At 55.1% G+C, this 93563-nt stretch carries 88 protein-coding genes, 1 rRNA gene, 1 pseudogene and 2 riboswitches; of the genes and pseudogenes, 57 read left to right on the plus strand and 33 right to left on the minus strand.

Going from position 1 to position 93563, the window contains the following annotated elements:
• The 6 genes from BLO51_RS31020 to BLO51_RS14475 all read right to left on the minus strand — a co-directional run.
• The coding region (locus BLO51_RS31020; RefSeq protein WP_425415810.1) for a terminase gpP N-terminus-related DNA-binding protein at nucleotides 1-161 on the minus strand (161 nt) is incomplete at its 3' end.
• 211 nt (nucleotides 162-372) lie between these two features.
• Nucleotides 373-1569: a virulence factor gene (locus BLO51_RS14455; protein ID WP_090672922.1), complete on the minus strand. Its 1197-nt coding sequence runs from the start codon at nucleotides 1567-1569 to the stop codon at nucleotides 373-375.
• A gap of 55 nt (nucleotides 1570-1624) precedes the next feature.
• Entirely contained in the window at nucleotides 1625-2146 is a 522-nt protein-coding gene (locus BLO51_RS14460; protein ID WP_090672924.1) for a DinB family protein, read from the minus strand.
• A 93-nt stretch (nucleotides 2147-2239) separates the two neighbouring features.
• Nucleotides 2240-2830: a guanylate kinase gene (locus BLO51_RS14465; protein ID WP_090672926.1), complete on the minus strand. Its 591-nt coding sequence runs from the start codon at nucleotides 2828-2830 to the stop codon at nucleotides 2240-2242.
• 100 nt (nucleotides 2831-2930) lie between these two features.
• The gene (locus BLO51_RS14470; RefSeq protein WP_090672928.1) at nucleotides 2931-4799 is read right to left on the minus strand and encodes a DEAD/DEAH box helicase; all 1869 of its coding nucleotides are present in this window, start codon (nucleotides 4797-4799) and stop codon (nucleotides 2931-2933) included.
• 141 nt (nucleotides 4800-4940) lie between these two features.
• Nucleotides 4941-5654, minus strand: a complete 714-nt coding sequence (locus tag BLO51_RS14475) for a YhcN/YlaJ family sporulation lipoprotein (protein ID WP_090672930.1) — start codon at nucleotides 5652-5654, stop codon at nucleotides 4941-4943.
• 294 nt (nucleotides 5655-5948) lie between these two features.
• Here BLO51_RS14475 and coxB point away from each other — a divergent pair, with 294 nt between their 5' ends.
• The 6 genes from coxB (at nucleotide 5949) to BLO51_RS14505 (ending at nucleotide 11268) form a co-directional block, all read left to right on the plus strand.
• On the plus strand, nucleotides 5949-6956 hold the full coding sequence (gene coxB, locus BLO51_RS14480; protein WP_090672932.1) for a cytochrome c oxidase subunit II: 1008 nt from the start codon (nucleotides 5949-5951) through the stop codon (nucleotides 6954-6956).
• A gap of 69 nt (nucleotides 6957-7025) precedes the next feature.
• Nucleotides 7026-8837 carry a cytochrome c oxidase subunit I gene (gene ctaD / locus BLO51_RS14485; protein WP_167670212.1) on the plus strand — a complete coding sequence of 604 codons (1812 nt, stop codon included), beginning with the start codon at nucleotides 7026-7028 and terminating at the stop codon, nucleotides 8835-8837.
• The gene (locus BLO51_RS14490) at nucleotides 8834-9457 is read left to right on the plus strand and encodes a cytochrome (ubi)quinol oxidase subunit III (protein ID WP_090672936.1); all 624 of its coding nucleotides are present in this window, start codon (nucleotides 8834-8836) and stop codon (nucleotides 9455-9457) included. The genes ctaD and BLO51_RS14490 overlap by 4 nt, the downstream gene beginning before the upstream one ends.
• Entirely contained in the window at nucleotides 9458-9772 is a 315-nt protein-coding gene (locus BLO51_RS14495) for a cytochrome C oxidase subunit IV family protein (protein WP_090672937.1), read from the plus strand. It begins immediately after the preceding gene.
• A 118-nt stretch (nucleotides 9773-9890) separates the two neighbouring features.
• Nucleotides 9891-10760 (plus strand): cytochrome c oxidase assembly protein, encoded by an 870-nt coding sequence (locus BLO51_RS14500; protein ID WP_090672939.1) that lies wholly within the window; start codon nucleotides 9891-9893, stop codon nucleotides 10758-10760.
• 46 nt (nucleotides 10761-10806) lie between these two features.
• On the plus strand, nucleotides 10807-11268 hold the full coding sequence (locus BLO51_RS14505) for a DUF420 domain-containing protein (RefSeq protein ID WP_090672941.1): 462 nt from the start codon (nucleotides 10807-10809) through the stop codon (nucleotides 11266-11268).
• Between the two features lie 82 nt (nucleotides 11269-11350).
• Here the strand turns inward: BLO51_RS14505 and BLO51_RS14510 are convergent, their stop codons facing one another.
• The 3 genes from BLO51_RS14510 to BLO51_RS30355 all read right to left on the minus strand — a co-directional run bounded on the left by BLO51_RS14510 (nucleotide 11351) and on the right by BLO51_RS30355 (nucleotide 13059).
• A complete protein-coding gene (locus tag BLO51_RS14510; protein WP_090672943.1) occupies nucleotides 11351-12037 on the minus strand; it encodes a class I SAM-dependent methyltransferase in 687 nt (228 codons plus the stop codon).
• Nucleotides 12038-12137: 100 nt separating this feature from the next.
• Nucleotides 12138-12683 carry a hypothetical protein gene (locus BLO51_RS30350; RefSeq protein WP_245719669.1) on the minus strand — a complete coding sequence of 182 codons (546 nt, stop codon included), beginning with the start codon at nucleotides 12681-12683 and terminating at the stop codon, nucleotides 12138-12140.
• Nucleotides 12658-13059 carry a hypothetical protein gene (locus BLO51_RS30355; RefSeq protein WP_245719670.1) on the minus strand — a complete coding sequence of 134 codons (402 nt, stop codon included), beginning with the start codon at nucleotides 13057-13059 and terminating at the stop codon, nucleotides 12658-12660. The genes BLO51_RS30350 and BLO51_RS30355 overlap by 26 nt, the downstream gene beginning before the upstream one ends.
• A 274-nt stretch (nucleotides 13060-13333) precedes the next feature.
• On the opposite strand from BLO51_RS30355, the gene BLO51_RS14520 reads away from it, so the two are divergent.
• Nucleotides 13334-13981 (plus strand): helix-turn-helix transcriptional regulator, encoded by a 648-nt coding sequence (locus BLO51_RS14520; RefSeq protein WP_090672945.1) that lies wholly within the window; start codon nucleotides 13334-13336, stop codon nucleotides 13979-13981.
• 28 nt (nucleotides 13982-14009) lie between these two features.
• Nucleotides 14010-14765 (plus strand): J domain-containing protein, encoded by a 756-nt coding sequence (locus tag BLO51_RS14525; RefSeq protein WP_090672947.1) that lies wholly within the window; start codon nucleotides 14010-14012, stop codon nucleotides 14763-14765.
• A 110-nt stretch (nucleotides 14766-14875) separates the two neighbouring features.
• Here BLO51_RS14525 and BLO51_RS14530 read toward each other — a convergent pair whose 3' ends face one another.
• From BLO51_RS14530 to BLO51_RS14555, 6 genes are all read right to left on the minus strand, one after another.
• Nucleotides 14876-15874, minus strand: coding sequence for an agmatinase family protein (locus tag BLO51_RS14530; protein ID WP_090672948.1), 999 nt, complete (start codon nucleotides 15872-15874; stop codon nucleotides 14876-14878).
• Nucleotides 15875-15914: 40 nt separating this feature from the next.
• Nucleotides 15915-16685 (minus strand): amino acid ABC transporter ATP-binding protein, encoded by a 771-nt coding sequence (locus tag BLO51_RS14535; RefSeq protein ID WP_090672950.1) that lies wholly within the window; start codon nucleotides 16683-16685, stop codon nucleotides 15915-15917.
• Complete coding sequence (locus BLO51_RS14540) at nucleotides 16682-17359, minus strand: amino acid ABC transporter permease (RefSeq protein WP_090672952.1); 678 nt, start codon at nucleotides 17357-17359, stop codon at nucleotides 16682-16684. Before BLO51_RS14540 ends, BLO51_RS14535 begins: the two co-directional genes overlap by 4 nt.
• 38 nt (nucleotides 17360-17397) lie before the next feature.
• Complete coding sequence (locus BLO51_RS14545; RefSeq protein WP_090672953.1) at nucleotides 17398-18216, minus strand: transporter substrate-binding domain-containing protein; 819 nt, start codon at nucleotides 18214-18216, stop codon at nucleotides 17398-17400.
• Between the two features lie 231 nt (nucleotides 18217-18447).
• A complete protein-coding gene (locus tag BLO51_RS14550; RefSeq protein WP_090672955.1) occupies nucleotides 18448-19806 on the minus strand; it encodes a sigma-54-dependent transcriptional regulator in 1359 nt (452 codons plus the stop codon).
• Nucleotides 19799-21415, minus strand: a complete 1617-nt coding sequence (locus BLO51_RS14555; protein ID WP_090672957.1) for a transporter substrate-binding domain-containing protein — start codon at nucleotides 21413-21415, stop codon at nucleotides 19799-19801. Before BLO51_RS14555 ends, BLO51_RS14550 begins: the two co-directional genes overlap by 8 nt.
• 318 nt (nucleotides 21416-21733) lie before the next feature.
• Here BLO51_RS14555 and BLO51_RS14560 point away from each other — a divergent pair, with 318 nt between their 5' ends.
• The 6 genes from BLO51_RS14560 to BLO51_RS14585 all read left to right on the plus strand — a co-directional run bounded on the left by BLO51_RS14560 (nucleotide 21734) and on the right by BLO51_RS14585 (nucleotide 31498).
• Entirely contained in the window at nucleotides 21734-24397 is a 2664-nt protein-coding gene (locus BLO51_RS14560; RefSeq protein ID WP_090672959.1) for an endo-beta-N-acetylglucosaminidase, read from the plus strand.
• Between the two features lie 116 nt (nucleotides 24398-24513).
• Nucleotides 24514-26367 (plus strand): sensor histidine kinase, encoded by a 1854-nt coding sequence (locus BLO51_RS14565; protein WP_090672961.1) that lies wholly within the window; start codon nucleotides 24514-24516, stop codon nucleotides 26365-26367.
• Complete coding sequence (locus BLO51_RS14570) at nucleotides 26345-27943, plus strand: response regulator transcription factor (protein WP_090672963.1); 1599 nt, start codon at nucleotides 26345-26347, stop codon at nucleotides 27941-27943. The genes BLO51_RS14565 and BLO51_RS14570 overlap by 23 nt, the downstream gene beginning before the upstream one ends.
• 156 nt (nucleotides 27944-28099) lie before the next feature.
• On the plus strand, nucleotides 28100-29029 hold the full coding sequence (locus tag BLO51_RS14575; protein WP_425415811.1) for an ABC transporter permease: 930 nt from the start codon (nucleotides 28100-28102) through the stop codon (nucleotides 29027-29029).
• 61 nt (nucleotides 29030-29090) lie between these two features.
• Nucleotides 29091-30005 carry a carbohydrate ABC transporter permease gene (locus BLO51_RS14580; protein ID WP_090672965.1) on the plus strand — a complete coding sequence of 305 codons (915 nt, stop codon included), beginning with the start codon at nucleotides 29091-29093 and terminating at the stop codon, nucleotides 30003-30005.
• 23 nt (nucleotides 30006-30028) lie between these two features.
• A complete protein-coding gene (locus BLO51_RS14585) occupies nucleotides 30029-31498 on the plus strand; it encodes an ABC transporter substrate-binding protein (protein WP_090672967.1) in 1470 nt (489 codons plus the stop codon).
• A 148-nt stretch (nucleotides 31499-31646) separates the two neighbouring features.
• On the opposite strand, the gene BLO51_RS14590 is transcribed toward BLO51_RS14585, so the two are convergent.
• A complete protein-coding gene (locus BLO51_RS14590; protein ID WP_090672969.1) occupies nucleotides 31647-32444 on the minus strand; it encodes a C40 family peptidase in 798 nt (265 codons plus the stop codon).
• A gap of 161 nt (nucleotides 32445-32605) precedes the next feature.
• Between BLO51_RS14590 and BLO51_RS14595 the strand changes: the two genes are divergently transcribed.
• Complete coding sequence (locus tag BLO51_RS14595) at nucleotides 32606-33652, plus strand: peroxiredoxin family protein (RefSeq protein WP_090672971.1); 1047 nt, start codon at nucleotides 32606-32608, stop codon at nucleotides 33650-33652.
• Between the two features lie 131 nt (nucleotides 33653-33783).
• Entirely contained in the window at nucleotides 33784-35187 is a 1404-nt protein-coding gene (locus BLO51_RS14600; protein WP_090672973.1) for an NAD-dependent malic enzyme, read from the plus strand.
• 90 nt (nucleotides 35188-35277) lie between these two features.
• Here the strand turns inward: BLO51_RS14600 and BLO51_RS14605 are convergent, their stop codons facing one another.
• The 3 genes from BLO51_RS14605 to BLO51_RS14615 form a co-directional block, all read right to left on the minus strand.
• The gene (locus BLO51_RS14605) at nucleotides 35278-36102 is read right to left on the minus strand and encodes an SPL family radical SAM protein (protein ID WP_090672975.1); all 825 of its coding nucleotides are present in this window, start codon (nucleotides 36100-36102) and stop codon (nucleotides 35278-35280) included.
• Between the two features lie 54 nt (nucleotides 36103-36156).
• Nucleotides 36157-36699, minus strand: a complete 543-nt coding sequence (locus BLO51_RS14610) for an MOSC domain-containing protein (protein WP_090672977.1) — start codon at nucleotides 36697-36699, stop codon at nucleotides 36157-36159.
• A 124-nt stretch (nucleotides 36700-36823) separates the two neighbouring features.
• The gene (locus BLO51_RS14615; RefSeq protein ID WP_090672979.1) at nucleotides 36824-37780 is read right to left on the minus strand and encodes an aldolase catalytic domain-containing protein; all 957 of its coding nucleotides are present in this window, start codon (nucleotides 37778-37780) and stop codon (nucleotides 36824-36826) included.
• A 250-nt stretch (nucleotides 37781-38030) separates the two neighbouring features.
• On the opposite strand from BLO51_RS14615, the gene BLO51_RS14620 reads away from it, so the two are divergent.
• Nucleotides 38031-38522 carry an NUDIX hydrolase gene (locus tag BLO51_RS14620; RefSeq protein WP_090672981.1) on the plus strand — a complete coding sequence of 164 codons (492 nt, stop codon included), beginning with the start codon at nucleotides 38031-38033 and terminating at the stop codon, nucleotides 38520-38522.
• Nucleotides 38523-38612: 90 nt separating this feature from the next.
• On the opposite strand, the gene BLO51_RS14625 is transcribed toward BLO51_RS14620, so the two are convergent.
• Entirely contained in the window at nucleotides 38613-38948 is a 336-nt protein-coding gene (locus BLO51_RS14625; RefSeq protein WP_090672983.1) for a hypothetical protein, read from the minus strand.
• Nucleotides 38949-39118: 170 nt separating this feature from the next.
• Here BLO51_RS14625 and BLO51_RS14630 point away from each other — a divergent pair, with 170 nt between their 5' ends.
• Nucleotides 39119-39544 (plus strand): hypothetical protein, encoded by a 426-nt coding sequence (locus BLO51_RS14630; RefSeq protein WP_090672985.1) that lies wholly within the window; start codon nucleotides 39119-39121, stop codon nucleotides 39542-39544.
• A gap of 255 nt (nucleotides 39545-39799) precedes the next feature.
• Entirely contained in the window at nucleotides 39800-40669 is an 870-nt protein-coding gene (locus tag BLO51_RS14635) for a cation diffusion facilitator family transporter (protein WP_090672987.1), read from the plus strand.
• 343 nt (nucleotides 40670-41012) lie between these two features.
• Here BLO51_RS14635 and BLO51_RS14640 read toward each other — a convergent pair whose 3' ends face one another.
• Nucleotides 41013-42290, minus strand: coding sequence for a BaiN/RdsA family NAD(P)/FAD-dependent oxidoreductase (locus BLO51_RS14640; RefSeq protein WP_090673074.1), 1278 nt, complete (start codon nucleotides 42288-42290; stop codon nucleotides 41013-41015).
• 331 nt (nucleotides 42291-42621) lie between these two features.
• Entirely contained in the window at nucleotides 42622-43569 is a 948-nt protein-coding gene (locus BLO51_RS14645) for a tyrosine-type recombinase/integrase (RefSeq protein ID WP_090672989.1), read from the minus strand.
• A gap of 126 nt (nucleotides 43570-43695) precedes the next feature.
• On the opposite strand from BLO51_RS14645, the gene BLO51_RS14650 reads away from it, so the two are divergent.
• On the plus strand, nucleotides 43696-44310 hold the full coding sequence (locus tag BLO51_RS14650; RefSeq protein WP_245719671.1) for an HD-GYP domain-containing protein: 615 nt from the start codon (nucleotides 43696-43698) through the stop codon (nucleotides 44308-44310).
• 49 nt (nucleotides 44311-44359) lie between these two features.
• Here BLO51_RS14650 and BLO51_RS14655 read toward each other — a convergent pair whose 3' ends face one another.
• The gene (locus BLO51_RS14655; protein ID WP_245719672.1) at nucleotides 44360-45691 is read right to left on the minus strand and encodes a hemolysin family protein; all 1332 of its coding nucleotides are present in this window, start codon (nucleotides 45689-45691) and stop codon (nucleotides 44360-44362) included.
• 773 nt (nucleotides 45692-46464) lie between these two features.
• On the opposite strand from BLO51_RS14655, the gene BLO51_RS30825 reads away from it, so the two are divergent.
• The 14 genes from BLO51_RS30825 to nadE all read left to right on the plus strand — a co-directional run bounded on the left by BLO51_RS30825 (nucleotide 46465) and on the right by nadE (nucleotide 60586).
• Complete coding sequence (locus BLO51_RS30825) at nucleotides 46465-46596, plus strand: hypothetical protein (protein WP_281180361.1); 132 nt, start codon at nucleotides 46465-46467, stop codon at nucleotides 46594-46596.
• A 201-nt stretch (nucleotides 46597-46797) separates the two neighbouring features.
• Nucleotides 46798-46996, plus strand: a riboswitch (cyclic di-AMP (ydaO/yuaA leader).
• 163 nt (nucleotides 46997-47159) lie between these two features.
• Nucleotides 47160-47346: riboswitch (cyclic di-AMP (ydaO/yuaA leader) on the plus strand.
• Between the two features lie 130 nt (nucleotides 47347-47476).
• Nucleotides 47477-47890 carry a hypothetical protein gene (locus BLO51_RS14660; RefSeq protein WP_090672992.1) on the plus strand — a complete coding sequence of 138 codons (414 nt, stop codon included), beginning with the start codon at nucleotides 47477-47479 and terminating at the stop codon, nucleotides 47888-47890.
• 159 nt (nucleotides 47891-48049) lie between these two features.
• Nucleotides 48050-48109, plus strand: coding sequence for a potassium-transporting ATPase subunit F (locus BLO51_RS31190; protein WP_375377945.1), 60 nt, complete (start codon nucleotides 48050-48052; stop codon nucleotides 48107-48109).
• A gap of 42 nt (nucleotides 48110-48151) precedes the next feature.
• Entirely contained in the window at nucleotides 48152-49831 is a 1680-nt protein-coding gene (gene kdpA / locus BLO51_RS14670; protein WP_090672996.1) for a potassium-transporting ATPase subunit KdpA, read from the plus strand.
• Nucleotides 49832-49865: 34 nt separating this feature from the next.
• A complete protein-coding gene (kdpB, locus tag BLO51_RS14675) occupies nucleotides 49866-51896 on the plus strand; it encodes a potassium-transporting ATPase subunit KdpB (protein WP_090672998.1) in 2031 nt (676 codons plus the stop codon).
• Between the two features lie 91 nt (nucleotides 51897-51987).
• Nucleotides 51988-52602, plus strand: coding sequence for a potassium-transporting ATPase subunit KdpC (kdpC, locus tag BLO51_RS14680; RefSeq protein ID WP_090673001.1), 615 nt, complete (start codon nucleotides 51988-51990; stop codon nucleotides 52600-52602).
• 21 nt (nucleotides 52603-52623) lie between these two features.
• Complete coding sequence (locus BLO51_RS14685) at nucleotides 52624-53871, plus strand: DUF445 domain-containing protein (RefSeq protein ID WP_090673003.1); 1248 nt, start codon at nucleotides 52624-52626, stop codon at nucleotides 53869-53871.
• 27 nt (nucleotides 53872-53898) lie between these two features.
• Nucleotides 53899-56232, plus strand: a complete 2334-nt coding sequence (locus tag BLO51_RS14690; RefSeq protein WP_090673005.1) for a universal stress protein — start codon at nucleotides 53899-53901, stop codon at nucleotides 56230-56232.
• Between the two features lie 26 nt (nucleotides 56233-56258).
• On the plus strand, nucleotides 56259-57287 hold the full coding sequence (locus tag BLO51_RS14695; RefSeq protein ID WP_090673007.1) for a MerR family transcriptional regulator: 1029 nt from the start codon (nucleotides 56259-56261) through the stop codon (nucleotides 57285-57287).
• A gap of 102 nt (nucleotides 57288-57389) precedes the next feature.
• Nucleotides 57390-58304, plus strand: coding sequence for a polysaccharide deacetylase family protein (locus tag BLO51_RS14700; protein WP_090673009.1), 915 nt, complete (start codon nucleotides 57390-57392; stop codon nucleotides 58302-58304).
• 58 nt (nucleotides 58305-58362) lie between these two features.
• Nucleotides 58363-58500 carry a hypothetical protein gene (locus BLO51_RS29220; RefSeq protein ID WP_167670210.1) on the plus strand — a complete coding sequence of 46 codons (138 nt, stop codon included), beginning with the start codon at nucleotides 58363-58365 and terminating at the stop codon, nucleotides 58498-58500.
• Between the two features lie 25 nt (nucleotides 58501-58525).
• Nucleotides 58526-58954, plus strand: coding sequence for a DUF3905 domain-containing protein (locus tag BLO51_RS14705; protein WP_090673011.1), 429 nt, complete (start codon nucleotides 58526-58528; stop codon nucleotides 58952-58954).
• A gap of 147 nt (nucleotides 58955-59101) precedes the next feature.
• Entirely contained in the window at nucleotides 59102-59536 is a 435-nt protein-coding gene (locus tag BLO51_RS14710) for a BrxA/BrxB family bacilliredoxin (protein WP_090673012.1), read from the plus strand.
• A gap of 240 nt (nucleotides 59537-59776) precedes the next feature.
• Entirely contained in the window at nucleotides 59777-60586 is an 810-nt protein-coding gene (nadE, locus tag BLO51_RS14715) for an ammonia-dependent NAD(+) synthetase (protein ID WP_090673015.1), read from the plus strand.
• A gap of 89 nt (nucleotides 60587-60675) precedes the next feature.
• On the opposite strand, the gene thrS is transcribed toward nadE, so the two are convergent.
• Entirely contained in the window at nucleotides 60676-62592 is a 1917-nt protein-coding gene (gene thrS, locus BLO51_RS14720) for a threonine--tRNA ligase (protein WP_090673017.1), read from the minus strand.
• A gap of 594 nt (nucleotides 62593-63186) precedes the next feature.
• Between thrS and acpS the strand changes: the two genes are divergently transcribed.
• Entirely contained in the window at nucleotides 63187-63612 is a 426-nt protein-coding gene (gene acpS, locus BLO51_RS14725; protein WP_090673018.1) for a holo-ACP synthase, read from the plus strand.
• A 12-nt stretch (nucleotides 63613-63624) separates the two neighbouring features.
• Here acpS and BLO51_RS14730 read toward each other — a convergent pair whose 3' ends face one another.
• The 3 genes from BLO51_RS14730 to BLO51_RS14740 form a co-directional block, all read right to left on the minus strand.
• Nucleotides 63625-64002: a c-type cytochrome gene (locus BLO51_RS14730; protein ID WP_090673020.1), complete on the minus strand. Its 378-nt coding sequence runs from the start codon at nucleotides 64000-64002 to the stop codon at nucleotides 63625-63627.
• Nucleotides 63999-64595, minus strand: coding sequence for a hypothetical protein (locus BLO51_RS14735; protein WP_143006894.1), 597 nt, complete (start codon nucleotides 64593-64595; stop codon nucleotides 63999-64001). The genes BLO51_RS14730 and BLO51_RS14735 overlap by 4 nt, the downstream gene beginning before the upstream one ends.
• Nucleotides 64596-64746: 151 nt before the next feature.
• Complete coding sequence (locus tag BLO51_RS14740; protein WP_090673023.1) at nucleotides 64747-65601, minus strand: helix-turn-helix domain-containing protein; 855 nt, start codon at nucleotides 65599-65601, stop codon at nucleotides 64747-64749.
• A gap of 174 nt (nucleotides 65602-65775) precedes the next feature.
• Between BLO51_RS14740 and mutY the strand changes: the two genes are divergently transcribed.
• Complete coding sequence (gene mutY / locus BLO51_RS14745; protein WP_090673025.1) at nucleotides 65776-66918, plus strand: A/G-specific adenine glycosylase; 1143 nt, start codon at nucleotides 65776-65778, stop codon at nucleotides 66916-66918.
• A gap of 222 nt (nucleotides 66919-67140) precedes the next feature.
• Nucleotides 67141-68436, plus strand: coding sequence for a metallophosphoesterase (locus tag BLO51_RS14750; protein WP_245719675.1), 1296 nt, complete (start codon nucleotides 67141-67143; stop codon nucleotides 68434-68436).
• 493 nt (nucleotides 68437-68929) lie between these two features.
• Here the strand turns inward: BLO51_RS14750 and BLO51_RS14755 are convergent, their stop codons facing one another.
• From BLO51_RS14755 to BLO51_RS14765, 3 genes are all read right to left on the minus strand, one after another.
• On the minus strand, nucleotides 68930-69613 hold the full coding sequence (locus BLO51_RS14755; protein WP_090673029.1) for a Crp/Fnr family transcriptional regulator: 684 nt from the start codon (nucleotides 69611-69613) through the stop codon (nucleotides 68930-68932).
• A gap of 230 nt (nucleotides 69614-69843) precedes the next feature.
• Nucleotides 69844-70458 carry a superoxide dismutase gene (locus BLO51_RS14760; protein WP_090673031.1) on the minus strand — a complete coding sequence of 205 codons (615 nt, stop codon included), beginning with the start codon at nucleotides 70456-70458 and terminating at the stop codon, nucleotides 69844-69846.
• 81 nt (nucleotides 70459-70539) lie between these two features.
• Nucleotides 70540-70776 carry a hypothetical protein gene (locus BLO51_RS14765; protein ID WP_245719673.1) on the minus strand — a complete coding sequence of 79 codons (237 nt, stop codon included), beginning with the start codon at nucleotides 70774-70776 and terminating at the stop codon, nucleotides 70540-70542.
• Nucleotides 70777-70982: 206 nt separating this feature from the next.
• Between BLO51_RS14765 and BLO51_RS29225 the strand changes: the two genes are divergently transcribed.
• The 12 genes from BLO51_RS29225 to BLO51_RS14825 all read left to right on the plus strand — a co-directional run bounded on the left by BLO51_RS29225 (nucleotide 70983) and on the right by BLO51_RS14825 (nucleotide 80578).
• Complete coding sequence (locus BLO51_RS29225) at nucleotides 70983-71135, plus strand: hypothetical protein (protein ID WP_167670211.1); 153 nt, start codon at nucleotides 70983-70985, stop codon at nucleotides 71133-71135.
• Nucleotides 71136-71208: 73 nt separating this feature from the next.
• Entirely contained in the window at nucleotides 71209-71604 is a 396-nt protein-coding gene (locus BLO51_RS14775) for a hypothetical protein (protein ID WP_090673033.1), read from the plus strand.
• A gap of 2 nt (nucleotides 71605-71606) precedes the next feature.
• A complete protein-coding gene (locus tag BLO51_RS14780; RefSeq protein ID WP_090673035.1) occupies nucleotides 71607-74336 on the plus strand; it encodes a S8 family serine peptidase in 2730 nt (909 codons plus the stop codon).
• A 262-nt stretch (nucleotides 74337-74598) separates the two neighbouring features.
• Nucleotides 74599-75036, plus strand: a complete 438-nt coding sequence (locus BLO51_RS14785; RefSeq protein WP_090673037.1) for a GNAT family N-acetyltransferase — start codon at nucleotides 74599-74601, stop codon at nucleotides 75034-75036.
• Between the two features lie 189 nt (nucleotides 75037-75225).
• Complete coding sequence (locus BLO51_RS14790; RefSeq protein ID WP_090673040.1) at nucleotides 75226-75777, plus strand: DUF402 domain-containing protein; 552 nt, start codon at nucleotides 75226-75228, stop codon at nucleotides 75775-75777.
• Between the two features lie 3 nt (nucleotides 75778-75780).
• Nucleotides 75781-76377: a signal peptidase I gene (gene lepB, locus BLO51_RS14795; RefSeq protein ID WP_245719674.1), complete on the plus strand. Its 597-nt coding sequence runs from the start codon at nucleotides 75781-75783 to the stop codon at nucleotides 76375-76377.
• On the plus strand, nucleotides 76377-77624 hold the full coding sequence (gene queG, locus BLO51_RS14800) for a tRNA epoxyqueuosine(34) reductase QueG (RefSeq protein ID WP_090673043.1): 1248 nt from the start codon (nucleotides 76377-76379) through the stop codon (nucleotides 77622-77624). Before lepB ends, queG begins: the two co-directional genes overlap by 1 nt.
• Nucleotides 77608-78141, plus strand: coding sequence for a methylated-DNA--[protein]-cysteine S-methyltransferase (locus BLO51_RS14805; protein ID WP_090673046.1), 534 nt, complete (start codon nucleotides 77608-77610; stop codon nucleotides 78139-78141). Before queG ends, BLO51_RS14805 begins: the two co-directional genes overlap by 17 nt.
• Nucleotides 78138-79166 carry an HD-GYP domain-containing protein gene (locus BLO51_RS14810; protein WP_090673048.1) on the plus strand — a complete coding sequence of 343 codons (1029 nt, stop codon included), beginning with the start codon at nucleotides 78138-78140 and terminating at the stop codon, nucleotides 79164-79166. Before BLO51_RS14805 ends, BLO51_RS14810 begins: the two co-directional genes overlap by 4 nt.
• An 82-nt stretch (nucleotides 79167-79248) precedes the next feature.
• Nucleotides 79249-79464: a YneF family protein gene (locus tag BLO51_RS14815; protein ID WP_090673050.1), complete on the plus strand. Its 216-nt coding sequence runs from the start codon at nucleotides 79249-79251 to the stop codon at nucleotides 79462-79464.
• 78 nt (nucleotides 79465-79542) lie between these two features.
• Complete coding sequence (folE, locus tag BLO51_RS14820) at nucleotides 79543-80133, plus strand: GTP cyclohydrolase I FolE (protein ID WP_090673052.1); 591 nt, start codon at nucleotides 79543-79545, stop codon at nucleotides 80131-80133.
• Nucleotides 80134-80200: 67 nt separating this feature from the next.
• Nucleotides 80201-80578, plus strand: a complete 378-nt coding sequence (locus BLO51_RS14825) for a DMT family transporter (protein ID WP_090673054.1) — start codon at nucleotides 80201-80203, stop codon at nucleotides 80576-80578.
• 71 nt (nucleotides 80579-80649) lie between these two features.
• On the opposite strand, the gene BLO51_RS14830 is transcribed toward BLO51_RS14825, so the two are convergent.
• Both BLO51_RS14830 and BLO51_RS14835 read right to left on the minus strand, forming a co-directional pair.
• The gene (locus BLO51_RS14830) at nucleotides 80650-81900 is read right to left on the minus strand and encodes a Fe-Mn family superoxide dismutase (RefSeq protein WP_090673056.1); all 1251 of its coding nucleotides are present in this window, start codon (nucleotides 81898-81900) and stop codon (nucleotides 80650-80652) included.
• 99 nt (nucleotides 81901-81999) lie between these two features.
• Nucleotides 82000-83022 (minus strand): alpha/beta hydrolase, encoded by a 1023-nt coding sequence (locus BLO51_RS14835; protein WP_090673057.1) that lies wholly within the window; start codon nucleotides 83020-83022, stop codon nucleotides 82000-82002.
• A gap of 379 nt (nucleotides 83023-83401) precedes the next feature.
• Here BLO51_RS14835 and BLO51_RS14840 point away from each other — a divergent pair, with 379 nt between their 5' ends.
• Entirely contained in the window at nucleotides 83402-84148 is a 747-nt protein-coding gene (locus tag BLO51_RS14840; protein WP_090673059.1) for an IclR family transcriptional regulator, read from the plus strand.
• Between the two features lie 90 nt (nucleotides 84149-84238).
• Here BLO51_RS14840 and acnA read toward each other — a convergent pair whose 3' ends face one another.
• A complete protein-coding gene (gene acnA / locus BLO51_RS14845) occupies nucleotides 84239-86944 on the minus strand; it encodes an aconitate hydratase AcnA (protein WP_090673061.1) in 2706 nt (901 codons plus the stop codon).
• 237 nt (nucleotides 86945-87181) lie between these two features.
• On the opposite strand from acnA, the gene BLO51_RS14850 reads away from it, so the two are divergent.
• From BLO51_RS14850 to BLO51_RS14880, 7 genes and pseudogenes are all read left to right on the plus strand, one after another.
• Entirely contained in the window at nucleotides 87182-88204 is a 1023-nt protein-coding gene (locus BLO51_RS14850) for an amidase domain-containing protein (RefSeq protein ID WP_090673063.1), read from the plus strand.
• Nucleotides 88205-88322: 118 nt separating this feature from the next.
• On the plus strand, nucleotides 88323-89453 hold the full coding sequence (locus BLO51_RS14855) for a D-alanine--D-alanine ligase (RefSeq protein WP_090673064.1): 1131 nt from the start codon (nucleotides 88323-88325) through the stop codon (nucleotides 89451-89453).
• Between the two features lie 89 nt (nucleotides 89454-89542).
• Nucleotides 89543-89860, plus strand: coding sequence for a hypothetical protein (locus tag BLO51_RS14860; RefSeq protein WP_090673066.1), 318 nt, complete (start codon nucleotides 89543-89545; stop codon nucleotides 89858-89860).
• A 143-nt stretch (nucleotides 89861-90003) separates the two neighbouring features.
• The gene (uvsE, locus tag BLO51_RS14865) at nucleotides 90004-90996 is read left to right on the plus strand and encodes a UV DNA damage repair endonuclease UvsE (RefSeq protein ID WP_090673068.1); all 993 of its coding nucleotides are present in this window, start codon (nucleotides 90004-90006) and stop codon (nucleotides 90994-90996) included.
• Nucleotides 90997-91102: 106 nt separating this feature from the next.
• A pseudogene (gene fabI, locus BLO51_RS14870) lies at nucleotides 91103-91865 on the plus strand (enoyl-ACP reductase FabI).
• Between the two features lie 226 nt (nucleotides 91866-92091).
• The gene (locus BLO51_RS14875; RefSeq protein WP_090673070.1) at nucleotides 92092-92952 is read left to right on the plus strand and encodes an inositol monophosphatase family protein; all 861 of its coding nucleotides are present in this window, start codon (nucleotides 92092-92094) and stop codon (nucleotides 92950-92952) included.
• A gap of 351 nt (nucleotides 92953-93303) precedes the next feature.
• A 16S ribosomal RNA gene (locus BLO51_RS14880) occupies nucleotides 93304-93563 on the plus strand; the annotation flags it as partial.

The raw sequence follows: 93563 nt of genomic DNA on the forward strand, positions 1-93563 counted from the left end.
ACCGTTTGAACGCTTCGGTTTAAAATAGGCGCAATCGCTTCCGCCCGGGTACCTTGCAAATATAAATATAGCGCCTGATAACGCTCGTACATGCGGCGATCTTTTGCTTTTTTCATCGCTTGCTTAACTTCTTCTAATTTTTGTGCGTTTTCCATCTTCATTCCCTGCCTGTCTGTTCATGTTTCATTACTTATTCGACAAGTAGGTATGAATTTCCTTACCATAGATTTCTAAGGTCTTTAGTTCAACTTATATAGCAAAGAGTCCCACGGCTGTAGCCGTGTTGGAGGCTTAAAAGCAATGGATGCGATTAAGTAGATGGCAAAAAGGCCAAGCCTCTGGTGGTTATCCGTTGGCTTGGCCTTTTGTCGTTCATGCATTTTCATTGCGTCGGGCCATCTGCTGCCAGACCGATCCGACGGCCGCCTGGCCGCCCTCGATGCGCTCCAGCGCCATGCGCACCTGCATTCGCACTTCAAACTCCGGGTCGTCCTGAGCCGCTTGCAGGGCTTGGATCGCTCCTTCGTCGCCTACTTCATAAAGGAAGCGGGCTGCCCGCCAGCGCACCAGCTTGTTGGAATCCTGCAAAGCTCCGACCATCGCATCCTGTGCTGCGGGGTCCCCGATATCCGACAGCGTGTCCCCCGCGGTCCGGCGGACGGAGGAGGAAGAGTCGCGCAAAGCACGGTACAGGTAGGGAAGCACATGCGGTTCTTTCAAATCCCCCAAATAGACGGTGGCCAAGCGCCGGACCGTCGAACGTTCGTCCTCCAGACCTTTGAGCAGCAGCGGCAGTGTTTCCTCGGAGGGCTTGATCTGCTCCAGTGCCGCATATCGCTGCTTCCAATCGGGGTCCTGCAGCTTTCGCTCAGTTTCTTCATAGCTCAGCGTCGTACGGCCGGAAGCCGCCAGCTCCTTCACATCGCCTTGAGCCGGGCCCTGCTCGGCTTGGGCAATCAGCCGTTCGAGCTGATCGTCGCTGTAGGCGGCGTCCAGCTCCTGAACCACTTCGTCCAAGACGTCCTGAAGCTCGCCGTAGCGCGTATCCCAATCGTCCAAGGAACGCTCTTTGATCAGGTTCGGCGCGGCTGCCGCCCCGCGGACGGCGGCGTCGCTAAACCGTTGGGGCAGGGCGGCCCGCCGTTCTTCCGCGCCATTCGTTACCCGAACCTGCAGCGGAATGCCGCGAAAATGCTGCAGAAGCACCTTGACTTCGCCGAATGTCGCATCGGTTGTTTTCGCCGGGTTGTCCGGGGAAGCGGGCTTTTGTGCGGCTGCTTCTGTCTGGTTTTGCGCTGCGCTGGACGGCGCGACGCCAATGATGTCCCGAACTTCGGCGAGAATGTGCTGCCAATCGCCCTTGGCTATCCGGTCCAGGGCGATAAAATCCGCCGCGCGGTACAAGCTTTTGACGCCATCAATGGCGAGCAGCTGCCGAAGCTGAGGATCTGCCAGTTGGCCAGCTTGCTCGCGGTTGAACGTTTCGCGAACGTCTTTTGGCAAGGAAGTATCCAAATTGATTTTCATGGTATTCGGGCTAGGCGTTGGTTCGATTGAGAGAATAGGCATGGTCATACCTCCTGTCTGCCTGATTGTTCGGATTTTGGTTCGTGTGGATCTGGATTTATGGCTGTACCGCGAGATAACATTCTTGGATGACTCGAACGTGGTGAAGCTCGTGCCCCGCGATAATATAGGCCAAGGCTCGCACGGATGTATTACAATCCGCCGCCGTTCCTTGGCGCAGCCAGGCTTCCGGACGCAAGCCCACAAGCAGGGTCAGTGTCGCCTGCCGGACTGCTGCAAATTCTGCCAATAGAGAAGTAAGTGGCAAGTCATCGAATTTTGCACCAGAGACATAGAGATGCTCGTCCATGGAAGGGGACGGGGTCTGATCGCCACGCGCGATGCACAGCAAGCGGTAGCTTAAGACCCGCTCGGTATCCGTGACGTGGCCGAGTACTTCTTTCAGACTCCATTTGCCTTCGGCATAACGAAAGAGGGCTTGTTCCTCGGTCAGCGGGTGGAGCAGCTCGGTCGTTGCTTTCAGTTGGATGCGGAGCAGTTCCTGAATATCCCCATCAGGAACCTGTGCAATATACTCTTGATAGTGCGCTCCATATTCTGTAGCTTCTGGTCTGCTCATCGTTCGGCTTCTCTCCTCCGGGTTGAATAAAAAGGACCGACGCTCTCGAAAGAGCAGGCCGGTCTCTTGTCTGCATTAGCTTGGGTGTAAATCTTAATCCAGATCAAGCAAATTGCGGTGAAGGTAGTTGTCGTCCAACGCTTTGGTGAGATCAAAGACGGTATGAGCCAGATCCAAATTTTCGAACGTGTGCTCACAGGAGTCTTTATACGCCATTTCTTCCTCGTAATGCGACATATAGCGGTCGATGAGCTCGGGCGAATCCCCGCGCTCCACCTCGCGGCGCTTGACCGTTTCCCGATCGGCGTAGATGAAGATTCGCACAACTCGATCGCTGTACAGGGACTTCAGGGTCTCCGCGCCTTGACGGTTTAAGATCAAGTAGACAGCCCCGTGCTTTTGGACCATGTCGGCGACGTCGGATTCTTTGACCCCGTACCGGTTCCCATCCAATTCGATCACTTCGATGAACTTCCGGTTTGCTTCGGCTTCCTCAAATTGCTTCCGAGTGACGAAATGGTAGTCTTGCCCGTCTACCTCCGAAGAGCGGGGAGGGCGGGTCGTGTACGAAATTACCTGTTTGATGCCGAGCGTACTGCCGGACATCTGAGCGACGGTTCGGCGACCGGCTCCATTCGGACCCGTGAATACAAAAATGAGTTCCTTTTCTTTCAGTTCGTACATAGAAACCCTCCTTCATTTGGGAAGCGCAGTTCCTTACCGAGTGCCTAGCCTTTATTTTACATGGTTTCTCAGAGGAGGTAAAGATGCTTTTGAAAGCGTTTCAGCGATTCCGCTGCCTGCCGTCTCCGCTGCCACGTCGCCCGCGAGCAGCACCCGCGTTCGCGTCCGCGCCGTCACGCCGCCCGCGAGCAGCGCCCGCATTCGCGTCCGTGCCGCCCCGGCGCCCGCGAGCAGCGCCAGCTCCCGCGCCGTCACGCCGTCCGCGAGCAGCGCCCGCCGCTGCGTCCGCGCCGCCACGTCGCCCGCGCGCTGCGCCAGCTCCCGCGTCCGCGCCGCTCCGCCGCCCGCGCGCAGCACTCGCGCTCGCATCCGCGCCGCCACGTCGTCCGCGCGCTGCGCCAGCTCCCGCGTCCGCGCCGCTCCGCCGCCCGCGCGCAGCACTCGCGCTCGCATCCGCGCCGCCACGTCGTCCGCGCGCTGCGCCAGCTCCCGCGTCCGCGCCGCCACGTCGCCTGCCCGCTGCGCCAGCTCCCGCGTCCGCGTCGCCACGTCGCCCTCGAGCAGCGCCAGCTCCCGCGTCCGCGCCGCTCCGCCGCCCGCGCGCAGCACCCGCGCTCGCATCCGCGCCGCCACGTCGCCCGCGCGCAGCACCCGCGCTCGCGTCCGCGCCGCTCCGCCGCCCGCGCGCAGCACCCGCGCTCGCATCCGCGCCGCCACGTCGCCCTCGAGCAGCACCCGCGTTCGCGTCCGCGCCGCCACGTCGCCCTCGAGCAGCACCCGCGTTCGCGTCCGCGCCGCCACGTCGCCCGCGCGCCGCGCCAGCTCCCGCGTCCGCATCGCCACGCTCTGCCGCAGCTTTGCCTGGCTGCTTCGCGATCGTCGCCTTAATGCCCCGCTCGATCTGCTCCAAGTACATGGCATCCCGCGTCGTGGCGAACGTAATCGCTTTTCCCGTCTGGCCCGCGCGTCCCGTCCGCCCGATGCGGTGAATGTAGCTTTCGGCATCATGCGGAATGTCGTAGTTGAACACGTGCGTGATGCCTTCGACGTCGAGCCCACGCGCCGCAATATCGGTTGCTACAAGCAGCTGGATTTTGGCCTCGCGAAATCGCTTCATGACCTGCTCGCGCTTCGCCTGTGTCAAGTCTCCGTGCAGTTCGTCGCACGAATACCCGCGTTCCGCCAGCTCGTTCATCAGCTTGCTCGCTCTAAGCTTCGTACGGCAAAAGATCATCGCCAAATACGGATTTTCTTCGTCGATCAATTTACAGAGTGCTTCCAGCTTTCCGCGGTCGGTGGTCTGAATCACGACCTGCTCGATTTCGTCCAGCGTCACGCGTTTCGATTTCACTTCGATCTCAACCGGCTGCCGCATGTACTCTTTGGCCAGCTGACGGATGCGCGGAGGCATCGTAGCCGAGAACAGCAGCGTCTGCCTGCGGCTCGGAGTTACCGAAATAATTTCCACGACCTCCGGCAAAAAGCCCATGTGCAGCATTTGATCCGCTTCGTCCAGAACGAGAACGGACAGCTTATGAAGCTGCACCGTTTCCCGGCGTAGATGATCGAGGAGCCGTCCGGGCGTCGCTACAATGATATGTATATTTCCTTCCAGCTTGCGGATCTGACGCTCGACATCTTGACCTCCGTAGGCCGATAGCACGCGCAAGCCTTTGAGCGGAGCCCAGCGCTTGATTTCTTCCGTAATTTGAATGGCAAGCTCACGGGTCGGGGTAACGATCAGCGCCTGCACGTTAGGGTTATCAGGATTGACGTTTTCCAGGATCGGCAGCGCAAAAGCCAACGTTTTGCCCGTTCCTGTCTGCGCTTGAGCGATGATGTCGTGCCCGGCAAGAGCAACCGGGATCGCCTCGCGTTGGATCGGCGTCGGCTCGTCGTATCCATGTTTTTGCATGGCCTCGGCCAAGTCGCTCCCGATCCCGAGCAGGGCAAAATTATTTTTCTTCATTATATTATCTCCCTGTAATTCGAATTATTCTTCTAAGAGAACCTTCAATTATAAATGCAATTCTACAGGAACCGGCGGCAAAAAGAAACTGCACGGGGCTAAAAAGGCCGGGTGCAGCATGCTTTCCGCGGGAGTTAAGCCTCAATACTCCCGGCCGTTCCCTTCCGCTTGATTCGGAACCGTAACGTCCGTTCCGAACGTCCGTTCCATCATTTCCGCGAATTGGGGGTGGTACGGTTCCAGACTTCTTCCGCTCCAGCTGTCCTGCGCCATCCGGTTGAACGCGTTGACGACGATGCGGTTCGCCGAAATATAGACGTCATGTACCGTCGGCTGATTCAGGCGAATTTTTTCTGCGATCTTCTGTTTGAACAAATGCGACAAATGCTCGTGGTGCATTTCCGTCTCCGCGCCGCTGCTGCCGCTGATCAACTGGTCGGGCGGGGCATAGTCGCTTTGATCTCCGTACGTGCTGTACAGCCCTTTGACCAATCCGTAGCTGTTGGTTTCCCTCCCGGCGACGTCGCCTCCCCGCGTCCCGCTGGCGGTACTGTCGATCGTGATGGCGACGTAGGCGGTATTATCGCCCATCATAACGATCGCGCTGCTGACTCCGTCCATAGCAGTCACCTGATCGGACAAATGCTGATTCATTTCCAGTTTGGTTACTTTGTGGGAAACGGGGGCATACTGCTGCTGAGTTTGATAAGCGCGCGACGTGTCCTGCCTCGGCATATCCCGCTTGCTGCCGTAATTGTTTGCGCTGTTGTAGTCGTACCATGAAAAGCAGCCGGTCATCGTCATGGCGAGGCTCAAGACGGCCGCCGGTCCGATCCATCGGAAATAACGCATCATAATTGCCCTCCTTTGAAAATCTCCTTCTTAGGATTGATTATCGGGGACGATTTATGCGCAGGAAAGCGAGGTCCAAATGATGCATAAAAAAACCGCTATATGGAAATAACCAAGTAGAGGCGAAAACGCTTAACCCCAGCAAATTCGAGAGTTCCGAACAATTTGTGAACTTCTTCAGATTCATTGACAAAAAACAGGTCCGAATTTATAGTTAATATGGTGATTAGGTTCATTGACAAGTTATGACCTATTTTGATCGAAAAATATTTGCTTTATAAGGTGGGATTGATTAAGATGATTCGATGGCAAAATCTGTGGCGATTCACCCCTCTTTTTGGGTTGATGATGTTGCTGTTAACGGGGTGTGGAGACCAGACGATTTCCGCCTTAAAGCCAAGGGGTCCGGTGGCCAGAGATCAGCTCTTCCTGATGAAGCTAAGCTTCGGGATCATGCTTCTGGTTGTCGTGGTCGTTTTTGTCCTTTATTTGTATGTCTTGGTCCGCTTCAGAAAGAAAAAAGGCGATAAAGACATCATTCCGAAACAGGTGGAAGGCAGCCATACACTGGAGATTATTTGGACGGTTATTCCGATCATTTTGCTCCTCATTTTGGCCGTTCCTACCGTACAGTACACCTTTAAGCTTTTGGAAGACCACAGAGACAACAAAGAAGCGCTGCACGTTAAAGTGACGGCTCACGCCTTCTGGTGGCAATTCGAATATCCGGAGTTGGGGATCGCAACAGCTCAAGACTTAGTCATTCCAACAAACAAAAAGATCGCCTTTGAATTAACCGCTTCCGATGTGAAGCACTCCTTCTGGGTTCCGTCGCTTGGCGGTAAGATGGACACGAACCCGGGCATGACCAACGTGTACTACTTACAAGCAGACGAAGTGGACGTCTTCAAAGGGAAGTGCGCGGAGCTTTGCGGCGCCTCTCACTCCTTGATGGACTTTAAAGTGAAATCGATGGAACAAGCCGATTTCGATCAATGGGTCGCCAAAATGAAAACGCCTACGGCCATTCCGGCCGATGCGAAGAAAGGCGAGCAGATCTTCAAAGACAACTGTTTGTCCTGTCACGCGGTTAACACGCAGGGACTCGGTGCAGGTCCCAACTTGAACGGCTTTGCTTCCCGTGAGCTCGTTGCTGGTATTTTGCCGCACAACGAACAAAGTTTGAAGGAGTGGATCTCCGATCCTCAATCGGTGAAACCGGGCAATAAGATGCCTACTGTCGGATTGAAGGATGACGAAATCAGTGAAGTAATCAAATACTTGTATTCGTTGAAGTTAAAGTAACGAGCATCGCGGAAAAAGGAGGTTTATACGGTGGCTCACGGACACACGGCAAAACGGTACACCGGGCTGATGGATTGGCTTACCACGGTGGACCATAAAAAGATCGGAATTTTATATTTGATTGCGGGCGGCATCTTCTTCTTGCTGGGCGGCATTGAGGCCATCTTGATCCGGGTTCAGCTGCTTTACCCCGATCAGAAAATCTTTTTCGGAGATACGTTTAACCAATTGACAACCATGCACGGTACGACGATGATCTTCCTTGCGGCGATGCCGGTCATCTTCGCTTTCATGAATGCGATCGTACCGCTTCAGATCGGAGCTCGCGACGTAGCGTTCCCGTTCGTGAACGCGCTGGGCTTCTGGTTATTCTTCTTCGGCGGCGTGCTGCTGAACACGTCGTGGTTTCTCGGCGGCGCGCCGGCAGCGGGTTGGACGGCTTATCCGCCGCTTGCAGGCATCATTGATCCAAGCGGCGCGTTCAAGGGCGTAGACTTCTACGTTCTCGGCTTGCAGATCGCAGGTCTTGGTACGCTGATCGGGGGGATTAACTTTCTCGTCACGATCATCAACATGCGTGCGCCAGGCATGACTTACATGAGAATGCCGATGTTTACCTGGACTGCATTCATTACTTCTTTGCTGATTCTTTTCGCTTTCCCGGCCATTACGGTAGGGCTTGTCGAAATGATGTTCGATCGGATTTTTGGCGGCGCATTCTTTGATATAGCCAAGGGTGGTAATCCGGTACTGTGGGAACACCTTTTCTGGATTTTCGGGCACCCCGAAGTTTACATCTTGATCCTGCCGGCTTTTGGTATCGTCTCTGACGTCGTTGCGACGTTCTCCAGAAAGCGGTTATTCGGTTACAGCTCGATGGTATTCGCTACAGCGCTGATCGGGTTCTTGGGCTTCATGGTTTGGGCTCACCATATGTTTACGACAGGGATCGGTCCCGTCGGAGATGCGATCTTCGGGGTCGCCACGATGGCGATCGCGGTTCCGACCGGGGTCAAAATCTTTAACTGGCTGTTCACCCTGTGGGGCGGACAAATCCGTTTCACAACGGCGAACATTTTCGCAACGGCTTTTATCCCGACGTTCGTTATGGGTGGAGTTACCGGGGTTATGCTTGCCGTACCGGCAGCCGACTTCCAGTACCATGACACGTACTTTGTCGTAGCTCACTTCCACTACGTTATCGTAGGGGGTCTCGTACTTGGCTTGTTCGCGGCTTCGTACTACTGGTGGCCGAAAATGTTCGGCCGCATGCTGAACGAGACGCTTGGTAAAATTCATTTCTGGACTTTCTTTATCGGGTTCCATATGACGTTCTTCCCGCAGCACTTCTTGGGCTTGATGGGGATGCCGCGCCGCGTGTTTACGTATCAGGCGGACGCTGGACTCGAGCAAGGGAACTTTATCAGTACCATCGGCGCGTTCCTGATGGGGATTGGTACGATTATCTTCTTGATCAACATCTTTGCCTCCTTAAGAAGACCGATGGATGCCCCGGCCGATCCGTGGGATGCTCGTACGCTGGAGTGGACGATTCCTTCGCCGCCGCCGGAGTACAACTTCAAGCAAACTCCGCTTGTTCGCGGATATGACGCATTCTGGAAAGAAAAAATGGCAGGCAACAAAGAAATGACGCCGGCCGAACCGATTGGTTCGATTCACATGCCGTCGCCTTCGATTCTACCGTTCCTGATGTCTGTCGGCTTGTTCGTCGCAGGGTACGGATTTATGTATCACACGTATATTGTCAGCATCCTCGGTATCGGTATGACGTTAATCTGCATGTTCTTCCGTTCGGTGTATGATGATCACGGTTTCCATATCGAACCGGAGGAATTAAACGATAAGGGGGCGAAGGCATGAGTGCAGCACATCATGAAGTGGGCGGCGCTTTGCCACCTCACGCAGAAACGGCAACATTAGAAGGCAAAAATAAAGTTCTAGGCTTCTGGCTGTTCCTTGGCGGCGAGTGCGTACTGTTCGGTTCGCTCTTCGCCTCCTACATCGCACTGCGCAATCAGGTGCCGGACGGCCCGACGGCTCAGCATTTGTTCTCGCTCGACTTGGTCGGTATATCGACGTTCATCTTGCTTACCAGTTCTTTGACCAGTGTGTTCGCCACGATGGCGCTGCACCGCAACCAGTTCCAAAAGCTTCAAGCTTGGATGGCCGTTACCGTATTGCTCGGTCTTGCCTTCCTGGGCCTTGAAATTTACGAGTTCGTACACTACGTCAATGAAGGTCATACGTTCACGAAAAGCGCGTTCGCTACCTCCTTCTATACATTGGTAGGCTTTCACGGCGCTCACGTTGCTTTTGGTGTTCTGTGGATCTCGCTTTTGATTATCAACGGCTTCAAGAAAGGCTTGACTGTAGTCACGGCGCCCAAATATTACGTCGCCGGCTTATACTGGCACTTTATCGACGTCATTTGGGTATTCATCTTTACGGTCGTATACCTGATGGGGAAGGTGGGTCCATAAATGAGCAACCAACACCATTCATCGTCTGCCGATGATCGTCATCGTTTGGAAGGTCCGAGGAATCACTACTTGTCGTACATTATCTCCATCGTACTCACGATGCTGGCATTTGCCGTCGTGCTGTACGGCGGGTTGGACCGTTCGTTTATTTTGTTCTTTATCGTCGGCTTGGCGATTGTTCAGATTATATTCCAATTGGCCTATTGGATGCACATGAAAGACCGGGGGCATTTCTTCCCGATCATCGGATTGGCATTCGGCGCGTTTATCGCATTAACGGCGGTCATCATGGCCGTATATTGGGTTTGGTGGTAAGATAGAGGAGAGGCGGCTGCGTTACGTAAGCCCCTCTCTTTTGCGTAACGGTAGACATTTTCACCGTTTCGATACAATTCCCGGCGCAAAGACCGGGTTGGGAAGGAGCATAATCGTCTTGGACCCTACGATGTCCCATGGAGGGCACGAAACCGGCCCTACATTTGCTGCATTATGGAGCCCCGGTTTTTTGCTGCTGTTGATTGTTGTCGGTGTATTATATACGCTTGCGGTAGGCCGCTGGCGTAAAGACTTTGCGAATAGCGAGCCGGTAGCATTGAAACAAAAGCTGTGGTTCTGGTTCGGACTGGCTTTATGGTACGCGGCGGAAGGCAGCCCGCTTTCCTATTACGGCCATCACTACTTTTTCAGCGTTCATATGTTCCAGCAGTCGATTCTGTATCTGGTCATGCCGCCATGTTTACTGCTCGGGTTGCCCGGGTGGTTGCTGCGCCCCGCGTTAAAAGGAGAGGCAGCCAAACGGGTCTTGCGTTTTTTGACGAATCCGCTGCTGTCGCTGTTTCTATTTAACTTCATTTTCTCGATGTATCACATTCCGATGATCATGGATGCTTTGATGGCCAACGCCACAGCGTTGTTCGTTTATAAAATCTTCTTCCTGCTGGCCGCTTTCCAAATGTGGTTCCCAGTGTTTTGCCCGCTGCCGGAATACAACACCATGTCCGAGATGAAACGGATGGCGTACATCTTCGTAAACGGGATTTTGCTGACGCCGGCCTGTGCGTTGATTATTTTCGCCAGAGATCCGATGTATGCGATGTATGCGGCCGTTCCGGAGCAGCTCTTGCTACTGCCGATGCTCGACGATCAGCAGCTTGGCGGCGTCATCATGAAGATCGTGCAGGAGATTGTGTACGGTATGGCTTTGGGCTTTACCTTCTTCCGTTGGTATCGGAGGGAGCGCAAGCAGGACGACGAGCTCCCCGACGAGTCTTATTTTCCGGCAGGGAGCGCCAATCGGGCCTAATGGGCAAGGTGGAATGTTTATTGCGAAGTGAACGGGTGGGATACACGTGAAAATAGCGATTTTGCCAACGATTAGTACGTCTTTTATTGTGATAAGCGCCGTCTTTGTCGCGTTCGGCTGGTACCACATTGTGAAGGGGAACCGGGAAACGCACCAAAAGCTGATGCTTTGGGGCTCTGGATTTGCGCTGGCGTTCTTTCTGATTTATGCCAGCCGGACGATCTTTGTCGGTAATACGTCTTTCGGCGGACCGGAGAACTTGAAGCTGGCTTATCATTTGTTTTTGTTTTTCCATATTGGGCTCGCAACGCTCGCAGGCGTTTTTGGCATCGTGACACTGCTGCACGCGTTCAATAAGAGGTTTGCGAAGCACCGCAAAATCGGCCGCTGGACGGCAGTGATGTGGCTGCTGACCGCGCCGACCGGTGTGGCCGTGTACATTTTGCTCTACCTGCTGTACCCGGGCGGGGAGATGAAGTCGATGATTGATGCGATTTTGGGGCTGTAGGCCGTTCTAAACTAAACAGAGGCTGTCTGTCCGAGAGGGATACCGCTCGGGGAGAACAGCCTCTTTGCATTGCCGGGAATATTTAGTGATGCTTGAACCAGATGCCGGCACATTCGGGAACGGTCGTCCAGCCTTTTGCGGCGACTTGGGAGGCCAGTTCATCGCCGAAGAAAAAGCGGGTAAGCTCTTCCGCTTCACTCTGGCTCTCGAATGTATAATCCGAGCGGATCCATCGGTGGGTAAAGCCATACTGCCGCTCCAAAGCCGCATAATAGCTCAAGAGAAAATCGGGCGGATTCGGCGTTTCGAAGCCTGTGCCCATCGTTTCGAAGATGATGACGGTTCCGCCGGGACGAAGCACCCGGTTTATTTCCTGCAGGATGCGCTCCAAGTTGGACGACCATATCGGATCGTTGCTGTTCGCCAAGTAGCACAGACTCCAACCGGATACGATCAAGTCCGCACTGGTGTCCGGCAACGGCAGCTCGCGGTGATCCGCGACGACTGTACGCAGGCGGGGACGGTCCGCTTCGGCAATGCGTTCCTTCAAGACGTCCAGCATCGCGGCGGATGCATCGGTTGCCGTCAGCGACCGCGCTTGTCCGATCAAGACGGACGAAAACCTGCCGCTTCCCGCGCCCATATCGACGATGTCGAGTCCTGCGAACGGCTTGATGGATTGCACGATATGCGCCAGTTCGGCTTGCTTGCTGACTAAGCGGTGGTAGCGCCCGGCTTGCTCGGCATAAATGTGATCATGATTCGGCATAAGTACCTCTCCTTCATCAGATGTCGTTGCACCGATAGCGTACACCTTTCCGTTACGTGAAGGTCAAGGGGGAGTAAAACCCGTTTGTGTATTTATCCGCTTAGGCCGGGGCGGACTCTTCTAGAGAGCTTTTGAACAGCCGTTCCGTTCGGGCATAAAGCTCAAGCAGAAGATCGCGGTCGATAAGACTGGCGTGATGTTCGAAGGTTACGTGAAACCGTTCGTTCCGCTGCGCTAGGTAGGCGAGATAGGTATAGGCGTCCCCAAAGCGATCATCCTCGTCATGCTCCGGCAGAACGGGAAGATGATGAATGAACCGGTCTTCCTCGTACCGGACATTGCTGTAATGGACCAAATAAACATAAGGCGCTATATCTTCAAGCCAACGCATCGGTTCGACAGTATGAAACGCTCTCGCGGAAACATCCAACCGGGACGTATCCACGACTAGCCCAATCTCCGGGTGCTCCCGGAACATCATCGTAAGCAGTTTCTCATGCTCTCCCCAAAAATCATGCTCTAATACGATATGTTGCCCATAACGGTGTTGAAGCTCACAAAGCGCATTAAACAATCGAAGGGAGATGTCTCTAAACAGCGCGGCATCGATCTGATCGGCTTCATAACGTTCGCCCGGCTTTGGCATATTCGAGTAAACGTGTTTCGTTTCCAACGGAAATATCGGCACGAAAGGATAATGAAACAAAATATAATCGGCGCCATATTCCGCTGCTGTACGGACTTCCCGTTCTACACAGCGCAACGCTTCTTCCCGCTCCTTCCCGCTCCTCGCGGTCTGTGGATGTAATCCGCGGGAGCCTGTATGGCTGTCCGCTGAAAACCGGCGTATGAATGCCAAAGGAAAGACCCTTCTCTTTACAGACTTTCGTTGTATACCGTAAGCTTTCGTTATCGCGATACTGGCAAATTTCAATGCCGCTAATTGCATCGGAACCGAAACGTTCCATTTTCTCTTCGCTGAATGCATTCCACATACCCATTTGCAATCTTCTTCGGTTCATGATCCAATCCCCTTATGGCTGATAGAATGATAGGTTCTACATATTTTACCATCTCTCGAAGTAGTTTTCCAAGCGCCCGATAAAAATGACCTTCACCGTCATGAGTTGTTTTTAATTCGAAAGAGGAACAATTTGGGGGACAATGTATTAATAAAAGTTTCCTAAAAGCAAAAAAGTTTTCCGTGTACAAAACTATTCCATTCGGTATATAATGGGGAATAATGGAATCGTCCGGAGATCAAAATGATGAAAGACTGGCAGGTGTAAACGAACCGTGAACATTCGAAGCTTGCATCAAGAGGATCGCTCGACCCGCAGAGCGCTTCTGATCTTGTTAAAAAAGCGGGGCAAAATCAGCGTTCAGGAAGCGGCGGAGCAGCTAGGCATATCGGGGGTCGCCGTTCGGCGCCATATTCACGAACTGCAAAAGGATCAATATGTGCAGACGAATATTCAACGCCAAAGCGCGGGGAGACCGACTTATTTATACAGTCTTACTGAAAAGGCGGGCGCTTTGTTTGCGAACGGCTACGATGCCTTAGTCAACGATTTGATCGACGAAGTGAAGGATAAATTCGGGGGGAGCCAAGTCAGCCGCTTGTTCGATCGGCGGAAAGAGAAATGGCTGCAGAAGCATGGGGATTCGTTTCAAGGCCTGGATTTGGAAAAGCGGGTGGAGCGGCTGGCCCGGCTGCAGGAGCAGGAAGGGTATATGGTTAAGGTAGAAAAGAGAGGGGACGGAACGTTCGTCTTCGAGGAAGCGAACTGCCCGATCTATCAGGTGGCCGTCCGCTACCGGCAGGCTTGCCAGTGCGAGCTGTCGCTGTTTCAAGCTTTGCTTGCCGTCCCCGTTGTGCGCACGGAATGCATGGCCGAAGGCGGGCGGAAGTGCCAGTATATGATCAACTCGGTTCAGGCCTAGACTTGGAAGCGGAAAAGGAGTGCAGCGAATGGACGATACGATAAAGGGCTACCCCGACCCAGAGATGATTACGGTGACGGATGAGCGGTTGATCCCGGTTGTGGCGGCGCTGACGAATTTGACGGAAAGCTGGAAGACCCAGCTAAGCAAAGGCGCCGTCAGCCTTCCGATGGCTGTACAGATCGGAAAGAAGCTCAGCCATGAGCGGCAGCAGGCCTTGCTGGAGTTTTGGGAGGATGCCCGCTTGCCCGACAAATATATGAGCAGGGCGCTGCACGCCTTTGCCGGGAACATGCCCGAGTGGGCAGTGCATCAGGTGATCCGTATTTTCCGTCTCACGGAGAAGATCAGAGCTTCGATGATCATGCTGAACGATCTGATGGACCGGTTCGACGAGCTATACGAACGGTTCGAGCACGAATTCTGGGAAGGGGAATGGTCTGGAGCGGAGGAGGAGCTGGAGCCGTATCTCGACAGGCTGGAAGCCGAATTTCAGGAGCTGCATCGGCAAGCATCGGACGAGAAAAAGTCGTATAACCGGCATTACGGGGACAGCTCGTCGGACTCTGCAAGGGATTCTGCGAGAACGGCTGGGCCAAGCAGGGGACCGGTGCCCTTTTCGACGGTGATCGGCGCTGCGGACGATGCCTCGCCCAAGGAGCTGAAACAGCGCTACCGGACATTAATGAAAAAGCTTCACCCGGATCACGGAGGCAGCGCCTATTTGTTCGATTGGGTCAAGCAGGCGCACGACAACTATATGCATGGCAAATCAAGCTTATGACAAAGAGACCTGCTGTCACGGCAACAGGTCTCAGAGTGTTGAGAAAGCGGTTTTGACAAAAATAGAGATACATACGGAAGTGGATACCCCACCCCCCTTGCACACCTCTATTACCTCAATTTACCACTTTCATTAAACGCGAGCCGTCGTCTGGCGAGTCCGCTCAAGAAGTACAGCAGGACGTGCAGGCTTATGCGCGACGTTCGATCGCGCGTATCCCGGCTCGGGTCCACACAGACCATGTCCATGCCGATGACGCGATTCCACTCCCCGAGCAGCTCAGCGCTCGTGAACAGGTCCACCGGCGAGAGACCACCCGGCCCGATCGCCGGCACACCGGGGACATCGGCTTGGTCCAGTACGTCGATATCGAATGTGACGTAGACGGAATCCGTCTTGGCGGCAAGCTCGTGAATCGTCCGTTCCAAAATCGGCTTGATGCCTTCCTCCCGGACCTGCCTTGCCGTATAAAGCGTAATGCCCTGCTGCTCGGCGAAGTCGCGGTACGCTTTGGAATTGGCGAAGCTGCGCAGCCCGATATTCACGATATCCTCGCCCCGGATGACGCTGTTCTCCACCAGACTGCGGATAGGCGTTCCGTTCGATCTGCCGCCGTAGGCCGTATCCCGGACATCGAGGTGGGCGTCGAACTGGATGAGCCCGATGCGTTCTTTGCGCACGCTCTGAATGCCTGATAGCGCCGGGAATGTAATCGAATGGTCGCCGCCCACCAGACACGGGATCGTGGAAGGGAGCTGCTGCGAAATTTCTTGAAACGCCTGTTCGATATTGCGGTGGCACTGCGGGATGTCGGTGACGTGCATGCCGACATCTCCGAGGTCGCCGACTTGCAAGCTGCTCAGATCCAAATCCGCTTCGAAGTTATACGTCGTAAAGGCGCTGAACAGCTGTCTTAACGTAGCGGGATGCAGGTGGGCGCCCGAGAAGCTGATCGAGCTTTTCGACAGAGGAGCCCCGACGATTGCGGCGTCGAGCGGGCGCTGCCCGTCCCATTCCGTAATCCAGTCGCAGAGCCGAGTCACATACGGGTCGCCTGCGCCCGGAGTAAACATAACGCCGGGCCGCTGCAAATGAGTGAATTTGTGCATGACGGTTCTTTTTCTCCTTCGTGCGATTTTACGAGGCCACTTACTTGCTTTCGAGCACTTGGCTCAGGAACATTTGAGTGCGCGGGTGCGTCGGCTTCGTGAAAATTTCGGACGGCTTGCCTTCCTCGATAATGACGCCGCCGTCCATCACGACGACGCGGTCCGCGACGTCCCGGGCGAAGCCCATCTCGTGCGTGACGATGACCATGGTCATGCCTTCCTTCGCCAAGGTGCGCATCACCTGCAGCACCTCGCCGACCGTCTCCGGGTCGAGCGCGGAAGTCGGCTCGTCGAACAGCATCACCTTCGGCTTCATCGCCAGCGCGCGGGCGATGGCGACCCGCTGCTTTTGTCCGCCGGACAGGCTGGACGGACGGGCTTCCGCCTTGTCCTGCAGGCCGACCTTGCGCAGCAGCTCCCGCGCTAATTGTTCGGCGTCTTCCTTGTTCATCCCCCGCAGCGAGGCCGGAGCCATCGTAATGTTGTGCAGCACCGACTTGTGCGGGAACAGGTTGAACGATTGGAACACCATGCCGACATCCTGGCGGACGGCATTCAGGTCCTTCTGCGGCATTTCCACGGACTGACCGCCCTGTCCTTGCATGGGAATGCGGCCGATCGGTTTTCCTTCGATGACGACGCTGCCTTTGTCGTACGTTTCCAAATAGTTGATGCAGCGCAGCAGCGTGCTTTTGCCCGAGCCCGACGGCCCGAGAATGACGACGACCTCCCCTTGCTGCACCTGAAGATCGACGCCGCGCAGCACATGGTTGCTTCCGAACGATTTGTGAATCCCGTTTATTCGTATCATCGCATATCATCCCCCGTCCCGAGACGTCTTTCCAGCAGCAGGCCGATAAACCCGATCAGGTTGTTGACCACATAGTACAGAATCGCAATCGCGAGCAAAAACTCGATCGTTTTGTACGTGTCGGCAATCAGCAGGTTCGCCTGCCGGAACAGCTCGACGACGGTAATCGTCGACAGCAGGGAAGAGTTTTTCGTGAGCGAGATGAACTCGTTGGTCATCGGCGCCAGCATACGGATCACCGCCTGCGGGATCACGATCTTGCGCATCGTCTGCGCATAGGAGAAGCCGAGGGAACGCCCGGCCTCCATCTGCCCTTTGTCGATCGATTGAATGGCTCCGCGGATGACCTGGGAAGCGTACGCCCCGCTGTACATGCCCAGGGCGATGACGCCGGATATCCATGGAACCGTATCGATACCGAACACGATCGGCAGCCCGTAATAGAGCAGGAACAACTGCACCAGCAGCGGGGTGCCCCGAAACCAAGAAAGATAAGCGAGCGATATATATTTCCACGGCTTGAATTTGGACATTTGTCCGAACGAAATGAACGTCCCGATAATCAGGCTGAGCGCAAACCCGCCCAGCGTGTAAATGACCGTATACCATAACGATTGCAGCAGCAGCCGGATATTCTGCCACTCGCCAAGGACGCTGAAGTCGAAATGCTGCATAGTTTCCCTCCTAATCGCGAGCTAAGCTGCCGGCTCGGCTATTCGAACCATTTTTTAACAATTTCATTGTGCTTTCCGCTGTCTTTGACCTTCTTGACCGCATCGTTGACAGCCTTCACGAATTCCAGGTTATCCTTGCGGATGCCGTAGCCGTAGTACTCTTCCGTGAGCGTTTGGGGCAGGACTTTGACTGTGCCTTTTTCTTTGGCGTAAGCTTTGGCGGCCGGGAATCCGGTGATGACCGCATCGACCTTGCCGGTTTCCAGCTCCAGGAACATTTCCGTGTTTTTCTCCACTTTGACCAGCTCGATGTTCTTGCGGCTTTCTTCCACGAATTTGACCGATTTCGTGCCGATTTGCACCGCCGCTTTTTTTTCGGTCAGATCGTCGAGGCCTTTTATCGTTTCGTTGTCTTTCTTCACCATGATCGAAAGGCCGCCCGGAAAATACGAATCGGAGAATTCGATCGTCTTCTTGCGCTCGTCGGTAATGTACATCGCCGAGACGATGAGATCGAACTTCTTCGCCTGCAGCCCCGGAATGAGTCCTTTGAATTCGGTGTCCACGAATTCGACTTTGTCGACGCCTAGCTCTTTGGCCACCGCACGGATCAGGTCGATGTCGAAGCCTTCGAATTGATCGCCAGATTTGTACTCGAACGGCTTGAAAGTGGCGTCCGTGCCGACCGTAAGCGTTTTCGTTTTGGCGATTTTAGATAAGATTTCGTCGCTGCTCGCAGCCGCTGCCGGAGCTTGCTGTCCTGCCGAAGCGTCAGGCTTGCTGCCGCACGCCGAGACCATGAGCATCAACATACAGAATACTGCCAGAAAAGCCTGCATTTTTGGTTTGAACATCATTGTATAATTCCCCCTGCTTGTAGGTTTTGTCGTTACGCTTTTCCTATAAGCAAATATCGTGCCAATAGGTTTCGGCGCGCAAACGGCAGGGGGGAGGTAGCGAATAGGGCGGAAAAGCGGCGGACAGGTGGAACAGCGGTAAGCAGGTGGAACAGCGGTGGAGTGGGGAGAAAAAGCGGCGAAATTTGCCGGGGCGGCGAAATCTGCCGGGCGGTTTTTGCCGCCCGGTCCTTATTCGGCCCGGTAACGGGCCAGCTTGTCGCGCAGCGTGCGCTCTCCGATGCCGAGCGTCTCCGCCGTCCTGCGCCGGTTGCCGTCCATCGCTTGGAGCGTGGACAGAATGACCTTGCGCTCGATTGCTTCCATCGTTTCTCCGACGTAAACGGGCACAAGCTTGCTGTCGGCAGGCTGTGTCGGCTTCGCCTGCAGGTCTCCGGGCAGGTCGCTAACCGACACCCGGTCGCCGTCCGCCAGCGCAATCGAGCGTTCGATGATGTTCTGCAGCTCCCGCACGTTGCCAGGAAACGGATAGTCCAGTAGCAGTTGAAGCGCGTCAGGCTCGATGCCTTTGATCTGCTTGGACATACGCTCGTTGATTTTGTTGATGAAGTGCTGAATCAGCGAAGGGATGTCCTCCAGACGGTCTCGCAGCGGCGGAAGCAGGATCGGAATGACGTTCAGCCGGTAGTACAAGTCCTCTCGGAATTTGCCCTGCTGAATTTCCTTCTTCAAATCCCGGTTCGTAGCCGCAATAATCCGGACGTCGATCGCGATTTCCTTCTGCCCGCCGATCCGCATGATGGCTTTCTCTTGTAGCACGCGGAGCAGCTTGCTCTGGAGCCCGATGTCGAGCTCGCCAATCTCGTCCAGAAACAGTGTGCCGCCGTTGGCCGTTTCGAAAATGCCCGTTTTCCGGGACACAGCGCCGGTAAAGGCTCCCTTCTCATAGCCGAACAGCTCCGACTCGATCAGATTGGCGGGGATGGCAGCGCAGTTGATCGTCGAGAGGACCTGCTTCTGCCGTTCTCCAGCAAAATGAATCGCGCGCGCCACCAGTTCCTTGCCCGTACCGCTTTCGCCCATGATCAGGACGCTGGAATCGATGTTCTTGACCTTGTCGATCAGCGAGAAGACGTTCTGCATCTGCGCGCTGTGCCCGATCAAGCCGTGTACGTCGTAGGCTTTTTGAATCTCTTCGTTCAGCCATTCGACCCGCGATTGCAACTGAAACTGCTCCATCGCTTTTTCGAGCAGTACTTTCAGTTCGTGAATATCGATCGGCTTGGAAGCGTAATAGAACGCGCCTTGCCGCATTGCTTCCACCGCCGAAGGGATACTGCCGTACGCCGTCATGATGATGACGACCGTCCGGGGGGAGACGCTGCGGATCTGCTTCAGCACGTCGATGCCGTCGCGCATCCCGAGCCGCAGGTCGAGCAGGGCGATCGAGAAGGCGACGTGGGAGAATAGGGCGATGGCCTCGTCGGGGTCGGTGGACGCATAAACCTCGTAATCGTCTTCCAAAATAAACGAAAGCGATTTGCAGATCGAAATTTCATCGTCCAGTATAAGCAGGTTCGGTTTAGGCATGCTCGTCTTCCTCCAATTGGCTCGGTAGTTTTAATACGATTCGGGTTCCGGCTCCTTTTTCGCTCGTCACTTCGATTTCCCCGCGATTATCTCGCACCAACTGGTAGCAGATCGACAGCCCGAGCCCGACGCCGCCCGCTTTTTTGGTGAAGAACGGCTCGAAAATTTTCGGCAAATCGTCCGCATCGATCCCTTCCCCGGTATCCTCGATCTCTAGAATGACGAGCGGCTGCCGCTCCTGCGCGGCGATGCGGAGCGTTCCGCCGCCCGGCATTGCGTCGATGGCATTGCGGATCAGGTTGATCAGCACCTGCTTGATTTGCTGGGCATCCGCCCACACGTACGCGGAATCCGGCACATCAAGCTGCACGACAATGCGTCGTTCCTCGAAGAGATTATGAAAAAACAAAGCGACGGCCCGCAAGGGCTCCTCCAGCTTAAACAGCGTTTTCTCGGGCGGCTTCTCGCGGGCGAAGTCCAGCAGCTCCGTCACGATCCGGTTCAGCCGCATCACTTCCTCGGTGACGTGCATCGTGAAAAATTCGCGGTACTCCTTGTTGTCATACTTGAAGGGCAGCGCCTGAGAATACGACAAAATCGAAGTGATCGGATTGCGGATTTCATGGGCGATGCCCGCGACCAATTGGCCGAGCGATTGCAGCCGGTCCCGCCGGGCCAGCTCATCCAGCGTCTTCTTGTAGGCGTCCAGCCGCTTTTTCAATTCCCGCTTGAGCGTGAAGTTCCACCATAGTATCAGTAGCAGGACGGCTGCCGTAATTACGAGTCCCGCCACGACGTAGGACAGCAGCTCTTTCAGCCGCGGAGCGGACGGATAAATATATTCGCCGAACCATTTTCGTTCGATTTTGGAATAGGTGCCGTTCGATTTCAGCTCGCGCAGCCCGTGATTGATTTCGCCGAGCAGCGCTTCGTTCTTCTTGAGCACGACAAGACCGTAGTCCGTCGGGGCGATCGGATCGCCGACCAGCTTCACCTGGTCCTGCTGGCGGTTTTTTTGCAGCACGTATTGGCCGGTAATCTGGTTGCCGATAAAAGCATCCACTTGACCGCCGAGCAGAAGCCGGATCGCTTCCTCCTGATTTTCCGCCGCGAGCACAGTGGCGTTCGGAATGCGCTGCATCGCTTCGCTGCTGATGTCGCCTTCCTGAACGGCGATTTTGCGGTTCTGCAGGTCGGTCAGCGAATGGACGGAATACGAGTCCTTTCGGACGAAGATACCCTGCGAGCTTGTAAAATAAGGCTCGGAGAAGCGGAAGTTCTGGGCCCGCTCCCGGCTGTACTTCATCCCTTGGACGGCATCCACCTTGCCGCTTTCCAGCGCTTTGATCGCTTCGCTCCAGGGCATCGGATAAAATTCGAACGAAATGCCGGTTTCGAGCGAGAGCGCATTCAACATATCGACGTTAAATCCTTGAAACGTGCCGTTGGCGACAAATTCGAACGGCGGAAAATTGTTGTCTCCGGCGACGCGCATCACCTTGCGCGGCTCCGAAGGAACGATATCGACTGCGGCGGCTGGGGGAGACATGACGGATAGGAGCAGGACGGAGAGTATCGGAATAAAGGCAATAAGTCTGACAAGCTTCATAGATGTTCGATCCTTTCTGCCGAGGGGGAGTCAGATCCGGGCCGGAACGATTCCGCTCGCTCCGCTGTCCGTTCGCCGGACTTTTACCTAATATTATATCTCCAAAAGCGCTTCATCGATCAAGTTTCTTCATTTCGTCCACTGGATCTTTAATAATTCCACTTTTGAAAGCGCTATGTTTTTCCATACAATGGGATGGAAGGGGCGCTTTCTGGAAAATGAAACCTGAAGCGTTTCCGAATCCTCTGAAGGGCGGAGGGGGATGCCCGGAATCGAATGCCGGACAATCCGAAATTTATACCAAACGGGAGGAACACGATGAAAAAACGATGGACCGGTCTTTTACTGTTCATGTTCTCATGCCTGGTGTTTGCCGCGGGTGCTCAAGCGGCACAGCCGCACTCATCCTACTGGTTCCCGGAGGATCTGCTCCGTTGGACGCCGCAAGGAGACAAGGATGCGGAGTTCAACCGCAGCACGATTGCTTTGCAGGAGCGATTCACAGGATATCAGGTTAACAAGCACGCTACGGTCGAGCCTAAAGTGGCAGCGCTTTCGGCGATGAACCGGCAAACCAGCGGCGTGCCGTCGCAAGGGTCGGAGAAGTTCGACGCGAATACGTTCGGCTACTGGGCTTACGTCGACAAGCTCGTCTATTGGGGCGGATCGTCGGGCGAAGGCATCATCGTACCGCCGAGCGCGGACGTGACGGATGCGGCCCATAAGAACGGCGTTCCGGTGCTGGGCACCGTCTTTTTCCCGCCGAGCGTATACGGGGGCAAGTTCGAATGGGTCAAGCAGACGATCCGGCAAAATCCGGACGGTTCGTTCCCGGTGGCGGATAAGCTGCTAGAAGTGGCGAACTATTACGGCTTCGACGGCTGGTTTATCAACCAGGAGACGGAAGGCGGCACGACGGAAGACGCCGCGGCGATGCAGAAGTTCCTCGCTTACCTGCAGGCGAAGAAGCCGGCAGGAATGCAGATCATGTGGTACGATTCGATGACATCCAGCGGATCGATCGATTGGCAGAACGCGCTGACGGATCGCAACCAAATGTTCCTGCAGCAGGGCAGCGAACGCCGCTCCGACAGCATGTTCCTGAATTTCTGGTGGCGCTCGCTGGAGCCGTCCGCGAGTAAGGCCAAGAGTCTGGGCCGCAGCCCGTACGAGCTGTTCACGGGCATCGATGTCGAAGCGAAGGGCTACGATACGAAAATTAGCTGGAATGCGATCTTTCCCGAGGGCAAGAAAGCAGTTACGTCGCTTGGCATTTACCGCCCGGACTGGGCGTTCAACTCGTCGGAAAATCAAGAGCAATTTTATGCAAAGGAAAACAAATTCTGGGTCGGCCCGACTGGCAACCCGGCCAACACGTCCGGCACAGCGGATTGGAAGGGCATCGCACACTATGTTGTAGAACAGTCGCCGGTGAACGACCTGCCGTTTACGACGAATTTCAATACGGGCAACGGGCAACTGTTTGCTGTGAGCGGGGAAGTCGTACGGACGACGCCGTGGAACAACCGGAGCTTGCAGGATGTCCTGCCGACCTGGCGCTGGATTGCGGAAAGCAAGGGGGAAGCGCTGAAGCCGAGCTTCGACTTCACGACCGCTTATTACGGCGGCAGCTCCTTGAAGCTGGCGGGAACGCTCAGCCCGCAGAACGCTACGCATCTTAAGCTGTACAAGACGGATTTGCTCGTAGAGCAGAACACGAAGCTGTCGCTTACGTTCAAGACGCAGACGAAGCACGCGGATTTGAAGGTGGGACTGTCGTTCGCCGATCAGCCCGAGAAGTTCGTATTCCTCGACGCGGGCGGCCTGCATCCCGGAACGTGGGATACGCAGACGTTCAATCTGAATCCGTACCGCGGCAAGCGGATCGCCGCCATTTCTCTGTATGCGGACGCGAAGCAGACGATTCCGGACTTCTCGGTCAACATCGGGCAGTTCTCCGTCTATACTGCGAAAGACGATCCGAACCCGGTACCCGAGGTTCGCGGCCTGAATGTGAAGGAAGCGGAGTTCAAGGACGGCATCTACGGCGATGCCCGGTTGGAATGGACGGCGACGGAGCGTCCGGTCCGCTATTTCGAGGTGTACCGGGTGAAGCCGGACGGCAGCAAAGCGCTGCTCGGCGTTACCCCGAACCGGGTGTACTACGTGCCGATGATGCACCGAATCGGGCCGGAAGCGCAGACGAAGCTGGAAGTCGTCGCTCTCAGCGCGGACGGACGGCGCGGCAAAGCGGCGCAGACCGTGGTGACCTGGCCGGCGTATCCGAAGCCGGTAGCGGCGTTCGCGGCGGATAAGACGCTCGTCGCGCCGGGACAGCCGGTGACGTTCATCGACCAATCGTCGGAGGTGACGGAGCAGCGGGTATGGTCGTTCCCGGGCGGAACGCCGTCCACTAGCACCGAGAAGCAGCCGGTCGTCACCTATGCCGCCGAAGGAACGTACAGCGTAACGCTGACGGCGAAGAACTCGGTAGGCGACAGCACCGTAACCAAAGAAGCGTTCATTACGGTGACCAGGGACGCTGCCGGCGGGGTGAAAAATCTCGCCCTGAACAAGCCGGCGACGGCGGACGGCGCCTGCGGACCGAACGAGGCGGCAGCCTACGCCTTCGACGGCAAGGTGACGGGCAACAGTAAGTGGTGCGCGCTCGGCAGCGGGCCGCACTGGTTGTCGGTTGATCTGGGCGCGAGCTACACGATCAGCGAATTTGTCGTGAAACATGCGGAAGCGGGCGGTGAGGCGGCCGCGTTCAACACCCGCGATTTCCACATTCAAGTCAGCAACGACGGCAGCACTTGGAACGACGCGGTTCAGGTTCAAGGCAATACGGCCGCGCAGAGCAAGCATCCGATCGCGCTGACGAAGGCGAGATACGTGAAATTGACGATCGATAAGGCGACGCAAGGCGGCGATACGGCCGCTCGTATTTACGAGTTCGAAGTGAACGGATTGGCAAAATAGCACGGAGGCCGCTCGTCTCTCTTATCTGCGGATAAGGAGACAGGCGGTCTTTTTGCGAACACGCCGCGAATACATATACCTAACGGGAAAAATCGGATGCGGAGGGAGGAGCAGTCATGGTTTTGGGGGTCCGAACGTTTTACAAAAATCATATCGAGAAAAAACTGTTCAACAAAATTTTGCTGCTATATTCGCTCATTATCGTCGTCTCCTTGACGGCGCTCGCCGTTCTGATTTACCGCAACGCCGCCGAGCAATCGACGCGCAAGGAGCTGGAAGCGGCGAAGCAGGCGCTGGAGCGGGCGACGCACGAGGTGGAGCGCAGGTATGAGGCCGGTCAGCAGATGGTGTTCCAATTGTACAAAGACGAGCGGTTGCTTCGGGACGTGCTGTTTTTTCTCAACAATGATTTTTCCGATTATCTCCGTTACCGGCTGGACCGTTTTGCGGACAACGCGGCCTTTGTCGACAAAAATATGGATTCGTATTTCCAGTCTCTGACCTTTGACCGGGAAATTCAAACGATCTGGCTGTACAGCAGCGTCAAGGGCTTCCTGTACGCATACCGCGGGCTGGAGGAGCAGGGCTTCGTCTATCCGGGGCCGGAAAACCCGAAATATGCCGATCCGATCCGCCGTATCCGCCAAACCAAGTCGTTTGCACCGCCGCCGTCGTTCGAACCGGGAACGGAAGGGGAACGCAACCGCATGTTTACGATGGCTAGCGACATTAACGATCCGATCACCTTGCAGAATCACGGCACCCTGCTTGTCGATTGGAAATGGACCGGCATGGACCGGATCGTGCGGAACGACCGGAGCGATTTTAAGGGGGAGCTGCTTCTGCTGACGGCGGACGGCACTGTGCTGTACGACTCCTCCCGGCGTTATACAGGGCAGAGCTACCCATACATGCACGCCCTGCGGGACCAATCGGATCCGGTCGCGCTGGACGAGCCGGCCTATGTGCAGCTGAAGACGTTGAATCAAGGCGGCGTCGTGCTCGCTAGCATCGTGCCGGTAGCGAAGGTAAATGAAGGGCTCCAGGGGATGAAACGAACGGTTATCGCAGGCACAGGCTTATGCGTAGTCGCCGCCGTGCTGCTGTCGTATTTGCTGATGACCAAATTCTCGCGCCGTACGCAAACGGTCATTCGCGCCATGCGTAAGCTGCAGGACGGGGATCTCTCGGTTCGCGTAACCGTGCAGAAGGAAGACGAGCTGTTCCACATCGCCACCAGCTTCAACAAAATGTGCGAAACGCTGCAGGAGCACATCCAGCGGGTATACTTGTCCGAGATCAAGCAGCGTCAGGCGGAACTGCTGGCCTTGCAGGCGCAGATTCAGCCGCATTTTTTGTACAACACACTGGAGGCGATCCGGCTCAAAGCGGTGATGGACGGCAACCGGGATGTTGGGGATATGATCTACAGCTTGGGCGCGCTGTTCCGAAATCTGATCAAGCAAGAGACGATGGTAACCATTCAGGACGAGGTCCAACTGTGCCGGTTGTATTTGAACCTGCTGCGGGCCCGCTATCCGAACCGGTTCGATTATGAGATTGGCATAGACGAGGCCGTCGGCCGCTGCGCGATTCTGAAGTTGACGCTCCAGCCGATCGTCGAGAACTGCATCCGCCATGCCTTCCAAGGCGCCTCACCGGACGGCCGGGAGCGACGGATCGTCATCCGCGGCTGGGCCGAAGGCTCTGATGTCCGCATCGCCGTGGCGGACAACGGCTCGGGCATTGCGCCGGAGCGGCTGGCGCAGCTTCAGCGGGACTTGGAACATCCGCCGCCACCGTCCGGCGTGTCTATTGGCCTGACGAACGTGAACGAGCGGCTGAAGCACAGCTTCGGGGAAGCATACGGCTTGCGGATCGACAGCCGTCCTAGCGAAGGAGCGACGGTGACCATCACGATTCCGGGAAGCGTAAGGGGGAACGAGAATGTATCGCGTATTTCTGGTTGACGACGAGCCGTTCATCATGGAGGGACTCGCTTATTTGATCGACTGGGAGCGGCACGGGCTGCAGATTGTCGGCAAGGCCGCGGATGGGGCGGAAGCGCTCGAAGCTTTGATCGGCGAACCGATCGATATTTTGATTACCGATATCCAGATGCCCCATATGAACGGCCTGGAGCTGATTCGCAGCGTAAGAGAGCTGCAGCCCGACGTGAAATTCATTATTTTAAGCGGGTACAACGATTTCGACTATGTGAAGGAAGGCGTCACGCTCGGCATCGAAAATTATTTGCTGAAGCCGGTCAATACGGAAGAATTGATCCGGACGCTAACCGGTACCGTTGCCAAATTCGAGCAGTCCGTCTATAAGGAAGAGAGCATTAAGCGCCATCTGGAAATTATCCGCGACAATCTCTTGTACCGCTGGGTTACGGCGGCCATCGAGCCGGAGGAGCTGAGAAACCGCGAGGAACTGCTAGGTATCCGACTAGGCCTGCCGGGGTATGTTGTGGGCGTCGTCAAGCTGTTGTTCGATCAAGAGCAAGCGGGGACCGCCGAAGTGTCGTCCCGGGCGGAGACGATTGCCGCCGTAAGGACGTACTGCCAGCGGACGGCGCAATCTTACGGCCCGGAGCAGGCCGTGTTCGCCGATCTCGAAGGCGATCTCGTTCTCATCGCGGGACTGACCGGCGACATCGATAGGTCCGCTTTCATCGGCTTCATGGCGGAGCTGCAAGCCGCAATCCGCGAGCGGTGGGGCCTGCCGCTGCTGGTGACGGTCGGTGAAGCGTCCAAGGGCGAGGCGTCCGCCCATCGCAGCTACCGCACCGCCAAGCGAATGCAGGATTACTATGTGCTCGCGCCGCACGACGGACCGCTTTCCTACGAAGCGCCCGCTCTAACCGCAGCAGCGGAACCTGTGGCGCCCGCACAGGCGGAGCTGGCCCATTTCTGCAAGCTGCTGTCGGCCGGGAAGAAGGATGAGGCGCTCGCTTGGGTTGGGGAAGCGTTCGCGCGTCTCCGGGAGACGGAAGGGCTCGCGCCGTCCGATGTCCAGAACACGGCGATGGCCGTGCTTGCGGCAGCCGTTCATCATGCGAATCTGATGCGGCAGGAGCACGAAGGCGCCATCGGCGATTACAAGCACTTGTTCTCGCAGGTCGTCAAGCCGCAGACGATGCAGGAGCTGGAGAAGCTGGTCGAGCGCTTCGTCGACCGCGTGCTTTTCGCGTCCGGTGCGGCGGAGCGGGAGTACACCCCCGTCATTCGGCAGGTACTGCGCGAGGTCGAGCGCCGCTATGGGGATGAGCTGTCTTTGAAGACGTTAAGCCAGGCCTTCCACATGAACCCGGTTTATTTGGGCCAGCTTTTCCATAAGGAAACGGGAGAGACGTTCTCCGATTACGTGAACAAGTACCGGCTTGCCCAAGCGAAGGCGCTACTCGTCGAATCGAATCTGAAAACGAGCGACATCTCCCTTAAGGTCGGGTATACGGATACGAGCTATTTTTACAAGCAGTTCCGCAAATATTACGGCTTCTCGCCGACGGAATACCGCAATTTCAGCAAGCTGGGAGAATAATGAAAACGTTTCTTTAGTTTCTCCACCCGTTCTATAGTTTCTTAACTTTCTGTCGCGCTCCACATTGGGTAAAGTTAGAAAAGAAAGCGATGTATGCGTTTTCTGAATTGGAGCTTGCGGACGCAAAAGAACGGGGGTGAAAAGCTTGTGGGGACCATTGGACGTACACTCAAGAAGCTAAACCGCAACAAAACTTTTTTGCTCATGGTGCTGCCGGGAGCCGTCTATTTCCTGTTGTTCAGCTATTTGCCGATGCCAGGGGCGATCATTGCCTTCAAGGAATACCGCTTCGACCGGGACGGCTTCCTGGCGAGCATATGGCGGAGCAAGTGGACCGGCTTCAAAAACTTCGAATTTTTATTTCAATCTGAAGATGCTTACATCATCGTGCGCAATACGCTGCTGTACAATTTTGCGTTTATCGTGCTAGGTTTGGTTTTATCGGTGACGATGGCCATTATTTTGCATGAAATCGTCAGCCGCCGGTGGGCGAAAATATACCAAACCGGCATGTTCCTGCCTTACTTTTTATCCTGGGTCATCGTCAGCTATTTCTTGTTCAGCTTCCTGAGCGTGGATCGCGGGGTGCTGAATCAGGCGCTGACGGCGCTCGGCATGGAGCGCGTCTCCTGGTACGCGGAGCCGGCCTATTGGCCTTACATTCTTGTGCTTGTAAATCTGTGGAAGGGTGTCGGTTATTCCAGCGTCGTCTACCTGGCGGCCATCATCGGCATCGACAAGTCGTATTACGAAGCCGCGATGATCGACGGCGCGGGCAAATGGCAGCAGATTTGGAACATTACCCTACCCTTTATCCGGCCGATGATCATCATCCTGACCGTACTGGCGATCGGCGGCATTTTCCGCGCGGACTTCGGCTTGTTCTATCAGGTGCCGCGCAATACGGGCGCGCTGTTCGATGTGACCAACGTCATCGATACGTACGTCTACCGGGGACTGAAGGTGACGGGCAATATCGGCATGAGCACGGCGGCCGGGTTGTATCAATCGGTGGTTGGACTCGTTCTGGTGCTGGTGACCAACGCCGTCGTGAAGCGGATCAACAAAGAGAACGCTTTATTTTAACCACTCGACGAAAAGGAAAGGGGGAGCCTGCTTGCCAAGTCCGAATGCGCCCACCGCTGCCATGCGGAAGAAGAGCCGGGACTTTACGAAGCTGTCGCCGTTCTGGAACGGCGTATGCCACGCGATCGCCGGCGGGTTTGCCATTGCCTGCGTATTTCCGTTCATCTTCGTCGTCATCATCTCGCTGACGGACGAGCAAGCGCTAGCGAACAACGGCTATCAGGTGTTTCCGGAGATATGGAGCTTTGAGGCGTACCGATACCTTTTTCGAACCGGAGGTCAGTTGTTCCGGTCCTATGGGGTGACGCTCTTCATCACCGTCGTCGGAACGCTGCTCAGCGTGCTGACCGTCGCGCTGTACGCTTATGCGCTGTCCAGAAACAATTTCGCGTACCGGAACGCCTTCGCGTTTTTCGCCTTTTTCACGATGTTGTTTAACGGCGGGCTGGTGCCTTCGTACATCGTGACGACGCAGGTACTGCATTTGAAGGATACGGTGTGGGCGCTAATTTTGCCCACATGCGTCAGCGCTTTTTCGATCTTGATCATGCGCACGTTTTTCAAGCAGATGGTGCCGGATGCGATCATCGAGTCCGGCCGGATCGACGGGGCGGGCGAATGGAAGGTGTTCACGCATCTGGTGCTGCCCGTCTCGCTGCCGGGACTGGCGACGATCGGACTGTTCAGCACGCTCGGCTATTGGAACGATTGGTTCAACGCGCTGCTGTACATCGACAACCCGAATCTGCTTCCGCTGCAGTCGCTGCTGATGAAGATCGAGAGCAACATTCAGTTTATCGTGCAAAACTCCAGTCTCAGCGACGCCACCCAGCGCTTCGAAATCGCCAAGTCGCTGCCGCAGGAGTCGTCAAGAATGGCCATGGTCGTCCTGGCCACCGGTCCGATCGTGCTCGCTTATCCGTTCTTTCAACGGTATTTCGTGCAGGGCCTGACGATTGGAGCGGTCAAAGAATAATATCGTACAAGGAGGAATGCTGCATGTTCAAACGGAAACGAATCGCCGCCGGACTCGCCTCGGTGCTGATGCTGTCCGCGCTGGCCGCCGGCTGCTCCGGCGGTGCAGGAAGCCCGGCCCAGGAAGGAGCGGGCGCCGGTAAAGCGGACGGCCAGCCCGTAGAGCTGATCTGGTACACGGTCGGCGGCCCGCAAAAGGATATCGACAAAGTGATGGAGGCCGTCAGCAAATATACGAAAGAGAAAATCAATGCCACCGTGAAAATGAAGATGATCGATTGGGGCGACTATTCCCAGAAGATGCAGGTCATCTCCGTATCCGGCGAGCCTTACGACATCGCGTTTACGAGCTCGTGGGCCTTCGACTACGTGCAGAACGCGCGCAAAGGGGCGTTTTACGAGATGGACGGCCTGCTGGACAAATACGGGCAGGGCATCAAGAAGGCCGTGCACCCTTCGTTCCTCGAGGGTTCCAAAGTGAACGGGCACAACTATGGGGTGCCGGCCAACAAGGAGTTGCCCGCGCAGGCGGTGTGGCGGTTCAACAAAAAGTACGTCGACAAATACAAGTTGGACCTCTCGAACGTCAGTTCGCTGGAAAGTCTGGAGCCGCTGCTTAAGACGATGAAGGAAAACGAACCAGGCGTATACCCGATTCCAAGCAACGTCGACCCGTTCGTTCCGTTCGATTTCGTCGTGCAGGGCATCCCGTTCGGGGTACGGCTCGATACGAAGGACTACAAGATCGTCAACGTATTCGAGACGCCTGAGTATCGGCAAATGAGCGAAACGATGCGCAAATACTACAAAGCAGGCTATTTGCCGCCCGACGTTGCGACCAAAACGGGCAACGATCACGAAAAAACCGGCAAATGGCTCGTCGACAAATCGCATACGGTCCCGTTCGCGGACAATTTATGGTCGGAAGGCTTCAAATACGAGATCGTGTCCAAGCCGATCCATGAGCCGATCGTGTTCAACTGGTCGGTGACCGGCTCCATGATGGCGATCTCTGCGAATTCCAAGCATCCCGAGAAAGCGATGGAATTTTTGAACCTGCTGAACAGCGACGCGTATTTGCGGAATCTGGCGAGCTACGGCCTCGAAGGCACGCACTATAAAAAGGTTTCCGAGGGCGTTATTGAGCCGATCCCGGATTCCGGTTACTCCATGCCGTCGTTTACGCTCGGCAATATGTTCCTGCTGAACCGGTTCCCCAAGGACCCGGCAGACAAGTGGGAGCAGTATGACAAGTTCAACAAATCGGCCAAGAACGCGCCGCTGCTCGGCTTTCAGTTCGACTCCTCGAAGGTGGAGAACGAGCTTGCTGCTGTCAAGAGCGTGTCGGAAGAGTTCAAGAAAGCGTTTGAGACCGGCTCCGTCGAGCCGTCGGAGGTGCTGCCCAAAGCGATCGACAAGCTGAAAGCCGCAGGAATCAACAAGGTGATGGACGAGGCGCAGAAGCAGCTCGACGCGTGGAGAGCGAAGAAGTAAATGTAGAGAAAGGCCGTCTTTGGCGCAGAAAGTCTGCGGCGGAGGCGGCTTTTTTGGGAGCTGTCGCAAGCTTCGTCTCCGTTTCTGTCGGTACAAAAAAGCTCCGGCTGCCCTCGTGAAGAGAGCAGCCGGAGCTTTTGAAAAAGGTTTATTTCAACGCGCTTCCGCCGAAGACGAAGCGGTGTTCCCAATGCTTTCCTGCAATCGAATCGATGCGTACGCCGCCCGACGTTTTCGAATACGTATGTAGTATTTGACCGTCTCCGAGATAAATGCCCACATGCGAAATGCGTTGATTCGATTTGTTCGACGGGTAGGCCGACGCTTTCGTTCCTTTATAATCCATGAAGAACATCAGATCGCCCGGCTTCAGATTGCGCCAGTTGGTTGTCGTACCGCCGAGAGACTTAACGTAAGCGGCTTGTCCGCGCGAGTCGCTGGGCAGCGTCATCCCTGCGCCTTCCTTGAAGGCTTGGCGGGTGAAGTCGGAGCAATCGAACGTACGGGTGTTCGAACGGTCGGAAGCGAACTCGTAGGGAGTGCCCATATATTTTTTGCCTGCGGCGATGACCTTGTTGACGAGCTCACTGCTATTGCCTGTGCTCGGCTTGGATGTGCTGCCGCTATTGGACGTGCCGCCTCCGTTGGACGAGCTTCCGCCGGAACCGTCGGTGCGTACGTATTTGCTGCTTGTGGATATATAGCCGACTCGGCCTTGATCGTCGCGAACTTTATACCAATAATTGTTGACCTTATCGAGAATGTCTACTTTTTCACCTGTTTTTAGAAGGCCGTAGGTGGCTGAATCCGTATTTGGCGCCTTGCGGAAATTCACGCCGCTGACAATGGTGGCATTCGACGCGGCAAGGGCTTGTTCGGCTGTCAAAGCTCCGACACTGATCGTGACGGTAGTGGCGAGTAAAAGTGCGGTAAGTTGCTTTTTCAAGTGGAAATCCCTCCTGCAGTTCTAGTTGTTTTATGTACAAGCCTGGGAATCCACGGACGGAAAATCGTCCGATTTCCACAAGCTGGGACACCATTTGACAACGTCCGCTCGCCGCCCCACAATGAAAGCAGGACATTTGACGAAAGAGCGGTGAGCAAACAATGGAAACGTGGACATGGGGGCCTTTCATCCTGCAAAAAAGCATGCTGGTCGTCATCGCAGCAGTTGCGGCGGGTTATATCATTTCGAGGCTGCGGTTAAAAGGTTCTTCCATCGGAGGAACGTTCGGCGCGATCGTTTCGAACGCGCTTCTTCTATGGGTAATCAGCTGGAAGCTGAGTATCCTTGTCTTCGATCCAGGGAGCGTGCTGTCCAGTCCGATGTCGCTGCTTTATTTCAGCGGCGGCGACAAAGGCGTCTGGCTGGCGACGCTGCTGTCCGGCATATATGTATGGTGGAGCGCCAACAAGGCAAAATTGAATGCAGCCGTTTATACGGATTCGGTGCTTGTCTCGGTTATAGGGGGGTATGCCGTCTACGCAGCGCTGATTTTTTTTACCGAAGAGGAGAGCCGTATCACTTGGGGACTCAAAGCGTTGCTCGCGGCGGGCCTGACGGCCTTCTGGCTCGTATCCAAAGCGAAGAGGGAGTGGCAGCCGCTCCTCCAGCGGACGGTCGTCTTTGTCGTCGGGTATGCGCTGATCGCGTCGCTGGCCGTCAATGTGTGGAATAAGCCTTCGACAGGCACGGTTGAAGCGGGGGCAAACGTCGGTCTCAAAATCGGACAACAGGCGCCGGACTTTGAACTGCCATTGCTTGACGGCCAAACGGTCAAGTTGTCCGACTACCGGGGGCGGACGGTCGTGCTCAATTTCTGGGCGACGTGGTGTCCGCCGTGTCAGGCGGAAATGCCGCATATGCAGCAGGTACATACGGAGCAGGAGAACAATGGCGTAACGATTCTCGGCGTCAACGCTACATCGACGGAGGTCAGCGAGCCGGTCGTACGTGCATGGGTTAAGGAGTGGGGGCTTACGTTCCCGATCGTGCTGGACCGTCAAGGCGAAGTCGGCAAGGCTTACCGCGTGAACGCTTATCCGGCCACGTTCGTCATCGACGCGCAAGGAACGATCCGGGTGAAGCATCCCGGCCCGATGAATAAGGATATGATCGAGCAAGCCATCGCGAAAGCGGGGAAGAGTGGGTGAAAAAAGAATTTAATAGGGGATCATAGAGTTTTTGAGTTGCGTGAAAAATAAATGTCGTGATAACATGTGAGTATTGTAGGTCACATTGCTAGGTTCAATACATCACTTTATATAAAAGGAAGGATAACAGTATGGCACAGACGAGTATTATATTGCGTGTGGAATTGGACCACGAAAAGGTCACGTTCGGGGATGTAGCCGCCGCAATCAGCAAATCCGGAGGAGACATCACATCGATCGACGTGATTCGTCCGGGTAAGGATTCGTCAATCCGGGACATCACCGTGGATGTGGCGGAATCCGCGGAATCGCAAGTGGTGGAAGCACTGAAGCAGCACGAGGGCATCAAGCTGATCAACGTCTCCGACCGCACGTTCCTTGTGCATTTGGGCGGCAAAGTGTCCGTTCAGCCGAACCTTCCGATTAAAAACCGCGATGACTTATCCCGGGTTTACACGCCTGGGGTTGCGCGGGTATGTACGGCGATTCACGAAAATCCGAGAAAGGCGTACTCGCTAACGATCAAACGGAATACCGTAGCCGTTATTACCGACGGGACCGCCGTGCTCGGTCTGGGCGATATCGGGCCGCATGCGGCCGCGCCGGTGATGGAAGGGAAAGCGATGCTGTTCAAGCAGCTCGCAGGCGTCGACGCTTTCCCAATCTGCCTCGATACGAAGGATACGGAAGAAATTATCCGCACGATCAAGACGATCAGCCCAATCTTCGGCGGCATTAACCTGGAAGACATCAGCTCGCCGCGCTGCTTCGAGATCGAAAGACGGCTTAACGAAGAGCTCGACATCCCGGTATTCCATGACGATCAGCACGGCACGGCCGTCGTCGTCATCGCGGGATTGCTCAACGCGCTTAAAGTCGTCGGCAAGCGGATTGAGAATGTGCGCGTCGTCGTGAACGGCATCGGCGCCGCCGGCGTATCCATCTGCAAAATGCTGCTGGCTGCAGGGGTTACGAAGCTGGTGCCGGTCGACCGCGAGGGCGCGATTGTCCGTGGCGGCACCTACGAGCATGCGATGTGGCAGTGGCTGGCCGACCAACCGCAGGTGGAAGCCGAGCCTGGCACGCTGAAAGACGTGATCCGCGGCGCGGATGTCTTCATCGGCGTATCCCGCGGCGGCCTCTTGAACGGACAAGATGTCCAAGCTATGGCGCCGGATAGCATCGTCTTCGCGATGGCGAACCCGACGCCGGAGATCGCTCCGGAAGAAGCGCTGCCGCATGTGCGCGTATTTGCCACCGGCCGGAGCGACTATCCGAATCAGATCAACAATGTCCTGGTATTTCCTGGCATTTTCCGCGGGGCGCTCGATTGCCGCGCCCGTTCCATTAACGAGCCGATGAAGCTTGCCACGGCACGCGCCATCGCGTCCGTCGTCACGGATGCCGAACTGAACGAGCAGTACATTATCCCAAGTATTTTTAACGAACAAGTCGTGAAAAAAGTTCGCCACGCGATTATCGAAGCGGCGATCTTGACCGGCACCGCCCGCCGGATTCCGCCGGATTTCCGGTAAGAAACGGGCAGGCGCAAACGGCAGCACAATAAGATTGATGATTATAACGAAAGAAGCGAGTTCCGCTATATGGAACTCGCTTCTTTCTGTTTACGGCAAAAAGCCCGCCTGGCTCACCAAAATCCGCTCTTCCGAAAAATGCGGCTTCAACTGCTCCAGTACTTGCTGGTAAGCGCCACGGTCATACCAAGCTTCCAGGCCGAGCGACTCGTAAATGCGGCGGATGCCGAGGCGCTCCGTGCGCCGTCCGAGGCTGCCGTCGCCCATAAAGAAGTCGTCGACGACGAGCCGCGTCACACCGGTATCCCGCAGCGCTTGCGCAAAGCCGCCGCTGCTTGGCAGCACGGGGGAGACAGCCACTTGCGCGGGTATGCCCGCTTCGACGAGCTCGCGCAGCGCCCGAAGCCGGGCGGGGATCGGCGGCGCGGCGGGCGAGAACGCCTTGCGGATCGGCTCCAGGTCTGTCTCGATCGTGAGACTGACGCGCACGCGCGTTCCGAGCCGCTGGAGCAGATCAATATCCCGGGTAACGAGCGGGCTGCGCGTTTGCAGCAGCACAAAGTCGGGCGCATCCCCTCCGGCCATCGTTTCGAGCAGCGAACGGGTTAGCCTGGTCCGGTATTCGACCGGTTGGTACGGGTCCGTACTGGAAGACATAAAAATGGAAACCGGGCCCTTGCGTTTCGCCCGGATGAGTTCTTTGGCAAGCAGTTCCGCGGCCGACGATTTGACGTCGATCCAGCTTCCCCAAGGCTCCGGGCGAAACTTCGCCACCGGCATTTCGCGCACGTAGCAGTAAGTGCAAGCGAAGGCACAGCCGGAATAAGGATTGAGCGTATGCGTATAGCCCGTCAAGTAACCGGTGGCCGCATTGAGCAACTGCTTGGGGGTTTTGAACGTAACGGTCGGAAGCACCACCCGCACCTCGCTTCGCTTGTAGAATGTGGAATCGGCCGGGTCTTGCCCCGGTTACTCGATCATAATTCGCGCGATATCGCCTTCTGCGATGGTGCCTATGCACTCGACGGAGCAGACGATGCCGCGCCGTTTCTTCGCGGCAGCCGTGAAGCGGGTAGCCGCCGCAGGATGGCCTGTCGCTTCGGCGATCATTTCGCCCGGCCCTGTGCAGGGCAGGTTCTCGCCTTCGCCGATCAAGCCTGTTCCGGCAGGAAACAGCAGGCGTGCGCCCTGCGGCAGCAGCGTGAGGGAAGGATATCCCTCCAACAGCAGATTGGCGCCGAGCCACTCCGGGAGCACTTCGGGCAGCCCTAGCCGCTCGGCGATTTGAGCGCATTCCTCGACGGAGACGATGCTGATCTGTCTCCGGTTGGCAATCTCGGTGCCGCGCGGATAAAATCGCTGCCGGCTGTCGGCGGGCCGTGTCAGCCCGTAATGCCGGTCGCCGGTAATGCCGGCAAGATCTACGGTGACGGAGCTTTCCCGCGCGGTGACAAACGTATGCGGATCACGGGCGGCCATCACGGCCTTGACCCGGGCTTCAAAAGTTTTCATAGCAGCGTTATTTCCCCTTTCCGTACTAGGTTAAGCTTACCAGAATGGCGCGCGAACAGACAAGAAACCCGGCTTCCTCCAAGGGAAACCGGGTTTTGTGCGCGAACCGTAAGCGGTAACCGGATTACTCACCGGCCGGCATCGCTTCGGGGGATGTCATTTTGTCGTAGAACTCTACGAACTTGTCCTTGCTGTCGCTGGCGCGAACCGCCATGGCCGAACGCGGATGATCGTTCAATACGCCAGCGATCATGTAAGGAATAATGTAGCCCCACTCCCACTTCTCGCGCATTTTGATCATATGCTTCTCAATAATGCCGAGCACCGGACGAACGTCGTACTTCGGATTTTTCAAATGGCTGACGATCAGCTCCGTCGGGCAGTTGCCGGCAGCTCGTCCCATGCCGTATACGGACGTGTCAAGGAACTCGACGCCTTTGGTTGCGCCCGTGATCGTATTGGAGAAGGCGAGCTGCATGTTGTTGTGCATATGCAGGCCGAGCTTCTTATTCGGCAGAAGACGCTGGAATTTGGAGACGAGATATTCGACATCCCGGTAGTCCATGCTGCCGTACGAATCGACGATGTACACAACATCGACCGGACTCTTGGCAATTTCTTCGAACGCTTCGTTCAGATCGTTCTCCATCACGTGGGAGAGCGCCATAATGTTGATCGCCGTTTCATAGCCGTAATCGTTGAATTTCTGCACCAGATCGATCGCTTTATCCACATCTTTGATGTAGGTCGCTACGCGAATGAGGTCAAGCAGACTGTTTTCTCGGGGGAGAATGTCCTTTTCGTCAACGCGTCCGATGTCGACCAGCGCAGACAGCTTGGTGTCGGTCTTTTGCGGGAGGACTTCCTTCAGGAAATCCTCGTTCAAAAAGCGCCAAGGACCTGCTTCAGCACCTTTCAGCAACTTGGCCGAGTTTTTATAACCGATCTCCATATATTCGACGCCGGCTTCGCTCAGACCGTAATACATGTCTTTGACAAACTCGACGCTAAAATCCCAATTGTTGACCAAACCGCCGTCGCGGATGGTGCAGTCCAAAATATTGTGGTTTTCCCTGACCATAATGATTGACTCCTCTCCAAAATAGGCGGCCGCTTCGTGGCTTTTAAGCTTTTAAGCGATAAAGCGTATGTTTTTATATATAAATATTACATATGGCTCGCCACTTGTCAATGATAACAAATTCCCCGTACCGTGGCAATCTCATCTTCGCCGAAAATAAGCAAAAGTTGCAGGACTTTCCGGGGTTTTGTGGAAACTTGCAGTATAATGGAGACAGACTTGCGAATTTTGCGGGGCGGGAGGGTGAGACATGCTGAAATACAATATCGCTTTTATTCGCAGCGGCGATCGCTTGCTCATGCTGAACCGTGGGAAAGCGCCGCTGCTCGGGCTGTGGAACGGGGTCGGCGGTAAGCTGGAGCCGGGAGAAACGCCGCTGGCGAGCGTTATACGGGAAATCGAAGAGGAGACCGGGCTCCGGCTCGAAGAGGAGGCGGTGCGCTTCGGGGGGACCGTGACGTGGGAGGTGGACGGCCGGGATGTCGGGGGGATGTACGCTTTTATTGGAGAGGCTCCGGGTGATGCGCTGCCGGATTTGCCGATGGAGACGGCCGAGGGCATCCTGGCGTGGAAGCCGGTCGAATGGGTGATCGACCCGGAAAATTACGGTGTGGTGCAGCATGTCCGGCATTTTCTTCCGGCGATGTTGGCCGGAGAGCCTTGTGCGGAGTACCGCTGCTTTTTCCGCGAGGGAGAGCTACTGAGCGTCGAACGGCGGCCGCTGCAAGAGGTCGTGCGCTAAGAATGACGCCGATTTTGACAAAAGTAAAGACGTCCCGTTTTCCTTACTCCAAGAGAAGGATACGGAACGTCTTTTTGGCGTGCCTGCGCGCTAGGGCGTCCTGATCAAGCTCAGACCGCCGATGAGCGGCAGCGGCTTCATCCACCCGTTCACGGCGTTCAGAATGCCCATGATAAATAGGACGAGCAGGCCAAGATTGGCCAGCGGCACGAGCAGCAGCCCGATGAGCGGCAGCAGCCCGAGCACCAGATTGGCGGCGATCGAGGTCAAGAGCAGCACCAGCCCCTGATTGGCGTGGTACATGGCAAACTTCGACTTCGGAGCGGCAAGCAGCGGCACGAAAAATAACAAATACGCCGCGGCGCCAATCCATTGGTTCAAACGAACGTCCTCCGGCTCGGGGCTTTCGGGTGGTACGTAGTACATGGCGTACACCTCTTTCGGATCAGGATTTGGCGAAGCCGGATCAGGCAGCGGTTTCGCTATCATCCTATGCCTGCAGGCGAGGGAGTATGTGCCGCGCTTGGAATAAGCATCCTTCATCGGGGCAAACTAGAGCCAAACGTGAACCTATTACCGACAAGCGGAGGAACCTTATGAGCAGCACACCGATTTTGTTTCAATTCGATTCCCAGAATGCAGCCGCTTTGGCCCAGGATATGCTGGAGGAGCTCGGGTACCGCGTGAGTCCGCATACGAATCTGAAACACCCTACTCTGCATGTCATTGTAGACCGGCACGATCTGACGTCTGCGCTCGAAATCGTCCAAGCTTATGGGGGACGCTTAATCGAAGCGGAAGGCTCGCTGAGCGAGACCGCGGCTTTCGCGATGGCCTACGATCAAGACAGCCTGATCCCGATTCCGGCGCATTTCGTGAACGAGGATTGGACCGAAAGCGAGCCGGCCGTGTCCGCTTCGGATTATGTCAACCGATCCAGCGGCGCATACAATGACGAGAACGTGCCGTTCGATCCTTCGGGCGACGACTATAACGGCTTTGATGCCGGCCTGCGTTTCTAAGCGGCAAGCGGCGGTCTGACGCCGTCTGGACAGCGGTTACCCGGCGAGACGCGGGCCGCTGTTTCTTTTTTTGGCCCGATCCTTTTTTGTTGGCTGTTCCTCACATCCTTTGACCGGTAAAACAAAGTTGCACAGGGCCTATTTTTATTGGCGGGTAAAACACTGTTTCTCTAGACCCACTCGGTTTTCGTCTGATATGATGAGCCTGACTTAAATCAAGTTTATTTTGGCAAGAGTTAACGGAGGGGAACCGCCGTGGAAATGCATGATTCGTTAAAAGAAGGCGAAAAGGGCGCGTGGGTTAGCATTATCGCGTACATCCTGCTTGCCGCTTTTAAGATCGGCACGGGGTATACGACTGGCTCCGAGGCGCTCACCGCCGACGGAATCAATAACTCGACCGATATTATCGTATCGCTCGCCGTGCTGATCGGACTGCGCATCTCATGCAAGCCGCCGGATCGGGATCACCCTTACGGGCACAGGCGGGCCGAGACGATTGCTTCGCTCGTCGCGTCGTTCATTATGGCTGCCGCCGGGATTCAAGTCGTGCTGCAGGCGTGCAAGAGCTTTTTCGTGACAGACCGTCAGGCCCCGGATTTGCTTGCCGCATGGATTGCCCTCGGGTGTGCGGCCGTCATGTGGGGAGTATATAGGTATAACAGCCGTTTGGCGAAACGGTTAAACAGCCAGTCGTTGAAAGCGGCGGCCTACGATAACCGGTCGGATGCGCTCGTCAGCATCGGGGCGGCCATAGGCATTATCGGGTCGCGCTTTGGCTATCCGATCCTGGATGCGGCCGCGGCGCTCGCCGTCGGTTTGGTCATTTGCAAGACGGCCTGGGACGTATTCATCGATGCCGCCCATGCGCTCACCGACGGGTTCGACGATACGAAGCTGAAGGTGTTCCGGCAGACAGTACACCAGACGCCCGGCGTAGAGCGGATCAAGGACATCCGGGCCCGGGTGCATGGCAGCAGCGTGCTGCTGGATGTCGTCGTGGAGGTCAGCGCCGAGCTGTCTGTTGGCGAAAGTCACGAAATCAGCGACGAGATCGAGAAGCGGATGCAGGAGGAGCATCAGATTGGCAACGTGCACGTTCATATCGAGCCTTATGTCGAATAGAAACGGGAGTTCCTTTTAAATAAAGGGACCCCCGTTTTTTGCATATTTATGTTCGTTTCAGGTTAACGTCATAAATTTGTAACAACTGAAAATTACAATGAAAGTAATTCACAGATTAGACACAGATAAAAAGAGTGTAGGGAGGAAAGCATCATGAAACATGCTTTAAAGTCCATCGCAAAAGGGTTTTTGTTCGGTCTTATTGCTATTGGGATGGTGCCTTACTTGGTGGTTCAAGCGTTGACCGAACTGTAATTCGCCGCTAAGTTGCTCATCATAAACCGAGAGAGGATGGCCTGCGGGCCACCCTCTTTTTTGTGCTTTGGGAAAGAGGCTGGGGCTTTTACGCTTCAAGCGTGCCTTGTGCGGCCTGTGCGGCGAACGTCCCTGTTGTATAGCCTGTGGCAAAGGCTGCCGTGATGTTATAGCCTCCGGTATACCCGTGGATGTCGAGAATCTCGCCGCAAAAGAACAACCCCTCCACAAGCTTCGACCCCATCGTCCGCGGATCGAGCTCCTTCAAATTCACCCCGCCACCGGTGACAAAAGCCTCCTCGATCGACAGCGTCCCGTTCACCTGTACGGGAAACGCCTTGATCCGCTTGCTTAATTCCATCCATGGCTGTTTCGGAATATTATCGTATGTTGTTTGCTCGTCCAGTCCGGCTTGTCGGAGCAAAAGCGGGACGAGGCGTTCGGAGACGTACCCTTTCAGCACGTTTTTGACCGCTTTTTTCGGCTCGCTTTTAGCCATAGCCATCATCTCGTCATAGATCTCCTGCACGCTTTTGTCCGGGTATAAATCAATGGTGGTCAGCACCTGCTTCTCCGCCGTTTTTTGCCGCTCTTTCACGACGAATTGACTGCACCGGAGCGCGATCGGGCCGGATAAGCCGAAATGGGTAAACAGCATGTCCCCTTGATGGGAAATGATTTTCTTCCCCTTGATGTTCCAAACCGTAAGCTCCACGTCCCGCAGTGACAAGCCCTGAAGCTCGCGGCTCTTGATAAAGGGCTCGCCGGAGGTCAGCGGAACTTCTGTTGGAAACAGCGGCGTGATCGTATGTCCCGCGTCCTCGGCCCAAGCGTAGCCGTCGCCGGTCGAGCCGGTATGCGGCACCGATTTGCCTCCGCTGGCGATGACGACGCACGCTCCGGCGATCGTCTCGCCCGTCCGGAGGCGAATGCCTGCAGTGCGTCTGTCTTGATAAAGCACCCGCTCCACCGCGCGGTTCACCCGAATGTCCACACCTTGCTTGCGGACTTGGCCAACAAGCGCGTCGACGACGGTCTTGGCTTTGTCCGTCACGGGAAACATCCGCCCGTTGTCTTCTTCCTTCAGCCGGATGCCGAGATTTTCAAAAAAAGTGATAATTTCACGATTGCCGAAATGGGCGAGCGCACTGTGCAAAAACCGTCCGTTGCCCGGAATATGCTTAATAATCTCGTCGATTTCCTTCGCGTTCGTAACGTTGCACCGGCCTCCGCCGGAAATGCCGAGCTTGCGCCCGAGCTTGTCTCCTTTATCGACCAGCACGACGCGGGCGCCCTGCCTGCTGGCTGCAATACAGGCCATCAAGCCAGAAGGCCCGCCGCCGATGACGATGACATCGTACTTCATATCCATTCTCCATTCTGTTCCTGCTCATGAAGCGTCTTTGCTAGTATTATAGCCCAAAACGAAACGATCCCAAAATGGCTGCGGAAGATGGCTACCACATGAAAGAAGAAAGCGGGCCGCTTGCTGCTGCGGCCGTTCGCGGGCAACGACGGACGGTGGGAAATGGGGTGCTTTTTCATAGACATTACGTTACAATGGGATTCGTACAATTTGTGTTGTTCGACATTTTTTTATGTAATTCATACTATTTCTACAAATATTTCTTTTTTGTATTATAGTCAATATTAACCAATGAAACAAGAGAATAATGGAAAAACATAGGATGAAATGCCTATAAACTATCTTTGAAGCAGTCTTCGACATAGTCGGGGGCCGCTTTTTTAATTTGCTGGACTGTATGGAGATAGCGCTGCGTGGTGTTGATGTGCGTATGTCCGAGCGATTCCTGAACCTGCTGTAAGGAAGCGCCGCGCAGGAGGGCGAGAGTCGCGTTCGTATGGCGGAGCCAGTGAGGAGTCGCCTTTTTCTCCAAGCCGCATTGCTCGCGGGCTTTCTTGATAATTTTCTCGACAAGGCGGACGGATAAAGGGAACAGCTTGTCCTCCGGCCCGGGCGGCCCCGGCCTTGTTGCTTCATAAGCTTGAAGCAGCGTCCACAGCATATGCGGCACCTTGACTTCGCGTTCTTTATCGCCTTTGCCGCGAATCGTGAGCCACATAGAAGCGCCTTCGGGGTCGGTGTGAAAATGGTTCCATTGAATCGAAACCAGCTCCGATACCCGGATGCCGAGCAATACCAACGTGACTCCGATGACGTAATCGCGCAGCCCTTGCTGCTTTAACTGCCCGAACAAACGAAGCACTTCGGCCTTCGTCAAATAATGATTTTTACTGTTCACTTGGATTTTGGGAATGCGGATGCAAGAGGTCGGGTTATGCTTAAACATGCCGATGTTCGGGTCGCTGCCCCACTTGTAAAGCGAGCGCAGAGGCGCGATATGTATGGCTACCGTCGCAGGAGCTTGAGGCTTGTTTGCGCGGCTTAACAGCCCCTCCAACAGGCCGATTTTATAGACCTCGATTTCCCGCCAGGTTACGTCCTGTAACGATTTATCGCCGATAAAGCGGCGGAATTTGGCGATCGCGTTGCGGTAATTTCTCATCGTATACGGGGATCGGGAGCAAGTCGTCAGAAACATGTTGACGATTTGTTCATCCGTGTATTTTTCGGTTGGTTTCCATTGTTCGGGAAGATGGATTTGAGCGAGTAGGGTTTGCATAAGGTCTCCTTTCTTTTTCGAACAACACAAATTGTACGAACTCTATTGTATCACGCCTGACTACGGAAAGGAGGGGCTTGAAGGATTTCGGCAGGGCGCGACACATGGGCTGAGGAGGGGTAACGCGTGCGGGATCGTTTAGTCACTCAAGAGTTGGTTCGGTTAATGGAAAAGGACGTCGATACCTATGAGCATAGTCTGCGGGTAGGGAAGCTCGCGAAGAGCATGGCGCTGATGATGCGCCTGAATCTTGCGCAGACCCGGCAATTGGTGATCGGATGCTGCTTGCATGACATCGGGAAAATCTACATGCCCGACTCGATTTTAAAAAAAGACACGTCGCTTACGGAAAGAGAATGGAGGATGATGAAGCAGCATCCGGTGCTGGGTGCGGATATATTGAAAATTCATGCGCCGGAAGAGCGGGCGATCATCGACATCGTCGAATTTCACCATGAGCGATGGAACGGAACAGGCTATCCGTACGGCTTAGATGGGGTGGACATTCCGGCGTTCGCCCGGATCTGTACCATCATCGATTCCTTCGACAGCATGCTATCCGACCGGCCCTACCAATCAGGGATGTCGCTGGAGGAAGCAAAGGAAGAACTGCGCCGGCACAGCGGCACGCAGTTCGATAAGCAGTACGTGGAATTGTTTCTGCAAATGCCGGGCGAGATGCTTCATCGTACTTACGCAAGACGCGAAAGCGTCAATCTTACCGTCCAGTCTTCAACATAAAAAGTGAGGTCCTCGAAGGGCCTCACTTTGTGTTCAAATGATCCATGTATTATGCCGATTGCGTTTGTGAATCCGATTGCAGCTTGCGGACGGCGAGTCTTGCGATTCGCAGGTCGTCCGTTTCCTCGATAACGAACTCGAATTCGTTCTGGTAGGTGACGCTCTGTCCATGCTTGGGCGGAAGCTCCACCTGCGAGTACATCCATCCGCCAATCGTGTCGTAGTTCTCGGACTCGATTTCCAGACCGAACTGATCGTTCACTTCGTCGATTAACATCAGACCGTCGATGGAGTAGTTGAATTCGTCTTTCTTCTCCACACGCGCCCGCTCATCCGGGTCGAACTCGTCTTGGATTTCGCCGACGATTTCCTCGAGAATGTCCTCCAGCGTTACCATGCCTGAAGTTCCGCCATATTCGTCGATAAGTAGGGCAATCTGCACTTTTTTCTTTTGCATCAGCTTGAGCAGCCTGCTGATCGGCATCGAATCCGGCACTTTGGCGATCGGACGCACGATCGAGCGAAGCTCGATCAGCGCGCCGTTCGACTTCATCAGATCCTTGATATGAACGAAGCCGATAATGTTGTCTTTATCCGGGTCGCATACCGGATAACGGGTACGCATTTCGCGATGCGCGATTTCCATGTTATCCTCGAACGGCAGATTGGCATACAAGCAGGCCATTTCCGTCCGCGGGATCATAATTTCGCGCGCGTTCGTTTCAGTAAATTCGAATATATTGTCAAAAAGCGTAAGCTCCGTATTGTCGATGAAGCCGCTTTTATGGCTTTCTTTCACTAAAAGACGGATTTCCTCTTCCGTATGGGCCGATTCGTGCTCTGTGGCCGGTTCGATGCCTGCGCGTTTCAGCATCCAGTTCGATGCGCCGTTCAGTATCCAGATGAAAGGGTACATCAGCTTGTAGAACATGATCACCGGCAGCGCGGACCAAAGCGTCACGTTCTCCGACTTGCGGATCGCGTATGTCTTCGGAAACTGCTCCCCGAGCGTAATATGCAGCGCGGTAATGAGCGAGAAAGCTACTAAGAAGGAGATTGTATGAATAACGACGGGGCTTAATCCGAGCCAATCTTTAAGGATTGGTTCGAGAAAAGCGGCGATAGCCGGTTCTCCGACCCAGCCGAGTCCCAGCGACGCAAGCGTGATGCCGAGCTGGCAGGCGGATAAATAAGCGTTCAGGTTGCCCGAAATTTTTTGCGCGAACCGCGCGCTCACATTGCCGCTTTGGGCGAGCGAATCAATGCGGCTGTTTCTTACTTTGACCATGGCGAACTCCGCGGCGACAAAAAAGCCGTTCAGCAGCACCAAGACGATAATGAGAACCGCGTTAAACAATAAAGGTAACGGGTCACTACTCAATCATTCCCTATCCCCTGCGTGAGGTGAATAGGTACACCTCCCTTAAATGTTCAAATAATAGACAAAAACTAACGATAGCTTATAACCCATTATACTCGGAATGTATACTGGCGCTCAAACGGCGAGCGGGCCACTCCGGGGTATGCACGGGGTGTGCGGACTCCGAATCGAGAGGTATTAGCGGAAATCCCCCCATTTGCCGCGAATTTGTTCGATTTCGTGCGAAAATGACGAAAATTCGATTGATTTTTAAATTCTAACGGATTTCCGGGTTGACATCGGGGACGGGCTATGGTAAATTTATTCGATATTCGCAAGAATATACGTAAATCCTCATACAACCCCTACACGGAAGATTTTCCTCGAGAAAGCAGCGTTATTTCCGCACATGTTTAATCGATCATTCAAGGAACTCCCATGATTAGGAATTGTTGTAACACTGATTCACACTGGCGCGGTCTTCGGAGCCGCAAGGATGGAAGAGAGGCAGGGCTTTCATTGTTTTGGTATGCGCAGCATCATGTACAGAAATTGGTTTTGCTTTGGGGTAAAGAAGGGTAACCGGTGTTTTTAAACGGCCAAAAAGGCTCGGTCAGGGACAGATCCGCTGACGGAGCCTTTTTTGCTTGCCGCGCAGTTGCTGATTGCCGGGTTAATTTCCGCTCCTAACATATTTCTAACAGTTTTCCCCTATAGTTAAGCTCAAACGGCATTCCAGAGAAAAGAGGTTACGGAATTGAATCTGTTCGTGTATAGCGTCGAACTTTAACCGGATGAACCCGCCGTACTGCTTCGAGCTGAAGTCCGTTCAAGTGTTTGCGGGAGCGGTAACCTACGAGGCATTTGCTTATATGTATGCCTCAGGCCATGGCTTGACGCGGATTGAGAGCGGGATCTGGCTTTAGCCGGGAATGAGTGCCCAAAAAAGCTCACGATTTTTGAAAAACTAAGAAATAGTGAGATTTGTAGAGATTGGAAAAGAACGATATCTGAGAAAGCGCTCTTATGTGCCTGATCTTCCCTTTTTTCGCTCCATAACCATTCCCGCCGTTCTTTACAGTTGCTTTCGACAAGCGTAATATTCAATTCATAAATTTACAGTTTCCAAATTCTTATCGCTTAATTTCCGCCATCGTGCGGAAAGCGGGGGAACCACAAGGGAAGCCTGCGCTGCCGGTGTGAGAGCCGAAAGCCATGCGTCCCCGGGGTGAATCCTCATCGTGCATGTGAAACATGCACTGAGGTAGGGCGACTCTCACCGCCCGAATCCGTCAGCTAACCTCGTCAGCGTTGGATCGAACAGCCGTTTAGAGGCCGGCCGCGGCCTTTGTTCGAATGGAGAGAGGATGATGAAGCTTGTGATCGTATAGCGACCACAGGGCTCCTGCCTCTGTGGTTTTTTATTGTCTTTTTTGGAAAAACGGAACGCCAGTTCTATTCGAGAAAATATAAAAATGCAGCCATTCCATGCAGTATATCGCTGAATTCCCGGCTCGCCGGGAAGCGGGGGAACCAACGGGACAGGACGGCGCGTTAGACGCGCGGATCGGTCCCAGGGGTGAATCTCTTCGCGCTTGCTTTGCAAGCGCTGGGGTAGGGCGACTCTCACGCCCGAATCCGTCAGCTAACCTCGTAAGCGTACAGAGAGAGGCAACGATTGTCGTGAGCTCATAAGACACGGTTTGTTTCACCGTGCCTGGAAGCCGCGGGAAGAGTCACCTCTTGCCCCAGGCTTCTTTTTTGTTGCCTTTTCTCCTGGAGTGAACAGGAGGAGAACGTATAAAAATGACCATAGTATCATCTGGCTATATTTTGGTGTCCGCGCCGAATAAGGCGGGAGAAAACTTTATCCGCGAGCTGCAAAGACGGCAGCTTCGCCTTGCGGCCATTGTCAACAGCAAGACAGAGCATAAGAGGCTGGCCGGGCTTGGCGTCGGGAACGTGGTGACGATCGACACGTCAGGCTGCGAGTCCTGGACCGTGCCCCAGTTTGCGGTCAGCCGAGTGTATTTATTCGAGAAAAGCCTGAACTTGTCGTGCCGGTACATTCAGATTTGCCGGACGTGGACGAACGGGCCGATTTATCTGATTACGAGCAATCCGAGCCCCCGGCTCGTGTATAAGGGGCTTGGCGCGCATCATGTCATTTATACGAACGGCGACGATGTCGGATTTTTGATCGACGGTCATTTGGAGTAAACGGGCGCAATCGCTCGGAAGGAGGCGTTGGAAAGTGGCGGACTTGTACATGGCATTGCTGTTGGCGGGAACCTACGTATTGTTCTGGGGCTTTCTGACCTGGTGCAGCCGGGTAACCGAGGAATCGGGAGGGGACGGACGATGATCGTCATCGGGGGAATGATTTTATTCGTATTCATCTATTTGGCGTATGCCTTGATTCATCCGGAGAAGTTTTAACGATCCGGATTCGGCTTGTTTACTAAAGGAGGTTTGGACCCCGTGGGTATTTTGCAAATGGCCGTTGTCATAGGGATTCTGGTGCTGCTCGTGAAGCCGCTCGGCACTTATTTATATCATGTCTTTTCCGGCGAGGACAATCGTACGGACCGCTTGTTCGGATGGGCGGAGCGGCCGATCTTCAAGCTGATCGGGCTGCGCGAACGCAAGGGGATGACATGGAAAACGTACGGACTTAGCTTTATCGTCACCAATCTTGTGCTGGTGGCCTTCGGATATTTGCTGTTAAGACTGCAAAAGCTGCTGCCGCTCAATCCGAACGGCATCGACAATATGGAGCAGACCTTGTCGTTCAATACGATCATCAGCTTCATGACGAATACGAACCTGCAGCATTACAGCGGGGAGTCGGGACTTTCTTATTTGTCGCAAATGGCTGTGATCACCATGATGATGTTTACTTCCGCGGCGACGGGGCTGTGCGTGGCGATTGCCTTTATCCGCGGCGTCACGACCAAGGGCAAGACGCTGGGCAACTTCTACGAGGATTTCGTCAAGGCGCACACCCGCGTGTTTCTGCCGTTTGCTTTCGTGGTCACGCTGGCGCTGGTAGCTTTGCACGTGCCGCAGACGCTGCAGCCGACGATAACCGTGCAGACGCTTGAAGGGGCGGAGCAGCAGGTTGCGATCGGACCGGTCGCGTCATTGGAATCGATCAAGCACTTGGGGACGAACGGAGGAGGCTTCTTCGGCGTCAATTCGTCGCACCCGTTCGAGAACCCGAATCCGCTGACGAACGTGATCGAGATGCTGTCCATGTGGTGCTTGTCAGCGGCGCTGCCGTACACGTACGGGTTGTTCGCGAAAAACCGGAAGCAGGGGTGGGTTATTTTCTCCGCGATGCTCATTTTGTTCGTGCTGTTCCTGTCGCTCGTCTACACGTCCGAGTTAAACGGTAACCCGGCGTTGAACAAGCTGGGCATGGACGCTTCCCAAGGCAGCATGGAAGGCAAAGAGGTGCGCTTCGGCATCCCGATGTCGGCCTTGTTTACGACCATTACGACGGCGGCGACGACCGGTTCGGTCAACAACATGCATGATACGCTGACGCCGCTAGGAGGCATTACGCCGCTCGCGCTGATGATGCTGAACAGCGTGTTCGGCGGCAAAGGCGTCGGACTCGTCAATATGCTGATGTACGCCATTCTGGGCGTGTTCCTTGCAGGTCTGATGGTCGGACGAACCCCGGAATTTCTGGGGCGGAAGATCGAGGCCCGCGAGATGAAATTGATCGCCATTGCGATTCTGGCGCATCCGTTTATTATTTTGGTGCCGACGGCGATTGCGCTTGCGACCGAGCTGGGCAAAGCGGCGATCACGAATCCGTCGTTCCACGGCATCTCGCAGGTGCTGTACGAATATACGTCGTCGGCGGCCAATAATGGCTCCGGCTTCGAGGGTCTGGGCGACAATACGCCGTTCTGGAACATCACGACCGGCCTTGTGATGCTGTTCGGACGCTATATCTCGATGATTGCGCTGCTGGCCGTGGCCGGTTCGCTCAACCGCAAGCAATGGGTGCCAGAGACTGTCGGCACGTTCCGTACGGACAACGGTTTGTTCGTCGGTATTCTCGTCGGAACGGTGCTCATTATCGGGGCGCTGACGTTCCTGCCGGCCATCGTGCTTGGGCCCGTGGCCGAGCATTTGACGCTGCGTTAAACGTGAAGATCGCGAAGGAAGAGGGGAGTTACCCATGAGTTCGAATCGAAAAAGCATGATGTCCGGACCGATCGTCCGGAATGCGATAAAAGAAAGCTTCGTGAAGCTGAATCCGGTCACGATGATGAAAAATCCGGTGATGTTTGTGGTCGAGGTAGGCACGCTCGTCGTACTGCTAATGACGCTGCTGCCGGGGTATTTCGGAACGGAGGAGAGCGTTGGCTTCAACTTCACCGTATTTGTTATCCTGCTGTTCACGGTGCTGTTCGCGAATTTCGCGGAGGCGCTCGCCGAAGGGCGCGGGAAGGCGCAGGCCGACTCGCTGAAGAAATCGAAGAAGGAAATCACCGCGAATAAAGTGACGGGAGCCGGCGTGAAGCAGGTTCCCTCCACCGAGCTGCGGAAGGGCGATATCGTCATCGTATCCCAAGGCGAAATGATTCCCGGCGACGGCGAAGTGATCGAAGGGCTGGCGTCCGTGGACGAATCGGCGATCACCGGGGAATCGGCTCCGGTCATTAAAGAAGCCGGAGGCGACTTCAGCTCGGTGACCGGGGGGACCCGGGTGGTGAGCGACAAGATCCGGGTACGCATTACGAGCGATCCCGGCGAATCGTTCATCGACCGGATGATTTCTTTGGTCGAAGGCGCGAAGCGGCAGAAGACGCCGAACGAAATTGCGCTGAACACGCTGCTCACCAGCTTGACGCTCATTTTTATGATCGTCGTCGTCACGCTCGCTCCGATTGCCCGCTACCTGGGGATCGAGCTGCAAATTCCGATGCTGATCGCGCTGCTGGTTTGCTTGATTCCGACGACGATCGGCGGTTTGCTGTCGGCGATCGGAATCGCCGGGATGGACCGGGTGACCCAGTTCAACGTATTGGCGATGTCGGGGAAAGCCGTCGAAGCGTCCGGCGACATCAACACGATGATTCTCGACAAAACGGGCACGATTACGTTCGGGAACCGGATGGCGAGCGAGTTCGTACCGGTCGGCTCGGCGGATTCCGATACGGTGGCGAAGTGGTCTGCGATCAGCTCGGTCAAAGATGAGACGCCGGAAGGCCGCTCCGTGCTGGAGCTGATGAAAAAGCAGAACTTTTTGTTCGACCAAGCCCTCGCCGAGGGCGGCGAATTTATCGAATTCAAAGCCGAGACCCGGATGAGCGGCATCGACCTGACGGACGGCCGCCAAGTGCGCAAAGGCGCCGTGGATGCGGTAAAGAAGTGGGTGCAGGCGCAGGGCGGCGTCATCCCGGCCGATTTGGAAGTCAAGGGCAATGCGATTGCCTCGGAAGGCGGCACGCCGCTGGCGGTGGCCGTAGACCGCGAAATATTCGGCTTGATTTATTTGAAGGATACCGTCAAGCCCGGCATGCGGGAGCGATTCGAGCAGCTGCGCAAGATGGGCATCAAGACGATCATGTGTACGGGCGACAATCCGCTGACAGCCGCAACGATTGCCCGGGAGGCCGGGGTGGACGATTTTATCGCGGAGAGCAAGCCGGAGGACAAAATCGCCGTGATCCGGCGCGAGCAGGCCGAAGGCAAGCTGGTGGCGATGACCGGCGACGGCACGAACGACGCGCCGGCGCTGGCGCAGGCCGACGTGGGTCTCGCGATGAACAGCGGGACGGTGGCGGCGAAGGAGGCAGCCAACATGGTCGATCTCGATTCCGACCCGTCCAAAATTATCGAAGTCGTAGCCATCGGCAAGCAGCTTCTGATGACCCGCGGCGCGCTGACAACGTTCAGTATCGCCAATGACGTAGCGAAATATTTTGCGATCATCCCGGCGATGTTCACGCTGGCGATTCCGGAGATGGAAGCTCTGAACATCATGAAGCTTGGTTCGCCGATGTCGGCGATTCTTTCGGCGCTGATTTTCAACGCGATTATCATCCCGCTGCTGATTCCGCTGGCGATGAAAGGCGTAACCTACAAGCCGATGAGCTCGACGCAGCTGCTGCGACGCAATCTATTCCTGTACGGGCTGGGCGGGGTATTGGTGCCGTTCGTCGGCATCAAGCTGATCGATCTGGCGGTTCACCTGTGGATTTGACGGGCGAAGACTTGCGTCCATTTTTTCACGAAACAAGATTTGTAGAGAAAACAAGTTGGAGATATGATATATAGAAAGGGAATGATTCCTTATGGTAAGCCGCACCAATCATGAAGGGGCTGAGACGGCCCGCTTCTCGCTCAGTATTGCCGTACGCGCTTCGATCGTGTTTATCGTCGTTTGCGGTCTTATTTATCCGCTCGTCTCGACCGGAATCGCGCAGGTGATTTTTCCGGCTCAGGCGAAGGGCAGCCTGATTCAAGACCGCAGCGGCGTTGTAGTCGGCTCCGAGCTGATCGGGCAGAAATTCAGCGATCCAAAATATTTCCAGGGACGCGTATCGAGTATTGAATATAAAGCCGATGCCTCGGGCTCGACTAACTATGCGCCGTCGAACCCCGAGCTGCTGAAGCGGACGCAGCAATCGATTGAGTCCTGGAAGACGGCCAATCCGGGCGTGCCGGTCAGCGAAGTTCCGATCGACCTGCTGACCAACTCCGGCTCGGGTCTTGATCCGCATATTTCCCCGAAGGCAGCCCAAGCGCAAGTGCCGCGGATCAGCAAGCTGACGGGAATTGCCGAAGCGGACCTCGGACAGCTGGTGGAGCGCCAGACGGAAGGGCGGGATCTCGGTGTATTCGGCGAACCTCGCGTGAACGTGCTGAAGCTGAACCTGGCGCTTACCGAAATGATGACGAAAAAGTAGTGTAAAAGGAGCTGTTGTGTTTTGTCCGGAAAAGCCAAACATACCGCCGCCGTGTCGCTCGGCGTCATGGCCGCGGGATTCGCGGCGACGATACCGTGGGCGGATCATACGTGGGTTCGCCTGCTGCAAAGCGGATTCGAAGCGGGACTTGTAGGGGGACTGGCCGATTGGTTTGCCGTGACCGCCTTGTTCCGCCATCCGCTGGGCATTCCGATCCCGCATACCGCGCTGCTGCCGAATAACCGGCGGCGCGTAACGGAAGCGCTCATTACAACCGTCGAGCAGGAACTGATCAGCAAAGAAAGCATCCGCAGCAAACTCGCCGGGCTGAAGATCGTTTCGCGCGGACTAGAAGCGGCCGAACGGGTTTTGGAATCCGACAAGACGCAGCAGAGTATCGCCGTATTGTGCGAGCGGCTGCTGGACTATATCCCATGGGATCGTATACCCGCGCTGCTGGAGAAGGAAATCCGGCAGCGCATTGACGCGTTGGAGGCCGCACCGGCTCTCCGCAAAGCGCTGGATCAAGTGTACCAGCATCAGGGGGACGAGAAAGCGCTCGATTTTCTGTTGGATTTGGCTGAGCAGCTTGTACTGACGAGAGAAACGCAGCACCGACTTGGCGCGATGGCTGTCCAGGCGATGCATGGGCTTCAGACGAACGGATTTATGCAGCTTGCGGTTAACGCGTTTCTTGGTTTTTATAACGAAGAAAAGCTTGGGGCGATGATCCAGCAGTTTGTGTGGAACGCCATCCGCGAGATGAAGCGGCAGGGGAACAAAAACCGGCGGGCGCTGCTGGCAGAGCTGCGTGTCCGGCTGGAGCGTTGGCTGGCCGATCCGGAGACGGAGGATACGTTAAACGCTTGGAAGATCCGGCTGCTGGACAACTTGGATCTCACTGCCCGGACGGAGCGATGGGTAGAGCAGTTGAAGGAGCGGCTTGTGGAAACGGTGCGAGAGCCGGATTTTGCCGAGCGCTATGCGATTCCTTTTCTGAAGGAGCTGCTGCATCGGATTCGGGAAGACGAGCAGGGCATGGAGAAGCTGGAGCAGTGGGTTCATGAGCAGCTTGGCCGCTGGGTGGAGGCGAACCATTCTAAAATCGGCGCTTTGATCCGGGAGAATGTGGACCAGTTCGACAATGAGACACTGATTGCATTAATGGAAGATAAAATCGGAAGCGACTTGCAGTGGATTCGGGTCAACGGCGCGCTATGCGGTTTTTTGATCGGACTGGTGCTGGGAGCGGTCAAACTGTTCGTCTGACGCCGGGAGAAGAGAGGCGATGTCAGGATGGGGACGGAAACGTTCAAGCGAAAAACGCCGGAGGAAATTTTGAAGTCCATCTCCAAGCTTCATCAAGGGCGGCTGAAAGTGTATATCGGGGCGGTGAGCGGGTCGGGAAAGACGTATCACATGCTCCGGGAAGGACAGCTGCTGAAGGAACAGGGGATCGACGTCGTCATCTGCGCTGTTTCCACGATGCAGCGGCCGGAAACGGTCCGGCAGATCGGCGATTTGGAGCGGGTGTCCAGCATCCATTGGCAGAAAGACGGTATAGAAAAGAAGGACTTGAATCTGGAAGCGCTCATCGAGCACAATCCCGAGGTTGTGCTGGTGGACGGCTTGGCGCACCGTAATCGCGAAGGGGCTCTTTTTCCGACACGGCTTGAGGATATCCGGTATTTACTCAGCAAGGGCATCAGTGTCATTACGACGGTCAACGTGTACGAACTGGAGGGCGCAACGGAGCTGGCTCAGAAGCTGACCGGCATCGAGGTGCGTGAAACGGTATCGTCCGATACGCTGGACCTGGCGGATGAAGTCGTGCTGATCGATGCGACGCCGGAGATGATTTTGAGCCGCGTCGAGGAAGGCAGTGTGAAAGCGCAGAAAGGCGCGGGCATATTCAAGCGGGGCAATCTCGCAGTGCTCCGGGAGCTCGCGCTGCGGCTCGTGGCGGTAGGCGTCAACGATTCGCTGGAGAAGCACCGCGAAGAGCTCGGGCTGATCGGACCGTCAGGCGCGGCTGAACGCATTCTCGTATCCGCTCAATATCACTGGAACGGTTCGATTTATGTGCGGCGGGGCCAACAAATCGCCAAGCGGCTGAACGGCGACCTGCTTGTGGTTGCTTTTGTCCATCCAAAAAAGGAGTTGTCTAAGGAAGAGGCGGCGTTTAAGCGGTCGATGGTCAAGCTGGCGGAGAAGGTTGACGGAGTGTTCGAACAGCTGCCATTTAACTCGCGGCGTTCTTTGCCCGACGTGCTGGTGAACTATGCGCTGGCGCATCGTGTAACGCGTATCGTCCTCGGGCACTCCAAGCAGACGTTATGGCAGGAGCTGTGGCAAGGGTCGATCGTGCACGACATGCTCAAGCGGACGTGTAACATCGATATTTTTATCGTGGCGGATCGAGCGGCGCATGAGGGCGAGCGTATTTTGCCGACCAAACAGACCAAGCGGAAGAAAGCGTCCGATCTGTACCGGCGGCTCAGCACGGATGAGGTCGAACGGGAGATCGAGCAGCTACGTAAAGGCCGGTTCAAGGTGTATATCGGCGCGGCTCCAGGTGTCGGCAAGACGTATACGATGCTGCAGGAAGGCAACGATCTGCTGAAAAAGGGGATCGGCGTGCAGATCGGGCTGCTGGAAACGCATGGCCGTAAGGAGACGCAGGCGCAAATCGGCGAGCTTCAAATGATCCCGCGGCAGGTGATCGATTACCGCGGCACGAAGCTGGAGGAAATGGATACGGACGAGATTATCCGGCGCAAGCCCGAAGTCGTGCTGGTCGACGAGCTGGCGCATACGAATGTGCCGGGCAGCAAAAACAAGAAGCGCTACGAAGACGTGCTGGAGCTGTTGTCAGCAGGCATTTCGGTCATCTCGACGGTGAACGTGCAGCATCTGGAAAGCTTGAACGACGCGGTGGAGAAGCTCACCGGAGTTCGTGTCCGGGAGACGGTACCGGACCATATTTTACGCTTGGCCGACGAAGTTCAACTGATCGACGTCGCGCCGCAGACGCTTCGGCAGCGCATGAGAGAGGGGCGTATTTACGCGCTCGACAAAGTGGATCAAGCGCTCGGTCATTTTTTTCGTACGATGAATTTGATTGGGCTGCGGGAGCTGGCTCTCCGTGAAATCGCCGATGACGTGGACGAACGGTTGGAATCGTACGAGCGCAAAAGCTCGCTTCGCGGTCCGTGGCGCCGGCAGGAATCGATCTTTGTGTGCGTGGACGTTACTCCGGACGCCGAGCGATTGATCCGGCGCGGTTTTCGCATCGCTCATCGGCTGAAAGCCGTATGGCATGTTGCCTACGTCCAGCTCGGCAGCGGGGCGCAGAGCAGCGAGCTGGACGCCAGATCGGAGCAGCTCCGCAAGCTGACGGAGCGGCTTGGCGGCGTCTTTCAAGTGCACCGGGCGGAAAATCGGCTGCGTCTGCCGGAAGTGTTGGCTGCCAAGGCGGATGCTTGTCAGGCGACACAGCTCATTATAGGCCAATCCAGCAAGTCTTCCTTGAAGGAAATGATACAGGGCTCGGTCGTGAAGAAGCTGCTGCGCCGCTCCCGGCATATGGATGTGCTCGTCGTAGCGGATGCCGAGACGAAACCGGGCTGACGCATGAGAAAGGATCGTATAACAGGATGAAAATTCAAGAGCTGGCCCGGCGGCTGAACGTCTCGACCCGGGCGATCCGATTTTATGAGGAAAAGGGCCTCCTGTCGCCCGCCAAGCATCCGGACAACGGCTACCGCCGGTTTACGGAGGAAGACGCTTGGCGGCTGCAGACGATTCTTGCGCTGCGGGAGGCCGGTATTGCCGTAGACGATATTCGGACCGTGCTGGAGCGGACAGACCGGGCCGAAACGGACGAGGTCCGGCGCTATTTGGAACTGCAGCGCTCGGCTCTTTATGGGCAGTGGCTGGAGCTTCGGGAGACGCTTGCCCTGCTGGACGGCATGATCGAGCGAACGGAAGACGAGCCCGAATCGCTTCGGCATCGTTGGCATGCGCTGGCGGAACGGGCTAAGGCAAGCAAAGCGATTCGCGATTCATGGGCCGATCTTTGGAACTTTGATGCGCTGTCGGAGCAATGGGAGCTTAGCGGCAGTGCCGGCCTGGCGCCGCATGTGCCGGCCGAGCCCGCTTACTCGCGCATCTTGGCTCAGGCCGCAGAGCGGGTTGCTCCACAGCCCGGGGAATGGGGACTCGACATTGGAACAGGCACCGGCGGTTTTGCCTCCCGCTTGCTTGAAAGCGGCGTGCGCATGGTCGGGATTGACCAATCGGCTGAAATGCTGCGCCGCTGCCGCATGCAATTGCCGTCTCTGGAAACGAGAATGGGCAATTTGCTGTCCGTTCCATCATTTGACGGACAATTCGATTTCGTCGTGACCAGCTTTGCGTTCCATCATTTGACGGAAGCGCAGCAGCCGCTCGCGTTGGCGGAGATGGCCCGGGTATTGAAAGAGAAGGGGCGCATCGCCATCGTGGATTGGATGGATGCCCCGGATGACCTGTATGCGGCAAGCGGAACGGCTCCCGGCGAAGAGCATTATGCCGAATCGCAGCGGTTGATCGCTTGGTTTCAGGCCCATGGATTTTGTGCGGAAGCCGTGAGTTTAGATCAAGCCTCCGTCTGCTTAGTGCTCGCGGTCCGCGCTCCGTTGTAAACCTTCTATGTGTAAGTCAATCCCTCCAATTGTTCCACATAATAACACACATTCCTCCCGAGCCGGTTGAGTCATACTAGCTTAGAAAGCGGTAAACCTGTGATGGCCGGAGGGATGATGTTGACGAGCCTAAAAAATCGAAAGGCTTCTTCTAACCTTTGTTGTTTGATATGGTTTAGTTTGTGCGTTTTGGCCGGTTGCAGTCCTGAGAAGGCAGAACTCCATCCAAGCGCCGGGCAAAGGCATATTGCCGGTGAGGCCTCCTACCGTGAGGAGGAGCAGGTGCTATCCGGCTTCCAGATGATTGCCGAGTATGCGGCAAAGCCCTATGCTACCGTCGGGACGGTCCCGCCATCTCCCGAACGGATGAGCAGGAAGAAAAAGGCTTTCCTCTCTTTCGACGACGGACCCTCCCGCCAAACCAAACCTATCTTACGCATTTTAAGGGAAAAAGGCATTAAGGCAACTTTTTTCGTTACAGGAAAATCTTCTCCGGAGCTTCAGTCGTACTATAAGCTCATCGTGAATGAAGGACACAGTCTGGGAAATCATACATATTCGCACGATTATGGCTACATCTATTCCTCCGTCGGGGCATATCGAACGGATACGGAAAAATTAAACGATTTATTGGCTCGAACCGCAGGAGTCAGACCGGATATTTTTCGTTTTCCGGGAGGTTCTGACAATCATTTGAGCCGCAAAGCAGGCGGACGTCACATCATGGCGAAAATTGCCCGGGAAATGACTAATATTGGATATCAATACTTCGATTGGAACGTAAGTTCGACAGATGCCGCCGCAGTTACACTGCCTAAACAGGATATATTGGCATCCGTACAGTCGAATAGCCGCGGGAAAAATCAAATCATCGTGCTGATGCATGATGCCGATTTTAAGACGACCACGGTGGAGGCGCTCCCGGATGCGATCGATTGGTTGAAAAAGCAAGGATACCAGTTCGAGACATTATCGAAGTCCTCTTTTGTTTTTCGATTTTTGCATCCGCCCGGCTGATTATTTTGGCAAAGCCTTCGCATACTAACATCATTATGAAGGGAGATGAATCTGAACGATGGCACAACAGCAATCGGGATCTGGAGATTCCAAGGAACAAAAGCGGCAGGCAAACGCGAATCAGGCCGGAGCCAATAGTGATGCAGCCGAAATACGGGATAAAAAACTAAACGGCCCGAACCGTCCGTCAACCTGAGCCAGGCTGAAGAGAGGAACAGTTCATGAGCGATAAGGAAAATCGGGATAAAAACGCATCGTATGAGCAGGTCGATACCGGCATTTCGTATAACGCCAAGAACGATCCGGAGCTTGATCCTTTTGAAATTAATTTTCGTCAGGAATTTCATCAAAACCGGGGTCCGCGCGAAGCGTTCGTGAACGAATACGGCGTGCTGATCGGAGACCATATCTATCAATCGGAGCAATCCCCGCTTGAACAATGGAACAATGAAACCGATCCGGCCGTGATGTCCGGAGACCAGTGGGTGCATCCGTACAAAGATGTAGGCTTTCAAACGACGGAAAACCGCGAGTTCTTCGAGCAGGGGATCGTGCCGCAGGGCTACCCGTTTATGCACTCGGACAAAGATGTGGCCTACAAATCGTATCCGAGCGGCGAGCCTGACGAGAAGGATGCCGACAAAAAATAACGGCGGGAAGTATGCTCCGATTGCGAGTTCAAACTATACCTAAGCATACCAAAGCAGGAATGCCTTGCTTTTGCCCCGTACCGTTGTATAATGGACATAGAAAACTTTATATACCTTTATGTTCGTTCAAAGGAGTGAAAGCTTAATATGTCCATGTCATTTGAAGCATACATGAGAGATATGGTGCAGCCGATGAGAGAAGAGCTGACGCGTATCGGGGTTACCGAGCTTCGCACGCCAGAGGAAGTATCCGAGGCCCTCGACAATATGAAAGGGACCGCTCTGATCGTGGTCAATTCCGTGTGCGGCTGTGCTGCCGGCCAATGCCGTCCGGGCGTGGCCAAAGCGCTGCAGCACGAAGTGAAGCCGGACCACCTTTACACGGTGTTTGCGGGTCAAGATAAGGAAGCAACGGCCAAGGCCCGCGAATATTTTGCGCCGTATCCGCCGTCCTCGCCATCGATCGCGCTGATGAAAGACGGCCAATTGGTGCATTTCATCCCACGCCATCAAGTAGAAGACCGTTCCGCCGAGATGATCGGCAACGATTTGATCGGAGCCTTCGAAACGCACTGCAAATAAGAGCCTGAACTCGCATAACAACTCCTGTCGGCGCTTGAAGCGTCGGACGGGAGTTTTTTCATTTTAGGAAACAGCAACAAGAGGAGAAGGTTCGCATAATTTTTCCTCCTTCGACCGGATCGTGCTATAATGTAACCAAAATTGACAAGCGGAAAGACCGGACGGCCAGAAGTTTACACCGAAGCAGCCGGCCGGCTTTCCGCAAGTCGCGACTACTCGCGTGGAGAGGTGTGGAGAACGATGAGTCTGCAGCAGGACATTATTGCGAAGCTTGGCGTCAAGCCGGCGATCGATGTCAATGAGGAGATTCGCAAGCGGGTCGATTTTTTAAAACAATACGTGCTCAAAGCAGGTGTCGACGGGCTTCTGATCGCTATCAGCGGCGGGATCGACAGCGCCGTGGCGGCGGGGTTGTGCAAGCGGGCTACGGATGAGCTGACAGCCGAAAAAGGAAAGGAATACAAAACGGTCGGCGTATTTCAGCCGTACGGGGAGCAGGCGGACATCTCCGACAGCTACGCGACGGCGGAAGCGTTCGATTTGAAATATCGCATCGAGACGAACATCGAGGAAACGGTCAACGAGATTGCGCTTGAAGCCGAGTACGGGCTGAAATCGATCGGCGTGCACAAGCATTTGAGCCGTGGCGGCAAAGGGAATGTCAAAGCCAGAACGCGGATGGTCGTGCAGTACGCGCTTGCGTTCGAGCTGAATCTGCTCGTGGTCGGCACGGATCACGCGTCGGAGGCGATTACGGGCTTTTATACCAAGTATGGCGATGGCGCCGTCGATATCACTCCGATGAGCAGTTTGAACAAACGCCAGGTGCGGCAGCTTGCCCGCGAGCTGGGCGTTCCGTCCAGCGTGCTGGATAAAGCGCCTACCGCCGGCCTTTGGGAAGGGCAGACGGACGAGAACGAGCTCGGCATCACTTACGACGACAACAGCGATTACTTGGAAGGCAAAACGATTTCGCCCGAAGCCCAGGAGAAGCTGGAAAAGCAGTATTTGAAGACGGAGCACAAGCGGACACCGATTCCCGGCATTTAGCCGTTGCTGCACCCATCACGAAAAAAGCATGCTCGCCCTGCATGGGTAGCATGCTTTTTTTCGCCCCCGGGAGACGGTACGTTCTGAAGTTAAGCTTGCCTCGCTTGAATTGCCCGCCGCAGCCGTTCTGCAAGCTCCTGCACTTGCATCGCACCCAAATCGCCTTCGCCCCGTTTACGGAGGGCAACGGTGCCGGAGCTTTGCTCGTTCTCGCCGAGGACCAGCATATACGGCACTTTTTCAAGCTGGGCTTCGCGAATTTTGTAGCCGAGCTTTTCGCTGCGCAGGTCGGCTTCTACCCGGATGCCCGCTTCGGCCAGTGCCTTTTTGACTTCGATAGCGTACGAATTGTAAACGTCCGAGACGGGCAAAAGCTTGACCTGCACCGGAGACAGCCAGAGGGGGAACGACCCGTTGTAGTGCTCCGTCAAAATCCCGATGAAGCGATCAATCGAGCCGTAAATTGCGCGGTGAATGACGACCGGACGGTGTTTTTGATTGTCTTCGCCGATGTAGGATAGGTCGAATTTTTCCGGCATTTGAAAATCGAGCTGAATCGTCCCGCACTGCCAGCTTCGTTTGAGCGCGTCCAAAATATGAAAATCGATTTTCGGCCCGTAGAAGGCCCCGTCCCCTTCGTTGAGGCTGTAGGCGATTCCCCGGCGTTCCAGCACGCTGCGCAGCGCCGTTTCCGCCTGCTCCCACAGCTCGGCGGAGCCCATCGAATCCTCAGGCCGTGTGGACAGCTCAATCTTGTACTGGAAGCCGAACACCTTGTACATCTCGCCGATCAGATCGATGGCACGGCTGATTTCTTCTTCAATCTGATCGGGGCGGACAAACAGATGCGCGTCGTCCTGGCAGAAGGTGCGCACCCGCATCATCCCGTTCAGAGCGCCGGAAAATTCGTGCCGGTGCACCTGGCCGAATTCGCAAAGCCGGATCGGCAGCTCCCGGTAAGAGTGCAGCTCGTTTTTATAAATAAGCATGTGGCCCGGGCAGTTCATCGGCTTGAGCGCGAACTTCGTCTCGTCCACCTCGGTAAAATACATGTTCTCCCGGTAATGATCCCAATGTCCCGATTCCTCCCACAGCCGCTGGTTCATCATGAACGGCGTGCGGACCTCGTCGTAATCGTTTGCCGCTTGCTGCTCGCGGGAGAAGTTCTCAAGCACCGTGCGGATCGTCATCCCTTTTGGCAAAAAGAACGGCATCCCCGGCGCTTCCTCGGAGAACATGAACAGCCCGAGCTCTTTGCCAAGCTTGCGGTGGTCGCGCTTCTTGGCTTCCTCCAACAGATGCAGATGCTCGTCAAGCTCTGCCTTCTTTGGGAACGCTGTGCCGTAGATGCGCTGCAGCATCTTGTTATTGGAATCGCCTCGCCAATAGGCGCCGGCGACGCTCAGCAGCTTGAACGCTTTGATGCGGCCCGTGGACGGCAAGTGAGGCCCGCGGCACAGATCGACAAACTCGCCCTGCTCGTACAGGGAAAGGACCGCTTCGTCCGGCAAATCGCGGATAAGCTCCAGTTTGAGCGGGTCTTCCAAAGCTTCGAACGTTCGCACGGCCTCGTCCCGGCTGACGACGCGCCGGGTAATCGGCACATTTTCCCGGACGATCCGCTCCATCTCTTGTTCAATCGAGGAGAGGTCGTCTACGGATAGGGGCTTTTCGATATCAATGTCGTAATAAAATCCGTCTTCGATGACAGGACCGATTCCCAGCTTCACCGCTTTTTGTCCATATAGCCGCTTAATGGCTTGAGCCATCAGGTGCGCCGTGCTATGACGGTACACCTCCAAGCCTTCCTTGCTGTCGAGCGTCACAATTTCAACCGAAGCGTCCGCTTCGATCGGCCGGTTCAGATCGACGAGCTTTCCGTCGATTTTGCCTGCTGCGGCTTGTTTCTTCAAGCTGGGACTGATGGAATCGGCCACCTGCTCGATGGTTGCTCCTTTTTCGTATTCTCGGACCGAGCCGTCCGGCAGCTTCACTTGAATCTTCATGGTTTTCGTCCTCCGTTTCCGGTCGAATGGGATGTGAACGCAAAAAAACGCATCTCGCCCAAGGGACGAGTACGTTCAGCTCGTGGTTCCACCCTAATTCGACCGGCTGCCCTCCGCGTCATGGCTGCTGCCAGAACGAAAGAGATCACGCCGGACCTCATGGCCATCCGGTAACGGGGATGAGACGGCGCGCTTAATTTCGCGATCGTTTGGTCATGACCGCAAGTTCAGCGTCACGGCTGCAAAGGGGTAATTCCATGCCGGTCGCTGGAGGAGCTTACAGCCGGGACTCCTCTCTCTGTGCAGCCCTTGCAGGGAATCGTGTCTTTGGTCATCGCCTGATGTTTCAATATTCTAACTTCTTCGCGAGCGTAAAGTCAAGAGGGATGAACACATATTTCTCCTCCGGCAAATGGCGTTAATAATGGCCTATTGCCCGGCGAACTGAAAGCGTTAGAGAATATGCCAAAAGTAAGCACTGAAAAGTTGCTCATCTTGAACTTGTCCTTCCGATCGGATACGATAAAGCCACACGGAATGCGACTTACTGCTGCGGGCATATGCGTATAGAGGACAAAGAGAGGAATAACGGCTATGATTATCGGCATCGGTACCGATGTATTGGAAATTGAGCGGATGCGGAAGATTCTGGGGCAGCCGACCGGCAAGCGCTTCCTGGAGCGGGTGTTGACGCCTGCAGAGCGGGAGCTGGCGGCTGTAAGAGGTGGGAGGCTGGCAGAGTTCGCAGCCGGGCGCTTCGCTGCCAAGGAGGCGGTCGTAAAGGCGCTCGGCTGCGGGATCGGAAAAGAAGTAGGATTTCAGGACATGGAAGTGCTGCCGGACGGAAAGGGCAAGCCGGTATGCCGGTTGTCGGAGGCGGCTTGGGAACGCTTAGCCGCCTGGATGCCGGCCTTCCGGTCCGTAACGGCAGACGCGATTCGCATTCATCTAAGCATTACGCACAGCGAAACGCTGGCGATGGCCTATGCCGTGGCAGAGCGAACCGCAGCCAACCCATAGACAGGAAGTGGCTTATTTTTTGCTTGCCAGCCATTCGGCCAGCGCAGTCGCTTCCTCAGGCTTCAGCTTGCCTTGAAAGCCCGGCATGCCGCCCCCGCCTTGTTCGATCTGCTTCACGATCTGTTCTTTGGTCATCCGTTCGCCGACCTGCTGCAGGTTGGTTTTCGGTCCCATGCGGCCTTCCAGATTGCTTGCATGACAGGAGAGACAGTTCTGCTTGTAGAGCGACTGCACCTGCTCGGAAGAGCCGACCATCGCCTGTTCCGCCGTGAGGCCGCTTTCCTTCTTGCCGCCGCCGAACGGCTCCGTGCTGTTCGGCGTGCACGCCGTTACCGTTGCCAAAACCGTCAAAACCGCCGCAGCGGCCGCCCATTGCTTCCAGCGTTTCATTCTGCATTCATCCCCTTGTTTCGCATACGAATTATCGCGCCTAGCGTGAACATACTGAGGCCGCCAAAGCCTCCGATCAATACAGGCGCATAGCCGAGGTACATCCATACCACCGTCATCGTCAGAGCAAGCATCCACACCCCGAACGCCCCGAGCACCCAGCCCAACCGCGGGAAGAGGGCAAGATAGGCGGCTGTAAGCGCGAGCCCCTTCAGCACCGGCCAGTAGAACGGATCGATTCCTATTGGACCGCGTGTGAGCAGCCAAACGACCGCGACGGCTGCCGCCGCAACGAGAAGCGCGCCCAGGAACCCGTTCTGTGCCGTGCGTTCGGCGGACGAACGACGCCCGCGGAGGAAGACCGCCGCCGTAAGGAGGAGCGCAACCAAGAACAGAACAGGCTGCAGCAGCTCCCAATCCCGCCATTGCCCGAGAAACGTCACGATGGCCGACGCCATCCATGCCATTCCCCAAATGTATAAATAAGCCGAATAAGGGGCAGCCGCCCTCCAAGCCTGCGTTTCGGCAGACAGCTTGTCTGTCCTTATCCCGTCGACGCGGATGGGGCCTCCGGCCGCATTCGCTTGTTTCATCACTATCGCCTCGCTTTGCCGAACGTTGCAAAAACCGCCGATGTTCCGAAACTTCGACGGCATTTACAGGTAGCGTACACCTTCCGGGGGGCGAAAGTCAAACCCGGCGCAGATCTGGCAGGAACCGTGCGTCCAGCGCGTTCCGCGGGTATTATTTTGCCGGCGTGAACCGGTGTTTTTTGGCATATTCACGGGGGGAGAAGCCGGTCACCTTCTTGAAAATGCGGCTGAAATAAAACTCGTCTGTGTAGCCGACGCTGCCGGCAATCGATTTCAACCGGTAATCCGACAGCACCAGCAGCTCCTTGGCCCGGTCTACGCGCAAATGCGTAAGGTAATCGATCGGGCTGTAGCCGATGTATTTTTTGAACAGTCGGGAGTAGTGGCTCACGCTGAGCCCGGCCATTTGCGCCAGCCCTTCGAGCGTGAGAGGCTCTCGGTAATGCCCGACCATGTAGTCCTGCGTCAGCTCGATCGCCGCCGTCGTATCGCCGGCGATTTTCTGCGCGCGGAAATCGGCCACCAGCGTCAGGAAAAACTCCTGCAGCACGATTTTGCGTCGCATCGCGGTCATGTGTCCCCGGCGCTTCCATAGCATATGGAGCTGTTCCATCAAATAAATGAGCTGCGGCGTATTGGTGACCGTGTACATCCCCTCCAGCGGGAACCACGCTTCGTCGGCGCTGCGAGAAATCCACTGTTCCTTCTCCTCGTAAACTTCCGTATAATGAAAACGTAGAAAATAGTATTCGAGCGGCTGCTCGGGATCGGTCGTACGTTCGACGATCATGCCGGGAGCAAAGCAGAACAGCTTGCCGGGCTCGGCAGGATAATGCGTGCCGCCTATCGTAAAGGTGCCCTTGCCCTTGATGATCAGCCATACGGAGTGGTACTTGATCGTTCGCGGCTTCTGGCGCCAGTCGGGCTCGCATTTCTGATGCCCGACGAGCAGAATCGAGATGACCAGCTTGTTCAGGCGCGAGGCCAGCTCTCCGGGAGTCAGCATCGGCGTCCGTCCTTTCCTTCTTGAGATAAGCGCCGTCATGAGCTATTTTTAAAAGCTTGGCTTCAACCTTGGTAATCGTCGTATCTGTCCTTGCAAAAAAAGTCGTACAGCCGTTTATTCGGAGTATAGATTTCTATTATATCCCGAAGACGTGTGCAAAGAGAAGGAGATCCTATGTCCAGTTCAGAGCAAAAGCCGTATTTCTCCACCGAGCTGTTATCCTGGTACCGGCGGCACAAGCGCGATCTGCCTTGGCGGCACAGCCGGAATCCGTATCATATTTGGGTATCCGAGATCATGCTGCAGCAGACCCGGGTCGACACCGTCATTCCTTATTTTAACCGGTTTATGGATAAATTTCCGACTGTCGCCGCGTTGGCCGAAGCGCCTGAGGACGAAGTGCTGAAGGCGTGGGAGGGGCTCGGCTATTATTCGCGCGCCCGCAATCTGCAAAGCGCCGTCCGCGAGGTGAAGGAGCGTTACGGCGGCATCGTGCCGGACACGAAGGAGGAGGTGTCCTCGCTTAAGGGCGTCGGCCCTTACACGACCGGGGCGATTCTAAGCATCGCTTACAACAAGCCCGAGCCTGCCGTAGACGGCAACGTGATGCGCGTGCTGTCGCGCTATTTTTTGATTGAAGACGATATCATGAAGGGGAGTACCCGCGTCATCATGGAGAAGCTCGCGCAGGAGCTGATTCCCGAAGGGACGGCCGGCGATTTTAACCAAGCGCTGATGGAGCTCGGCGCGCTCGTCTGTACGCCCAAGTCGCCGAGCTGCCTGACCTGTCCGGTCATGGCGCATTGCGCGGGACGGGCGGCCGGCATGGAGGAATCGCTGCCGGTGAAGACCAAGGCGAAGCCGCCGCGGCCGGAGCGGCGCTGCGCCGTAGTGATCGAGGGCGCGGCGGAGCACGCCGGCCGGGTACTGATCCGCCAGCGGCCGGCCGAAGGGCTGCTGGCGCGTCTGTGGGAACTGCCACATGCGGCAGTTCCCACAGCGCCCGCAGCCGCGGAGGCGCGCGGCGAAGGCGGAGACCCCGCCGCGGCCCATGCCGCGCTGGCGGCGCATCTCGCCGTGGACGGCCTCGGACTCGGCCCGGTCGGCTGGCTCATGCAGGCGGAGCATACGTTCAGCCACATCCGCTGGGAGATGGATGTGTACACCGGCCGCCTGGAGGAATCCTCCGCGCTGCTGCTGCCTGTGCCGCTGCCGTCGAATTACCGCTGGGTAAATCGTGAAGAGATGGAGCAGTATGCGTTTCCGAACGTCTTTTTGCGCATCCTGAATGCGTATTTCGGCCAAACCCGGGGCTGAGGCGAGCGGCATTAATATTGTTATAAGATACCAGAATGAGCTTTGTCGACATCTTCTTCCGTGGAGATGACGACTGGCTCTTTTTTTGTATTTTCTGGTCTAATGTCTTTTTTTCAGTTCTAAAGTTTGTTTAAAACCATATGTTAAAAACCGTAAAAGCATAAGGGAGTGAATTGCGATGAAACGAGTAGGAAATAGAGAAAGGGGGATTACATATTGACTGTGTCTCCGGGAATGTTCAGCGTCATTATTTCGTCGGACCCTCAGTATCCTTGGTATGATGGCGTCCTGCCTGAGGGCTTGAAAACGGAAGACGAGATCAAATTGAATTCGGCGCGCCAAATATCCGAGCAATACGAGAGTATGAACGAATTGGCGAAACAGCGCCGAGAAACCGGAAGTCTTTTTCCTGTACATGGGGTGTTGATCAACGGCGACCTGACAGCTTTCGGTCATGACTGGCAGATGGAGAAGTACAAAGAACTGCTCGGAAAGCTTGAACTGCCTTATTACCCGGGGCTGGGAAACCATGATTATGCGAACAACGTAGACGACAGCTACAACAACAATTGCGCGATGCGTATGGTCGATTTTATGTACGGGTGGTTAAGATTGCACACAGGAATGCTCAAATACGATTTCGCAGAACGATCTTATTACAAATTCCCAGAGTTGCGGGTAGATTATACGGGAAGCCTGGCCTATTCATTTAATATCGGCAAAGTCCACTTCGTTCAGCTGCAAAATTTCCCCTCGTATACAGACAATTGGGATTCGTGGAATGCTGGCTCGGCCCGCAGGGATTTTTTCTTCATTAAGCCATCCTTCGCATGGCTAAAGAACGATCTGGCTATCGCGCGCAACAGAGGCGACGTGATCATCGTCAGTCTTCACGACTATCATGATAATTTTATCGAGCCGTTTGTGACCGAGTTCAACGATATTACAAACAAATATGGCGTATCCGCAGTTTTCGCCGGGCATATTCACCGGAATTGCGGCAAGATAGGCACCATCGGGAGTTCGAATATCCCTTTCTTCCGTTCAGGCGCGGCTTCCTACCAGGACTACCTTGTAGCGGATATAGACACGGAACAGAAGAAAATGATTGTCCGTAAAAGGGCATGTCCGCTAAACGGTATGTACGACTTCACCGGAGATTCGTGGGAATGCAACCTTAACGATACGATTCCTTATCCTCCCATGCCGGTTCCTCCTACGGAGGGTCATGTTACATTCTTCAATGATGGCGGTTTCGAAGCGCGCTTCGAACTCCATTATACCTATGGCGGAGAAACGCTGGTATTCAAAACCGGCAATATGACTTTAGGCAACAAGAAGACCTATTACATTCCTCCCGATGCAACCGATGTTTGGATTATCGGACAGGAATATACAGGTCTGGTTTGGGAAGGATGGCGGACTGTCTTTGATCTCAGGTTCGCATCGCCGCCAAACAACTGTTTCAAACTGTATGGAACAACCTTGCATCCGAAATGGAATAACGACTGTAGTTGATATGAAAGAACTGGACTCATGCGGTTGAACGGGCGCACCGGAAGGCTGAATGTCTTCTACGGGCGCCTTTGCTCTCGATCGTTGCGCTGTGCCGCAACCCGATTCGTTATTTATAGGGATTGTATATAAACATCGCTTCGTTACCTATCATGAGGTGATACATGAAATAGAATAGCGGCGAACAAAGGATCACAAAGAAGAGAATTGCCACTAGCAGAAGGCCGCTATTCCGCTGCTTCGGTTCATTTGTTTTCAGGTTTGCCATACGTTCATACCCCTTTTCACATTTTTTTGCTTTACGATGTCCTTATAGCTGAATTATAGGAAACGCAGCCGAATGTGTAAGTGATGTAAATCACGCTTTTCTTTTCCAAATGTGAAAGAAAAATGGCAATGTAAAAAATGACATAGACAGCCCGGATAAAATGAAAAACGCCAGCCTGGAAACGAAGGTCTGCCCTTCGTCCTGGGGTGGCGTTTCTTGCGGTGATGACTAGTAAATCTGTTTCTTCATCGCTTGGATGTCTTTGATCAGAATGTGCTTTTTGTCGATCGCGATATGCTCGTCTTCCTGCAGCTCCTGAAGCACCTTTGTCACCGATTCGCGCACCGTGCCGACCATGTTGGCCAGCTGCTGATGCGTCAGCTTCATATCGATAAACATGCCGCCCGCTTTCGGCTGGCCGTATTCTTCCGCCAACCGGCAGATCGTTTTGATCGTGCGCGTCCGGACGTCGAGGAACGTTAGGTCGTATATTTTCTCGTTCGCTTTGCGCAGTCGCTCCATAGCAACTTCCATCAGCTTCAGGCACAGCTTGGGGCTTCGCTCCATAAACTGCTGAAAATCCGAGCGCATCAGCGTATACAACGAGCAGGCCTCCAGCGTTTCCGCCGTCGCAGAGCGCTTGAGCCCTTTTTGAACCAACGACATCTCCCCGAAAAAGTCCCCTTCCCGGAACAACGAAAGAATAATTTCCTTGGAATTGTCGATGCGGTAAATTTTGACGACACCGGAATGAATCAAATAAAACTCCTCACCGACGTCTCCTTCGAAAAACAAGATGTTTCCTTTTTTGAATTTCCGTTCCACGAACAGGGGAACGATCGTCTCCAACTCGGCCACCGACATATCTTGAAACAGCGGCACATCATGCAGGAGAGTGATCAGTTTGCTCATGAGTCTCACTCTTTCCTGATCAAATATGTTGCGTTTTTCGGTCACGGTTTCCGTTTTCTCCAAAATTCGCCTATTTCTCTATCATACTACGTTCCGGCTTTGGGGGAAAGGGGCCTTGGATATACCTGTCAGGCGTTCTTAGAGGAAAATCGGTTCGTTCGATGCATGTCGAGGATAGAAAAAGGACTGCATGGAGGAGAACCTCCGCAGTCCTTTGCTGGCAAGCCCGATTATTTTACAGCCGCTTCGTAACGTTTGCCTACTTCGTTCCAGTTGACAACGTTCCAGAATGCCGCGATGTAGTCAGGGCGTTTGTTTTGATATTTCAAGTAGTACGCGTGCTCCCATACGTCCAGACCGAGGAGCGGCGTTTCGCCTTCCATGATCGGGCTGTCTTGGTTCGGCAGGCTGTACACTTTCAATTTGCCGTCTTTGGTCACAGCGAGGAAAGCCCAGCCGGAGCCGAAACGGGTCGTAGCTGCTTTGGCGAAATCTTCTTTGAACTTGTCGAAGCCGCCCAGTTCGCTGTTGATCGCGTCAGCCAGCTTGCCGCTCGGAGCACCGCCGCCGTTCGGTGCGATCGTTTCCCAGAACAAGGAGTGGTTCGCATGGCCGCCGCCGTTGTTGCGGACTGCGGTACGGATGCTCTCCGGTACGCCGTTCAGATCGGCGATCAGGTCTTCCACGCTTTTGGATTGAAGATCGGCATGGCCTTCAAGCGCAGCGTTCAGGTTCGTAACGTACGTGTTGTGGTGACGATCATGGTGGATCATCATAGTCATTTCGTCAATGTGAGGCTCAAGCGCATTGTTCGCATAAGGAAGTGCCGGTAATTGGTGTGCCATCTTCTATCTACCTCCTGAGGATATGAGATTTCCAAGATTTATTATCGCCTATTTTCCATATAAAATCAACATTTATGTATATTAAGTGTTCGTGGCTGGGGCATCCTCTCCACGGAACCGTTCACTGCCGCGGTGTTCGATCTCATGGATGACCTGCCCGAGCATGGCGGTGCCTTGAGCGTTCAGCCAAGGGGACAGGTCGCTCATGACCCGTTGATGGTAATGAAGCTCCTCCGACGTCCATTTCGTCATCTGCACATCGTTCAGTTCGTCAATCCGGCGCATCGTACCGGACTTAGTCGTCGCTTCGTGTGTCATCGTTTTCCTCCTTCAATGCAATCCGAACGATTGCCGTATGATATTGCATCGTCTGCGCAAAGCCAAAGATTACCGGATTATCGTTTCACGCCGTTCAGACTTTTATGCAAAAGAAAAGAGGAGGCAGTTCTGCCTCCCGAGCTTAGCCCCCGCTGCTTGAACTGGAGCTCCCGATCCCGCCGTGTCCGCCGGAGCTTCCCGAAGAGATGCCGCTGGACGAGCTGGATGAGCTTGACGAGCCGGAGCTTCCCTTCGAGCCGCTGTTTGTCGAAGACCCGGACGAACCGGTAGATGCCGACGAGCCGGATACGGATTTGCCAGGCAAAAAACTCGCAATCTTTACATTGTCAGAGCATTAGGTGCGTCATATACTAGAGTGGTAAGTTTTAGTAGAGTTGTCAACAGGGAGACTGCTGGAGGGAGCAAATACGGATGAAGAAGCGATGGCTTCACGTAACGTTAGCGACGGCAATGATGCTGTCGCCTTTTTTGGCTTGGAGTTCGGGAAAAGTACAGGCAGCGGAGAGAAGCATGGATACATGGTCCTCGTCTCCGCCATTTTCAATGCCGTCGTCCCCCGCAACTCAGCCGGTCAACGTGGTTTATGGAAAATTATGGGTGAAATACAAGGGACAAGCCGGGAGCGAGGGCTCTGCCGGACTGCTTGCAGCCGCGGACTCGGATTCGTTCGTCGAAATGCCGCTGGCGGCGGGAGAGAACGTGCTTTCCGCTGTCGAACGCTATAAACGGGACCCTGCCGTGGCGGCAGCCGAACCCGAATATTTGATGCAATACGCCGATCCGGCGGTTATGGAGGCGGTTCGCTGACCGTGACCTCCTCCATCTATCAACCGAATGACCCTTATTATGTGAACGGGAGCCAGTGGGGTCTTAGTGTAACGGAGATGACCTATGCTTGGGAGCGCGTGCAGGACAGGTTTTCGATTCGTATTGCGATCGTCGATTCGGGAGTGAACCCGAATCACCCGGATCTCGCCGGGAGCTTGGAAGCGGGCTATAATGCGCTTGACGAAGGCCAGCCTCCTGTCGACGATGCGGGACACGGTACGATGGTCGCCGGGATCGCCGCAGCTGTAACCAATAACGGCATCGGCGTAGCCGGAGCTGCCGGCGGCGCAAGGATCGTTCCGGTGAAGGTAGGGAAAAAAGACGCCAACAATAAAGACTACATCCCGAGCAGCGCCGTAGCCCAAGGCATCCGATGGGCGGCCGACAACAAGGTTGACGTGATCAACATCAGCCTGGGGATGCCGCAGAACAGCCAAATGCTGAAAGAAGCTGTCGATTACGCCCTGGCCCGGAATGTGGTTATTGTCGCAGCGGCCGGCAACGAGAGCAACCATTGGCTATTCGGCGATCCTGCCGATTTTCCGACCCGTGAGGACAACTCCTACAGGAAGTTTGCCAGGACCGCCTACCCGGCGCGCTACGAGGGTGTCGTTTCCGTAGGCTCGGTTACCCGCTTGGCGAATAGTACGCTAACGATCGCTGATTTTTCCAACATTGGAAAAATAACAACGGTTGCGCAGGGAACCGGCGTTTACTCGACGGCGCTGTCCGGGGGCTATGCCAGCGGTGCCGGGACCTCTTATTCGTCCCCGATGGTTGCGGGACTAGCCGCCTTACTCAAAGCGCAAAATAAAAATTTGAGCTCGCAGGACGTGCATCATATTTTGTATGACAGCAGCCAAAAGCTAGATGTACTTCCGTTATCGGGATATTATTTGGGGACATATTATGTTCCGAAGTATCAAGATTATTACGGCGGAGGGTTGATGAACGGCAAGCGGGCTTTTACAATGCCGCGTCTCCGTATGACGGCAGCGCCGGAGCCGGGCGGTCGGCAAGCCACCGTTACGGTAAGGGCAGAGGATGATAAAGGGGCCCTGCTTCGGGGCCTGTCCTCCGAAATTACAGTGACGGTGGATCACTCGGCTCGCTATAAGCTGAACAGAACCGTTTCTCTGGTTAACGGGGAGTGGAGCGGTCCGGTCGAGCTTTCCGTGACTGGCGACGTTTACGATTTTACGATTCAGGCAAACGATGCCTCCAGCAGCGGCAATGAATTCATCGAATCCGGCGCAGCGAGGTTTTTCAAGCTTCCGGATCGACCGAAAGCTTCGATTGCTTCGGGAACTTACACCGGCCCCCAAACCGTAACGTTATCTTCGGCGACACCGGGAGCCCGAATCTATATTTCGTACGATGGAGAGAATTCCTATGAACACGCAGAGCCTTTAACAATCAGCTCCAATACGACATTTTATGCTGCTGCGATGAAAAACGGCGTCTGGAGCGAGACCGCCAAGTACTCTTATACCATCCAGCCGGCTCCTGCTGGAGGAGGAGGCGGAGGAGGCAGTTCGGGATGCTGCGCTGGAGGAGGCGGCGGCTGGGGCGGTGCCCCTGCGGCTACTAGCGACGGCAAAAGCGAATCCGGCTCCGTTCTGAGCGTGAAGCCGGACAAAGCGAAGCTGCTGGAACAGCTTGCCGCTGCCAAAGGAGCTCTGGTAACGATCGACGCCAGTGCCCGGTCCGGCAGCGCCTTGAAGCAAATTATCGTGGAACTGCCGGGCGAGGTATGGCTTAAAGCAGCAGAAACCGGATCGGCCTTCGTCGTTCGTACCGACCAAGCGTCGCTCACCATTCCGTCGGACGCTTTTGCCGTAGAGAGCGCAGCGACCCCGGTTAAGCTAACCGTCAACATGTCGCAGGAGGCTCCCGGCAAACCGTCCTATGCCGGACTTGCCTCTCCTGTATTCGATTTCACACTCCAGGCGGGCGACCGGAAGATTGAAGCGTTCGACAAGAGCGTGACGGTGCTGCTGCGGTATGACTTAGCCAAGATCGGCGATGCCGCCAAGACGGGAATTTATGTTTACAACGCTCCGGCCGGACGCTGGGAGTATATCGGCGGCAAGGCGGAGAACGGGGCGATTCAGGTCCGGTTGAGCCACTTCTCGTCCTATGCCGTCATGGAATGGAACCGGACGTTTGACGATATAGCAGCTCACTGGGCAAAGGCGACCATCGAACGGATGGCGGCCAAGCAGATCGCGGACGGCATGACGGAGACGGCCTTCGCACCGGAGGCGACCATGACGCGGGCTCAATTCGCCGCGCTGCTCGCGCGGACATTGAAGCTGCCGTCCGGCGCCAAGGAGCTGCCGTTCAAGGACGTGCCGCAGGATGCATGGTATCACGATGCGTTGGCCCAAGCGCTGGCAGCCAAGCTTGTGAGCGGGATCAGTGACACGGCATTCGCTCCGGAAGCGCCAGTTACCCGCGAGCAAATGGCAATCATGCTGATGAACGCGTACGGTTATGTTCGAGGCGCCGAGTCCCAATTATCGACGAACGCACCGGCATTCACGGACCGTGATGCGGTCGGTGACTGGGCCAAGGACTCGGTTGGACGGGCCGCCGGGCTGGGACTGCTGGAAGGCAACCCGGACGGCTCTTTCGGGCCGAAGCGACATGCGACGCGGGCCCAAGCCGTGACGGTGCTGCACCGGCTCTTGAACCATATAGAGAAATAACGGCCCCGCGAGCAGCTCGCAGGAAGCTCCCCCGAAGGCATACCGGAGGGGGGCTTTTTCGCCGTTGACCGGAGATTGCACGAGTTGCAAAGAATAGACAATAAATACCTCGAATTTCTTGTAAACGCTTAAAATTAAGCGCTTTCAGGAGGAAATGAAAAAAATATGAAGATTTTTTATCGTTTTTTTGAAAATTAGCAGGAATATTGCGTTATTTGTCGTATTTTATTATCTACCATATGAGTGGCGGGGAGAGTTTAACATGCTTGTAAGTTCGTATCTGGTTCGTACGTTTAAATTATCCGATTACGTTTCAGTCACGGAGCTTTTCAGGAATGTGCTTTCAGATGAATGTTACGAGGAGACAATGTCGGCTTTCGCCAGACAGCTGTCCTGGGATAGCGAGCTCGTCCTTGTTGCCGAGAACGAAGGCGCGATCGTCGGGGTCATCGTCGGAACGATCGATAACCAGGAAGGCTACTACTATCGCATTGCCGTGGGGCAGGATCACCAGCGCAGAGGAATCGGCCAGACCTTGATCGAGTCCCTTCGCCAGCGCTTTGTGGGACGCAAAGTGCGCCGCATTATGGTTACCATCGATGCGCACAACGAAGTGGTTATTCCCGTATACGAGAAAGCCGGCTATCAGGCGGCAGACTTTTCCCGATTCCCGCAGCGGCTCAGCATTGTGAACGGCTGACATCGGAACGAATCAAGCTTAACGAATTACTCAGGCATACCCGGAGCCCTTCGGCTTTCCGGCTATGCTTTTTTTGTTTAATTCGAAGATTACGGCTCTTGAAAGCGGTGCAACATAAGTTTATGCTAGTAGCAAGAGAAAGAAGCACGATAGTCAGTTGAAAACCGCAGGCAGAAGGGTTTGGACCACATGGAGACGTTTATCCCGCATGTCATCAAAAGCTTTAAACACGATGGGCACTTGCATCGCATGTGGATTGAGAATTGGTTGGTGCCGGAACGTCTGCTGCATGAATCTCATCGGGCGGAGTCCATGCTGGTGCTGATTAACAGCCAGACGAAAATCGTCGAGGCCGACGGCAAAGAATGGGTCAGCCGCATACCCGGAGTGTCTTTTTTTATCCCGGGGCAGTGGTTTAACGTGGTCGCGCTGATCGAGGAAGCCGGCGTCCGGTACTACTGCAACGTCGCTTCCCCTCCGTATGTGAATGGACGTGTCATTACCTATATTGATTACGATCTGGACGTGATTCGCATGCCGGCGGGCGATGTGCATGTCGTCGACCGGGAAGAATACGAGCGGCATAAGCTCGCCTATCATTATTCCGCCGTCGTGGAGAGCAAGGTCGAACAGGGCCTGCAGCATTTGCTGGGGCGCGTAAAAAGCGCCAAAGCGCCGTTTCGGGATGAGCTGGTCCTATCCTATTATGAGCAGTGGAGAGAACGCGGAGCGGAGGGTTAGGATGTGAGCTTTTCTCTGAGCAACAACGAAAGCGAACGGACCGAAAGCCCGTCGGAAAGCCCGGTTAGCTCCAACCCTTTACGGGAGCTGCTGGGCTGGATGAAGTGGTTCGCATTTGCGTTGGCCTTGATCGTGCTCATGCATCAATTCGTGTTTCATTTGTCCACAGTCAAAGGGGAATCGATGCAGCCTACGCTGGAAGAGGGCGAATGGCTGTTTATCAATAAAACGATCCGTTACGCCGGAACGCCGCCCAAGCGCGGAGACGTCGTGGTCATCCAGGAGCCGCCGGGAAGCGAATCGATGCATCCTTTTTTGGTGAAGCGGGTGGTAGCGTTGTCCGGAGACGAGGTGCATATCCGGGGCGGCAAGCTTTACGTCAACGGCAGCGAGGCGCAGGAAGCGTACACGGATTCCAGCATCGAGGACGGGCGCTTCGAGCCTTATACGGTTGCCGAAGGCCATCTGTTTGTCCTGGGGGACAACCGACACCTGTATGCCAGCTACGATAGCCGTACTTTCGGAGCCATTCCCGTAACCCGGGTAATCGGACGGGCGGAATGGATCGTATGGCCGCCGCAAAAGTGGAGGAGCCTGTAATGGAAAAAGAAGACAGCAGGGCGGGAACGGAGCAACAGAGCGAACGTTTTGCGGCGACGGCAAAGCTGCAGCCTGCGGACTGGAGACAGCTCAAGCAGCAGCTGCAAGCGGATGCGGCGAAGCTGGGTATTGACAAGATCGGTTTTGCGAGCGCCGACCCGTTCGTCGAATTGAAGGATATTTTGATCCGGCACCGCGAGAAAGGGTTCGAATCCGGCTTCGAGGAGCCGGATATCGAGAAGCGTGTGGACCCGGCGTTGACGCTTACAGAGCCCCGGTCCATTATTTCGATTGCGGTGGCGTATCCGTCGAAGCTGAGAAACGCGCCGCGGTCCGAGCCGGGCGCGTACCGGGGCATTTTGTCCCGCTCCGCTTGGGGGCAGGACTACCATCACGTGCTGCGCAACCGGCTGGCAAGGCTGGAGGCCTGGATTCGCGAACGGGTGCCGGGAGCGCGCACGGCAAGTCTGGTCGATACCGGAGCGCTTGTCGACCGGGCGGTGGCCGAGCGGGCCGGGATCGGTTGGGTCGGCAAAAACTGCTGCGTCATTACCCCGGAATGGGGTTCTTGGGTTTACCTCGGCGAACTGATCACGAACGTGCCGTTTCCGCCCGATACGCCAGTAACCGAGAGCTGCGGCGATTGCACGCTTTGCATCGATTCCTGCCCGACCGGAGCGCTTGTCGGCCCCGGACAGCTTAACGCGCAGCGCTGCGTTTCGTTCCTCACGCAGACAAAAGGGCTCATCGAGGACGACGAGCTGAAGCGCAAAATCGGCAACCGGCTGTACGGCTGCGATACGTGCCAGATCGTCTGCCCCAAAAATAAAGGCATTCACGCCGGGCATCATCCGGAGCTGCAGCCGGACCCCGAGGTCGTCAAGCCGCTGCTGCTGCCGCTGTTGTCGATGTCGAACCGCGAGTTTAAAGAGCGGTTCGGCCACAGCGCCGCCGCTTGGCGCGGCCGCAAGCCTATCCAGCGCAACGCGATTCTCGCGCTGGGCAACTTCCGGGATGCAAGCAGCGTGCCGCAGCTCGCGGAACTGCTGCGGAAAGACGAGCGTCCCGAGATTCGCGGCACGGCGGCCTGGGCGCTCGGCCGCATCGGAGGCGTGGCTGCGCGCGAGGCGCTGGACGCCGCTTGGGAGACGGAGCGGGACGAGGCCGCCCGCCGGGAGATCGGCAAAGCGCGCGCGCAATTTACGGGAGAGCGACAGGGGGATGAGCAGGATGGCGATTCGGTATGATGAAATCGATTCACCGATCGGCGTATTGACGCTCGGCTGGAACGCAGAGCCGCAAGGCGGCTTGTGTCAGATCGAATTCGGCGCGTTCGCCGATGTCGAATCGAAGCTTCGCGCTTGGTCCGGGCAGCGTTACGGTACGGACGATTGGGTACGGGACCCCGGAGCGTTAACTGAGGCGGCTGAGCAGCTGCAGGCTTATTTTGCCGGTACGAGACGGACGTTCGATCTGCCTCTGGATTTGCGCGGCACGCCGTTTCAAATTCAAGTATGGAAGGCGTTGACCGATATTCCGTTCGGTGAAGTCTGGTCGTATAAAGACGTTGCCGTCTGGATCGGTTCGCCTAAAGCGGTGCGCGCCGTAGGAGGAGCGAACAACCGCAATCCGGTCCCGATTATTGTGCCCTGTCACCGCGTGATTGGCGCAAGCGGCGCGATGGTCGGATACGGCGGCGGACTGCATATAAAGACGTTTTTGCTTCAGCATGAAGGCTTTTCGGGGAAAGGGGCCCTAGCGTGAGATACGTGCATATCGAGAACGTCGAGTCCGGGCAATATTTGGGACGGACGATTTTTTCTGCGAACGGGGCGGTGCTGCTATCCGAAGGGGTGCAGCTAACCGTATTCATGATCACGACGCTGAAGCGGATCGGCGTGACGATGATTTATATTAAAGACCCTCAGTTTGACGATATCGAGCCGGTCGACCTTGTATCGGAGGAGACGAAACGGGCCGTGATGCAGCGGATGGGAGAGACGATCGATTCGATCCGATCCGGGAAAGATTTCAACATGAAGCATGTCGGGGCAAGCATCGATACGCTGCTGGACGATATTATGAAAAACAAAGAAGTGCTGGTGCAGCTGTCGGATATCCGGACGCACGACAACGCAATGTACGTGCATGCGATCAACGTTTGTATGATGTCGACCTTGATTGGCATCAATATGGGGCTGCCGACGACGCAGTTGAAGGAACTGGCGATCGGCGCGCTGCTGCACGATGTCGGCAAGCTTGAGCTTGTCACGGACGATGACAGCGGCGATCCGAAAAAGCATCATACGTGGCGCGGCTTTGAAGTATTGAAGCATAAGCGGGAGCTCAGCTTGCTGATTGCGCACGTCGCTTTTCAACATCACGAGACGATGGACGGAAAAGGCATACCGCGTCAGCTGCCGGGCGAGGAGATTCATCTGTACGCCCGCATCGTTGCCGTGGCGGATACGTATGACAACCTGCTGTTCGATTTGTCCGAAGGCCGGCGGATGCTGCCGCACGATGCATGCGAACGCATGATGGTGTTGGCAGGCGAGAAGCTCGACCGGGAGATCGTGATCCAGTTTTTGCGTACGGTGTCGGTTTATCCGACAGGCACGTCGGTCAAGCTGTCCACCCGGGAAACCGGCGTCGTGGTCGGCCAGCACCGGGGGCTGCCGGGCCGACCTGTCATCCGTGTGGTCAAGGGCGGCGGAGACGACATGGAGGTCAAGGAAGTTGATTTGGCCAAGCAGACGACCGTGTTTATCGAGAGCGTCCTGATGTAGCGTGAAAATGGTGTTTGTAACCGAGGCTTTGACATGCTATGATGAAGAAATGACATCCATCGTTTGAGGTGAAGGTACGATTATGTGGGGTTACGTTATTACCGCGGTTATCGCCCTCATTGCCGGAGGCGCGGCCGGTTTTTTTATCGGTGTGCAGTACTTGCGCAAGCAGCTTGAAAAAATGCAGAGCAGTCCGGAAATGCTGCAGCAGATGGCCAAGCAAATGGGGTACAACTTGAACAAGCAGCAGATGCAGAAAATGCAAACTATGATGAAGAATCAAAAGTTTCGTCCGTAAGCCCGAAAAGCCTGATCGCGGGCTTTTCTTTCTATATTGGAACGGAAACTCCGGACGAATTCAGGAGGAGGATAACCAATGCCGGCCAAAGAGTACAGAAACAGCCGTGTTGCCGACAACCGGGAACAAGTCGAGTATCATGTCCGAGAGATTTTGCGCCTGATCGGCGAAGATCCGGACCGGGAAGGTCTGCTTGACACACCTGCGCGGGTAACCCGCATGTATGAAGAAATTTTTGCGGGCTATGACGCGGACGTGAAGGATATTTTAGGCGTTGCCTTCGACGAGAAGCATGAGGAACTCGTCATTGTGAAGGATATTGTCTACTACAGCCAGTGTGAGCATCATATGGCGCCGTTCTTCGGCAAAATCCATATCGGATACATTCCGAGCGGCAAAATTGCCGGGCTGAGCAAGTTCGCCCGCTTGGTCGAAGCGGTCACTCGCCGCCTCCAAGTGCAGGAGCGGATTACGTCGGAAATTGCCGACATCATCGAGTCGGTGCTTGAGCCGCACGGCTGCATGGTCGTCGTCGAGGGCGAGCATCTGTGCATGTGCGCGCGCGGTGTCAAGAAGCCGGGCAGCAAAACCGTCACCTCCGCCGTTCGCGGACTGTTTCGTACGGATGCGGCCTCGCGCTCGGAGTTTTTATCGCTAATTAAAGAGTAGGGACAGAGGATGCGGGGGAGCCTGCGTCCTTTTTCTTTCGAACAATGGATACAAGGGAGACGTGCATATGTATTGGTTATATTTGGGGGCTGCGATTGCCCTTGAAATCGCTGGAACGATTTCGATGAAATTTTCGCAAGGCTTTACGCGGCTGACGCCTTCGATTCTCATGGTCGTCTTTTACTTGCTGGCGTTTACGGCGCTCAATTTCTCGTTGAAGCAAATTGACGTGAGCGTGGCGTATGCGATATGGTCGGGTCTCGGAACGGCGGTCATTGCGGTGATCGGTTACTTGTATTTTAACGAGTCCATGTCGCTGTTAAAAGCCGGCTCCATTGTGTTAATCATTCTTGGCGTCATCGGACTGAACCTGGGCGGAGGGGCTCACGGAAGCACGGCCGATGCTCAATCGGACCTTGCGTCAAAACAGCAGGCACAGGACTAAAGGATGCATGGCGTATCCGCTGGTCTTGCGCGTGCGAGCCTGATTTCTGTCAGCCGGGGATTCGTTAAGCTTCAATAAGGCAGCCACATCAAATGACGGGCAGCCGCGAACCGTTCGTTAACATGGTCCCAATTTACCGTATTCCACCAAGCTTCAATATATTTGGGCCGTTCGTTCTTGTATTTGAGGTAATACGCATGCTCCCATACATCCAGCACGAGGAGCGGGATGACGTCCCATTGTGACAAGTTTTGATGCTTTTCCGCCTGTAAAATTTCCAGCCGGTGGCTGCGCGGGCTCCAGACCAGAATGGCCCAGCCGCCGCCTTCCACTTTATCCGCCGCTGCACTGAATTGCTTGCGAAACCCTTCGTAAGAGCCGAACGATTTTTTAATCTCCGCCGCGATCGGTCCCGTCGCTTTTCCGCCACCGCCCGGCTTCATCACATTCCAGAAAATCGTATGGAGGTAATGCCCGGCTCCGTGGAACGCCGCTTCCCTTTCCCAATGCTTAACCAGAGAAAAGTCGCCCGTTTCCCTCGCGCGTGCAAGCATATTCTCGGCTTTATTTAGCCCGTCAACATAGCTTTTATGGTGCTTGTCATGATGCAGCCGCATCGTTTCGGCATCGATATACGGCTCAAGCGCATTGTAGGCATAGGGCAGAGGCGGTAGCTTGTGGCCTCCGATCGGTACGGGCTTTGAATAGGCTGACTGAGGCCGTTCTCCCGCCCACGTGCCTTCCTGCGTCGCCGTTAGCTGATTCAGATCGATGGGAAGCGGTTCGTTTTCGCTGCGCCATAAGTGGATGTGCGCTTGCTCCTCGTCCGGAGCACGGTTCTCAGTCACTGCATCCGGTGCATCCACTGCATCCTCGGCGCGAAACTCTTCAACTCCTTCAGGCGTGCCTTGGACCGCATGCAGAACGCCCAGGAAATATTCGGATTCGCGTATGATGTGCAAGAACACGGTTTGGACGACCGGATTTGCCCGAACCGGAAGGCTTCGTTCCAGAATGAAAAACAACTGGCGGATAAATTCCTGCGACTGGGCAATGGACGCATAGAGCAACTCATTAACTTTGTCGACGATATACGGACTGACCGGGGGCTTGGCCCGCAGCACGGCTTCGATCCATTGCTGGCTGGCGGCTTCCGTCTGCGCGAGGACGCCTTCCCATTGCTGCAACAGCGCGGCATATTCCGGTTCGAGCTTGGGTACCAGTTCGCGGATGACGACCGTATGTTCTCTCTCCTGCATTTTCCAGAACCGAATTTCCTCCAATACCCTGAGCGGCATCAGGGAACCGTAAATGTACAGCATACGCAAAAACCTCCCCGTCGTTCTGCTTCATCCGGCTTTCGCGGCCGGACGCTACAGGAACATTGTATTCGGGGAGGGGTACAGCTATGTTTGATTTGTCTAACGGGCTTTATTATACTTCAGCGGTTGTACCGGAGCGGAGGACAACGTACGAAGGAAGCCGGTCGTCATCTCCAGATAGCTTTTGCTGTGAGCGCGATAGATGAGCTCGTGCCCGTCGTTTTCCAGCAACCACAGCGCGGAACCGGAATCCGCTTTTTGCTTCTGGAAGATCCCTTCCGCCATTTCGTACGGGGCCAGCAAATCTTTCTTGCTGTGGATGAAGAAAATCGGCAGCGAATACTGCGTCTCTTTCACTTTGTTATAAGGCACTTGGTTCAAGCTGACTCCATTGATCAGCGGGAAAAACATATACACAAGGTTTTGAGAAAACTTCGGCAAATTCGCTGCCTGCTTCATGTTATGGTACAAAGTGTCCGGTTCGAGTATGAACGTGCTGTCCAGAATCATGCCGTCGATGTCTTTCGTTTGCAGCGCGGCCTGCAGAGCCGTTCCGGCTCCCATCGAGAAGCCCCAGACGAACACTTTTTCGGCTCCCCGGTCCTTCGCGTACTGGACGGCGCCCAGCAGCTCTTGCGATTCGCGCAAACCGCCAGTCACGTTCCACTGAGGCTGGACGAAGCCGTAATCAAACATCAGCACGTTGTAGCCCATATCGTGGACTGCCTTCGCCAAATCGTAGATGGGTACCCAGATTTCTTCGCGGTTCCCGCCATAGCCGTGCGAGAACACAACCGTTTGCCGGGCCGCTGCCGTTCCAGCGCTCGACGGGATATACCAGCCGGACAGATTCGAAGAGGCATTCAGACTTGGAAATTGCACGTCCTCGTAAGCGGCGCCAAAGGCGGCGGCGGGATTTGAACGCAGTGGATCGATATGCGGCCGGCCCAGCGTCCAAGCTACATAAGCGTGGAAGGCCATCGTTAAGCTGAACAACAGAAGCAGAACGGACAGCAGAGCGAGAAGCAGACCCCGGTACCTTCTAAGGAAGGAAGTACGTTTGATAGCGCTTTCAACCGTAGTGGTGGTTAAAGGTACGGGTGAATAAGAATTGGTTTCCATGCCGGATCCCTCCCATTGAAACTAAGATGACTGCCTGTTGCGGATGACATCGGATACGGCCCTGATAACGATTTGAAAACGCGAGCTTTTTATCCAAGCGATGCGATCGGAGAGAAAAACTTGCGCTGTACAGTTGCTGTCAGATTCGAAAATTCGAGGCTTGTAAGATCCTTATATTTTTATAGTATAGTGAGAAAGACCGGGCGTCAATATTGCGCGAAAAATGTAAACTTTCTGTAATCTCCCTGTAACATCGCTTGTTACAACTACTGGAAAACAATATTTTATTGAAGAAGGAACGACCTTCATATAGGAAAACGCATAGAAATCGGCTATAATAGATTTCAACCAGTGAAACAGATTTTCGGGGAGTGGGAATATGGTCGAAGATGGCAAACTAACCGTTCGCGCCGTCGAACGGGCTCTGGATATATTGCTTTGCTTTACGGAAGCGGAAGATTTGAACTTAACGGAAATTTCCACAAAGGTCGGGTTGCACAAAAGTACGGTCCACCGGCTGTTAGCCTCGCTGGAAGGCAAAGGCTTTATCATCCGCGACCCGGCCTCGGAGCGGTACCGCCTCGGCTTTCGCATCTGGGAGCTGAGCGCCAATTTGACGCACAGCGACGATCCGGCGCTGATCGTGCTGCCGGAGATGGAACGACTGCGCGACCAAGTCGGCGAGACCGTCAGCCTGTACGTGCGCGACGGGATGGAGCGCGTCCGCGTGCAGGCGGTTCAGAGCAACCAGGCGATCCGCCGGGTCGCTCCGATCGGGGCGAGACTGCCGCTGTCCGTCGGCGCGTCGAGCAAGATCCTCGTCGCCTTCGCCGATCCGGACGAGCAGCAGTTGCTGCTGCGCGATCCGTCCTGGCCGACGGTGGTGTCTCCAGCTGCTTATTTGCAGCAACTGGAGGAAGTGAAGACGCTGGGCTACGCCACCAGCGTCGAGGAGCGCGAACCCGGCGCCGCGGCGGTGGCGGCGCCGATCTTCGGCCGCGCCCAGCGGCTGGTCGCCGCTCTCGCGGTATCGGGGCCGGCCAACCGGCTGACGCTCAAGAAGATGAAGGAGCATGCGCCTGCGTTGATGGAGGCCGCCCGCAGGATGGGCAAAATGCTGAAGTAATCGACGGAGCTGCTTCATATAGCCCAAAAAAAGAAGCCCCAAGGCCTCACGAGGAGGATTGGGGCTTTCTTGTATATAAAAGGCTTCGTCTTACGCCATGATTTGACGTAGGACAGTTTGCAGAATACCACCGTTGCGGTAGTAATCGACATCCACGTAGCTGTCCAGACGGACGATGGCTTCGAAGCTGAAGTTCGAGCCGTTTTCGCGCGTGACGTTGACGGATACTTTTTGACCCGGCTGTACGTCATTGCTCAGACCCGTAATGTCGAACGTTTCTCTGCCGGTCAAGCCGAGCGATGTCCAGCTTTGACCTTCCGAGAATTGCAGCGGAAGCACGCCCATGCCGACGAGGTTGGAACGGTGAATCCGCTCGAAGCTTTCCGCGATGACGGCTTTCACGCCGAGCAGGAACGTTCCTTTTGCCGCCCAGTCGCGGGAGCTGCCTGTGCCGTATTCTTTGCCGGCAATAACGACGAGGTTCGTGCCTTGCTCTTGATACTTCATCGAAGCATCGTAGATGGACATGACTTCGCCGGTCGGCAGGTAAGTCGTTACGCCGCCTTCGGTGCCCGGTGCCACTTGGTTGCGGATACGGATGTTCGCAAACGTACCGCGCATCATAACATCGTGGTTACCGCGGCGGGAACCGTAGGAGTTGAAGTCTTCTTTCTTCACGCCATGCTCGATCAAGTATTTGCCGGCAGGGCTGTCGACCTTGATGTTACCCGCAGGCGAGATATGGTCCGTCGTGACGGAGTCGCCGAGCAGCGCAAGCGTCTTGGCTCCGCGGATATCCGCAATGTCCGACAGTCCGGCGCCCAAGTTCTCGAAGAACGGCGGGTTCGCGATATACGTAGAAGTCGGCCACTCGTACAGCTCGCCTTCCGGTACTTGGATCGCGTTGAAGCGCTCGTTGGAACGGAACACGTTGGCATATTTTTCACGGTACAGCGCAGGGCTCATCGCGGTTTTGATAGCTTCTTGAATCTCATGCGATGTCGGCCAGATGTCTTTCAGGTAAACCGGCTCGTTCTTTTGGTTGTAGCCAATCGGATCGTTCGCCAAATCGATGTTGACCGTACCGGCCAAAGCGTAAGCGACGACAAGCGGCGGAGAAGCCAGGTAGTTAGCTTTCACTTGGGCGTGAACGCGGCCTTCAAAGTTCCGGTTGCCGGACAGTACGGCAGCTACGGTCATGTCGTTGTCGGCGATCGCTTTGCTTACTTCGTCCGGCAACGGACCGGAGTTACCGATACACGTTGCACAGCCGTAGCCGGCGACGTGGAAGCCGAGAGCTTCAAGCGGTTCGAGCAGACCGGCTTTTTTCAGGTAGTCGGTAACGACCAAGGAGCCCGGCGTCAAGCTGCTTTTGACGTAGCCCGGTTTTTTGAGGCCGAGAGCTACCGCTTTTTTCGCAACGAGACCGGCGCCCAGCATAACGCTTGGGTTAGACGTATTGGTACAGGAAGTAATCGCTGCGATGACGACGGCCCCTGTGCCCATATTGCTCGTTTCGCTGTTCGGATGCTTCACTTCGACCGTTTCCGCGATTTTCTCGTCGGACAAGCCGTAGCCGCCTTTTTCGATCGGGGTGCGGACGATGCTGTTGAACGATTCCTTCATGTTCGTCAGCTCAACGCGGTCTTGCGGACGCTTCGGACCGGCCAAACTCGGAACGACCGAACTGAGGTCAAGCTCCAGCGTATCGCTAAACACCGGATCCGGCGTTGCATCGGTGCGGAACATGCCTTGCTCTTTATAGTAAGCTTCGACAAGCGCGATTTGCTCTTCGCTGCGGCCCGTGCCTCTCATGTAGTTCAAGGACTCGGAGTCAACCGGGAAGAAGCCGATCGTTGCGCCGTATTCCGGAGCCATGTTCGCTACCGTCGCACGGTCTGCCAAGCTGATGTTGCTCAGGCCTGGGCCGTAGAATTCGACGAACTTGCCGACAACGCCTTTTTTACGCAGCATTTGGGTTACGGTGAGCGCGAGGTCGGTTGCCGTAGCGCCTTCCGCCAGCGTACCGGTCAGCTTGAAGCCGATAACTTCCGGCGTAACGAAATACAGCGGTTGGCCCAGCATGCCTGCTTCGGCTTCGATACCGCCGACGCCCCAGCCAACGACACCCAGACCGTTGATCATCGTCGTATGGGAGTCCGTACCGACGAGGGAATCCGGATAAACTTCCGTTTCGCCGTCAACGGTTTTCGTTGCTGCGACGGATGCGAGATATTCAAGGTTAACTTGGTGAACGATACCGGTATCCGGCGGCACGGCGCGGAAGTTGTCAAACGCCGTTTGCGCCCAGCGGAGGAAGCGATAGCGCTCCTCGTTGCGCTCGAATTCGATGCGTTCGTTATATTCGAGTGCGTCCGGGGAACCGAAGGCATCAACCATAACCGAGTGGTCGATAACGAGGTCGACCGGAACAAGCGGGTTGATCCGTTTCGGGTCGCCGCCCGCCCGTTTCATCGTATCTCTCATGGCTGCCAGGTCGACGACGACCGGTACGCCGGTGAAGTCCTGCAGCACGATCCGTGCCGGAATGAACGGAATTTCTTTGTTGGCGTCGCGTTCGGAAGCCCAGCCAGCGATTTGTTTCACGTGCTCTGCCGTGATCGCCTTGCCGTCGAATTGACGGATCGCCGCTTCAAGCAGAACTTTAATGGAGAAAGGCAGATTTTGCACATGGCCTTTGCCTTGCGCTTCAAACGCCTGCAGGCTGTAGTAGTTGTACGATTGACCGCCAACGTTCAGCTGCTTGCGGACCGAGAATTGGTCTTTTTTAGACATGGTGCTATTCCTCCTTAGAACAAGTAATCAGCTGCATGGATCTTGTTTCATTGTATGAAACTTGATTTCATTATTAGCCATAGCTATAGTATACATGCTGAAAGGCCGTTTCGTAAAGGTGGATTTCGCTCATTTTTATTCAGCAGCGCGCATACCATGGGAATGAATGTTTTCTGTCCTTATAGAAATAAATCGATCTTAGCCGCACAAGCTTCCGAATGAAAGGGGAACGATGCCGTGTCTTGGAAAGCGACCCTCTACGACTATGTACATCATCGCAATCAAATGGACATCGATTATTCCGTGGAACCGATGCTGCCCTTTGTGAAGGACGCCGCCTATTTGAGTGCGCAGACCGAGAGGCTTGCCCGGCGGGCGGACACCGACGGTCAGCGGCAATTCGTACCAACCAAAAGCGAAACCCGGCTCACCGTCGATCAAGTGGCGGAGCGCGGAGACAGCATCGTAGCCGATGTCACCCTCAGACGGACGACCATCGGCGAGATTCGGCAGGTCCTCCACGAAGAGCAGCGGATCGAACAGGAACGGGTCACCCTTTCCCCGGCGTCAGACGGCTGGTCCGTTGTACATATCGAATATCTTCAAACGGAACAGGCTTTACGTTTAAAACCTCCGGTTGCGGGCGGGATCATGCAGGCGGAAGATTCGTTTGCCGCCGTCGGGTTAATGCGTGCTCCTTCCGTACCGTATTTGAATACGCAAATCATTTCGCATTTCCAGCAAGCCGCCGCCCGCACCCCCTACAACCGGCTCGAAGCGGTGCGTTACGCCGATCAGTGGTGGGATAGAACCAATCCGACCTATCTTGCTTTTGAGGTCAACTGTAGCAATTACGTGTCCCAATGCATCTTTGCAGGCGGAGCGCCTATGAACTATACTGGTAAAAGGGATTCGGGCTGGTGGTACAAAGGCCGGGTCGGCGGTCAGGAGCACTGGAGCTTCAGTTGGGCCGTAGCCGAAAGTCTGCAGTTCTATTTACTGACGAGCCGCGGAGGGCTGCGGGCCCAGGAAGTGGCGAATCCGCAGCAGCTCGATTTGGGCGATGTCATAAGCTATGATTGGGACGGCGACGGCCGGTATCAGCATACGACCATTGTTACCGCCAAGGACCTAAGCGGCATGCCGCTTGTCAATGCTCAGACGATCAACAGCAAGCATCGGTACTGGAGCTATGCGGATTCCCCGGCTTGGACGAAGCGAACGAGCTACCGTTTCCTGCATTTATCCGATTCTTTTTAATCTTTCCGAATTTAGCAGTGCCGTAGCTTAGGCTTCGCTTTTCTGCCGTCGGCCATGCACGGAGCCCGCTTTTTCATGATTTTAGACGGCATGGATCAACATTCTTCCGGAGGTTTCTATGAGCGACAAAATACGTGTAGGCTTGATTTACGGCGGCAAATCCGGGGAGCATGAAGTCTCGCTCCAAACGGCACTGGCCGTCATCAAAGCATTCGACTTGAACAAATATGAGGTGCAGCCGTTTTACATAACCAAGCAAGGGGACTGGCATTCGGGCCCGCAGCTTACGGCGCCGGCCGAATCGGTCGAAGCGCTTGCGTTCGATGGCTCGTCCGAATCTTCGGGAGAGTTTGCCCTTCAGCCGTTTTTTGCCGCCCAACCGGCTTCCGCCGACGCGCCGATTAAGGTATCGGGCGCTTCTTCGCCGTCTGCACCGCTGGATGTTGTATTTCCTTTGCTGCACGGCACGTTCGGCGAAGACGGCACCATTCAAGGGCTGCTCGAAATGGCGAACATTGCCTACGTAGGCGCAGGCGTACTAGCTTCGTCCGTAGGCATGGACAAAATCACCATGAAAAAAATATTCGCCCAGGAAGGCCTGCCTCAATGCATTTTCCGCCACTTCACGCGAAGCCAGTGGGAAAAAGACAACGCCTATTTCCTGATGGAAATTGAAATCTCGATCGGGTATCCCTGCTTCGTCAAGCCGGCCAATCTCGGATCGAGCGTCGGCGTGAGCAAAGCGCGCAACCGCGAAGAGCTGCTTGCCGCCGTCAATCAAGCGTTTCGTTACGACCGTAAGGTCATTGTCGAAGAGTTCGTGAATGCCCGCGAGCTGGAAGTGGCGGTGCTCGGCAACGACGAGTCGCAAGCCTCCGTCGTCGGCGAGATCGTATCTTCGAGCGAGTTTTACGATTACAAGGCCAAATATGTCGATGGTACCTCGTCGATGATTATTCCGGCGGAAATTCCGCAAGAGACGGCGGAAGAAATCAGGGAACTCGCCATTCGGGCTTTCACGGCTATCGACGGTTCGGGCTTGTCCCGCGTCGATTTCTTTCTACGGAAAGAAGACAACAAAATCTTCATTAATGAAATAAACACCATGCCGGGCTTCACTCCTTACAGCATGTACCCGCTGCTGTGGCGCGAGAGCGGGAAGCCTTACAGTGAGCTGATCGACGATCTGATTCGTCTTGCGCTGGACCGTCACGCCGAGAAGCAGCGCTTGGAGTATGCCTTGGACTAACCTTCGGCACAGGTTGAGCGCCGGAACTTGCTTTTGTCTTCCTGGGTTCGATATGCTTAAGCTAAAAAACGGCCGAAAGGAGCGAATTCATGGGATTTCAAACCGAGTTCAATTCTGTATGCAAGTTCAAATCCGAACAAGAGCTGTTCGAGCTGCTGGAGTACGGCCGCGGCAAAATGATGAAGAGCGGCTTCCGCGTGTTTCCTACCGGACAGAAAGTTATCGCCTATACGCCGGATAACCAAGCCGTTGCCATCGTTAAAATACTCGCCTCTATCGCCGAAATTAATTTTCAGGGCGAAGAAGTGACGCAAGTCGAGATGCAGCTGGTTCGCAAGCTGAACGAGGAAGAAGCGCGCATCCAGACATCATTGGCTCACGAGATGTTTTTCGGAGAGCGGGCGTAGATTGCCGATTCGGCCAACCCTGCATAGTGTAACGGTGCTTAAACCTTCAAGGGAGCATCCTTTTCCAGCCATGGAAGAGGGTGCTTTTTTTCTTTCCGGGGACAAGCTATGGAGTAGTTAACTATCGGGAGCGTGATTGTAGCATGATCGTTCGTCTTGGTTATGTGGCTATGTCCATGATTGTCCAGAATGCCTCGCCTTCCAAAACGATGACGTATACCAACTTCGCCAAGCTTGACGACCGGGATGCGGCGCTGCGCAAGCTGGAGCGGATTGCCGCCGAGAATCTTCACAACACGCTGCGGCTTCTAAAGCATAACCGGGCGCATGACATTGAGCTATACCGCTGCTCTTCCAAGCTGATTCCCTTAGTCGGCCACGAGATGCTTAGTGATTGGGACCCGATGGAAGAGCTGGCGGAATCGTTTGCGGAAGTCGGCAGCTACGCCCGGAAGTATCAGATGCGAATCAGCTTTCATCCCGATCATTTTACAGTATTAAGCACTCCGCGGGAGGAGGTGCTTCGGCACTCTTTCACCGATCTGGATCGTCATGTTCGCATGCTGGAAGCGATGGGACTGGACGCGTCGGCCAAGTGTAACATTCATATTGGGGGCATGTACGGCAACAAAAAAACGGCAAGAGAACGGTTCCTTCGCAATTTCGATGCTTTAGAGGAACGGATTCGGGAGCGGATGACGCTGGAGAACGACGACAAGACGTTTACCGCCCTCGAAACCTTGGAGGTATGCGAGGAGGTGGGCGTTCCGATGGTGCTTGACATTCATCACGACCAAGTGAACCGGAGTGCAGAGGCGGCGGAAGAGCTATGGCCGCGCATTCAACGGACATGGCAAAGTCAGAAAGCGCAGGCGGATACCCCAGTTCCTCCGCACGAATTGCCGCCCAAAATTCATGTCTCCAGCCCCAAAAGCGAAAAAGATCCCCGCGGCCATGCCGATTTCATCGATACCGGCATTCTCATGCCATTTTTGCGTGCCATTGCCCCAACAACGCCGCGGCTCGATATCATGCTTGAGGCAAAAAGGAAAGACGAAGCGCTGTTTCACCTTATGGAAGTGATCGGTCGGGAAGAAGGGATTACGATATTGTCCCAGGCCTCGTTTGAGCTGTAATTTTCGACGAATCCGCACACTTGAAATCATTGTTAAAATAAAGTACGTTGAGAAGGGAGAAAGTTGTCCGAGCCCTATTTTATGGATGAGAGGGGAACTGATGGATATGAACTTGGTTGCCGGCAAAAACATATTGGTCATGGGGGTCGCTAACGACCGCAGCATTGCCTGGGCGATCGCGCAATCATTGGCGAGCCACGGCGCAAGACTTGTTTTTACATATGAAAGCGAGCGGGTCGAGGAGCGGGTGCGGAAGCTGGCCGATACGATTCCGAACTCCGTCATCCTGCCTTGCAACGTCACTTCGGATGAAGATATCGAGAAGCTGGCCGGAGCCCTGAAAGAACAGTTTGGCGTGCTGCACGGCATTGTGCACAGCATCGCTTTTGCGCGCACGGAGGAGCTGGAAGGGCTGTTCGTCAATACGTCGAGAGGCGGCTTTGCATTAGCCCATGATATAAGCGCGTACTCCCTGGTGGCCGTGGCCCAGAAGCTTTACCCGCTGATGACCGAAGGCGGCAGCATTATGACCATGACTTACTTGGGCGCCGAACGGGCTATGAAAAACTATAACGTCATGGGGATCGCCAAAGCGGCGCTCGAAGCCAGCGTACGTTATTTGGCGAACGATCTCGGCCAATATAACATCCGTGTTAATGCCATATCGGCAGGCCCGATCCGTACTCTCGCAGCCAAAGGCATCAAAGATTTCAATTCCATCTTGAAAACCGTCGAGGAAAAAGCACCCCTTCGCCGCACGACCGAAACCGCCGAGGTTGGAGATACGGCTCTCTTCTTACCATCTATCCCGCGGGATTACAGGAGAAGTGATTTATGTCGACGGCGGGTACCACATTGTCGGCGTTTAATCCTCCAGTTATAACACAGCCATCCGTCATATCGGCGGGTGGTTTTCTTGTATAAATTGGGTGTTTCGGGAAAATCAAGGTTTTGTCACAATTGACTGCCGGTTTGGACGAAACTCCGTAGCATATTTTACGTATATTAACTATACTGATACTATTCGATCTGTTGTCATGTCACTAGGATTAAAAAAGACTTTTATTTATTGGTATAGAAAAGGAATGATTAGTAATGACCAATTCCAACATCCCCTCCTTTGCAGTCGGCAGCAAAAACTTTACCGCGGTCGCAATTAATATCGCTTCCAAAGCGGGAGAATGGATTCAAAGCAAACTTGGAGACTTCAACAAGCTGCAAACCAAATATTCGTCTCACGATCTTGTCACGGAAGTCGATAAGGGTGCCGAAACGATGATTCGTAATTTGATACTGACGCATTTCCCTCATCATGTTATTTTGGGCGAGGAAGGAGTCGCTCCCGGTCCAGACGCTTCCAAGCGAGCGCTGGAGCAACTGAGCGACGCCGAATATTTGTGGATCGTCGATCCGTTGGATGGCACGACGAATTTCGTACACGGCTTTCCCTTTTTCTCCATCTCGATGGCGCTTGCTCATAAAGGCGAGGTCATTGTCGGCGTTGTCTACAATCCCGTTCACAACGAATTGTATGTCGCCGAGAAAGGAAAAGGCGCTTATCTCAAAGGAAAGCGTATGCAAGTTTCTTCCGAAACGAAGCTTATCGACAGTTTGGTTGCTACCGGATTCCCTGCTGATCGGGCAGGCGCCCTGCCGGTGAACCTGCGAGGCGTTCAAGCGCTGGCTCCTAAAGTAAGGAATCTTCGCGTGGCAGGATCTGCGGCTCTGCATATGGCTTATGTAGCTGCAGGACGCTTGAGCGGATTTTGGGAAATCGGCTTAAATTCTTGGGATATGGCTGCCGGAGCGCTTCTTATTTCCGAATCGGGCGGGAAGGTTACCGATATGGAGGGGAAGCCGTACAGCTTGCATGTCCGCGATGTTCTGGCTACGAATGGTCATATTCACGACGAAATCCAGCAGGAGCTGTCGGCAGCTTCGGCCACCGGAATTTAAAGTGATATTTCTGTCCTTGGATACAAACCAACGCTGGTTTGTATCTTTTTTATGTAGAGGGGTTGATTTTCGATTTGAGCCATGGTATATTAGTCTTCCGGCCATGAGCTGGGGCATCGCAAACTGGTGCAAGGACAAGCTTTTGAAGAGTTTCGAAAAAAAACTTAAAAAAAGTACTTGCATTACAGGTTGAAGATGTGGTACATTAAAGAGGTCGCTTTCGACGGATTGTAAAACGAAGTCGAAAAATGACGAACATCATTGCCCTTTGAAAACTGAACATTGAGTGAGTGTCATAAAGAGAATGAAAATTCTCGTCAGTAGTAAATTTTGAGCTTTATCAGCTTTTCTTTAATGGAGAGTTTGATCCTGGCTCAGGACGAACGCTGGCGGCGTGCCTAATACATGCAAGTCGAGCGGGTTTTACCTTCGGGTAAAGCTAGCGGCGGACGGGTGAGTAACACGTAGGCAACCTGCCTGTAAGACTGGGATAACTACCGGAAACGGTAGCTAAGACCGGATAAGTGGTCTTCTCGCATGAGGAGATCAAGAAACGCGGGGCAACCTGTGGCTTACAGATGGGCCTGCGGCGCATTAGCTAGTTGGTGGGG

Source organism: Paenibacillus tianmuensis (assembly GCF_900100345.1).
Classification (GTDB): Bacteria; Bacillota; Bacilli; order Paenibacillales; family NBRC-103111; genus Paenibacillus_G; species Paenibacillus_G tianmuensis.

Bases quoted from the DNA above. Each gene is read 5' to 3' on its own strand.
- BLO51_RS14525 (WP_090672947.1), top strand. From the start codon at position 14,010: ATGGACGATACGATAAAGGGCTACCCCGACCCAGAGATGATTACGGTG.
- BLO51_RS30355 (WP_245719670.1), bottom strand. From the start codon at position 13,059: ATGAACCGAAGAAGATTGCAAATGGGTATGTGGAATGCATTCAGCGAA.
- BLO51_RS14470 (WP_090672928.1), bottom strand. From the start codon at position 4,799: ATGAAGAAAAATAATTTTGCCCTGCTCGGGATCGGGAGCGACTTGGCC.
- BLO51_RS14830 (WP_090673056.1), bottom strand. From the start codon at position 81,900: ATGCTGTACATTTACGGTTCCCTGATGCCGCTCAGGGTATTGGAGGAA.
- BLO51_RS14835 (WP_090673057.1), bottom strand. From the start codon at position 83,022: ATGGAAACCAATTCTTATTCACCCGTACCTTTAACCACCACTACGGTT.
- BLO51_RS14595 (WP_090672971.1), top strand. From the start codon at position 32,606: ATGGAAACGTGGACATGGGGGCCTTTCATCCTGCAAAAAAGCATGCTG.
- BLO51_RS14695 (WP_090673007.1), top strand. From the start codon at position 56,259: ATGAAAATTCAAGAGCTGGCCCGGCGGCTGAACGTCTCGACCCGGGCG.
- BLO51_RS14740 (WP_090673023.1), bottom strand. From the start codon at position 65,601: ATGCTGACTCCCGGAGAGCTGGCCTCGCGCCTGAACAAGCTGGTCATC.
- BLO51_RS29220 (WP_167670210.1), top strand. From the start codon at position 58,363: ATGGCACAACAGCAATCGGGATCTGGAGATTCCAAGGAACAAAAGCGG.
- BLO51_RS14705 (WP_090673011.1), top strand. From the start codon at position 58,526: ATGAGCGATAAGGAAAATCGGGATAAAAACGCATCGTATGAGCAGGTC.
- BLO51_RS14640 (WP_090673074.1), bottom strand. From the start codon at position 42,290: ATGAAGTACGATGTCATCGTCATCGGCGGCGGGCCTTCTGGCTTGATG.
- BLO51_RS14660 (WP_090672992.1), top strand. From the start codon at position 47,477: ATGACCATAGTATCATCTGGCTATATTTTGGTGTCCGCGCCGAATAAG.
- kdpC (WP_090673001.1), top strand. From the start codon at position 51,988: ATGGTAAGCCGCACCAATCATGAAGGGGCTGAGACGGCCCGCTTCTCG.
- BLO51_RS14615 (WP_090672979.1), bottom strand. From the start codon at position 37,780: ATGGTCAGGGAAAACCACAATATTTTGGACTGCACCATCCGCGACGGC.
- BLO51_RS14475 (WP_090672930.1), bottom strand. From the start codon at position 5,654: ATGATGCGTTATTTCCGATGGATCGGACCGGCGGCCGTCTTGAGCCTC.
- BLO51_RS30825 (WP_281180361.1), top strand. From the start codon at position 46,465: ATGAACCCGCCGTACTGCTTCGAGCTGAAGTCCGTTCAAGTGTTTGCG.
- BLO51_RS14710 (WP_090673012.1), top strand. From the start codon at position 59,102: ATGTCCATGTCATTTGAAGCATACATGAGAGATATGGTGCAGCCGATG.
- kdpB (WP_090672998.1), top strand. From the start codon at position 49,866: ATGAGTTCGAATCGAAAAAGCATGATGTCCGGACCGATCGTCCGGAAT.
- BLO51_RS14560 (WP_090672959.1), top strand. From the start codon at position 21,734: ATGAAAAAACGATGGACCGGTCTTTTACTGTTCATGTTCTCATGCCTG.
- acnA (WP_090673061.1), bottom strand. From the start codon at position 86,944: ATGTCTAAAAAAGACCAATTCTCGGTCCGCAAGCAGCTGAACGTTGGC.
- mutY (WP_090673025.1), top strand. From the start codon at position 65,776: ATGTCCAGTTCAGAGCAAAAGCCGTATTTCTCCACCGAGCTGTTATCC.
- BLO51_RS14625 (WP_090672983.1), bottom strand. From the start codon at position 38,948: ATGTACTACGTACCACCCGAAAGCCCCGAGCCGGAGGACGTTCGTTTG.
- coxB (WP_090672932.1), top strand. From the start codon at position 5,949: ATGATTCGATGGCAAAATCTGTGGCGATTCACCCCTCTTTTTGGGTTG.
- BLO51_RS14530 (WP_090672948.1), bottom strand. From the start codon at position 15,874: ATGCACAAATTCACTCATTTGCAGCGGCCCGGCGTTATGTTTACTCCG.
- BLO51_RS14805 (WP_090673046.1), top strand. From the start codon at position 77,608: ATGGCGATTCGGTATGATGAAATCGATTCACCGATCGGCGTATTGACG.
- BLO51_RS14765 (WP_245719673.1), bottom strand. From the start codon at position 70,776: ATGACACACGAAGCGACGACTAAGTCCGGTACGATGCGCCGGATTGAC.
- BLO51_RS14700 (WP_090673009.1), top strand. From the start codon at position 57,390: ATGGCCGGAGGGATGATGTTGACGAGCCTAAAAAATCGAAAGGCTTCT.
- BLO51_RS14730 (WP_090673020.1), bottom strand. From the start codon at position 64,002: ATGAAACGCTGGAAGCAATGGGCGGCCGCTGCGGCGGTTTTGACGGTT.
- BLO51_RS14815 (WP_090673050.1), top strand. From the start codon at position 79,249: ATGTGGGGTTACGTTATTACCGCGGTTATCGCCCTCATTGCCGGAGGC.
- BLO51_RS14860 (WP_090673066.1), top strand. From the start codon at position 89,543: ATGGGATTTCAAACCGAGTTCAATTCTGTATGCAAGTTCAAATCCGAA.
- BLO51_RS14690 (WP_090673005.1), top strand. From the start codon at position 53,899: ATGGGGACGGAAACGTTCAAGCGAAAAACGCCGGAGGAAATTTTGAAG.
- BLO51_RS14455 (WP_090672922.1), bottom strand. From the start codon at position 1,569: ATGCCTATTCTCTCAATCGAACCAACGCCTAGCCCGAATACCATGAAA.
- BLO51_RS30350 (WP_245719669.1), bottom strand. From the start codon at position 12,683: ATGCCAAAGCCGGGCGAACGTTATGAAGCCGATCAGATCGATGCCGCG.
- BLO51_RS14460 (WP_090672924.1), bottom strand. From the start codon at position 2,146: ATGAGCAGACCAGAAGCTACAGAATATGGAGCGCACTATCAAGAGTAT.
- BLO51_RS14855 (WP_090673064.1), top strand. From the start codon at position 88,323: ATGAGCGACAAAATACGTGTAGGCTTGATTTACGGCGGCAAATCCGGG.
- BLO51_RS14540 (WP_090672952.1), bottom strand. From the start codon at position 17,359: ATGCAGCATTTCGACTTCAGCGTCCTTGGCGAGTGGCAGAATATCCGG.
- BLO51_RS29225 (WP_167670211.1), top strand. From the start codon at position 70,983: ATGCCGCTGGACGAGCTGGATGAGCTTGACGAGCCGGAGCTTCCCTTC.
- thrS (WP_090673017.1), bottom strand. From the start codon at position 62,592: ATGAAGATTCAAGTGAAGCTGCCGGACGGCTCGGTCCGAGAATACGAA.
- BLO51_RS14875 (WP_090673070.1), top strand. From the start codon at position 92,092: ATGACCAATTCCAACATCCCCTCCTTTGCAGTCGGCAGCAAAAACTTT.
- BLO51_RS14610 (WP_090672977.1), bottom strand. From the start codon at position 36,699: ATGAAAACTTTTGAAGCCCGGGTCAAGGCCGTGATGGCCGCCCGTGAT.
- BLO51_RS14825 (WP_090673054.1), top strand. From the start codon at position 80,201: ATGTATTGGTTATATTTGGGGGCTGCGATTGCCCTTGAAATCGCTGGA.
- BLO51_RS14645 (WP_090672989.1), bottom strand. From the start codon at position 43,569: ATGCAAACCCTACTCGCTCAAATCCATCTTCCCGAACAATGGAAACCA.
- BLO51_RS14570 (WP_090672963.1), top strand. From the start codon at position 26,345: ATGTATCGCGTATTTCTGGTTGACGACGAGCCGTTCATCATGGAGGGA.
- uvsE (WP_090673068.1), top strand. From the start codon at position 90,004: ATGATCGTTCGTCTTGGTTATGTGGCTATGTCCATGATTGTCCAGAAT.
- BLO51_RS14510 (WP_090672943.1), bottom strand. From the start codon at position 12,037: ATGCCGAATCATGATCACATTTATGCCGAGCAAGCCGGGCGCTACCAC.
- BLO51_RS14790 (WP_090673040.1), top strand. From the start codon at position 75,226: ATGGAGACGTTTATCCCGCATGTCATCAAAAGCTTTAAACACGATGGG.
- BLO51_RS14600 (WP_090672973.1), top strand. From the start codon at position 33,784: ATGGCACAGACGAGTATTATATTGCGTGTGGAATTGGACCACGAAAAG.
- BLO51_RS14585 (WP_090672967.1), top strand. From the start codon at position 30,029: ATGTTCAAACGGAAACGAATCGCCGCCGGACTCGCCTCGGTGCTGATG.
- BLO51_RS14630 (WP_090672985.1), top strand. From the start codon at position 39,119: ATGAGCAGCACACCGATTTTGTTTCAATTCGATTCCCAGAATGCAGCC.
- folE (WP_090673052.1), top strand. From the start codon at position 79,543: ATGCCGGCCAAAGAGTACAGAAACAGCCGTGTTGCCGACAACCGGGAA.
- queG (WP_090673043.1), top strand. From the start codon at position 76,377: ATGGAAAAAGAAGACAGCAGGGCGGGAACGGAGCAACAGAGCGAACGT.
- nadE (WP_090673015.1), top strand. From the start codon at position 59,777: ATGAGTCTGCAGCAGGACATTATTGCGAAGCTTGGCGTCAAGCCGGCG.
- acpS (WP_090673018.1), top strand. From the start codon at position 63,187: ATGATTATCGGCATCGGTACCGATGTATTGGAAATTGAGCGGATGCGG.
- BLO51_RS14535 (WP_090672950.1), bottom strand. From the start codon at position 16,685: ATGATACGAATAAACGGGATTCACAAATCGTTCGGAAGCAACCATGTG.
- BLO51_RS14735 (WP_143006894.1), bottom strand. From the start codon at position 64,595: ATGAAACAAGCGAATGCGGCCGGAGGCCCCATCCGCGTCGACGGGATA.
- BLO51_RS14760 (WP_090673031.1), bottom strand. From the start codon at position 70,458: ATGGCACACCAATTACCGGCACTTCCTTATGCGAACAATGCGCTTGAG.
- BLO51_RS14550 (WP_090672955.1), bottom strand. From the start codon at position 19,806: ATGCCTAAACCGAACCTGCTTATACTGGACGATGAAATTTCGATCTGC.
- ctaD (WP_167670212.1), top strand. From the start codon at position 7,026: ATGGATTGGCTTACCACGGTGGACCATAAAAAGATCGGAATTTTATAT.
- BLO51_RS14565 (WP_090672961.1), top strand. From the start codon at position 24,514: ATGGTTTTGGGGGTCCGAACGTTTTACAAAAATCATATCGAGAAAAAA.
- BLO51_RS14775 (WP_090673033.1), top strand. From the start codon at position 71,209: ATGAAGAAGCGATGGCTTCACGTAACGTTAGCGACGGCAATGATGCTG.
- BLO51_RS14785 (WP_090673037.1), top strand. From the start codon at position 74,599: ATGCTTGTAAGTTCGTATCTGGTTCGTACGTTTAAATTATCCGATTAC.
- BLO51_RS14580 (WP_090672965.1), top strand. From the start codon at position 29,091: ATGCGGAAGAAGAGCCGGGACTTTACGAAGCTGTCGCCGTTCTGGAAC.
- BLO51_RS14555 (WP_090672957.1), bottom strand. From the start codon at position 21,415: ATGAAGCTTGTCAGACTTATTGCCTTTATTCCGATACTCTCCGTCCTG.
- BLO51_RS14465 (WP_090672926.1), bottom strand. From the start codon at position 2,830: ATGTACGAACTGAAAGAAAAGGAACTCATTTTTGTATTCACGGGTCCG.
- BLO51_RS14620 (WP_090672981.1), top strand. From the start codon at position 38,031: ATGCTGAAATACAATATCGCTTTTATTCGCAGCGGCGATCGCTTGCTC.
- BLO51_RS14545 (WP_090672953.1), bottom strand. From the start codon at position 18,216: ATGATGTTCAAACCAAAAATGCAGGCTTTTCTGGCAGTATTCTGTATG.
- BLO51_RS14490 (WP_090672936.1), top strand. From the start codon at position 8,834: ATGAGTGCAGCACATCATGAAGTGGGCGGCGCTTTGCCACCTCACGCA.
- BLO51_RS14495 (WP_090672937.1), top strand. From the start codon at position 9,458: ATGAGCAACCAACACCATTCATCGTCTGCCGATGATCGTCATCGTTTG.
- BLO51_RS14755 (WP_090673029.1), bottom strand. From the start codon at position 69,613: ATGAGCAAACTGATCACTCTCCTGCATGATGTGCCGCTGTTTCAAGAT.
- BLO51_RS14840 (WP_090673059.1), top strand. From the start codon at position 83,402: ATGGTCGAAGATGGCAAACTAACCGTTCGCGCCGTCGAACGGGCTCTG.